The organism is Mycolicibacterium aichiense (genome assembly GCF_010726245.1).
GTDB lineage: Bacteria > Actinomycetota > Actinomycetes > Mycobacteriales > Mycobacteriaceae > Mycobacterium > Mycobacterium aichiense.
The window spans coordinates 2,903,885-3,013,341 of the sequence record NZ_AP022561.1 but is presented as its reverse complement, the minus strand read 5'-3'; the positions used below and the strand labels follow the sequence as shown (position 1 = coordinate 3,013,341).

Annotated in this window: 120 protein-coding genes (2 of these 120 running past the window's edge); 58 read left to right on the top strand and 62 right to left on the bottom strand. The window is 68.1% G+C overall.

Annotated features, from left to right (window positions below; genetic code table 11):
- From G6N32_RS14670 to G6N32_RS14645, 6 genes are all read right to left on the bottom strand, one after another.
- A protein-coding gene (locus G6N32_RS14670; protein WP_115320210.1) for a hemolysin family protein crosses the window boundary here: on the bottom strand, positions 1 to 1,043 show its 5' portion. The gene continues 10 nt to the left of window position 1, outside the view; 1,043 of the gene's 1,053 nt are visible here — the first part of the coding sequence; its start codon is at positions 1,041 to 1,043; its stop codon lies beyond the left edge, outside the window.
- A complete protein-coding gene (locus G6N32_RS14665; protein WP_115321211.1) occupies positions 1,043 to 2,404 on the bottom strand; it encodes a hemolysin family protein in 1,362 nt (453 codons plus the stop codon). Before G6N32_RS14665 ends, G6N32_RS14670 begins: the two co-directional genes overlap by 1 nt.
- A gap of 190 nt (positions 2,405 to 2,594) precedes the next feature.
- Positions 2,595 to 4,031 (bottom strand): GuaB1 family IMP dehydrogenase-related protein, encoded by a 1,437-nt coding sequence (locus G6N32_RS14660; RefSeq protein ID WP_115320209.1) that lies wholly within the window; start codon positions 4,029 to 4,031, stop codon positions 2,595 to 2,597.
- A gap of 18 nt (positions 4,032 to 4,049) precedes the next feature.
- Positions 4,050 to 5,504: an NADP-dependent phosphogluconate dehydrogenase gene (gndA, locus tag G6N32_RS14655; RefSeq protein WP_115320208.1), complete on the bottom strand. Its 1,455-nt coding sequence runs from the start codon at positions 5,502 to 5,504 to the stop codon at positions 4,050 to 4,052.
- Positions 5,505 to 5,548: 44 nt separating this feature from the next.
- Positions 5,549 to 6,475, bottom strand: a complete 927-nt coding sequence (locus G6N32_RS14650; protein WP_115320207.1) for a M56 family metallopeptidase — start codon at positions 6,473 to 6,475, stop codon at positions 5,549 to 5,551.
- A gap of 14 nt (positions 6,476 to 6,489) precedes the next feature.
- Positions 6,490 to 6,906 (bottom strand): BlaI/MecI/CopY family transcriptional regulator, encoded by a 417-nt coding sequence (locus tag G6N32_RS14645; RefSeq protein WP_115320206.1) that lies wholly within the window; start codon positions 6,904 to 6,906, stop codon positions 6,490 to 6,492.
- A gap of 240 nt (positions 6,907 to 7,146) precedes the next feature.
- Between G6N32_RS14645 and G6N32_RS14640 the strand changes: the two genes are divergently transcribed.
- The 8 genes from G6N32_RS14640 to G6N32_RS14605 all read left to right on the top strand — a co-directional run bounded on the left by G6N32_RS14640 (position 7,147) and on the right by G6N32_RS14605 (position 12,848).
- Complete coding sequence (locus tag G6N32_RS14640; RefSeq protein ID WP_115320205.1) at positions 7,147 to 7,863, top strand: iron reductase; 717 nt, start codon at positions 7,147 to 7,149, stop codon at positions 7,861 to 7,863.
- A gap of 167 nt (positions 7,864 to 8,030) precedes the next feature.
- On the top strand, positions 8,031 to 8,450 hold the full coding sequence (locus G6N32_RS14635; RefSeq protein ID WP_102806329.1) for a PaaI family thioesterase: 420 nt from the start codon (positions 8,031 to 8,033) through the stop codon (positions 8,448 to 8,450).
- Between the two features lie 51 nt (positions 8,451 to 8,501).
- Positions 8,502 to 8,804, top strand: a complete 303-nt coding sequence (locus G6N32_RS14630) for an urease subunit gamma (RefSeq protein WP_115320204.1) — start codon at positions 8,502 to 8,504, stop codon at positions 8,802 to 8,804.
- 16 nt (positions 8,805 to 8,820) lie between these two features.
- Complete coding sequence (locus G6N32_RS14625) at positions 8,821 to 9,132, top strand: urease subunit beta (RefSeq protein ID WP_115321210.1); 312 nt, start codon at positions 8,821 to 8,823, stop codon at positions 9,130 to 9,132.
- Positions 9,129 to 10,862 carry an urease subunit alpha gene (locus G6N32_RS14620; RefSeq protein ID WP_115320203.1) on the top strand — a complete coding sequence of 578 codons (1,734 nt, stop codon included), beginning with the start codon at positions 9,129 to 9,131 and terminating at the stop codon, positions 10,860 to 10,862. Before G6N32_RS14625 ends, G6N32_RS14620 begins: the two co-directional genes overlap by 4 nt.
- 8 nt (positions 10,863 to 10,870) lie before the next feature.
- On the top strand, positions 10,871 to 11,518 hold the full coding sequence (locus tag G6N32_RS14615) for an urease accessory protein UreF (protein WP_115320202.1): 648 nt from the start codon (positions 10,871 to 10,873) through the stop codon (positions 11,516 to 11,518).
- A 10-nt stretch (positions 11,519 to 11,528) separates the two neighbouring features.
- Positions 11,529 to 12,209, top strand: a complete 681-nt coding sequence (gene ureG / locus G6N32_RS14610; protein WP_115320201.1) for an urease accessory protein UreG — start codon at positions 11,529 to 11,531, stop codon at positions 12,207 to 12,209.
- 6 nt (positions 12,210 to 12,215) lie between these two features.
- Positions 12,216 to 12,848 (top strand): urease accessory protein UreD, encoded by a 633-nt coding sequence (locus G6N32_RS14605; protein ID WP_115320200.1) that lies wholly within the window; start codon positions 12,216 to 12,218, stop codon positions 12,846 to 12,848.
- On the opposite strand, the gene G6N32_RS14600 is transcribed toward G6N32_RS14605, so the two are convergent.
- The 5 genes from G6N32_RS14600 to G6N32_RS14580 form a co-directional block, all read right to left on the bottom strand.
- Positions 12,839 to 14,152 (bottom strand): sensor histidine kinase, encoded by a 1,314-nt coding sequence (locus tag G6N32_RS14600; protein WP_115321208.1) that lies wholly within the window; start codon positions 14,150 to 14,152, stop codon positions 12,839 to 12,841. The genes G6N32_RS14605 and G6N32_RS14600 overlap by 10 nt on opposite strands.
- 112 nt (positions 14,153 to 14,264) lie before the next feature.
- Complete coding sequence (locus G6N32_RS14595; RefSeq protein WP_115320199.1) at positions 14,265 to 14,654, bottom strand: heme-binding protein; 390 nt, start codon at positions 14,652 to 14,654, stop codon at positions 14,265 to 14,267.
- Between the two features lie 110 nt (positions 14,655 to 14,764).
- Positions 14,765 to 16,135, bottom strand: a complete 1,371-nt coding sequence (locus G6N32_RS14590) for a type II NADH:quinone oxidoreductase Ndh (protein ID WP_115320198.1) — start codon at positions 16,133 to 16,135, stop codon at positions 14,765 to 14,767.
- A 109-nt stretch (positions 16,136 to 16,244) separates the two neighbouring features.
- Positions 16,245 to 17,174, bottom strand: coding sequence for an LLM class F420-dependent oxidoreductase (locus G6N32_RS14585; protein ID WP_115320197.1), 930 nt, complete (start codon positions 17,172 to 17,174; stop codon positions 16,245 to 16,247).
- Between the two features lie 47 nt (positions 17,175 to 17,221).
- Complete coding sequence (locus G6N32_RS14580; protein ID WP_036345000.1) at positions 17,222 to 17,893, bottom strand: SDR family oxidoreductase; 672 nt, start codon at positions 17,891 to 17,893, stop codon at positions 17,222 to 17,224.
- 116 nt (positions 17,894 to 18,009) lie between these two features.
- Between G6N32_RS14580 and G6N32_RS14575 the strand changes: the two genes are divergently transcribed.
- From G6N32_RS14575 to G6N32_RS14555, 5 genes are all read left to right on the top strand, one after another.
- Positions 18,010 to 18,825 carry an ABC transporter permease gene (locus G6N32_RS14575; protein ID WP_172507294.1) on the top strand — a complete coding sequence of 272 codons (816 nt, stop codon included), beginning with the start codon at positions 18,010 to 18,012 and terminating at the stop codon, positions 18,823 to 18,825.
- Entirely contained in the window at positions 18,818 to 19,897 is a 1,080-nt protein-coding gene (locus G6N32_RS14570) for a sulfate/molybdate ABC transporter ATP-binding protein (RefSeq protein WP_115320196.1), read from the top strand. Before G6N32_RS14575 ends, G6N32_RS14570 begins: the two co-directional genes overlap by 8 nt.
- Positions 19,898 to 20,016: 119 nt before the next feature.
- A complete protein-coding gene (locus G6N32_RS14565) occupies positions 20,017 to 21,060 on the top strand; it encodes an APA family fibronectin-binding glycoprotein (protein WP_115320195.1) in 1,044 nt (347 codons plus the stop codon).
- A gap of 101 nt (positions 21,061 to 21,161) precedes the next feature.
- On the top strand, positions 21,162 to 21,461 hold the full coding sequence (locus G6N32_RS14560) for a GlsB/YeaQ/YmgE family stress response membrane protein (RefSeq protein WP_115320194.1): 300 nt from the start codon (positions 21,162 to 21,164) through the stop codon (positions 21,459 to 21,461).
- Positions 21,461 to 22,465 carry a zinc-binding alcohol dehydrogenase family protein gene (locus G6N32_RS14555; RefSeq protein WP_115320193.1) on the top strand — a complete coding sequence of 335 codons (1,005 nt, stop codon included), beginning with the start codon at positions 21,461 to 21,463 and terminating at the stop codon, positions 22,463 to 22,465. The genes G6N32_RS14560 and G6N32_RS14555 overlap by 1 nt, the downstream gene beginning before the upstream one ends.
- Before the next feature lies 1 nt (position 22,466).
- Here the strand turns inward: G6N32_RS14555 and G6N32_RS14550 are convergent, their stop codons facing one another.
- Positions 22,467 to 22,970 (bottom strand): hypothetical protein, encoded by a 504-nt coding sequence (locus tag G6N32_RS14550; RefSeq protein ID WP_232077116.1) that lies wholly within the window; start codon positions 22,968 to 22,970, stop codon positions 22,467 to 22,469.
- 122 nt (positions 22,971 to 23,092) lie between these two features.
- Here G6N32_RS14550 and G6N32_RS14545 point away from each other — a divergent pair, with 122 nt between their 5' ends.
- On the top strand, positions 23,093 to 23,671 hold the full coding sequence (locus G6N32_RS14545; protein WP_115320192.1) for a CGNR zinc finger domain-containing protein: 579 nt from the start codon (positions 23,093 to 23,095) through the stop codon (positions 23,669 to 23,671).
- On the opposite strand, the gene G6N32_RS14540 is transcribed toward G6N32_RS14545, so the two are convergent.
- Both G6N32_RS14540 and G6N32_RS14535 read right to left on the bottom strand, forming a co-directional pair.
- Positions 23,663 to 24,427 (bottom strand): CPBP family intramembrane glutamic endopeptidase, encoded by a 765-nt coding sequence (locus G6N32_RS14540; protein WP_115320191.1) that lies wholly within the window; start codon positions 24,425 to 24,427, stop codon positions 23,663 to 23,665. The two genes, G6N32_RS14545 and G6N32_RS14540, sit on opposite strands and share 9 nt — an antisense overlap.
- Positions 24,428 to 24,472: 45 nt before the next feature.
- Complete coding sequence (locus G6N32_RS14535) at positions 24,473 to 26,899, bottom strand: phosphoketolase family protein (RefSeq protein ID WP_115320190.1); 2,427 nt, start codon at positions 26,897 to 26,899, stop codon at positions 24,473 to 24,475.
- A gap of 94 nt (positions 26,900 to 26,993) precedes the next feature.
- Between G6N32_RS14535 and G6N32_RS14530 the strand changes: the two genes are divergently transcribed.
- Positions 26,994 to 29,330 carry a CaiB/BaiF CoA transferase family protein gene (locus tag G6N32_RS14530; protein WP_232077115.1) on the top strand — a complete coding sequence of 779 codons (2,337 nt, stop codon included), beginning with the start codon at positions 26,994 to 26,996 and terminating at the stop codon, positions 29,328 to 29,330.
- 1 nt (position 29,331) lies between these two features.
- A complete protein-coding gene (locus G6N32_RS14525) occupies positions 29,332 to 30,768 on the top strand; it encodes an aldehyde dehydrogenase (protein WP_115320188.1) in 1,437 nt (478 codons plus the stop codon).
- A 97-nt stretch (positions 30,769 to 30,865) separates the two neighbouring features.
- Here the strand turns inward: G6N32_RS14525 and G6N32_RS14520 are convergent, their stop codons facing one another.
- Complete coding sequence (locus tag G6N32_RS14520; protein ID WP_115320187.1) at positions 30,866 to 31,294, bottom strand: hypothetical protein; 429 nt, start codon at positions 31,292 to 31,294, stop codon at positions 30,866 to 30,868.
- Between the two features lie 115 nt (positions 31,295 to 31,409).
- Positions 31,410 to 32,156 carry an alpha/beta fold hydrolase gene (locus G6N32_RS14515; protein WP_115320186.1) on the bottom strand — a complete coding sequence of 249 codons (747 nt, stop codon included), beginning with the start codon at positions 32,154 to 32,156 and terminating at the stop codon, positions 31,410 to 31,412.
- A 116-nt stretch (positions 32,157 to 32,272) separates the two neighbouring features.
- Here G6N32_RS14515 and G6N32_RS14510 point away from each other — a divergent pair, with 116 nt between their 5' ends.
- The 3 genes from G6N32_RS14510 to G6N32_RS14500 all read left to right on the top strand — a co-directional run bounded on the left by G6N32_RS14510 (position 32,273) and on the right by G6N32_RS14500 (position 36,932).
- Entirely contained in the window at positions 32,273 to 33,739 is a 1,467-nt protein-coding gene (locus G6N32_RS14510; RefSeq protein WP_115320185.1) for an acetyl-CoA acetyltransferase, read from the top strand.
- Between the two features lie 90 nt (positions 33,740 to 33,829).
- The gene (locus G6N32_RS14505; protein ID WP_115320184.1) at positions 33,830 to 36,166 is read left to right on the top strand and encodes a Rossmann-fold NAD(P)-binding domain-containing protein; all 2,337 of its coding nucleotides are present in this window, start codon (positions 33,830 to 33,832) and stop codon (positions 36,164 to 36,166) included.
- 22 nt (positions 36,167 to 36,188) lie between these two features.
- Entirely contained in the window at positions 36,189 to 36,932 is a 744-nt protein-coding gene (locus G6N32_RS14500; RefSeq protein ID WP_115320183.1) for an SHOCT domain-containing protein, read from the top strand.
- Here the strand turns inward: G6N32_RS14500 and G6N32_RS14495 are convergent.
- From G6N32_RS14495 to G6N32_RS14470, 6 genes are all read right to left on the bottom strand, one after another.
- Positions 36,918 to 37,646: a DUF72 domain-containing protein gene (locus G6N32_RS14495; protein ID WP_115320182.1), complete on the bottom strand. Its 729-nt coding sequence runs from the start codon at positions 37,644 to 37,646 to the stop codon at positions 36,918 to 36,920. The two genes, G6N32_RS14500 and G6N32_RS14495, sit on opposite strands and share 15 nt — an antisense overlap.
- 3 nt (positions 37,647 to 37,649) lie before the next feature.
- Positions 37,650 to 38,291 carry an endonuclease gene (locus G6N32_RS14490; RefSeq protein ID WP_115320181.1) on the bottom strand — a complete coding sequence of 214 codons (642 nt, stop codon included), beginning with the start codon at positions 38,289 to 38,291 and terminating at the stop codon, positions 37,650 to 37,652.
- Between the two features lie 63 nt (positions 38,292 to 38,354).
- A complete protein-coding gene (locus tag G6N32_RS14485) occupies positions 38,355 to 39,170 on the bottom strand; it encodes an LLM class F420-dependent oxidoreductase (RefSeq protein ID WP_115320180.1) in 816 nt (271 codons plus the stop codon).
- 39 nt (positions 39,171 to 39,209) lie between these two features.
- The gene (locus tag G6N32_RS14480) at positions 39,210 to 39,542 is read right to left on the bottom strand and encodes a TfoX/Sxy family protein (RefSeq protein ID WP_115320179.1); all 333 of its coding nucleotides are present in this window, start codon (positions 39,540 to 39,542) and stop codon (positions 39,210 to 39,212) included.
- An 80-nt stretch (positions 39,543 to 39,622) separates the two neighbouring features.
- Positions 39,623 to 41,944, bottom strand: a complete 2,322-nt coding sequence (gene lon, locus G6N32_RS14475) for an endopeptidase La (protein WP_115320178.1) — start codon at positions 41,942 to 41,944, stop codon at positions 39,623 to 39,625.
- A gap of 133 nt (positions 41,945 to 42,077) precedes the next feature.
- Positions 42,078 to 43,076, bottom strand: coding sequence for an esterase family protein (locus G6N32_RS14470; RefSeq protein ID WP_115321202.1), 999 nt, complete (start codon positions 43,074 to 43,076; stop codon positions 42,078 to 42,080).
- Positions 43,077 to 43,300: 224 nt separating this feature from the next.
- Here G6N32_RS14470 and G6N32_RS14465 point away from each other — a divergent pair, with 224 nt between their 5' ends.
- Complete coding sequence (locus G6N32_RS14465; protein WP_115320177.1) at positions 43,301 to 43,717, top strand: DUF1810 domain-containing protein; 417 nt, start codon at positions 43,301 to 43,303, stop codon at positions 43,715 to 43,717.
- Here the strand turns inward: G6N32_RS14465 and G6N32_RS14460 are convergent.
- The 4 genes from G6N32_RS14460 to G6N32_RS14445 are packed head-to-tail and all read right to left on the bottom strand — an operon-like array spanning position 43,712 to position 47,927.
- Positions 43,712 to 45,019, bottom strand: a complete 1,308-nt coding sequence (locus G6N32_RS14460) for an alpha-amylase family glycosyl hydrolase (protein ID WP_115320176.1) — start codon at positions 45,017 to 45,019, stop codon at positions 43,712 to 43,714. The genes G6N32_RS14465 and G6N32_RS14460 overlap by 6 nt on opposite strands.
- Complete coding sequence (locus G6N32_RS14455) at positions 45,016 to 45,495, bottom strand: nucleoside deaminase (RefSeq protein WP_115320175.1); 480 nt, start codon at positions 45,493 to 45,495, stop codon at positions 45,016 to 45,018. Before G6N32_RS14455 ends, G6N32_RS14460 begins: the two co-directional genes overlap by 4 nt.
- Before the next feature lie 9 nt (positions 45,496 to 45,504).
- Positions 45,505 to 46,221 (bottom strand): rhomboid-like protein, encoded by a 717-nt coding sequence (locus G6N32_RS14450; RefSeq protein WP_232077114.1) that lies wholly within the window; start codon positions 46,219 to 46,221, stop codon positions 45,505 to 45,507.
- A gap of 17 nt (positions 46,222 to 46,238) precedes the next feature.
- Positions 46,239 to 47,927: a tetratricopeptide repeat protein gene (locus G6N32_RS14445; protein ID WP_115320174.1), complete on the bottom strand. Its 1,689-nt coding sequence runs from the start codon at positions 47,925 to 47,927 to the stop codon at positions 46,239 to 46,241.
- Between the two features lie 70 nt (positions 47,928 to 47,997).
- Between G6N32_RS14445 and G6N32_RS14440 the strand changes: the two genes are divergently transcribed.
- Complete coding sequence (locus G6N32_RS14440) at positions 47,998 to 48,381, top strand: cupin domain-containing protein (protein WP_115320173.1); 384 nt, start codon at positions 47,998 to 48,000, stop codon at positions 48,379 to 48,381.
- An 8-nt stretch (positions 48,382 to 48,389) separates the two neighbouring features.
- Here G6N32_RS14440 and G6N32_RS14435 read toward each other — a convergent pair whose 3' ends face one another.
- Both G6N32_RS14435 and G6N32_RS14430 read right to left on the bottom strand, forming a co-directional pair.
- Positions 48,390 to 49,952, bottom strand: a complete 1,563-nt coding sequence (locus G6N32_RS14435; protein WP_163789270.1) for a hypothetical protein — start codon at positions 49,950 to 49,952, stop codon at positions 48,390 to 48,392.
- Positions 49,953 to 50,562: 610 nt separating this feature from the next.
- Positions 50,563 to 52,146, bottom strand: a complete 1,584-nt coding sequence (locus G6N32_RS14430; protein WP_115321199.1) for a SulP family inorganic anion transporter — start codon at positions 52,144 to 52,146, stop codon at positions 50,563 to 50,565.
- A 152-nt stretch (positions 52,147 to 52,298) separates the two neighbouring features.
- On the opposite strand from G6N32_RS14430, the gene G6N32_RS14425 reads away from it, so the two are divergent.
- The 5 genes from G6N32_RS14425 (at position 52,299) to G6N32_RS14405 (ending at position 56,304) form a co-directional block, all read left to right on the top strand.
- The gene (locus G6N32_RS14425) at positions 52,299 to 52,922 is read left to right on the top strand and encodes a PaaI family thioesterase (protein ID WP_115320170.1); all 624 of its coding nucleotides are present in this window, start codon (positions 52,299 to 52,301) and stop codon (positions 52,920 to 52,922) included.
- Between the two features lie 18 nt (positions 52,923 to 52,940).
- Positions 52,941 to 53,642: an EthD domain-containing protein gene (locus G6N32_RS14420; protein ID WP_115320169.1), complete on the top strand. Its 702-nt coding sequence runs from the start codon at positions 52,941 to 52,943 to the stop codon at positions 53,640 to 53,642.
- A complete protein-coding gene (locus G6N32_RS14415; protein WP_115320168.1) occupies positions 53,639 to 54,082 on the top strand; it encodes a TIGR03618 family F420-dependent PPOX class oxidoreductase in 444 nt (147 codons plus the stop codon). The genes G6N32_RS14420 and G6N32_RS14415 overlap by 4 nt, the downstream gene beginning before the upstream one ends.
- A gap of 86 nt (positions 54,083 to 54,168) precedes the next feature.
- Positions 54,169 to 55,488 carry an HNH endonuclease signature motif containing protein gene (locus tag G6N32_RS14410; RefSeq protein ID WP_232077677.1) on the top strand — a complete coding sequence of 440 codons (1,320 nt, stop codon included), beginning with the start codon at positions 54,169 to 54,171 and terminating at the stop codon, positions 55,486 to 55,488.
- 60 nt (positions 55,489 to 55,548) lie between these two features.
- Positions 55,549 to 56,304, top strand: a complete 756-nt coding sequence (locus G6N32_RS14405; protein ID WP_115320166.1) for an enoyl-CoA hydratase/isomerase family protein — start codon at positions 55,549 to 55,551, stop codon at positions 56,302 to 56,304.
- Between the two features lies 1 nt (position 56,305).
- Here the strand turns inward: G6N32_RS14405 and G6N32_RS14400 are convergent, their stop codons facing one another.
- The gene (locus G6N32_RS14400) at positions 56,306 to 56,491 is read right to left on the bottom strand and encodes a (2Fe-2S)-binding protein (protein ID WP_083119152.1); all 186 of its coding nucleotides are present in this window, start codon (positions 56,489 to 56,491) and stop codon (positions 56,306 to 56,308) included.
- A 161-nt stretch (positions 56,492 to 56,652) separates the two neighbouring features.
- Between G6N32_RS14400 and bfr the strand changes: the two genes are divergently transcribed.
- Entirely contained in the window at positions 56,653 to 57,132 is a 480-nt protein-coding gene (bfr, locus tag G6N32_RS14395; protein ID WP_083119154.1) for a bacterioferritin, read from the top strand.
- A 1-nt stretch (position 57,133) separates the two neighbouring features.
- On the opposite strand, the gene G6N32_RS14390 is transcribed toward bfr, so the two are convergent.
- A complete protein-coding gene (locus G6N32_RS14390; protein WP_163789268.1) occupies positions 57,134 to 58,039 on the bottom strand; it encodes an FkbM family methyltransferase in 906 nt (301 codons plus the stop codon).
- An 81-nt stretch (positions 58,040 to 58,120) separates the two neighbouring features.
- Here G6N32_RS14390 and G6N32_RS14385 point away from each other — a divergent pair, with 81 nt between their 5' ends.
- The 3 genes from G6N32_RS14385 to G6N32_RS14375 are packed head-to-tail and all read left to right on the top strand — an operon-like array spanning position 58,121 to position 61,130.
- Complete coding sequence (locus G6N32_RS14385) at positions 58,121 to 58,618, top strand: carboxymuconolactone decarboxylase family protein (protein ID WP_083119157.1); 498 nt, start codon at positions 58,121 to 58,123, stop codon at positions 58,616 to 58,618.
- 37 nt (positions 58,619 to 58,655) lie between these two features.
- Complete coding sequence (locus tag G6N32_RS14380; protein WP_410432775.1) at positions 58,656 to 60,014, top strand: type I glutamate--ammonia ligase; 1,359 nt, start codon at positions 58,656 to 58,658, stop codon at positions 60,012 to 60,014.
- The gene (locus tag G6N32_RS14375) at positions 60,015 to 61,130 is read left to right on the top strand and encodes an amidohydrolase family protein (protein WP_232077675.1); all 1,116 of its coding nucleotides are present in this window, start codon (positions 60,015 to 60,017) and stop codon (positions 61,128 to 61,130) included. It abuts the gene before it with no gap.
- Positions 61,131 to 61,133: 3 nt separating this feature from the next.
- On the opposite strand, the gene G6N32_RS14370 is transcribed toward G6N32_RS14375, so the two are convergent.
- Entirely contained in the window at positions 61,134 to 61,532 is a 399-nt protein-coding gene (locus G6N32_RS14370) for a hypothetical protein (RefSeq protein ID WP_115320164.1), read from the bottom strand.
- 177 nt (positions 61,533 to 61,709) lie between these two features.
- Between G6N32_RS14370 and G6N32_RS14365 the strand changes: the two genes are divergently transcribed.
- Positions 61,710 to 62,240, top strand: a complete 531-nt coding sequence (locus G6N32_RS14365) for a hypothetical protein (protein WP_147292032.1) — start codon at positions 61,710 to 61,712, stop codon at positions 62,238 to 62,240.
- 5 nt (positions 62,241 to 62,245) lie between these two features.
- On the opposite strand, the gene G6N32_RS14360 is transcribed toward G6N32_RS14365, so the two are convergent.
- The 4 genes from G6N32_RS14360 to G6N32_RS14345 all read right to left on the bottom strand — a co-directional run bounded on the left by G6N32_RS14360 (position 62,246) and on the right by G6N32_RS14345 (position 66,022).
- Positions 62,246 to 62,716, bottom strand: a complete 471-nt coding sequence (locus G6N32_RS14360) for a nuclear transport factor 2 family protein (protein ID WP_115320162.1) — start codon at positions 62,714 to 62,716, stop codon at positions 62,246 to 62,248.
- The gene (locus G6N32_RS14355; protein WP_172507292.1) at positions 62,706 to 64,508 is read right to left on the bottom strand and encodes an N-acyl-D-amino-acid deacylase family protein; all 1,803 of its coding nucleotides are present in this window, start codon (positions 64,506 to 64,508) and stop codon (positions 62,706 to 62,708) included. Before G6N32_RS14355 ends, G6N32_RS14360 begins: the two co-directional genes overlap by 11 nt.
- 66 nt (positions 64,509 to 64,574) lie before the next feature.
- Positions 64,575 to 65,495 carry an SDR family oxidoreductase gene (locus G6N32_RS14350; protein WP_115320160.1) on the bottom strand — a complete coding sequence of 307 codons (921 nt, stop codon included), beginning with the start codon at positions 65,493 to 65,495 and terminating at the stop codon, positions 64,575 to 64,577.
- A 14-nt stretch (positions 65,496 to 65,509) separates the two neighbouring features.
- Positions 65,510 to 66,022: a flavin reductase family protein gene (locus tag G6N32_RS14345; protein ID WP_115321193.1), complete on the bottom strand. Its 513-nt coding sequence runs from the start codon at positions 66,020 to 66,022 to the stop codon at positions 65,510 to 65,512.
- Positions 66,023 to 66,089: 67 nt separating this feature from the next.
- Between G6N32_RS14345 and G6N32_RS14340 the strand changes: the two genes are divergently transcribed.
- The gene (locus G6N32_RS14340; protein WP_115320159.1) at positions 66,090 to 67,004 is read left to right on the top strand and encodes a dienelactone hydrolase family protein; all 915 of its coding nucleotides are present in this window, start codon (positions 66,090 to 66,092) and stop codon (positions 67,002 to 67,004) included.
- Here G6N32_RS14340 and G6N32_RS14335 read toward each other — a convergent pair.
- Positions 67,001 to 67,351 carry a hypothetical protein gene (locus G6N32_RS14335; protein ID WP_197935839.1) on the bottom strand — a complete coding sequence of 117 codons (351 nt, stop codon included), beginning with the start codon at positions 67,349 to 67,351 and terminating at the stop codon, positions 67,001 to 67,003. The two genes, G6N32_RS14340 and G6N32_RS14335, sit on opposite strands and share 4 nt — an antisense overlap.
- Positions 67,352 to 67,453: 102 nt before the next feature.
- On the opposite strand from G6N32_RS14335, the gene G6N32_RS14330 reads away from it, so the two are divergent.
- Positions 67,454 to 68,590: a glycosyltransferase gene (locus G6N32_RS14330; protein ID WP_115321189.1), complete on the top strand. Its 1,137-nt coding sequence runs from the start codon at positions 67,454 to 67,456 to the stop codon at positions 68,588 to 68,590.
- Between the two features lie 40 nt (positions 68,591 to 68,630).
- Positions 68,631 to 69,047 (top strand): hypothetical protein, encoded by a 417-nt coding sequence (locus tag G6N32_RS14325; protein WP_115320158.1) that lies wholly within the window; start codon positions 68,631 to 68,633, stop codon positions 69,045 to 69,047.
- Here G6N32_RS14325 and G6N32_RS14320 read toward each other — a convergent pair.
- The gene (locus G6N32_RS14320; protein ID WP_115321187.1) at positions 69,000 to 70,310 is read right to left on the bottom strand and encodes a cytochrome P450; all 1,311 of its coding nucleotides are present in this window, start codon (positions 70,308 to 70,310) and stop codon (positions 69,000 to 69,002) included. The two genes, G6N32_RS14325 and G6N32_RS14320, sit on opposite strands and share 48 nt — an antisense overlap.
- Before the next feature lie 41 nt (positions 70,311 to 70,351).
- On the bottom strand, positions 70,352 to 71,644 hold the full coding sequence (locus G6N32_RS14315; RefSeq protein WP_115320157.1) for a cytochrome P450: 1,293 nt from the start codon (positions 71,642 to 71,644) through the stop codon (positions 70,352 to 70,354).
- A 58-nt stretch (positions 71,645 to 71,702) separates the two neighbouring features.
- Between G6N32_RS14315 and G6N32_RS14310 the strand changes: the two genes are divergently transcribed.
- Genes G6N32_RS14310 through G6N32_RS14300 form a run of 3 tightly spaced genes read left to right on the top strand, consistent with a single transcriptional unit; the run spans position 71,703 to position 73,667 of the window.
- Complete coding sequence (locus G6N32_RS14310; RefSeq protein WP_115320156.1) at positions 71,703 to 72,371, top strand: YoaK family protein; 669 nt, start codon at positions 71,703 to 71,705, stop codon at positions 72,369 to 72,371.
- The gene (locus G6N32_RS14305) at positions 72,368 to 73,450 is read left to right on the top strand and encodes a pyridoxal-phosphate dependent enzyme (RefSeq protein WP_232077672.1); all 1,083 of its coding nucleotides are present in this window, start codon (positions 72,368 to 72,370) and stop codon (positions 73,448 to 73,450) included. Before G6N32_RS14310 ends, G6N32_RS14305 begins: the two co-directional genes overlap by 4 nt.
- 28 nt (positions 73,451 to 73,478) lie before the next feature.
- On the top strand, positions 73,479 to 73,667 hold the full coding sequence (locus G6N32_RS14300) for a hypothetical protein (RefSeq protein ID WP_083119178.1): 189 nt from the start codon (positions 73,479 to 73,481) through the stop codon (positions 73,665 to 73,667).
- 18 nt (positions 73,668 to 73,685) lie between these two features.
- Here the strand turns inward: G6N32_RS14300 and G6N32_RS14295 are convergent, their stop codons facing one another.
- A complete protein-coding gene (locus G6N32_RS14295; RefSeq protein ID WP_115320155.1) occupies positions 73,686 to 74,189 on the bottom strand; it encodes a nuclear transport factor 2 family protein in 504 nt (167 codons plus the stop codon).
- Between the two features lie 41 nt (positions 74,190 to 74,230).
- Positions 74,231 to 74,686, bottom strand: a complete 456-nt coding sequence (locus G6N32_RS14290) for an SRPBCC family protein (RefSeq protein ID WP_115320154.1) — start codon at positions 74,684 to 74,686, stop codon at positions 74,231 to 74,233.
- A gap of 64 nt (positions 74,687 to 74,750) precedes the next feature.
- Between G6N32_RS14290 and G6N32_RS14285 the strand changes: the two genes are divergently transcribed.
- Entirely contained in the window at positions 74,751 to 75,161 is a 411-nt protein-coding gene (locus G6N32_RS14285) for an SRPBCC family protein (protein WP_232077670.1), read from the top strand.
- Here the strand turns inward: G6N32_RS14285 and G6N32_RS14280 are convergent.
- The gene (locus G6N32_RS14280; RefSeq protein ID WP_115320153.1) at positions 75,148 to 75,972 is read right to left on the bottom strand and encodes a polysaccharide deacetylase family protein; all 825 of its coding nucleotides are present in this window, start codon (positions 75,970 to 75,972) and stop codon (positions 75,148 to 75,150) included. The genes G6N32_RS14285 and G6N32_RS14280 overlap by 14 nt on opposite strands.
- 135 nt (positions 75,973 to 76,107) lie before the next feature.
- Here G6N32_RS14280 and G6N32_RS14275 point away from each other — a divergent pair, with 135 nt between their 5' ends.
- Positions 76,108 to 76,983, top strand: coding sequence for a TIGR03854 family LLM class F420-dependent oxidoreductase (locus G6N32_RS14275; protein ID WP_115321184.1), 876 nt, complete (start codon positions 76,108 to 76,110; stop codon positions 76,981 to 76,983).
- Positions 76,984 to 77,001: 18 nt separating this feature from the next.
- Positions 77,002 to 78,012, top strand: coding sequence for a DUF4331 family protein (locus tag G6N32_RS14270; RefSeq protein ID WP_115320152.1), 1,011 nt, complete (start codon positions 77,002 to 77,004; stop codon positions 78,010 to 78,012).
- Here the strand turns inward: G6N32_RS14270 and G6N32_RS14265 are convergent.
- On the bottom strand, positions 78,009 to 78,587 hold the full coding sequence (locus tag G6N32_RS14265) for a chorismate mutase (protein ID WP_115320151.1): 579 nt from the start codon (positions 78,585 to 78,587) through the stop codon (positions 78,009 to 78,011). The two genes, G6N32_RS14270 and G6N32_RS14265, sit on opposite strands and share 4 nt — an antisense overlap.
- 6 nt (positions 78,588 to 78,593) lie before the next feature.
- On the bottom strand, positions 78,594 to 79,664 hold the full coding sequence (locus G6N32_RS14260; RefSeq protein ID WP_115320150.1) for a S1C family serine protease: 1,071 nt from the start codon (positions 79,662 to 79,664) through the stop codon (positions 78,594 to 78,596).
- A gap of 160 nt (positions 79,665 to 79,824) precedes the next feature.
- Between G6N32_RS14260 and G6N32_RS14255 the strand changes: the two genes are divergently transcribed.
- The 6 genes from G6N32_RS14255 (at position 79,825) to G6N32_RS14230 (ending at position 84,651) form a co-directional block, all read left to right on the top strand.
- Entirely contained in the window at positions 79,825 to 80,064 is a 240-nt protein-coding gene (locus G6N32_RS14255; RefSeq protein ID WP_115320149.1) for a hypothetical protein, read from the top strand.
- A 174-nt stretch (positions 80,065 to 80,238) separates the two neighbouring features.
- Positions 80,239 to 81,093: a cyclopropane mycolic acid synthase family methyltransferase gene (locus G6N32_RS14250; protein ID WP_115320148.1), complete on the top strand. Its 855-nt coding sequence runs from the start codon at positions 80,239 to 80,241 to the stop codon at positions 81,091 to 81,093.
- 173 nt (positions 81,094 to 81,266) lie between these two features.
- Positions 81,267 to 81,836, top strand: a complete 570-nt coding sequence (locus G6N32_RS14245) for a lipoprotein LppJ family protein (RefSeq protein WP_115320147.1) — start codon at positions 81,267 to 81,269, stop codon at positions 81,834 to 81,836.
- A 117-nt stretch (positions 81,837 to 81,953) separates the two neighbouring features.
- A complete protein-coding gene (gene fdxA / locus G6N32_RS14240) occupies positions 81,954 to 82,298 on the top strand; it encodes a ferredoxin (protein ID WP_102806264.1) in 345 nt (114 codons plus the stop codon).
- 186 nt (positions 82,299 to 82,484) lie between these two features.
- Positions 82,485 to 83,747, top strand: a complete 1,263-nt coding sequence (locus G6N32_RS14235) for a DUF7159 family protein (protein ID WP_419538687.1) — start codon at positions 82,485 to 82,487, stop codon at positions 83,745 to 83,747.
- Positions 83,748 to 83,895: 148 nt separating this feature from the next.
- A complete protein-coding gene (locus tag G6N32_RS14230) occupies positions 83,896 to 84,651 on the top strand; it encodes a L,D-transpeptidase (protein ID WP_115321183.1) in 756 nt (251 codons plus the stop codon).
- On the opposite strand, the gene G6N32_RS14225 is transcribed toward G6N32_RS14230, so the two are convergent.
- The 5 genes from G6N32_RS14225 to G6N32_RS14205 all read right to left on the bottom strand — a co-directional run bounded on the left by G6N32_RS14225 (position 84,641) and on the right by G6N32_RS14205 (position 88,865).
- Positions 84,641 to 85,327, bottom strand: coding sequence for a sterol desaturase family protein (locus G6N32_RS14225; RefSeq protein WP_115320145.1), 687 nt, complete (start codon positions 85,325 to 85,327; stop codon positions 84,641 to 84,643). The genes G6N32_RS14230 and G6N32_RS14225 overlap by 11 nt on opposite strands.
- Entirely contained in the window at positions 85,324 to 86,046 is a 723-nt protein-coding gene (locus G6N32_RS14220) for a FadR/GntR family transcriptional regulator (RefSeq protein ID WP_115320144.1), read from the bottom strand. Before G6N32_RS14220 ends, G6N32_RS14225 begins: the two co-directional genes overlap by 4 nt.
- A 127-nt stretch (positions 86,047 to 86,173) precedes the next feature.
- Complete coding sequence (locus G6N32_RS14215; protein ID WP_115320143.1) at positions 86,174 to 86,719, bottom strand: YceI family protein; 546 nt, start codon at positions 86,717 to 86,719, stop codon at positions 86,174 to 86,176.
- A 29-nt stretch (positions 86,720 to 86,748) separates the two neighbouring features.
- Positions 86,749 to 87,996, bottom strand: coding sequence for a cytochrome P450 (locus G6N32_RS14210; RefSeq protein ID WP_115320142.1), 1,248 nt, complete (start codon positions 87,994 to 87,996; stop codon positions 86,749 to 86,751).
- Positions 87,997 to 88,103: 107 nt separating this feature from the next.
- Positions 88,104 to 88,865 (bottom strand): helix-turn-helix domain-containing protein, encoded by a 762-nt coding sequence (locus G6N32_RS14205; protein ID WP_163789266.1) that lies wholly within the window; start codon positions 88,863 to 88,865, stop codon positions 88,104 to 88,106.
- Between the two features lie 86 nt (positions 88,866 to 88,951).
- On the opposite strand from G6N32_RS14205, the gene G6N32_RS14200 reads away from it, so the two are divergent.
- Positions 88,952 to 89,239 carry a hypothetical protein gene (locus G6N32_RS14200; RefSeq protein WP_115320140.1) on the top strand — a complete coding sequence of 96 codons (288 nt, stop codon included), beginning with the start codon at positions 88,952 to 88,954 and terminating at the stop codon, positions 89,237 to 89,239.
- Here G6N32_RS14200 and G6N32_RS14195 read toward each other — a convergent pair.
- Positions 89,233 to 89,424, bottom strand: a complete 192-nt coding sequence (locus G6N32_RS14195; RefSeq protein ID WP_115320139.1) for a ferredoxin — start codon at positions 89,422 to 89,424, stop codon at positions 89,233 to 89,235. The genes G6N32_RS14200 and G6N32_RS14195 overlap by 7 nt on opposite strands.
- A complete protein-coding gene (locus tag G6N32_RS14190) occupies positions 89,421 to 90,701 on the bottom strand; it encodes a cytochrome P450 (protein WP_115320138.1) in 1,281 nt (426 codons plus the stop codon). Before G6N32_RS14190 ends, G6N32_RS14195 begins: the two co-directional genes overlap by 4 nt.
- A gap of 113 nt (positions 90,702 to 90,814) precedes the next feature.
- Here G6N32_RS14190 and G6N32_RS14185 point away from each other — a divergent pair, with 113 nt between their 5' ends.
- Entirely contained in the window at positions 90,815 to 91,405 is a 591-nt protein-coding gene (locus tag G6N32_RS14185; RefSeq protein WP_115320137.1) for a TetR/AcrR family transcriptional regulator, read from the top strand.
- A gap of 54 nt (positions 91,406 to 91,459) precedes the next feature.
- The gene (locus tag G6N32_RS14180; protein ID WP_115320136.1) at positions 91,460 to 92,170 is read left to right on the top strand and encodes an SDR family NAD(P)-dependent oxidoreductase; all 711 of its coding nucleotides are present in this window, start codon (positions 91,460 to 91,462) and stop codon (positions 92,168 to 92,170) included.
- On the opposite strand, the gene G6N32_RS14175 is transcribed toward G6N32_RS14180, so the two are convergent.
- The 3 genes from G6N32_RS14175 to G6N32_RS14165 form a co-directional block, all read right to left on the bottom strand.
- Positions 92,167 to 92,829, bottom strand: a complete 663-nt coding sequence (locus tag G6N32_RS14175; RefSeq protein ID WP_147292030.1) for a hypothetical protein — start codon at positions 92,827 to 92,829, stop codon at positions 92,167 to 92,169. The two genes, G6N32_RS14180 and G6N32_RS14175, sit on opposite strands and share 4 nt — an antisense overlap.
- A gap of 88 nt (positions 92,830 to 92,917) precedes the next feature.
- Entirely contained in the window at positions 92,918 to 93,739 is an 822-nt protein-coding gene (locus tag G6N32_RS14170) for an ANTAR domain-containing protein (RefSeq protein WP_115320133.1), read from the bottom strand.
- Positions 93,740 to 93,749: 10 nt separating this feature from the next.
- Positions 93,750 to 94,061: an STAS domain-containing protein gene (locus G6N32_RS14165; RefSeq protein WP_115320132.1), complete on the bottom strand. Its 312-nt coding sequence runs from the start codon at positions 94,059 to 94,061 to the stop codon at positions 93,750 to 93,752.
- Positions 94,062 to 94,516: 455 nt separating this feature from the next.
- Between G6N32_RS14165 and G6N32_RS14160 the strand changes: the two genes are divergently transcribed.
- Positions 94,517 to 94,960: a hypothetical protein gene (locus G6N32_RS14160; RefSeq protein WP_115320131.1), complete on the top strand. Its 444-nt coding sequence runs from the start codon at positions 94,517 to 94,519 to the stop codon at positions 94,958 to 94,960.
- A gap of 51 nt (positions 94,961 to 95,011) precedes the next feature.
- On the opposite strand, the gene G6N32_RS14155 is transcribed toward G6N32_RS14160, so the two are convergent.
- Positions 95,012 to 96,136, bottom strand: coding sequence for a nitronate monooxygenase (locus G6N32_RS14155; protein ID WP_115320130.1), 1,125 nt, complete (start codon positions 96,134 to 96,136; stop codon positions 95,012 to 95,014).
- Positions 96,137 to 96,347: 211 nt separating this feature from the next.
- On the opposite strand from G6N32_RS14155, the gene G6N32_RS14150 reads away from it, so the two are divergent.
- Positions 96,348 to 96,644 carry a hypothetical protein gene (locus G6N32_RS14150; protein ID WP_170310596.1) on the top strand — a complete coding sequence of 99 codons (297 nt, stop codon included), beginning with the start codon at positions 96,348 to 96,350 and terminating at the stop codon, positions 96,642 to 96,644.
- 52 nt (positions 96,645 to 96,696) lie between these two features.
- On the opposite strand, the gene G6N32_RS14145 is transcribed toward G6N32_RS14150, so the two are convergent.
- Together G6N32_RS14145 and G6N32_RS14140 are read right to left on the bottom strand one after the other, a co-directional pair.
- Positions 96,697 to 97,044 carry an aminopeptidase gene (locus tag G6N32_RS14145; RefSeq protein WP_115321181.1) on the bottom strand — a complete coding sequence of 116 codons (348 nt, stop codon included), beginning with the start codon at positions 97,042 to 97,044 and terminating at the stop codon, positions 96,697 to 96,699.
- 78 nt (positions 97,045 to 97,122) lie between these two features.
- Positions 97,123 to 98,196 (bottom strand): NAD(P)H-dependent amine dehydrogenase family protein, encoded by a 1,074-nt coding sequence (locus G6N32_RS14140; RefSeq protein ID WP_115320129.1) that lies wholly within the window; start codon positions 98,194 to 98,196, stop codon positions 97,123 to 97,125.
- A 107-nt stretch (positions 98,197 to 98,303) separates the two neighbouring features.
- Between G6N32_RS14140 and G6N32_RS14135 the strand changes: the two genes are divergently transcribed.
- Positions 98,304 to 99,047, top strand: a complete 744-nt coding sequence (locus G6N32_RS14135) for a glucose 1-dehydrogenase (RefSeq protein WP_115320128.1) — start codon at positions 98,304 to 98,306, stop codon at positions 99,045 to 99,047.
- A gap of 75 nt (positions 99,048 to 99,122) precedes the next feature.
- On the opposite strand, the gene G6N32_RS14130 is transcribed toward G6N32_RS14135, so the two are convergent.
- Entirely contained in the window at positions 99,123 to 99,947 is an 825-nt protein-coding gene (locus G6N32_RS14130; RefSeq protein ID WP_115320127.1) for an HAD family hydrolase, read from the bottom strand.
- Positions 99,948 to 100,000: 53 nt separating this feature from the next.
- Between G6N32_RS14130 and G6N32_RS14125 the strand changes: the two genes are divergently transcribed.
- On the top strand, positions 100,001 to 100,426 hold the full coding sequence (locus G6N32_RS14125; protein WP_115320126.1) for a PPOX class F420-dependent oxidoreductase: 426 nt from the start codon (positions 100,001 to 100,003) through the stop codon (positions 100,424 to 100,426).
- Here the strand turns inward: G6N32_RS14125 and G6N32_RS14120 are convergent.
- A complete protein-coding gene (locus G6N32_RS14120) occupies positions 100,423 to 101,319 on the bottom strand; it encodes a DMT family transporter (protein ID WP_115321180.1) in 897 nt (298 codons plus the stop codon). The genes G6N32_RS14125 and G6N32_RS14120 overlap by 4 nt on opposite strands.
- 86 nt (positions 101,320 to 101,405) lie before the next feature.
- On the bottom strand, positions 101,406 to 104,162 hold the full coding sequence (locus G6N32_RS14115) for a glycoside hydrolase family 2 protein (RefSeq protein ID WP_232077667.1): 2,757 nt from the start codon (positions 104,160 to 104,162) through the stop codon (positions 101,406 to 101,408).
- 206 nt (positions 104,163 to 104,368) lie between these two features.
- Here G6N32_RS14115 and G6N32_RS14110 point away from each other — a divergent pair, with 206 nt between their 5' ends.
- From G6N32_RS14110 to G6N32_RS14100, 3 genes are read left to right on the top strand one after another with little or no spacing between them, the layout of a single operon-like run.
- Positions 104,369 to 105,034, top strand: a complete 666-nt coding sequence (locus tag G6N32_RS14110; protein ID WP_115320125.1) for a GNAT family N-acetyltransferase — start codon at positions 104,369 to 104,371, stop codon at positions 105,032 to 105,034.
- Between the two features lie 15 nt (positions 105,035 to 105,049).
- Positions 105,050 to 105,514: a hypothetical protein gene (locus G6N32_RS14105; protein ID WP_115320124.1), complete on the top strand. Its 465-nt coding sequence runs from the start codon at positions 105,050 to 105,052 to the stop codon at positions 105,512 to 105,514.
- 26 nt (positions 105,515 to 105,540) lie between these two features.
- Entirely contained in the window at positions 105,541 to 106,806 is a 1,266-nt protein-coding gene (locus G6N32_RS14100) for a competence/damage-inducible protein A (RefSeq protein ID WP_115320123.1), read from the top strand.
- Here G6N32_RS14100 and G6N32_RS14095 read toward each other — a convergent pair.
- Complete coding sequence (locus G6N32_RS14095) at positions 106,803 to 107,060, bottom strand: hypothetical protein (RefSeq protein ID WP_147292029.1); 258 nt, start codon at positions 107,058 to 107,060, stop codon at positions 106,803 to 106,805. The genes G6N32_RS14100 and G6N32_RS14095 overlap by 4 nt on opposite strands.
- Before the next feature lie 245 nt (positions 107,061 to 107,305).
- Here G6N32_RS14095 and G6N32_RS14090 point away from each other — a divergent pair, with 245 nt between their 5' ends.
- Together G6N32_RS14090 and G6N32_RS14085 are read left to right on the top strand one after the other, a co-directional pair.
- A complete protein-coding gene (locus G6N32_RS14090; protein ID WP_232077665.1) occupies positions 107,306 to 107,548 on the top strand; it encodes a hypothetical protein in 243 nt (80 codons plus the stop codon).
- Between the two features lie 107 nt (positions 107,549 to 107,655).
- Positions 107,656 to 108,132 carry a hypothetical protein gene (locus tag G6N32_RS14085; protein ID WP_232077663.1) on the top strand — a complete coding sequence of 159 codons (477 nt, stop codon included), beginning with the start codon at positions 107,656 to 107,658 and terminating at the stop codon, positions 108,130 to 108,132.
- 63 nt (positions 108,133 to 108,195) lie between these two features.
- Here G6N32_RS14085 and G6N32_RS14080 read toward each other — a convergent pair whose 3' ends face one another.
- Together G6N32_RS14080 and G6N32_RS14075 are read right to left on the bottom strand one after the other, a co-directional pair.
- Positions 108,196 to 109,110 carry an alpha/beta fold hydrolase gene (locus G6N32_RS14080; RefSeq protein WP_115321178.1) on the bottom strand — a complete coding sequence of 305 codons (915 nt, stop codon included), beginning with the start codon at positions 109,108 to 109,110 and terminating at the stop codon, positions 108,196 to 108,198.
- Between the two features lie 74 nt (positions 109,111 to 109,184).
- Positions 109,185 to 109,457, bottom strand: the 3' end of a protein-coding gene (locus G6N32_RS14075) for an amidase (protein ID WP_115320120.1). It continues 1,197 nt past the right edge of the window; only the last 273 of its 1,470 coding nucleotides appear in the window; the start codon falls outside the window, past its right edge; the stop codon is at positions 109,185 to 109,187.

Sequence of the window (109,457 nt, the reverse complement as noted above, 5' to 3'; positions counted from 1 at the left end):
TGCATCCCGTCGCGCACCGTGCCGATCAGGTCCTCGACCAGGTCCTCGAGCGCGACCATGGCGCACACGGACTGATCGCCGTCGGTGACCAGCGCCAGGTGGCTGTTGTCGCGGCGCAGCTGCGACAGCGCGTCCGGTAGCGGCATGTCGGCGGGCACCCGCGGCAGCGGACGCACCACGGCGCCGTCGACCACCGCGTCGCGCTCGTCGATCTGGTCGAGGATGTCCTTGATGTGGACGAAGCCGATGAATTCGCCGCTCGCATCGGTGACGGGGAACCGGGAGTAGCCGGTCTCGTTGAGCGCCTGCTCGATCGCGCTGACCGTGGGGCCGCCGCCGGGCCGTGCGACCGGGACAGCGCGGATGTCGCGCACCGGCACGGCCACATCGTTGACCACCCGGTTGCGGATCTGCAGCGCCCGGGTCAGCCGCATGTGCTCCTCGGGGTCCAGCAGCCCTTCGGATCGCGATTCGGCGATCATCTCCGCGAGCTCCACGGTGGACACGGTGACGTCGAGTTCGTCCTTGGCTTCGACGCCGAACGCGCGCAGCGTGGTGTTGGCGGCCCAGTTGTAGAACCCGATGAACGGCCGGGCGAACCGCACGTAGACCAGGTACACCGGCACCACGAGCATCGCCGTCTTCTCCGGACCCGCGATCGCGATGTTCTTGGGCACCATCTCGCCGAGCAGCACGTGCAACGTCACCACGAAACCCAGTGCCACCACGAACGACACGGTGTGCAGAACGGCGTCGGGGACCCCCACCAGATCGAACGGCTTCTCCAGCAGGTGGGCCACCGCCGGCTCGCCGACCCGGCCGAGCAGGATCGAACACACGGTGATGCCCAGCTGGGCGCCGGCCAGCATCAGGGACAGTTGCTCACCGGCGCGCAGCACGGTCACCGCGCTCCGTTTGCCTTGTTCGGCAAGGGCTTCCAGTCGGTCGCGGCGGGCCGAGATCAGCGCGAATTCGGAGCCGACGAAGAAGGCGTTGGCGCCCAGCAGCGCGATGGTCAGCAGAACGCCCAGGACGTCGCCCATCAACCCTCCCGCCCGGGGTCGCCGCGGCGACCCAGTTCGGTCAGCACGAGCTGGTCGATGCGGCGGCCGTCCATCTCGACGACGGTGGCCCGCCAGTGGACCGGGTCGTCGAACAGGCCGTCCGGGTCGAAGGCGGACAGCTCCACGGAGTCGCCGGGCTCGGGAATGTGGCCCAGCTTCTCCAGCACCAGCCCGCCGATCGTTTCGTATTCACCTTCGGGTGCGCGGAATCCGGTGGCTTCGGCGACCTCGTCGATGCGGAGCAGCCCGGATACCCGCCAGCCCTGACCCGCCTTCTGGAAGTCGGGCGTGGAGTCGTCGTGCTCGTCGCGGACGTCGCCGACGATCTCCTCGATCAGATCCTCGACGGTGACCATGCCCGCGGTGCCGCCGTATTCGTCGACCACCATCGCGGTCTGCAGACCGTGGGCGCGCAGCTGGGCCATCAGCGCGTCGCCGTCCAGCGACGACGGCACCGTGGGCACCGGGATCGCCAGCGACACCAGCCGGGTGGTCGCGCGCTCCGCGGCGGGCACCCCGAACACCTGCTTGACGTGCACCAGGCCGATGGTCTCGTCGAGGTCGCCGCGCACGATGGGGAAGCGGGAGAAGCCGGTGCTCGCCGAGGCGGTGACCAGGTCGGCGACCGTGCTGTCGGCGTCGAGTGCCTCGATCTCGGTGCGCGGGGTCATGAACTCCTCGGCGATCCGCGACCCGAACTGCAGCGACCGGTTCACCAGCGCCGCCGTGGCCTCGTCGAGCGAGCCATGCTCGGCCGAGCTGCGGACCAGCGACCCGAGTTCTTCGGGGGAGCGCGCCGAGCGCAGTTCCTCGGCCGGCTCGATGCCCATCCGGCGCAGGATCCAGTTGGCGGTGCCGTTGGTGAGCTTGATGATCGGGGTCATCACTGTCGAGAACATCAGCTGGAATCCGGCGGTGGCGCGCGCGGTCGGCACCGGCCGCGCGACCGCGAGGTTCTTGGGCACCAGTTCGCCGAACACCATCGACAAGGAGGTGGCGATCAGGATCGCCAGGGTCAGCGAGATCACGGCGGCCGCCCGCTGCGGCACATGCAGCAGCTCGAGGACCGGATCGAGCAGCCGCGCCAGGACGGGCTCGGCCAGATAACCGGTGGCCAGCGTGGTGATCGAGATGCCCAATTGCGCGCCGGACAGCTGGAAGGACAGCGTGCGATGCGCTTTCGCGACGTTCTGGTCGCTGCGGTCACCGGTGCGGGCGTTCGCGTCGACGGTGCTGCGTTCCAGGGCGGTCAGCGAGAACTCGGCGGCGACGAACAACGCCGTTCCCAGGGTCAGCACGACGATCGCCAACAGGCTCAACGCGGTGTACATGGCGGTCATGAGCGGGTGGGGCAGCCGGGCCACATGCCCGGCCGGCTAGAAGAAGGTTCGGCCTCGGCCTCGTCTGCGGGGCGCTCGCCCCAGGCAGCCCGATCCGCGGGGACCTCGATGGGTGCCTGCGGCACAGGTTCCCTTTCCTCGGGGAGCAGAACAAATCCCTATGTTAGCGGCTTCGCCGACGATGACCGGCTCACCAGCCGGTCGGCAGGGGATGCCCCTCGGCGAACCCGGCCGCCGACTGGATGCCCAGCACCACCCGTTCGTGCAGCTCGGCGATGGTGGTGGCACCGACGTAGGTGCAGGTGCTGCGGACTCCCGAGGTGATGTGGTCGAGCAGATCCTCGACGCCGCCGCGTTCGGGGTCCACCGCCATCCGCGAGGTCGAGATGCCCTCCTCGAACAGTGCCTTGCGGGCCCGGTCGAAGGCGCTGTCGGCGCTGGTGCGAGCGGCCACGGCCCGCTTGGAGGCCATGCCGTAGCTCTCCTTGTAGGGCCGGCCGTCACGGTCGCGCATCAGGTCACCGGGGGATTCGTAGGTGCCGGCGAACCAGGACCCGATCATCACGTTCGACGCGCCCGCCGCCAGCGCCAGCGCCACGTCGCGCGGATGCCGAACGCCGCCGTCGGCCCACACGTGAGCACCGAGTTCTCTTGCGGCAGAGGAGCATTCGACCACGGCAGAGAATTGCGGGCGCCCGACGCCGGTCATCATCCGGGTGGTGCACATGGCGCCGGGGCCGACTCCCACCTTGACGATGGAGGCGCCGGCCCCGATCAGGTCGCGCGTCCCTTCGGCGGAGACGACGTTGCCTGCTGCCAGCGGGACGCCGAGGTCCAGCGACGACACGGCCTTGATCGCGTCGAGCATCTTGAGCTGGTGGCCGTGCGCGGTGTCGACCACCAGCACGTCGACGCCGGCCTCGGCCAGCGCCCGCGCCTTGGCGGCCACGTCGCCGTTGATGCCCACCGCGGCGGCGATCCGCAGCCGGCCCGCCGCGTCGACGGCCGGGGTGTAGATGCCCGCGCGGATGGCGCCGATGCGGGTCAGTACCCCGGCCAGGGCGCCGTCGACATCGGTGAGGACGGCCACGTCCACCGGGGCGTGCTCGAGCAGCTCGAACACCTGCCGTGGATCGGTGTGGGCCGGCGCGGTGACGAAGTCGCTGACCGCGATGTCGCGCACGCGCGCAAACCGGTCGACGCCGACGGTGGCGGCTTCGGTGACCAGGCCGATGGGCCTGCCCTCGAACACCACCACGGCCACGCCGTGGGCACGCTTGTGGATCAGCGCGACGGCGTCGGACACCGAGTCGTCGGGCGCCAGCACCACCGGGGTGTCGGCCACCAGGTCGCGGCTCTTGACGAAGTCGACGGTCTGCTTGACCGCGTCGATCGGCAGGTCCTGGGGCAGCACCACGATGCCGCCCCGGCGGGCCACCGTCTCGGCCATCCGACGCCCCGCCACCGCGGTCATGTTTGCCACCACGACCGGGATCGTCGTCCCGGTGCCGTCGGAGGTAAACAGGTCCACGTCGAACCGGGACGCGACGTCGGATCGGCTGGGCACGACGAACACGTCGTTGTAGGTCAGGTCGTACGGAGGTTGCTGGCCGTCGAGAAAGCGCACCCGATCAGCCTAACGGCGCTACGCCTCGACTTCGCTGCGGTCACCACTCCAGAGGGTGTGGAATCGGGCGGCCGGGTCGGCATCGGTCCGGCCGTAGGTGTGCGCGCCGAAGAAGTCGCGCAGGCCCTGGGTCAGCGCCGCGGGCAGTCGCTCGGTGCGCAGCGCGTCGTAGTACGACAGCGCCGAGGCGAAGCCGGGGACCGGGATGCCGAGCTCGGTGGCCTTCACCACCACGCGGCGCCAGCTGTCGATACCCGCCTCGACCGCGTCCCGGAAGTACGGTGCGGCGATCAGCGTCGCCAGCTCGGCGTTCTCGTCGTAGGCCTCCTTGATCCGGTTGAGGAACTTGGCCCGGATGATGCAGCCGCCGCGCCAGATCGTGGCCATGTCGCCGAGGGTGATGCCCCAGTCGTATTCGGCGCTGCCCGCCTGGATCTGGTTGAAGCCCTGGGCGTAGGCGATGATCTTCGAGGCGTACAGCGCCTTGCTCACGTCATCGATGAATTGCGCTGCGTCCGTGGGCTGTTCGCCCAGGTCTCCGGAGGCCAGGCCGGTGGTGGCCTTGCGCTGGGGGACCGAGCCGGACAGAGCGCGGGCGAAGACCGCCTCGGCGATACCGGTCACCGGCACCCCGAGGTCCAACGCCGACTTGACCGTCCAGCGGCCGGTGCCCTTCTGCTCGGCCTCGTCGACGATCACGTCGACCAGCGGCTTGCCGGTCTTGGCGTCGGTCTGGCGCAGCACCTCGGCGGTGATCTCGATCAAATAGCTGTCCAGATCGCCTTTGTTCCACTCCGCGAAGATCTCGGCGATCTCGGGTGCGGTCTTGCCGAGCCCGTCGCGCAGCAGCTGGTAGGCCTCGCCGATGAGCTGCATGTCGGAATACTCGATGCCGTTGTGCACCATCTTGACGAAGTGGCCGGCGCCGTCGGGGCCGATGTGGGTACAGCACGGGACGCCGTCGACGTGCGCGGAGATCTCCTCGAGCAGCGGGCCCAGCGACTTGTAGGACTCGGCAGGTCCGCCCGGCATGATCGACGGACCCTTCAGCGCGCCCTCCTCACCGCCGGAAATGCCTGCGCCGACGAAGTGCAGGCCGCGCTCGCGCACCGCCTTCTCGCGGCGGATGGTGTCGGTGTAGAGCGCGTTACCGCCGTCGATGATGATGTCGCCCGGCTCGAAGACCTCGCACAGTTCGTTGATCACCGCGTCGGTCGGGTCGCCGGCCTTGACCATGATCAGCGCGCGGCGCGGCTTCTCTAGCGCGGCGGCGAATTCGGCCATCGTCTCGGTGCGCACGAAGTTGCCCTCGGAACCGTGCTCGGCGAGCACGGCGTCGGTTTTGGCGACCGAGCGGTTGTGCAGGGCGACGGTGTAGCCGTGGTGGGCGAAGTTGCGCGCGATGTTCGACCCCATCACCGCCATTCCGGTAACACCGATCTGTGCAGTACCGTCTGTCTGCGGTGAGGTCATCTCGCGCCTTTCAATTGTGTGAATTTTGTTGTGGCAGAACAGTTTCAGGAAAGAAACAGCCGGTGCAGCTCGGTCAGCCACGGCATTGCGACCGCAACCGTCGGCACCACGAGCACCGCGGCCGCGGTGGCGTAGGCGGCCATCGACAGCACCAGGCTGTTCGGCTCGCCGGCCAGCCGGCGCACCCGGATCAGCGTGGTCGGGCCGCCGCCGGCCAGGGCGCCCTTCGGGGTGCGGGCCGCGGCGCAGGCCACCAGCGCGCGGGCCAGGGGGCCGGGTCCCGCCGTGCGCACCGCGGCATCGTCGGCGAGCATCTCCACGAGCAGCCGCACCGCGGCCAGGGCGCTGCCGCTGCGGACGAAGCGGGGGAAGGCGGTGTGCACGGCGATGAACGCCTCGAGCACCAGATCGTGGCGGGCCCGCAGATGCGCCCGCTCATGGCTGAGGATCGCGGTGAGTTCGGTGTCGCTCAATGCCGACAGGGTGCCCTGGCTGAGCACGACCCGGCTGCGCACCCCGGGCAGGCAGTAGGCCAGCGGTTCGGCCACGTCGAGCACCCGCAGCCCGTGCATGCCGTGCCGGCAGTCGCCCAGCAGGTCGACGACCATCCGGTGGTGGGCCCGGCGGCGCCGGGTGGCGACCGCGACCTGCACCGCGGCGATCACCAGCCGGGCGCCGATGAGCAGCGTGATTGCGAAGACCACGACGTATGCCGACCACAGCGGCCAGCCCAGCACCTCGATCTCGCTGGTGATCGTCGCGGTGGGACGGCCGTCGGGGCCGGGGGCGAACAGCCGGCTGGCGATGGCCAGTCCCGCGCTGAATGCGGACAGCACCGCGGCCACCGCAATGGACTGCCAGAGCACGATCGCGGCCCGCGGCGCCCGCATCGGCCACGAGGCGCGGGCCAGCAGCGCGGGCACAGGACCAACCAGCATCAAGGCGAGGAGGGTGAAGGCCAGCGCGGACACGCTGAAATTGTCCCTCAGGCGCTGGGCATGCCGCCAGCGGGCCAGGTGGAACGGTCCTTGGACTCCAATTCGGCCAGGGCGCGGCGCAATGCGTCGGCCTCGTCCGCACCGACCCGTTCGACAAAGTGCACCAGGGCGGCCTGCCGGCCGCCGGAGTCGGAGGCCTGATCCAGCGCGTCGACCATCAGGCCGGCGACCAGTTCGTCACGGCCGTGGACCGGTGCGTACTGGTGGGCGCGGTCATCCCGGATCTGGGAGACCAGGTTCTTGCGGGCGAGGCGCTGCAGGACGGTCATCACCGTGGTGTAGGCCAGGTCCCGTTCGGTACAGAGTGCCTCGTGGACCTGACGGACCGTCAGCGGCTCGCCAGCGGCCCACAGATGGTCCATCACCGCGCGTTCAAGTTCGCCGAGACGAGTCAACTTGGCCATTTCCGTTCATCTCCGTAGGCAGTCAAATCAGAGTACTCCCGATTACTACCGCGCGTCGTATCCAACAAGTCGATCAACTCCGCTCCGGGCGGTGGTGTTCCCGCGGCACCGTCCGTAGCCGGGTCGGCGCAGGCCACCCGGCAAAAAGTGGTCGCAGTTGTGACAGCACTCACAGTAGCCACGCGGACGTGCCATCCCTTCTTATGGTTAGGCTTACCTAACCATAGACGAGGAGGTGTCGTGACCGCAGCCGTGCTTGACCCGCTGATCGACGGGATGACCATTCGCCGGGTCCTGCCGTTGCACGAATCCAGCCGCCGATTGCGCGCCCTGAGCCCGGATTCGCCCCGGGTGCACGGCGTGGCGGTGATGGCCGATGTGTCCCGCCGCCGCTGGTGGGCGCTGGATTCGGTGACGTCCGGGCGGCTGGCCGCGATGTTCGAGTCGGCGGCCGACGAACTGGGTGACCGGCGGGCCGCCGCCCAGCAGCTCGCTGCCACGTTCACCCATGCGGTGCTGGGCCGGGCGGTCACGTTGTTCGTCCTGGAGGGGCGGGCCTGGGATGCCGGGCCGGGAAATCTCTGGATGCACATCGATTCGGAGGGGTCGATCGACTGGGCCGCCGTCGTCGACCCGACGCTGCGGGTGCTGCCCGACGATCCCGCCACCACCGGCGTGGTCAGGCTGCCCAATGAACTCGCGCTGGCCACCTGGACCGCACACCGCTGCCATCGCTCGCTGGAGCCCATTTTCGACGGCCTCCACCACCTCAGCCGGGGTTCGCTCACGCCGGCCGCGATGTGGCAGATGGTCGGATCGGCCGTGGTCATCACCGCCACGCAAGTGCCCATGCTCACCGGTTCCGGCGAAGTCACCTGCATGCGGCGCGGACAGGCGGTGCTCGACGCGCTGAGCGGGTTCGGCCTACCGGTCCGGGCGCTGCGACGCGCGGGGTAGCTCTTGTAACTTAGGCAAGCCTTGCCTAGTCTGTAGACACCAGACCAACGGACCGAGCCGGAGTTTCTGAGGGCTGCAGAAACCCCCGGTCCATGCCGAGGACGGGCCCCGCGTTCACCCGCGGGGCCCGTCCCTCGTCTCGGCGCGGCTGGTGTAGACACAGATGCGTGCAATCAGAGCAGTCGCCGAGCGAGCAGATCGCTTTCTCCGCCCCGTTCGACAACGAACTCGGGCTGGTGTTCACCGAACTGACCGTCGACGGCGCCAAGGCGCAGCTGGACGTGCAGCCCAAGCTCCTGCAACCGATGGGCATCGTCCATGGTGGGGTGTACTGCTCGATGATCGAGTCGATGGCCAGCACGTCGGCGTTCGTGTGGCTGTCCGCCAACGGCGGCGGCAACGTCGTCGGCGTCAACAACAACACCGACTTCCTGCGGGCGATCTCCGGCGGCACCGTGTACGGGGTGACCGAGCCCGTGCATCGCGGCCGTCGCCAGCAGCTGTGGCTCGTGACCATCCGCGACGACAAGGATCGCCTCGTCGCCCGCGGACAGGTGCGCCTGCAGAACCTCGAGCCCGAGGCCTGAGCGACCTCGCCGCCCTGCTGATCCCGTGCGGGCGTGGCAGGATCGCGCACTATGCAACTGACACCGCACGAGACCGACCGGTTGCTGCTGTCCTATGCCGCCGACCTCGCCCGGCGCAGGCAGGGGCGCGGGCTGAAGCTCAACTACCCCGAAGCGGTTGCGCTGATCACCGATCACGTGCTGGAAGGCGCCCGTGACGGTCGCACCGTGGCCGAGCTGATGGTCACCGGGCGTGAGGTGCTGGGCCGCGACGACGTGATGGAAGGTGTGCCCGAGATGCTGCACGACGTGCAGGTCGAAGCCACCTTCCCGGACGGCACCAAGCTGGTCACCGTCCACCACCCGATCCCGTGAGTCAGTGGAGGGCAGCATGATTCCCGGTGAGGTCTTTGTCGGCGACGGTGACATCGAGATCAACGCCGGCGCCGCGCGGATCGAGTTGGAGATCGTCAACACCGGCGACCGGCCGGTGCAGGTCGGCAGCCACGTACACCTGCCGCAGGCCAACGCCGCGCTGTCCTTCGACCGGGCCGCCGCGCATGGACACCGCTTCGACATCCCGGCGGGGACCGCGGTTCGCTTCGAACCCGGTGTGGCGCAGCGGGTTCAGCTGGTGCCGTTGGCCGGCTCGCGCGAGGTTCACGGACTCAGCCTCACCCCACCCGGAAAGTTGGACGCATGACAGAGCTGTCCCGGGCCCGCTACGCCGCGCTGTTCGGGCCCACCACCGGTGACCGGATCCGCCTGGCCGACACCGACCTTCTCGTCGAGATCACCGAGGATCGCAGCGGCGGTCCCGGTCTGGCCGGCGACGAGGCGGTGTTCGGCGGGGGCAAGGTGCTGCGCGAGTCGATGGGTCAAGGCCGCGCCACCCGCGCCGACGGCGCACCGGACACCGTGATCACCGGTGCGGTGATCATCGACTACTGGGGAATCATCAAGGCCGACATCGGGATTCGTGACGGCCGCATCGTCGGCATCGGCAAGGCGGGCAACCCCGACATCATGTCGGGTGTGCACCCGGATCTGGTGGTCGGTCCGTCGACGGAGATCATCGCAGGCAACGGGCGCATCGTGACCGCGGGGGCGATCGACTGTCACGTCCACCTGATCTGCCCGCAGATCATGGACGAGGCCATCGGCAGCGGCATCACCACGATCGTGGCAGGCGGCACCGGGCCCGCGGAGGGCTCGAAAGCCACCACCGTGACCCCGGGCGCCTGGCATCTGGCCCGGATGCTGGAGTCGCTGGACCACTGGCCGCTGAACATCGCGCTGCTGGGTAAGGGCAACACCGTCAGCCACGAGGCGATGTGGGAGCAGTTACGTTCGGGTGCAGCCGGTTTCAAGCTGCACGAGGACTGGGGCACCACGCCCGCCGCGATCGACGCCTGCCTGACAGTGGCCGAGGCCGCCGGGGTTCAGGTCAACATCCACACCGACACCCTCAACGAGGCCGGCTTCGTCGAGGACACCCTGGCCGCGATCAAGGGCCGCAACATCCACGCGTATCACACCGAAGGCGCCGGTGGTGGCCACGCGCCGGACATCATCACCGTCGCGGCCTATCCGAACGTGCTGCCGAGTTCGACCAACCCGACCCGGCCGCACACGGTCAACACCCTCGACGAACATCTCGACATGCTGATGGTGTGCCATCACCTGAACCCCAGTGTCCCTGAGGATCTCGCGTTCGCCGAGAGTCGCATCAGGCCCTCGACGATCGCCGCCGAGGACCTGCTGCACGACCTCGGGGCGATCTCGATGATCGGCAGCGACTCCCAGGCGATGGGCCGCGTCGGCGAGGTGGTGCTGCGCACCTGGCAGACCGCCCACGTGATGAAACGCCGCCGCGGCGCTTTGGCAGGCGATACGGTGGGAAACAATGGCGCCGACAACAATCGGGTGCGCCGCTACGTGGCGAAGTACACGATCTGCCCGGCGCTGGCCACCGGCATCGACCATGAGGTCGGCTCGGTGGAGGTCGGGAAGCTGGCCGATCTGGTGCTGTGGGAGCCGGCGTTCTTCGGGGTGCGCCCGCACGCGGTGCTCAAGGGCGGCATGATCGCCTGGGCGGCGATGGGCGACGCCAACGCCTCCATCCCGACTCCGCAGCCGGTGCTGCCGCGCCCGATGTTCGGCGCCGCCCCGGCCGCCGCGGCCGCCACCTCGGTGCACTTCGTCGCCCCGCAAGCCATCGAGGACGGGCTGGCCGACCGGATCGCGGTCAACCGAAAGCTGGTGCCGGTCGGCAATGTGCGCGCCATCGGCAAGGCGCAGATGCCGCTCAACGACGCGCAGCCCCGCATCGAGGTCGACCCCGACACGTTCACCGTCCGCATCGACGGTGAGGTGTGGGCCGAACAACCCGCCACCGAACTGCCGATGGCGCAACGCTACTTCCTGTTCTGACGGTTTCCATGTCGTCTCTCACCACGTTGCTGGCCCTGGCCGACTCGCGGCTGCCGACCGGCGGCCACGTGCATTCCGGCGGGGTGGAAGAAGCGGTCACCAGCCGGTTGGTCGTGGACCTGGAGACGTTGGAGGCCTATCTGCGCCGCCGGATCCGCACCAGCGGACTGGTGACGGCGTCGGTCGCGGCCGCAGTGCATCGCGACGATCTCACCGTGGCAGAGGCCGACGCCGAAACCGATGCGCGCACACCGTCACCCGCGGCCAGGGGGGCCTCCCGCGCTCAGGGCCGCGGACTGCTGCGGCTGGCGCGGCGGGTCTGGCCCGCACCGGGGCAGGGATGGGCCTGGGACGAGCTGGGCGCCCGCCCGCACCTGGCGGTGACCGCCGGCCGGGTCGGGGCGGTCAGCGGGCTCGACCCTTTCCAGAGCGCGCTGTCGCTGGTGTACACCACGATGACCGGCACGGCCACCGCCGCGCAGCGGCTGCTGGCGCTCGATCCCGCCGACGTCGCGGCGCTGACGTTCAGCCTCGCGCCGCTGTGCGAAGACACCGCTGAGCTGGCCGCCGCGGGATTGGCCGACCTGTCCGATCCGCTGCTCGACGAACTCGCGCAGCGGCATATCCAACGCGAACGACCGCTGTTCGTCTCCTGAAAGAAGCTGTATGCCTCCACATTTCATTGATGGCCAGCCGCACGTCCACCCGGACCGGCCCAAGCGGACCCGGCAACCGGGGGAGCCGTTGCGAATCGGGATCGGCGGCCCGGTCGGTTCGGGCAAGACCGCGCTGGTGGCCGCGCTGTGTCGCCAGCTGCGCGACGAACTGTCGCTCGCGGTGTTGACCAACGACATCTACACCACCGAGGACGCCGACTTCCTGCGCCGCCACGCGGTATTGCCCGACGACCGGATCGCCGCCGTGCAGACCGGCGGCTGCCCGCACACCGCGATCCGTGACGACATCACCGCCAACCTCGACGCCATCGACGATCTGATCGCCGGACACGACGACCTGGACCTGATCCTGGTGGAATCCGGCGGCGACAACCTCACCGCGACGTTCTCTTCCGGTCTGGTGGACGTCCAGATCTTCGTCGTCGACGTGGCCGGGGGAGACAAGGTGCCGCGCAAGGGCGGTCCGGGGGTGACGTTCTCGGATCTGTTGGTGGTCAACAAGACCGATCTGGCTCCGCTGGTCGGCGCCGACCTGGAGGTGATGCGCCGCGACGCCGCCAAGGTCCGCGAGGGTAGGCCTACGGAGTTGATCTCGCTGACCGCCGATCCGGCGGCATCCCCGGTGCTGGCGTGGGTGCGCGAGCAGCTGCGCGTCAACCAACTCACCTGAGCCCCAATGCGTTCTGATGTCATGGTGGTGGCGCAGCCGGGACGGCTGCCCCGCATCGAATGCCGTGGGGCCCTGGCCGCGCGGCACACCGAACCCGACACCGTGCACCTGGTGTCGGCGGCCGCGACGCCGTTGGGCGGGGATGTCATCGCGATCCGCATCGTCGTCGAACCCGGTGCCCGGCTGCGGCTGCGCAGTGCCGCCGCGACGGTGGCACTGCCCGGTGCCGCCACCACCGACTCACACGCGTGCTGGCACATCGAGGCCTGCGGTGAGCTCGACCTCGACCCCGAGCCGACGATCGTGGCTGCCAACGCCCGGCATGTCAGTGAGCTCAGGGTCGGGCTGGGCGACGCGAGCCGTCTGCGGATCCGGGAACGCGTGCAGATCGGCAGAACCGGTGAGCGTGAAGGCTTTTGGAGCGGTGCCATGCGCGCAGACGTGGCGGGCGTGCCGCTGCTGAGACATCGGGTGGAACTCGGGCCGTCGTCGGTGGCCGACGACGCTCTCGGCAGTCCGCTGGCCTGTGTGAGCGAGCTGCGTTACCCCGAGCCCGCGGCCGACGCCGCCGGAATCACCTTGGCCTTGGCGGCCGGTGGCAGCCTGTCGACGTGGCAGGGGCAGCGGCTCTACTCGTGACGGCCGGCCAGGGTCAGCACCAGGCGGGCGCCGCCCAGCGGGCTGGTGGTCAATGACGCTGTGCCGCCGTGTAATTCCGCCTGCTGGGCGACCAGGGCCAATCCTAGTCCCGACCCGGACCGCGACGCGGTCGAGCCGCGGGAGAACCGCTCGAACACCGCGGCCCGTTCGTCCTCGGGGACCCCGCTGCCGTCGTCGTCGACGGTGATCTGGACGCCGTCGGCCGAACTGGACACCGACAGCTGAACCTCGGTGGCCCCGCCGTGCTTGACCGCGTTCGCGATCGCGTTGTCGATCACCAGTCGCAGCCCGACCGGCAGTCCGACCATCAGCACCGCGGGGGAGGGCACCAGTGACACTTTCAGTTCGCGGTAGATGCGCTCGGCGTCGTGTGCGGCGCGGTCGAGCAGTTCGGTGACGTCGAACGGGACGAAGTCCGCGGCAGTGGTCAGCTCGCCCTGCGCCAGCCGCTCCAGCGCGGTCAGCGTGGCTTCGATGCGGCTCTGGGTGCGGATGACATCGCCGATCACCTCGTTGCGCTGCTCGGGCGCGAGGTCGAGGGTGGAGAGCACCTCGAGGTTGGTGCGCATGGCGGTCAGCGGGGTGCGGAGCTCGTGGGAGGCGACGGCCGCGAAGTCACGGGCGGACTCCAGTGCAGCCCTGGTGCGATCCTGCTCGTCGCCGATGCGGGCCAGCATGCCTTCGACCGCCTCGGCGATCTCCACGGCTTCCTTGACGCCGCGCACCTGGACCTCGTCGGGGTTGGACTGGGCGTTGATGGCGCGGGCCTGCTGGGCGAGCACCCGGAACGGGTTGATCATGATCAGCGAGATCAGCCAGCCCACCAGGACGGTGCCCGCGATGACCCCCGCGCAGATCAACAGCACCCGCAGATGCAGTTCGGCGATCCGCCGCTGCGTTTCGGCCAGGGGAGCGCCCAGGGCGATCGTGGCGCCGCCGACGGCGAAGGTCCGCACCCGGTACTCGACGCCGTCGATCGTGGTGTTGGCGTAGCCGTTGCCCAACTCCGGCAGCACCACGTCGGCCGGTACCGACATCGCCATCGCGCCCACCCGGATGGTGCGCACCAGGTTTCCGTCGGGAGTGGGGGTGCCGCCGGCGTCCGGCTTCGACGTCGTCAGCAGCGAACTCACGTCGCCGAGGCTGCTGACCGAGTCCAGCCGGCGGTCCAGCTGGCTGTACTGGTCGTTGGTGACGCCCAGCCACACCCAGGTGCCCAGGGTCAGGACCAGGACCACGACGGACAGCGCCGCGACGATCACGATCGTGCGCAGCGACAGCATCCGGGTGGGGAGCCGCTGCAGCACGCGGTAGACGATCTCGTCGGGCTTCACGACCACGCCGACCACCTTAGGGTGCGGCGTGCGACGAACGTGGGACCGCGCCGGGGCGCGGCTAGATCACGCCGGGCGCCAGCGGGCGCTGAATCAGGCCGCAGCGGTTGCGGAAATCGGTCGACGGCTGGCGGATGCCATCCAGCTCGGCCCGGACCTGCGGGTTGGCATCGAGGTACTGCTGCGTCTGAGCCTTGACCTGATCCTTCGGCAGCCCCTGCAGGCCGGTGAAGAATCCGTTGACGTCCGGGTGCGTGAACAGATAGTTCGACATCGCCGCCGACACTCCTGCCATGATCCCGGTCATGTCCGCGGTGGTGCAGTTGGGCGGCGGGTCGGCCGCGGCCGGGCCTGCCAAGATCACCGAAGCGGGGCCGGCAACGCTGAGCAACACCGCGCCGGCGCCGATCGCTGCCGCAGCCGCGCGACGCACGGAACGATTGGATGTCATCGAGCCCCCTTGTAGTCAGACTGTCGTCGCCGATCATGCTAAGGCAGCCGGTGGCTGAACACGCTCATTTCGCCTGCGCTCACGGGCAACTCCCAGTAGCGCAGGCTTGCTCAGCTGGCGGCTTTCTCGTCCTCGACCGCAGCGGCGATCTCCTGGAGTTGCTCGATTGTCGTGCGGGCGTAGGCCTGCTGCTCGGTGATCGTCAGCTGACCGCGGTGGCTGCCGATGAAGGTGCTGATCCACGACAACGAGGTGGTGAGCCGTGCCTTGAACCCGACCAGGTAGATCAGGTGCAGGAACAGCCAGGCCAGCCAGGCGATGAAGCCGCCGAACTCGATCTTGCCGACCTTGGCGACCGCCGAATACCGCGACACCGTGGCCATCGAGCCCTTGTCGAAGTACTGGAACGGCTCACGGGCGGCCGGGTCGGCGCCCTTGAGTTCGGCCTTGATGAGCTTGGCGGCGTACTTGGCGCCCTGGATGGCGCCCTGTGCCATGCCGGGAACGCCCTCGACGAAGGCCATGTCACCGACCACGAACACATTCGGGTTGCCCGGAACGGTGAGGTCGGGCAGCACCTTGACCCGGCCGGCCCGGTCGATCTCGGCACCGGACTGGTCGGCGATGATCTTGCCCAGCGGGCTGGCCGACACGCCGGCCGACCACACCTTGGTGGCGCATTCGATCCGATCGAGGCTGCCGTCGCCGCGCTTGACGGTGATGCCGTTGCGGTCGACGTCGGTGACCATGGCGCCGAGCTGGATCTCCACGCCCAGCTTCTCCAGCCGGTCGGCGGCCTTCTTGCCGAGCTTCTCGCCCATCGGCGGCAGCACCGCGGGGGCGGCGTCAAGCAGGATCACCCGGGCGCGGGTGGAGTCGATGTGGCGGAACGCACCCTTGAGGGTGTGGTCGGCGAGTTCGGCGATCTGCCCGGCCATCTCCACGCCGGTGGGGCCGGCGCCGACGACGACGAAGGTCAGCAGCTTTTCCCGGCGGACGGGGTCGCTCGACCGCTCGGCCTGCTCGAAGGCGCCCAGGATCCGGCCGCGCAGTTCCAGCGCGTCGTCGATGGTCTTCATACCCGGGGCCCACTCGGCGAAGTGGTCATTGCCGAAGTAGGACTGGCCCGCCCCGGCGGCGACGATCAACGTGTCGTACGGGGTTCGGTAGGTATGGCCCAGCAGGATCGAGTCGACGGTCTTGTTGGCCAGGTCGACGTTGGTGACCTCACCGAGCAGAACCTGGCAGTTGCGCTGGTCGCGCAGCACCACGCGGGTCGGCGGGGCGATCTCGCCTTCGGAGATGATGCCCGTCGCCACCTGGTACAGCAGCGGCTGGAACAGGTGGTGAGTGGTCTTGGCGATGAGCTTGATGTCGACGTCGGCTCGTTTGAGCTGCTTGGCGGCGTTCAGGCCGCCGAATCCCGAACCGATGATGACGACCTTGTGCTTATCCGATGGGGTGGCACCGGGGTGGGTCATTTCTGCTCCTCAACGACTTGCACAGGACACCTACTACGGTAGTCGCCCGGGCAATGGGTTTCTCACCCATACCCGGGCCAATCGGGTGATGTGGACCACCTATTCGGGCCTACCCGCCGAGCAGGGGCCGCACGACCTGCGCGACGGCGGTGATGCGACCGGGGTGATAGCCGTCCAGGTGGGTGACCGGACTGAGGATGACGCCGTCGACGCCGGCGTCGAGCACCTTGGTCTTGAGCTGGTCGGCGATCTGCTCCGGGCCGCCCCAGACCGCGCGCTGCTTGACGTCGGCGGGGATGAAGTCTTCGGTGATGTTCTCGTCGATGAGCGCGAAGACGAGCATGCTGGTCTCGAGTGCGCTCGGGTCACGGCCGACCTTCTCGCACTGCTCGTTCTTCACCTGGACCTTGCGGGCGAGCTCGTCGAAGCCGCAGACCAGGTTGAGGTGGTCGAAGTGCTTGGCGGCCAGCGGGATTGTCTTCTTCTCGCCGGTGCCGCCGATCATCAGCGGGATGTGGTCGCGCAAGCGCGGGTTGGCGAACGCCTCGTTGGTTCGGTAGTAGGTGCCGTCGACTGTGACCCGCTCGCCCTCGAGCATCGGCAGGATGATGTCCAACGCCTCGTGGAGCTTGTTGAACCGGTCGGTGAAGGTGCCGAACTCGTAGCCCAGTGAGTCGTGCTCGAGCTCGAACCAGCCGGTGCCGATGCCGAGAACGGCCCGGCCCTGGCTGATCACGTCGAGGGTGGTGATGGCCTTGGCCAGCAGCGTGGGGTTGCGGTAGGTGTTGCCGGTGACCAGCGTGCCCAGCTGGACCCGCTGCGTCGCATTCGCCAGCGCGCCCAGCGCGGTGTAGGCCTCCAGCATCGGTTCCTCGGGAGCGCCGAGGCTGGGCAGTTGATAGAAGTGGTCCATCACGAAGACGGCGTCGGCGCCGGCCGCTTCGGCTTCCTGCGCCTGAGCGATGACCGTCGGGAACAACTCCGGAACACCGGTGCCGTAGGAGAAGTTGGGGATCTGGATCCCGAGTCGAATCGTCACGGACTCGACGTTAGCGCCCGCCGGCGAACGTCAGGTGAACCGAACCGTCAGCCGAAGTTGGCGAGGGCGCCCCGGCCGACGTGCACGGTCTGTCCGGTGATGTGCCGGGCCGCGGGCGTGGTCAGGAACAGTGCGAGGCGGGCGATCTCGGCTGCCACCGACGGCGGGGTGCTCGACAGCCCGTCATAGGACGGCTCGGCGCTGCGGCCGCACGCCACGGTGTTGACGGTGATGCCGCGGGTACCGAAGTAATCCGCTTGTCCCGCAGTCCAATTCGACAGCGCGGCCTTGACCGCGGCGTCGGCGCCGCCGTCGCGGGGATTGTCGGGCACCACGGTGACGATCGATCCGCCCGACCGCAGGTGATCACCGATGTTCTGCACCAGCAGCACCGCGGACAGGACGGTGGCATCCAGCGCGGTTCGCCAGGCCTTCGCGGTGTCGCTCAGGCTGAAGGTGCGGGGGTCGCCGCCGGCCCAGGCAGGTGCGGGCACGTGAACGATGGTGTCCAGGTGATGCGGGAACTCACTGCGCAGTCCACCCAACGTCTCCGCATCGGTGGCGTCGCACACGATCGCGTCGACGTCGAGTTCCTTGGCGGCCACCTCGAGATCATCGCGGCGTGCCCCGCTGATGACGACCTTGTGGCCGGCGTCGCGAAAACCTTCCGCAATCGCCCGACCCAGTTCGGTGTCACCTCCGGTGACCAGCACGTCCATCCCGTCAACCTCCTTGTTGGATTACAGCGAAATGTTACTGGACGGTAGCTAAAGAGGCCAATGCCGCGCCGACACGATCCGGACACGACATGGCGTTTCGCCCTAGGGTGTGTCGGGTGAAGCGCAGCCGGGCGCACCGGACGCAGCCGCCGCTGCCGCGGTGGGTCTATGTGCCCGCAGCGCTGGGCGCGGCCTTCGTGGTGCTGCCGCTGGCGGCGATGGCGGTCAAGGTCGACTGGACGAACTTCTGGTCCCTGATCAGCAGTCCTGCGTCCCGGGCCGCGCTGCTGCTGAGCCTGCGCACCGCGGCGGCCAGTACGGCGATGTGCGTGATCATGGGTGTTCCGATGGCGCTGGTGCTGGCTCGCAACGACGGCCGGATCGTGCGGGCGTTGCGACCGCTGATCCTGTTGCCGCTGGTGCTGCCGCCGGTGGTCGGCGGTATCGCGTTGCTGTATGCGTTCGGCAGGCTCGGTCTGTTGGGCAGCTATCTGGAGGCGGCGGGCATCCGGATCGCGTTCACCACCAGCGCGGTGGTGCTGGCGCAGACGTTCGTCTCGCTGCCCTTCCTGGTGATCGCGCTGGAGGGCGCGGCCCGCACCGCGGGCGCCGACTACGAGATCGTGGCGGCGACGCTGGGGGCACGGCCGGCGACCGTGTGGTGGCGGGTGACGCTGCCGCTGCTGATGCCCGGCCTGGTCTCCGGCGCCGTGCTGGCCTTTGCCCGCTCGCTCGGCGAGTTCGGGGCCACGCTGACCTTCGCGGGGTCGCGACAGGGCGTGACCAGGACCCTGCCGCTGGAGATCTATCTGCAACGGGAGAGCGACGCCGACGCGGCGGTCGCCCTGTCGCTGCTGCTGGTCGTCGTTGCCGCGGTGGTGGTGCTGGGCCTCGGGGCGCGCCGGCTGTCCGGCTGGACCGGCAGTGGCTGAGCTGCAGTTCGCGGCCGCGGTGGCCGAGCGCTCGTACGAGGTGGCATTCGAGGTCGCCGCCGGGGAGGTGCTGGCCATCCTCGGGCCGAACGGTGCGGGTAAGTCCACCACGCTGCACGTGATCGCCGGTCTGCTGCAGCCGGACTCGGGCCGGGTCTGCGTCGGCGGCCGCACGCTGACCGACACCGCGGCGGGGATCTCGGTGCCGACCCACGACCGTCGCGTCGGCCTGCTGCTGCAGGATCCGCTGTTGTTTCCGCACCTGGACGTGCAGGCCAACGTCGCGTTCGCGCCGCGCAGTCGCGGTGCGGGCCGCGCGGCGGCCCGGCACGCCGCCGCGCAGTGGCTGGCCGAGGTGGGGTTGGCCGACCTCGCCGACCGCAGGCCGGATCAGCTCTCCGGCGGGCAGGCGCAGCGGGTGGCGATCGCCCGTGCGCTGGCCGCCGAGCCCGATGTGTTGCTGCTCGACGAGCCGCTGGCCGGACTCGATGTCGCGGTCGCGGCGTCGGCGCGGGCGCTGCTGCGGCGGGTGTCATCGGACGGGCGCGCGACGGTGTTGATCACCCACGACCTGCTCGACGTGCTGACGCTGGCGGACCGCGTGATGGTGCTCGACGCCGGCGGCGTCGCCGAGATCGGCGCGGTCGGCGAGGTGCTGGCGGCGCCGCGCAGCAGCTTCGGCGCCCGTATCGCCGGCGTGAACGTCGTGCGGGGGATGGCCGCCGGTCCGGACGCCCTGCGTGCTGTCGATGGGACGTTGTGGCACGGCAGACACGCCGATGCGTCGTCCGGCGACGGTGCGCTGGTCGCGGTGTTCACCCCGGCGGCGGTCGCGGTCTACCGCGACCTGCCGCACGGTAGCCCGCGCAACAGCGTCGAGATCCGGGTCGCGGAACTCGACGCCGACGGCGCGCGGGTGCGGGTGCGCGGCCAGGAACAGGCCGACGGCGCGCCCGGCCTGGCGGCCGACATCACCGCAGAGTCGGCGGCGGCCTTGCGGCTGGCCGCAGGCGACTCGGTGTGGTTCACAGTCAAGGCACAGGAGGTCGCCTTGCACCCCGCAGCGCGCTGACGACGCGTCGGCGACCTGCGTGATCGGCCGATTTTGTAAGCTCGCAACAGCGTTACAGGGCGTCACATCGTGAGCAGGCCACACTTGCGTCACGGCCGTAACACGGTAGGTTCATCGCCATGACGCAGCCGGACTCGATTTCGCGACGGCCAGGCCTGTGGACGGCGTTCGCGGTCACCGCGGTGACCGCCGCCACCGCCGTCACGATCGCCCTGCCGTCGTCGACCGCCGTCGCGGATCCCTCGACGCCGACACCCACCACGGCGGCACCCGCCGTCCCGCCGGCGACGCCGCCGGCCACCGATCCCAATGCCCCGGTCGCACCGCCGCCTGCGGATCCCAACGCCCCGCCGCCGCCGCCCGCGGACCCCAATGCACCGCCGCCGCCTCCGGCCGATCCGAACGCCCCGCCGCCGCCGCCCGCGGACCCCAATGCACCGCCGCCGCCTCCGGCCGATCCGAACGCCCCGCCGCCGCCCGCGCCGCTCGAGCCGGGTCGGGTCCCGAACGCATCGGGTGGTTTCAGCTACCTGCTTCCCGCCGGCTGGGTGGTGTCGGACGCGTCGCGGCTCAACTACGGCCAGGCGCTGCTGAGCAAGACCACCGCACCGGCGGAGAACGGGCAGCCCGCACCGACCGCCAATGACACCAGCGTCATCCTCGGCAGGCTGGACCTGAAGCTGTTCGCCGGCGCCGAGCAGGACAACAGCAAGGCCGCGATCCGGCTCGCATCGGACATGGGCGAATTCTTCATGCCGTTCCCCGGCGTCCGGCTCAACCAGCAGAGCGGCGCGCTGCAGGCCGGTGATATGCCGGGCTACTTCTCGTCCTACGAGGTGAAGTTCACCGACACCACCAAGCCCAACGGCCAGATCTGGGCCGGTGTGGTCGGCACCTCCGTCCCGAACGCGCCGCGCGACCAGCGCAATCAGCGTTGGTTCGTGGTGTGGCTGGGCACCGCCAAGGATCCGATCGATCCGGCCGCCGCCAAGGCGCTCGCCGAGTCGATCCGCCCGTACACGGCGCCGCCTCCGCCGGCGGCAGATCCCAACGCGCCGGTGGCCGATCCGAACGCGCCGCCACCCGCCGCGGGTGGGCGCATCCCGCTCGGTGTTCCCGTCCCGGTGGAGACGCCGGTGCCCGGGATGACCCCCGGCCAGTAGGTGATCGTGGCCGTTTGATGCGGCCAATCGTTACCTGCCAGGCGTATACCAAGGGATAGCGGCCGGCATTCACGCTGGCCAGCGATCCGGAGGAGACCGTCATGGACATGGTTGCAGCGACTGAATTCCTCGCCCGTTCGACGACGCTGACCAGCGTCGGCTGGATCGGCTACATCATCATCGGCGCGCTGGCGGGCTGGATCGCCGGCAAGATCGTCAAAGGCGGCGGCTCGGGAATCCTGATGAACATCGTCATCGGGATCGTGGGCGCGCTCGTCGGCGGGTTCCTGCTGAGCTTCTTCCTGGACACCGCCGCGGGCGGATGGTGGTTCACCCTGTTCACCGCGGTCCTTGGCTCGGTCATCCTGCTGTGGATCGTCGGTATGGTCCGCAAGACCTGATGCGCGCCTGGCGGGTACGCCGGCCCGGGCCGATGCGCACTCATCCACTGGAACTGGACAGTGCCGCACCCGTCCCGCGGCCGGCGCCGGGCGACCTGTTGGTGGCCGTGCTGGCCTGCGGCGTCTGTCGCACCGACCTGCATGTCACCGAGGGTGACCTGGCTGTGCACCGCCCGCACGTGACACCCGGGCACGAGGTGGTCGGCGAGGTGGTCGCCGTCGGATCCGACGTGGGTGCGGAATTCGTCATCGGCGACCGGGTCGGCATCGCGTGGCTGCGCCACACCTGCGGGGTGTGCCAGTACTGCCGACGCGGCGCGGAGAACCTGTGCCCGAACTCGCGCTACACCGGGTGGGACGCCGACGGTGGCTATGCCGACTTCGCCACTGTGCCTGCTGATTTCGCCCACCGACTGCCGGCGGGCTACACCGACAGCGAGCTGGCCCCGCTGCTGTGCGCCGGGATCATCGGCTACCGGTCGCTGCTGCGGGCCGAACTCCCGCCCGGGGGACGGCTGGGGCTCTACGGATTCGGCGGCAGCGCCCACATCACCGCGCAGGTGGCGCTGGCGCAGGGCGCCGAGGTGCACGTCATGACGCGTGGCACCGAGGCGCAGGAGCTGGCGCTGAGCCTCGGGGCGGCGTCCGCCCAGGGTGCGGCCGACCCGCCGCCGGTCCCGCTGGACGCGGCGATCATGTTCGCCCCGGTCGGCGAGCTGGTGCTGCCTGCTCTCGAGGCGCTCGATCGCGGCGGGACGCTGGCGATCGCGGGCATTCACCTCAGCGACATCCCGGCGCTGAACTATCAGCGCCACCTGTTCCAGGAACGTCAGGTCCGGTCGGTCTCGTCGAACACCCGCGCAGACGCCCGCGAGTTCCTTGCCTTCGCGGGCCGCCATCGCATCGAGGTCACCACACCGGAATATCCGCTCGGACAAGCCGACCGGGCCCTGACCGATCTGGTCGAGGGTCGGATCGCGGGGGCCGCGGTCCTGCTGCCGTGACCTAGAGGGCGGCCAGCACTCCGCGCAGTCCGGCGGCCAGGCTGCCCCGCCCGCTGCGGTACAGCGGACCGGTTCCGTCGGACAGCAGGATCCGCAGCCTGGCCATGCCGCGCGCCCGCACGGGTTGCGGGGCGTGCAGCCGCAGGGTGATGTCGTCGACCACGTCGCGGCAGATCGCCAGCCGCTGCGGGTGCACCGGGATGTGCGAGGAGAATGCCGGCCGGTCGCGGTGCAGGTCGGCGAGGGCCTGGCGCAGACTGCGGGCGAGCGCTTCGCGTTCGGCGATCGAGGTCAGTCGCGCCATGTGGACCGCCAGCGGGCTGCCGGGCAATGCCGCGATGCCGTCATCGACGTCACGGTCGAGCCGGCCGGCGAACAATCGGGCCCGTAGCCGCGCGGTGACCGTCGCGTCCCGGTCCGACGCGGCCGGCGCGGGGGCGTCGAGGCCCCCGGTCAGCCGGGTGTTAATCTCGCCGAAGTTGTCGTGAAATTGGTTGAGCCCCATGGGCGTTTCCTGTTCCGAGCAGGCCTCGTTGCCTCACTCTAAATGACCACCCAAAACGTTACACCGGTCATTCGTGACCAGTCAAGTTGTTTTGATGGTCACCGGTATCTACACTCGACGGCATGGCCGACTGGCTGGCAGACCCCGAGAGCAAGCCGGCGCCGGAGCCGCTCGCCCGGGTCCAGGCGCTGGTCAACACCGCCGACCTGGAATCCGGCGCCGACCGGCTGGCCGCCGCCGGCGACGCGCAGCCCTGGTTGCGATCCCATGGCCTGCTCCCGGTAGATGGCACTGTCACGCCGCAGGAGCTGGACGAGATCCGTGAGGTGCGAGAGGCGCTGCGCGCACTGCTGGTGCACAACGCGGGCGGTCCCGCGCCGACCGCCGACGAACTGCGCCCGCTGAGCCGGATCACCGACAGCGCCACCGCGCGGGTGCATCTGGGTCCCGACGGCGCGCTCGATGTGGCCGCGGACGCCGATTCCCTTCCGGGGCGGCTGCTCTCGCTGCTGCTGATCGTCTCGGAGGCCCAGCGCGACGGGACCTGGGCGCAGCTGAAGGCGTGCGGCAACGCGAACTGCCGGTGGGCGTTCTATGACCGCTCCCGAAACCACGGCGGTACGTGGTGCGATATGGCCACCTGCGGCAACAAACTCAAGAACCGGGAGTTTCGCGCGCGGCGCAGCCGAACCTCAGGTTGACAGGTGCCACACCAGCGCGGCGGCCAGTGCGCCGAGGCCGTTGAGCGACCAGTGCAATGCGATCGGCGCGATCAGGCTGCCGCTGCGCCGCCGTAGCCAGGTGAAGACGAATCCGGCCGCGCCGGTGGCCAGGACCGCCATGACCACCCCGGCGAGCATGCCCAGGAACCCGCCCCCGAACAAACGCGTGAAACCGACGTTGCTGCTGGTCAAGCCCAGTGAACTCGCGACGTGCCACAACCCGAACAGCAACGACCCCGCTGCGGCCACGCCCCGGAAGCCCCAGGCCCGGTCCAGCGCGCCGTGCAGCACGCCACGGAAGGCGAGCTCCTCGGGGATGACGGTCTGCAGCGGAATGATGATCATCGAGGCGACCAGGGCGCCGGACAGCGTCGCGTAGTGATTGTTCAGGAACATCGGGCGGGTCCAGGGGAGCAGCGCGCCGACGGCGATCACGGTCAGCACCAGCAGCACCGCACCCAGCGCGTAGAGCGCGCCGGACCTCCAGTGTTCGCGACCCAATCCCAGTTCGGCCCAGCCCAATCCGCGGGAGCGCACCAGCACCAGCAAGCCGGCGGCAGCGGCGGGCACCACAGCGATGTTGGCCCACGGCGTGGTGAAGTGGGCGAGCAGGTTACTCATGGCGAGCACGACGACGACGACGCCGATATCGACGTAGACGCGGAAGTGATGCAGGGCGGCCAGCTGCAGCGCGTGCGGATGGGGAGGCGCGGCCACCGCGCTGTGCTCGGACATAACCCGCCCGAGTGTACCCGCGCTCAGCAGTGCTCCAGCAAAGTTCTACTCGTTGTCCCCGCCGGTCGCGGCGGTGGCGTCGACCGCCGCGGTGATCTGGCCGCCGCGCGCATCCGGCCATACCCAGTCGCGTACCTCGGGGATGTCGTCGCCGTGGGTGCGGGTGTATTCGCGGGCGGCGAGCCGCTTGTCGACCATCTGCTGGCGCAGAGTTGCGCAGCTCGACTGCAGGTGCGGCACTCGGTCGATGACGTCGATGACGAGGTGGTAGCGGTCCAGGTCGTTGAGCATCACCATGTCGAACGGCGTCGTGGTGGTGCCTTCTTCCTTGTACCCGCGAACGTGGATGCGGCTGTCGTTGCTACGGCGGTAGGTCAGCCGATGGATCAGCCAGGGGTAGCCGTGATAGGCGAAGATCACCGGCTTGTCCGCGGTGAAGACGCCGTCGAACGCCCGGCTCGACAGTCCGTGCGGATGCTCGGTGTCGTCCTGTAGCCGCATCAGGTCGACGACGTTGACGAACCGGACCCGCAGCTCCGGCAGGTGCTGGCGCAGCAGGTCGACGGCGGCCAGCGCCTCCAGCGTCGGGACGTCACCGGCGGCCGCGATCACCACGTCGGGATCTTCCCCGATCGTCTCGTTGCCGGCCCACTCCCAGATGCCCAGGCCGCGAGTGCAGTGCGCGATCGCCTCCTCCATGGTGAGGAAGTTGGGGTGCGGCTGCTTTCCTGCGACGACGACGTTGACGTACTGGCGCGAGCGCAGGCAGTGGTCGTAGGTGGACAGCAGGGTGTTGGCATCCGGCGGCAGGTACACCCGCACCACTTCGGCCCGCTTGTTGACGACGTGGTCGATGAAGCCCGGGTCCTGATGGCTGAAGCCGTTGTGGTCTTGGCGCCAAACATGGCTGGACAGAAGGTAATTGAGGCTGGCGATCGGCCGGCGCCACGGGATGTGGTTGGTCACCTTCAGCCATTTGGCGTGCTGATTGAACATCGAGTCGATGATGTGGATGAACGCCTCGTAGCAGTTGAACAGCCCGTGCCTGCCGGTCAGCAGGTAACCCTCCAGCCAGCCCTGGCATTGATGCTCCGACAGCATCTCCATCACGCGCCCCGCCCGGGCCAGATGTTCGTCGACCTCGGGTCCGAGCAGCTCGGCACTCCACTGCTTGTCGGTCACGTCGAAGACCGCCTGCAGCCGATTGGACGCGGTTTCGTCGGGCCCGAAGATCCGGAAGTTGTCCGGGTTGAGCCGGATCACCTCGGTCAGCCACTGGCCGAGCACCCGGGTGGCCTCGGCGACCGTGGCACCCGGTGCGGGCACATCCACCCCGAACGTCCGAAAGTCGGGCAGCCGAAGGTCTTTGAGCAACAATCCGCCGTTGGTGTGCGGGTTGTCGCTCATCCGCAGCTGACCTTCCGGCGCCAGCGCGGCGATGTTCGGGTCCAGCGTGCCGTCGGCGTCGAAGAGTTCCTCGGCACGGTAGGACGCCAGCCAATCGGCCAGCACCTGCAGGTGCTCAGGGGTGTCCCGGGCGCTGGCCAGCGGGACCTGGTGCGCACGCCACGATCCGGTGGTCTTCTTGCCGTCGATGTAGGCCGGGCCGGTCCATCCCTTGGGGGTGCGGAACACGATCATCGGCCACGCCGGCCGGTCGTCGGAGGGCGAGGCCTTGATCTCGGCGATCCGGTCCAGCACCTGGTCGAGCAGGGTGGCGAACCGGCGATGCGCGTCGGCGTGATCGGCCGCCGCGTCCTCGGTCACCTCGAAGAAGTAGGGCTCGTGGCCGAATCCGACCATGAGGCTGCGCAATTCGTCGTCCGGGATGCGTGCCAACACCGTGGGGTTGGCGATCTTGTATCCGTTGAGGTGCAGGATCGGCAGTACCACCCCGTCGCGGGCGGTGTTGACGAACTTGTTGGAATGCCAGCTGGTGGCCAGCGCACCGGTCTCGGCCTCGCCGTCGCCGACCACCGCGACCACCAGCAGGTCCGGATTGTCGAAGGCTGCCCCGTAGGCGTGCGACAGCGCGTAGCCGAGCTCGCCGCCCTCGTGGATCGACCCGGGGGTCTCCGGGGCGACGTGGGAGGGGATGCCACCGGGGAAGGAGAACTGGCGGAACAACCGCCGCAGGCCCTCGGCGTCCCGGGTGATGTCGGGGTAGGTCTCGGTGTAGGTGCCGTCCAGGTAGGCGTTGGCCACCAGGCCGGGGCCGCCGTGACCGGGTCCGCTGACGTACACCGTCGACTGCTCGCGCGCCTTGATGGTGCGGTTGAGGTGGGCGTAGAGGAAGTTCAACCCCGGCGTGGTGCCCCAGTGGCCGAGCAACCGGGGTTTGACGTCCTCGCGGCTGAGCGGAGTGCGCAGCAGCGGATTGTCCAACAGGTAGATCTGTCCGACCGAGAGATAATTGGCTGCCCGCCACCAGCCGTCGAGTTGGTCAATGGTCTCTTCGCTTATCGAGTCCATGAGTCCATCAAACCCTGATCGCGGCGACCGCGCTGCCGGGGCACCGATTGTTCACTACTACGCTGTCCGACGTGCTCGGCTTGGCGATGGACTCGTGACCGCTCCTGCGCTGCTCGCCGGCGTGCGAGTGCTGGACCTGTGCGACCAGACCGGCGACCCGGTCACCCGGTTGCTGGCCGACCTCGGCGCCGATGTCATCAAGGTCGAGGCGCCGGGCGGTAGCCCCGCCCGCCGGGCGCTGCCCACCCTCGACGGCGTCAGTATCCCGTTCGCATTGCACAACGCGAACAAACGCAGCCTGGTGCTCGATCCCGCCGCCGACGCCGACCGGCACCGGTTCGTCGAGCTGGCCGGCAAGGCCGACATCCTGGTCGACAGCGGCACTCCCGGATCGGTGGCGGCTTTCGGCACCTCCTGCGCCGAGCTTGCCGACCAGTTCCCGCAGCTGGTCGCGATGACGGTCACCGACTTCGGCACCGAGGGGCCACGGGCGTCGTGGCGGGCCAGTGACGCGGTGCTCTACGCGATGTCCACCGCGCTGTCCCGGTCGGGACCGATGACGGGTACGCCGGTGCTGCCCCCGGACGGTATCGCCTCGACCACCGCGGCCGTGCAGGCGGCGTGGGCGGTCCTGGTGGCGTACTTCAACCGGTTGCGCTGTGGGACAGGCGATTACATCGACTTCTCGCGGTTCGACGCGGTGGTGCTGACATTGGACCCGCCGTTCGGGACGCAGGGTCAGGCCGCGACGGCCCGCAATGCGGCCGAACGGTGGCGTGGCAGGCCGCGAAATCAGGATTCGTACCCGATCTTCGCGTGCCGCGACGGTTATGTGCGGATCTGTGTGCTGGCGCCCCGGCAGTGGCGCGGCATGCGGGCGTGGCTGGGGGAGCCGGAACAGTTCCAGGACCCGATCTTCGACTCGATTGCCGCCCGCACCAAAGCCTTCGGTGAGCTCGGTCAGTTGATGGCCGCGCTGTTCGCCGATAAAACGATGGCTCAGCTGGTTGCCGAGGGTCAGGCGCACGGCGTGCCGATCGCCGCGGTGCTGACTCCGTCGCAGGCGCTGGAGTCCGAGCATCTCACCGAGGTCGGCGCGCTGCTCGACGTCGAACTGGCGCCGGGCGTGACGGCTCGGGTGCCTGCCGGCTACTGGGTGGTCGACGGGAGCCACGCTGGGTACCGCGCACCGGCACCCGGCCTCGACGGCAGCGACACCCATTGGGCGTCAGCGCAATTCGCACCGGACGCCACCCAGCCGGTGGGGTGCCGGCCGCTGGCCGGGGTGCGCGTGCTGGATCTCGGTGTGATCGTCGCCGGCGGCGAACTCAGTCGGCTGTTCGGCGACCTCGGCGCCGAGGTGATCAAAATCGAGAGTGCCGGCTACCCCGATGGCTTGCGCCAGAAGCGTCCCGATCAGCAGATCAGCGAGTCGTTCGCCCGCGCCCATCGCAACCAGCTCGGTCTGGGTCTGGAACTACGCAGCCCCGCCGGTTCCGAGGTGTTCGGCAGGCTGGTGGCCGCCTCCGACGCGGTGTTCGCCAACTTCAAGCCGGGAACGCTGGCCGCCCTTGGCTTTTCCTCCGAGCGACTGCGGGAGCTCAATCCCGGCCTGATACTGGCGGAAAGCAGCGCGTTCGGTGACACCGGGCCGTGGAGCAAGCGTCTGGGGTACGGCCCGCTGGTGCGCGCGACGATCGGCGTGACGCGGCTCTGGACGTCGCAGGAGCCGCCGGCGCCTACTGCGCGGCATGCGTTCTACGACGCTACGACGATCTTCCCCGACCATGTGGTGGGGCGGATCAGCGCGATCGGGGCGCTGGCCGGCCTGATCCGCCGCGAGCGCGACGGCGTCGGTGCGCGGACACACGTGTCGCAGGCCGAAGCCGCGATCAACCAACTCGACACCCTTTACGTCACGCTGGCCGCCGCCGCGGCCGGAGCCGGGGACATCGAGCCGGACCCCACCGAACATCTGGTACTTGCGTGCGCCGGGGATGACGAATGGTGCGTGCTGTCCATTCGGTCCGATGCCGATCGCGAGGCGGTGGCCGCCGTCGTCGGTGACACGGAACTGGCCGAGTGGACCAGGGAACGCTCGCCGCTGCAGGTTGCCGAGGCGATGCAGGCCGCCGGGGTGCCCGCCGGCCCGATGAACCGGGTCGGCGACCTGGCCGACGACCCGCAGCTGAGCTTGCGAAAAGTGTTCAGCGACATGGTCCATCCGCTGCTCGAGCATCCGCTGCCGACCGAGGCCGGTCCGGCGCCCTACCGTCACATCCCGCCCGCGCCCCAGCGCCCCGCGCCGCTGCCCGGGGCAGACACCCGCCAGATCTGTCGCGACGTGCTGAACATGACGGCCGACGAGATCGACCAGCTGATCGCCGACGGCGTGTTGTTCGCCGCGGCCGCCGAAACCCAGGAGCGATGAGATGAGCACCGCCGCAGAGATTTTCGTCGACGGAAAGTTCCTCAAAGCCGGTCAGGTGCAGCCGGTGATCGAAGCGGCGACCGGTGAGCCGCTGGGCGACGGCGCCAGCGCCACCGAGGCTGAAATCGACGCCGCGGTGGCCGCCGCGCGGGCCGCGCTCGCGCAGTGGCAGTCCACCTCGCCCGATCACCGGGCCGACGTGCTCACTGCTTTCGCTGCGGCCCTGGAGAGCCGCGCCCGATCCACCGACGAACTGGTGAGCCGCGAGAACGGCATGCCGATGTCGCTGTCGCGCGGTGCCAACGGCCGGTTTCCGGCCGCTCTGGTGCGCTACTACGCGCAGCTGATCACCGAAACGCCGATCGAGGAGATCCGCCCGAGCATGATCGGGCACACCGTCGTGCGCCGGGAAGCCGTCGGCGTGGTGGCCGCGATCGTGCCATGGAACTATCCGCAGGCCCTGGCCGCGTTCAAGCTGGCGCCCGCGCTGGCGGCCGGCTGCACGGTGGTGCTCAAGGCCGCCCCCGAAACCGCGTTGGACGCCTTGGTGTTCGCCCAAGCCGCCGAAGAAGCCGGGCTGCCTGCGGGCGTACTCAACGTCGTTCCCGGCGGTGCGGCCGCCGGCGCCTACCTGGTGTCGCATCCGGGCGTGGACAAGGTCACGTTCACCGGGTCGACGGTCGCCGGCCGTGCGATCGGCGAGGTGTGCGGCCGGCTGCTGCGCCCGGTCACCCTGGAGCTGGGCGGAAAGTCGGCGGCGATCATCCTCGACGACGCCGACCTCGACGCCACCATGACGGGTCTGCGGAACGCGTCGTTCGTCAACAACGGCCAGACCTGCCACCTCAGCTCGCGGATCCTGGCCCCCCGATCGCGCTACGGCGAGGTGCTCGACGCCCTCGTCGGCATGGTCGGTGCGCTCACCGTCGGTGACCCACTGGACAAGTCGACCGATATCGGTCCGCTGGTCAGTGCCCGCCAACGCGAACGGGTGCTGGGCTACATCGAGTCCGGGAAAGCAAGTTCGGCGAAACTGGTTGCGGGCGGCTCGGTTCCGGCCGATCAGCCGCGCGGCTGGTTCGTCTCGCCGACGGTGTTCGCCGACGTCGACAACTCCGATCGGATCGCCCAGGAAGAGATCTTCGGTCCGGTGCTCGCGGTGATCCCGTACGACGGTGACGACGAGGCCGTCGCGCTGGCCAACGACAGCGAGTTCGGTCTGGCCGGCACGGTGTGGTCGACCGACGACGAGCGGGCCACCGAGATCGCCCGCGCGGTGCGCACCGGCACCGTCGGGATCAACGACTACCAGCTGGACTTCCGTGCGCCGTTCGGGGGAGTGAAGGCCAGCGGCATCGGCCGCGAGCTGGGCCCGGAGGGACTGGACGCGTTCTTCGACCTCAAGTCGATCTACCGGGTCGGACCCGCAGACGACTGAGTGGCCACCCGTGCCGCGGTACGCGTCACGAATGGCCACTCAAGCTAGGTGTGTGGTTAACCCGGTGCCAGCCCGAGCTATGCCGTGCTAGCCCGTGCTATCCCGTTCCCAGGCAGCCCACGCCGTTGACGCAGCCGCCGGCTCCGCCCGGTCCGGCACCGCCCTGGACGCCCGGAGCCGATCCGCTCACGCCGCCGGGTCCGGCGCCGCCCTCGACACCTGGAGCCGATCCGCTGACACCGCCCGGTCCGGCGCCGCCCTCCACGCCGGGCGCCGTGCCCGTCACGCCACCGGGGCCCGCGCCGCCGTTCACGCCGGGTGCCGTGCCCGTCACGCCACCGGGCGCTGTGCCCGTCGCGCCACCGGGTGCGGTGGTGTCACCGCCGGCCGGACTGGTCGTCACGACCACCGAGGAGGTGGGCGACGTCGTCGTGGTCGTCGTCGACGTGCTCGTCTTCGAGCTGTCATCGCCTCCGCCACAGCCGACGGCAAGCGTCAGCACCGCGGCACCGCCGACGAATGTCATAGCGGCCCTTGAAATCACTCCCGATCGCACAGCCATGCGGCCCTCACTTCCTTGTTAGGGGACGCTTAGGCTTACCCGCCGAGGCGGTAACCAAACCCTGACGCGGGCCGCGAATTCAGTCCAGTGAGTCCCAGAACCGGGTCAGCGCGGTGGCGCCGCGCACCGGATCCTGCAGCATCCACCAGTGGCCGAGACCGTCGAGCACCTCGGTGCGGGCCCCGGCCTGCTCGGCGGCCGCGCGGCGCTGCTCCTCGGTGCCGACGTAGGTGTCCTCGGTGGCCAACAGCGACAGTCCCGGCCGGGCGGTGGCGTTGACCAGATGCCGGCCCGCCTCGGATACCGCCGGCTGCGCGGCCGAGCGGTACAGCGCCAGGATGGCCCGGCCCATCTCGGGTCCCTGCGCCAGTGACAGCTCGGTGGCGACGGCGGCCGGGATGCCCATACCCGTCAGCAGAGCGACCCGATCGTCGTGCGAGCTGGCGGCCAGCGCCTCGATGGCTTCTTCTCCGGCACCGGGGGTCTGCCACACCTGCGCCATGTCATGCCAGACGTAATCCGGATGCAGGATCCCCAGCACGTCAGTGGCCCAGCTGTGGACCAGTTCGGGACGATTCATGACGACATTGAGCACATGCCCGCCGCCCCAGTCATGGCCGACGAGGTCGACGGGCTCATCGAAGCCGTCCAACTCGCCGATGAGCCAGTCCCGGTAGGCCACCATCGTGGCCGGGAAGTCGTCGGGCAGCGGGGCGCCGAACCCGGGCGGCGACAACCGCACCACGTCGGCGCGACCGAGTGCCTCGACCAGCGGGCCCCAGATCACGTCGGTTTCCGGATTGCCATGTACCAGAACGACCGTCATGGCGACATCCTGACATGGCCGTCGGCCGGGGAGAACCGCCCATCGGGCCGGCGGCGTACCGATGCTAGGTTTTGACAGGCGTCAAACGCCGTCACGACTACAGATAGGGGCCGTCGATGGATCCTCGGACGCCGGTGTTGGTCGCGGCGGGACAGATCAACCAGCGCGACGACGCGCAGATCGAACCCGTCGACCTGATGGCCGCGGCCGCGCGCGAGGCCGCCGATCCGACGGTCCTGCAGGCCGTCGACGCCATCCGGGTGGTCAACCTGCTGTCGTGGCGCTACCGCGATCCGGGTCTGCTGCTCGGCGAGCGGATCGGTGCCCGCAATCCCTCGACCTACTACACCGGGGTCGGTGGTAACACACCGCAGTCCCTGGTCAATCAGGCCTGCCTGGACATCCAGCAAGGCCGCGCCGAGGTCGTCCTGCTCGCCGGCGGCGAGACATGGCGCAACCGGAAGCGCATGCAGGCCAACGGAATCAAGCCTGCCTGGACCCGTCAGGGCGAGGACGTCGCGGTGCCGCCGGGCGCCGAGGACGAGGTGCCGATGTCCAGCCCCGCCGAAGAGCGCATCGGATTGCTGCTGCCGTCGCACGTCTACCCGCTCTTCGAGCAGGCGCTGCGGATCGCGCGCGGTGAGAGCGTGGCCGATCATCAGCGCCGGGTCGCGGAGTTGTGGTCGCGGTTCAGCGCGGTGGCCGCGGACAACCCGCAGGCATGGAGCCGCGACGCGCGCAGCGCCGAGGAGATCGGGCAGGCCGGACCGGACAATCGAATGATCAGCTGGCCGTATCCGAAGCTGATGAACTCCAACAACATGGTCAACCAGGCGGCCGTCGTCATCCTGTGCTCGGCCGAGAAGGCCACCGCGTTGCAGATCCCGCGCGATCAGTGGATCTTCCCGTACGCGGGCACCGACTCGCATGACACGTACTCGGTGGCCGAACGGCACGAGCTGCACCGGTCTCCCGCGATCCGGATCGCGGGGCGCCGCGCGCTCGAACTCGCCGGAGTCGGCGTCGACGACCTGGCGCACGTCGACGTCTACTCGTGCTTCCCGTCGGCGGTACAGGTGGCCGCCGGCGAACTGGGTCTGGCCACCGACGACCCGCAGCGGCCGTTGACCGTCACCGGCGGGCTGACCTTCGCCGGTGGCCCGTGGAACAACTACGTCATGCACTCCATCGCCACCATGGCCGGATTGCTGCGCGACGACCCCGCCGCGTACGGCCTGATCACCGCCAACGGCGGGTTCCTCACCAAGCACAGCTTCGGGGTGTACAGCGCGACCCCGCCGCCGGCGGCCTTCCGCTGGGAGGACGTCCAGTCCGAGGTCGACCGCGAACCCACCCGCACCGCGGTGGTCGAATGGGAGGGCGAGGGCACCGTCGAGTCCTGGACCACCCCGTTCGATCGCGACGGCCGCCCGGAAAAGGCGTTCCTCGCGGTGCGGACCCCGGACGACGCCCGCGCGATGGCCGTCATCGACGACGCCGACGCCGCGGCGGTCACCGTGGCCGAAGACATCGCCGGTGCCAAGGTCCGGGTGCACGCCGACGGCCGGGCGAGCCTGTCCTGATCGGCTTCTCCCGAGGCGAGAAAACGGCCATTTTTTGGCCGCGACCTGCTTAGAGTCGAAGTCTGACGGGGGAACTAGGGGCGTGGCAGCATGCGGATCTTGCTCACGGAAGTCACCGGAGAGCTGGGTCGCGCCCTCGCCCAGAGCCTGCTGGCGGCGGGCCACGATGTCTACGGCATGGCCGAGCGTCCGCACCGCGACCTCGATGCGGGCGTCGAGTTCGTCGCCGCAGCGCCCAGCCACCCGGTGCTCTACCGGATGGCCGAAGCGGCCGACGTGGTCGTCCCGTTGCCCGCCGACGGGCGCGATCTGACCCGCCCCGCCGATATCGCCCGCGTCTGTGACGCCGCCGCGCGCGGCGGTGCGCGGATCGTGTTCCCGTCGCTGTCCCTGTTGGGTTCGCGCGGCTCTGCGCAGCTGGAGGACCTGGTCAGCACCTGCTGGGCGCCGAACCTGGTGGTCCGCATCGCCGCGCCGATGGGCCGCCAGTGCGACGGCCTGGTCTGCCGGTCGGTCGCGGCGCTGCTGGACGCCGACGCCACCGGATCGCTTCACGTTCTGCACGTCGACGATCTGATCCGGTTCCTTGTCCTTGCCGCCGGTACCGAGCGCACCGGTGTCGTCGACCTGGCCGGGGTGGACACCACCAGCGTCGTCTCCGCGGCCCGGCTGCTCGGCGGGGTCGACCCGCGTCCCAGGGTTCGCGGTGTGCCCGGCTGGCCGCAGCTGGGCCCGCCGTTTGATCTGGCCGCCCTGCGAACCGAGTGGGAATTCGAATGCGGCTGGGGCGCAACCGATGCCGTCGTCGACACGGTGCGCGGACTGCAGGGCCGCAAGATCGGCAGGTCCGGCGCACTCGCCGTCCCCGGGCGGGTCCCGTTGCCGGTCACCACCGTTGCCCGGGCAGCAGGCGGCAGGGCCGCACCCGAGGGCGCCGACGGCGAGTTCGACGACCGGATCGATCCGCGCTTCCCGGTGTTCGTGGCAGGTCCGCTGAGTGAAGCGACGGCAGGCCCGCTCACACCGATGTCGCTGGATCTCCATCTGGGTGGGTTGCGGCTGGCCGGCCGGTCGCTGGCCGCGCTGCTGGATGTGCGCGGCGCGGTCGCCGGTGAATGGGAGAGCCGTCTGGTCGCGTCCTTCGGCCACCGGATCTATCTGGGCGCCTCGGCCCTCGCGGCCGCCGAGTCGCGACTCCCGGCCCGCGTTGCCGGTCTGTCGCGGCGGTTGCGTGCCGCCGCCGATGTCCCGACTGCGGGACCCGGTGCATTCGCCACGGTGACCGGTGCCATGTCGACGACCCGTCTGCAGGCCGGCGCTCGCATGTTCGGCCGCCACCTGCGGGCCTACCGCGACGCCGCCGACGCCGAACGGCGCGACACCGCCAAGCTCGGGCTGCTGCGCGATGCCCAGCTCGATGCTCGAATCCGGCTGCTGCGTACCAGAATTCATGAAGGTTGGACGTTGAGTGCGCTCGCGGTCGTGCTCGCCGAGGCGGCCCCGGCGCAGCTGAGCGGGGCGGATCAGCCGATGAGCATTCGTGCCGAGGTCGCGTCGCTGGCGCGGGTGCTGCGTGCGCATCCGTACGCGCGCGCCGCGTTGGAGGCCGGCGATATGGCGGCCACCCGCACCGGCGCGCCGATGTTGGCCAGTGCGTTCGCCTCGGCGCTGGCTCATCTCGGGCACCGCGGGCCGGGGGCCGCGGAGCTCGCGACGCCCGTCCTCGGTGATCGTCCTGACGCACTGCTGGCGGCGGCCGCTCGGCTGCACGGCTCAGGAGCCGACGACCACGCGACGGTGCCCGCCGCGCAGGCCTGCCGAGTGCTGGCCTATGACACCACCCTGCGGTACACCCACCAACTTCGGCTTGCGGTACGGGAATTGGGCCGCAGGCTGGTGGCGGCGGACAAGATCGCGGTGCTCGACGACGTCTTCGAGCTGACCGTCGACGAAGCACTGGCCTTACCCGCCGACACCCGGCTGCGTATCAAACGTCGCATCGCCGAGCGTGAGCGGTTGCAGGCTGTGCGACTGCCCACCGTCATCGACGGGTCCTGGACGCCGGTCCCCGCGACGAATCTCGCACAGGTCGGCGACGAGTTGCACGGAACCGGACTGTTCCCCGGCGCGGTGGAAGGCACGGTCCGGGTGGTCGATTCCGCCGCCGACTTCGGGTTGGGAGCCGCGGACATCGCCGTTGTCGCGGGCGCCGACATCGACGCGGTCGAGCTGCTGGGCACACCCGGCGCAGTGCTCACCGACGGCGGTGCCACGCTGGGTGATGTGAGCGTGTTCGCCGCTGAGTTCGGTGTGCCGTTCATCGCCGGGGTCGCGGCCGGGTTGGGTACCGGCATGCGGGTCCGGGTCGACGGATCCTCCGGGCTGGTCACCGTGCTGGCAGCTGCCTGCGACGTGGTGCGGGTGTGACGCGGTATACCGTGGCCCGGTGATGTGGCGGACCATAGCGACACTGTCGGCACTGTGGTGGGTGCTGATCGCCGCCCCGGCGCTGGTCGCCACCCGGATGCTCGACCACGCCGGCGCCACCTCGGCCAAAGGCTGGGTGCTCGGTGTCTGGCTCGGCGGTTACGTCGCGCAGTTCGTTGTGTTCCTGGCGATTTCACGCCGGTCGCCGCGTCCGGCGTTGCTCGGCTGGGTGATCGCCTCGACGGTGCCATGGGCTGCCGACTGGACGACCCCGCTCTCGGTGTGGTGGCTGGTGCTGTGGAGCGTGGTCGTCATCGGCTATGCGGCGTGGCTGGTTGTCGCGGTGTCTCGGGTCGATCAGCTGCGCAGCGCCGGGGTGGCCGCCGCCGGTGTCGTGCTGGAGGTCATCAGGCCGACGTTCAACGTGGTGGTCAACAAGGATGCCTGCCGCCGCGTGTTGCGGCTGCGCGTCGAACGCTTCGACGGCGCAACACCTTACGAGGCCCAAGTGGCGGCGACCTTCACCTTGGGTGAGTTGCCCGAGGCCGACGACCGGGTGGCGGTGCGGATCGATCCGGCCCGCCCGCAGCTCATCGAACTCATCGCGGACGAGCCAATCGTGCGGGCTGCGCCGCAACCGGACGACCTGCCGCCCGAACTGGCCGAGCGGCTGCAGACGTTGAAGACCATGCGCGACCGCGGCGACCTTACCGACACCGAATTCGCCACGGCGCGACAAAGACTGCTCGAATCACCCGCCGAGTAGTTCCCGCAGCCGCAGCGCGTTCCAGACGGCGTGACCCTGCCCGTCGTTGTTGAAATAGACCAGCACCCGCCGGTGCTGGTCCTGCCATTCCCGAATCCGGTCGGCCCACCAATTCAGGTCGGCCTCGGTGTAGTCCCCGGCATAGATGGGCGCGCTGTCGGGGCCGTGCATGCGCACGTAGACCAGATCGGTCGTGGCGCGCAGCACGCAAGGCATACCGGGTCCGCTGATCACCACGTAGGCGGCGTGGTGGCGCTCCAGGAGCTCGTAGACACGCGGGTCGTCCCACGACGGGTGACGCATCTCGAGGGCCACCCGAATCCAGTCGGGGATCAGCGACAGGAAGTGGGCCAGACGGGCGTCGTCGCGTTCGAGGTCGGGATGCAGTTGGACCAGCACCGCCTCCCGTGTGTCACCGAGCGCCCGCTGGCAGCGCTCCAGCCGGTCGATCCAGGGTTCGGGGTTGTTGAGTCGCCGGTAGTGACTCAGGCCGCGGTGCGTCTTGACCGTCATGGTGAATCCGTCGGGCAACCGGGTGTGCCAGCCTGCGAAGGTGGCGTCCTTGGGCCAGCGGTAGAAGCTGGCGTTGAGTTCGACGGTATCGAACACCTCGGCGTAGCGGGCGAGCCGCTTGGCCGCCGGAAGTCCCGGGCGGTACAGCACCGATTCCCAGTGGTCGTAGGACCACCCGGAGGTGCCGATCCGGACGGTCACGGGTCAGCCGGCGATGCGCTGCCGCACGTCGTCGTCGAGGGAGACCCGCACCAGCCCCGCGGCAAGCGGCGCGATCGCACGGCCGGTGAGGGCGGCCAGCTTGTCGGGGTCGCGGGGGAGACCGAGTTGCTCGGCGCTGTCCAGTGAGCGTTTGTCGAAGAAGGGCCGCACCCACGGCCAGACGTCCTGGACCTCCCGCAGGAAGATGTCCGATCCGGTGTCCCCGATTCCGGTGAACTGCTTGAGCGCCTGCTTGGCGTTCTTCACTTCGGGTTTGGTGATGCGGGCCAGCGTGCGCAGGTCGTTGCGGTAGTCGTCGTTGACCCTGGTCGCGAGTTCGGTCAACCGTGACGCGGAACTCTCGTCGTAGCGCACGTAGTTGGCCCGGGCGAACGCGTCGATCATGGTCTGCCGGTTGGCCGCCATCACCGCGCGCGGTGTGCGCAGTCCGGCCCGGAACAGCTCCCGCGCGGCCTGCATAGCGATCCCGGCATCAATCGGTTTACTGGCCAGCATGCACAGCACCAACAGCTGGAACAGCGGCATCGGCGTGTCCCGCAAGGTGATTCCCGCTTCCGCGGCATAGGTTCTGCCCGCGTGCTGACGCAGACGCTGAATGAGGCGCCTGGCCTCCGCATCATCCATCTGGCAGGCGATACCCGCGGAGTAAGCCGACGAAACGATGTGTCATTTCGGCGTCAGACATTCTCAGCGTATGCCGTCGCGCCAGTCGACCATCTTCTCGACCGTGCTCAGGTCGTATCTGCCGGCCGATGCGCGGACCTCGGTGTGGAACAACGTCGCACCGGCGGCCAGATAATCGTCCGCCGACCGCGGATCGGTCCAGAACGTCGAGCGCTCGATATCGCTGTCGGCGCGCCCGAAGCCGGCGGCCAGCTCGGCGACGCGGGCACTGGCCTCCCGGTACGAGTCCAGCGGCAGGAAGGTGTGCCAGATGTCGGCGTGGCGTGCGACGGCGGGCAGCGTGCGCTTGGGGCCGGATCCGCCGATCAGGATCGGGATCTTGCGCAGCGGCGCCGGCTGCAGCAGGCCGAACCGCCGCTCGATGCGCAGCAGACCCTCGTCGAAGGCGTCCGCCCGGGACTTGACGGTCCCGAAGTCGAAACCGTATGTGGTGTAGTCCTTCTCATACCAGCCGGCGCCGACGCCGAGGATGGCGCGCCCACCGCTGATGTGATCGACGGTGCGGGCCATGTCGGCGAGCAGGTCCGGATTGCGGTAGCCCATCCCGGACACCAGCAGCCCGAGCTCGGCCCGGGTGGTGATCTCACCCCAGGAGGCCAGTGCCGTCCAGCCCTCGAAGTTGTTGACATCCGGCTGCGTGGCCGCCAGCACCGGTTTCGCGTCGGCGATCGAGGAGATGAACGGTGCGTGGAAGTGGTCGTAGCCGAAGATGACGTCGACGCCGATGTCCTCGGCGTGCAGAACGGCACGCCGCCAGGTGGCGTAGTCAGGAGTGTCGGCGGGCTGAATCTGCACGGCGACGCGCACGGGATGGGTCATGCACGCGACAAGCCCGGCTCACCGGGATTTATTCCGGCGCTACTTCGGTGGCAGGGATTTCGCGTAGTCGACGCCGCGGGTGGCCCAGCTCTGCAGCTGACGTTTCGTTCGCACACCGTCGTCGCCGATCCTGATCCAGCCGCGAGTTTCGCGCCCCGCCATGATCATCGGTGCGGTGTGGTCTCGTTCCAGCAGGGCGGCGGTGTCCTCTGGCGGTACCCGCACCATCAAGCCGCCCTGACCGCTGGCGCACACGGCCATGTTGCCGTTGATCAGGAACGCCACCCCGCCGAACATCCGCTTCTCGTCGACGCCGTGTTCGGTCGCGAGCAGTTCGCGCAGCCGGTTGGCGAGATCCTCGTCGTAGGCCATAGCCAGAAGTTACTACGCCCAGCAGACACAAACTCGGGCCGATTCTGGCGAATCAGCCCGAGTTTGTGCCTGGTCGAGCGTCAGGCCGCAGCGGTGGCTGCCTCGGTGGCCGGCTCCAGCGCCTGCGCGACGATGTCGGCGACGTCCGTCATCGGCTTCACGGTCAGCGCCTCGAGCACCTCGGCCGGGACGTCGTCCAGGTCGGCCTCGTTGCGCTGCGGGATGAAAACCGTTGACAGACCGGCCCGTTGCGCGGCCAGCAGCTTCTGCTTGACGCCGCCGATGGGCAGCACCCGCCCGTTCAGGGTGACCTCGCCGGTCATCCCGACGTCGGAGCGGACCTGCCGTCCGGTGGCCATGGACACCAGCGCGGTGACCATCGTGACGCCGGCGGACGGACCGTCCTTGGGCACCGCGCCGGCCGGCACGTGCACGTGGATCTTGCGGTTCAGCGCCGCCGGATCCACACCCAGCTGCTCGGCGTGGCTACGGACGTAGGACAGCGCGATCTGCGCCGACTCCTTCATCACGTCACCCAGCTGACCGGTCAGCTGAACGCTCGGCTCACCGTCGGTCGAGCCGGCTTCGATGTAGAGCACATCGCCGCCCAGCCCCGTCACCGCCAGTCCGGTCGCCACGCCCGGCACGGCGGTGCGTTCCGCCGATTCCGGGGTGAAGCGCGGACGGCCAAGGTAGCCAACCAGATCCGGCTCATCGATCACGATTGGATCCGGGTTGGCATCTAGTTTGGTCGTCGCCTTACGCAACGCCTTGGCCAGCAGCCTCTCGAACTGGCGCACACCGGGCTCCCGGGTGTAGTCCGCGGCGATCTTGCGCAGCGCCGCGTCGGTGACCGTGACCTCCTCGGGGGTCAGCGCCGCGCGGTCGCGCTGCCGGGGCAGCAGGTATTCGCGCGCGATGGCCACCTTGTCGTCCTCGGTGTAGCCGTCGATCTGCACCAACTCCATGCGGTCCAGCAGGGCCGAAGGGATGTTCTCGATCACGTTGGCCGTCGCCAGGAACACCACGTCGGACAGGTCCAGGTCCAGGTCCAGGTAGTGGTCGCGGAACGTGTGGTTCTGTGCGGGGTCCAGGACCTCCAACAGCGCGGCCGATGGATCGCCCCGGTAGTCGGAGCCGACCTTGTCGATCTCGTCGAGCAGCACGACCGGGTTCATCGAACCGGCCTCGCCGATGGCCCGGACGATCCGGCCGGGCAGTGCGCCCACGTAGGTACGCCGGTGCCCGCGGATCTCGGCCTCGTCACGCACGCCGCCCAGGGCGACGCGAACGAACTTGCGGCCCAACGCCCGTGCCACCGATTCACCCAGTGACGTCTTGCCGACGCCGGGAGGGCCGGCCAGCACCATCACGGCACCGGAGCCGCGGCCGCCGACGACCTGCAGCCCGCGCTGGGCGCGACGGGAGCGCACGGCCAGGTACTCGACGATGCGGTCCTTGACGTCATCCAGCCCGTGGTGGTCGGCATCGAGGATGTCGCGGGCCGCCTTCAGGTCGGTCGAGTCCTCGGTACGGGTGTTCCACGGCAGGTCCAGGACGGTGTCGAGCCAGGTGCGGATCCAGCCGCCTTCCGGGCTCTGCTCGCTGGAGCGTTCCAGCTTGCCGACCTCGCGCAACGCGGCCTCCCGGACCTTGTCCGGCAGGTCGGCCGCCTCGACACGGGCCCGGTAATCGTCGGATCCGTCGGGCTCGCCCTCGCCGAGTTCCTTGCGGATGGCGTTGAGCTGTTGGCGCAGCAGGAACTCCTTCTGCGTCTTCTCCATGCCTTCCCGGACGTCCTGCGAGATCTTGTCGCTGACCTCGACCTCGGCCAGATGCTCGGAGGTCCAGTCGATCAGCACCTGCAGGCGGGCGGCCACGTCTTCGGTCTCCAGCAGCTGACGCTTCTGGACGTCGGACAGATAGGACGCGTAGCCGGCGGTGTCGGCGAGCGCCGACGGGTCGGTGATCTTGTTGACCACGTCGACGATCTGCCAGGCCTCGCGGCGTTGCAGCATCGCCAGCAGCAGTTTCTTGTACTCCGCGGCCAGCGCCGTGGTGTCCTCGGTGGGCTCGGCGGCGGTTATCTCGTCGACCTCGACCCATAGCGCCGCACCCGGCCCGGTGGTTCCGGAGCCGATGTGGGCGCGGCTCTCACCGCGCACGACGGCCGCGGCGCCGCCACCGGGAATGCGGCCCACCTGCACGATCGACGCGATGACGCCATAGGTGGGGTAGCGATCGTCCAGGCGCGGGGCGATCAAGAGCTTGCCGGTCGGGGTGGCCTGCGCCGCGTCCACCGCGGCACGCGCGGCGTCGTCGAGTTCGATCGGCACCACCATTCCCGGCAGCACGATCGGCTCGCTGACAAACAGGACCGGCACAGATTTGGCTTCAGCCATCAATCCTCCAAAGTTCAGTCTGACCGACTCAACCTTGACTGGTTCCAGTTTGTTCCCCGCGCGGACCGCCCAGACAAAGCAGCGAGCCTGCCGCCGGGGGGGTGGCGACAGGCTCGCTGTTGTCAGGGGTGGATCAGCCGGCGGAAGGAGTTGCTCCCAGAACCCGCTGCATGTCCGGGATCATCTGCTGCAGCTGCTGTCCCCAGTAGCCCCAGCTGTGCGTGCCGTTCGCGGGGAAGTTGAACACGCCGTTGCGTCCACCAGCCGCGAGGTAGTTGTCCATGAAGGTCTTGTTGGTGCGCAACGTGAAGCCTTCGAGGAACTGAGCGGCCATCAGGTTGCCGCCGCCACCGGAGGTGTCGAGATCCGACGGCGTACCGGTGCCGCAGTAGATCCAGATCCGGGTGTTGTTGGCGACCAGCTGGTTGATGTTGACCATCGGGTCGTTGCGGCGCCACGCCGGGTCAGACGACGGACCCCACATGCTCTGCGCGTTGAACCCGCCCGCGTCGTTCATCGCCAGACCGATCAGCATCGGCCACCAGCCCTCGGAGGGGTTCAGGAAGCCGGACAGCGATGCGGCGTAGGTGTACTTCTGCGGGTAGTAGATCGAGTAGGTCAGCGATGCGCTACCGGCCATCGACAGACCGACGACAGCATTGCCGTTCGGGTCGACCCCGTAGTTGGCGGCCAGGTACGCCGGCAGCTCCTGGGTCATGAACGTTTCCCACTTGTAGGTGTAGTTCTGCCCGTTGCCCTGCGACGGCTGGTACCAGTCGGTGTAGAAGCTGGACTGTCCGCCGACCGGCATGACGGTCGACAGGCCCGAGCCGTACAGCCACTCGAACGCCGGGGTGTTGATGTCCCAGCCGTTGTAGTCGTCCTGGGCGCGCAGGCCGTCGAGCAGGTACACCGCGTGCGGGCCACCGCCCTGGAATTGGATTCGGATATTGCGTCCCATCGCGGCGGACGGGACATCGAGGTAGAGAACCGGGAGTCCGGGCTTGGAGAAGGCGGCCGAGGTCGCCGACCCGCCGACGACACCGATCAGGCCGGGCAGAGCGAGTGCGGCCACGAAGGCTGCGGCCACGCGGCGCAACCAAGTGCCTCGCATCTTATCGACGATCTTCATGACGGAAACCATCACCTTTCGTACGTGTATCACAGTGGAGAAGTGCTGTGCTCTGGCAGCTAATCACGGTGCGTAGCGCCGACTCGGCACGCGCGGCGGTGTGGCATATCGCGGTTCGCTAACGATCAGGCGACGCGGGGGACTCGGGATATCCAGTCGGCCAACATCTTTGACCGCGCGTCAGTAACAGGAAGGTCACGCCGCGGCAACGATACAGTGGAGGCATGGACCCGTTCGAGCTGCGTCGCTTCGTCGACGCCCAGGACCGCGTGTACGACCAGGTGCTCGCCGAGCTGCGGGCCGGGGCTAAGCGCAGCCACTGGATCTGGTTCATCTTCCCTCAGCTCGGCGCACTCGGAAATAGTTCCACCGCAAAGCGTTTCGGCATCTCATCGCTCGCCGAGGCGCAGGCCTACCTGGCGCATCCAGTGCTCGGGTCACGGCTGCACGAGTGTGCGCGCCTGGTCCTGGCGATCGAGGGCAGCGCGATAGACGAGATCTTCGGCTGGCCCGACAATCTCAAGGTGTGCTCGTCGATGACGCTGTTCGAGCAGGCCACCGATGACAACGCCGACTTCGTGGCGGTGCTTGACAAGTTCTACGGCGGCGAGCGGGATACCCGCACGCTCGAGCTGCTATAGCGGGCGCAGCACCAGCCAGCCCTGCGGCGGGACCACCACCTCGTCGACGATCTCTTCGGGCGGTGCCGCCGTGCCGCCCACCAGCTGAGCCTGCCCGCCGATGAGCGAGGCGACCGGCAGCGTCATCGGCGCGTCGTCGATGTTGAGCGCGACGATCAGGGCATCGTCACCGTTGCGGGTCTCGTAGGCATAGCCGCGGTTGTCCACTTGCAGCGCTGTGGTTTTCGCGTCGTACAGCCAGGGATTGCGCCGGCGCAGGCCGATGAGGTACTGGTGCAGATTCCATGTCTCGCGACCCGCGGCGTCCAGCGGGACGGGTGGCGCCCCGAACTCGGGACGTACCGCGTCGTCGCCGCCGGCCCGTTCTTCCTTGACGCCGCGGTAGCCGAGTTCGTCACCGGCGTAGACGCTGGGGACACCGCCGGTGGTGAACAACAGCACCAGCGCGTGGGCCACCTGCTCGGGGCGGTCCAGCTTGCTGGCGATCCGGGTGACGTCGTGGTTGCCGACGAACGTCAGCGGCGCGAATCTGGCCAGGAAGTCGTTGTGGCGCTGCAGCGCCCAGTCCAACTCGTGGAAGTTGCCGTCGTTGAGGCTGCTCCAGATCGCCTTCCATAGTTCGTACTGGGTCACCGAGTCGACGCCGGAGCCGTCGACGAACGCGGCGTAGTCGCCGTGGATCACCTCGGCGACGAACCAGGCGTCGGGATGGGCTTCGCGGACCCGGGGGAGCACCTGGGCCCAGAACGACTCCGGTACCGCATACGCGGCATCGAGTCGCCAGCCGTCGGCGCCCCGGGCCAGCCAGTGGGTCATGACGTCGACGGTGTAATCGACGACGGCCGGGCTCTTGTGGTTGAGGGTGATGAGCTCGCCGTGTCCCTCGAAGGTGTGGAAGTGGCCGGGGCGGCCGCGAAACCACGACCGCGCTTCGGGGTCACTGCCATCGACGGCACGTAGGTAACGCTCGAATTCCGTTCCCACATGGTTGAACACACCGTCGAGCAGGACCCGCAGTCCGCGCTGATGTGCTTCGGAGACAAGGTGATCGAAGTCGTCGTCGTCACCGAGTCGCGGGTCGATGCGGAAGTGATCGGTGGTGTCGTACCCGTGGGTGCGGGAGGCGAAGACGGGACCCAGCGCGATTCCCGATGCGCCGAGTTCGACGGCATGATCGAGCCAGTCGACGAGGCGGCGGAGCCGGTGCTCGTGCGCGCCGGGCGGCTCGGCGGCGGGGAAGGCGCCGACGAAACCGAGCGGATAGACGTGCCACCAGATCGCGTGGCGCACCCAGTCGCTCATGGCGCGAACTTCGCGGCGTAGAGGGCCACCATCTCGTCGCGGTACTCAGGGGCTGGGCCGTCGACCGGCAGCCGCGGGGCGACCGCGGTGATCGGCAGGGTGGCCACCGGCGGCAGTGGCACCTGCCAGTCGGTGAGCCATTCGGCCAGCTGGGCACCTGCGACGGCAAACACGATGCGGCCCAAGCCAACCCAGGCGTGCGCGGCCGCGCACATCGGGCAGTGTTCGCCGGAGGTGTAGACGGTGGCGCGGGCCCGCTGGTCAGGGGAGAGGTTGGCGGCGGCCCACTGTGCGATCGCGAGTTCGGGGTGGGCGGTGGCGTCGCCGCCCGCGACGTGATTGTGGTCCTCGAACAGGACCGTGCCGTCGGCGTCGACCAGGATGGAGCCGAACGGCTCGTCTCCGGCGTTCAGCGCTGTGCGGGCAAGTTCGACGCAGCGGCCGAGCCGCCGGAGGTCCTGGTCGTCGAGCGCCACGTCCTCACCTTACGCAACCGGTGTCGGTGGATGGCGGAAGCGCCAAAGCTCCAGGAGCCGCATCGGATCCACCGGTGAGCCGGGACGGCCGCGGGCCAGCGGGTAGCAGGCGAATCCGACGAACAGCGCAACCAGGTGTCCGACCGGGGTGAATGTCGGCGTGATCGCCACCGCGCCCACGCAATAGGCGAGCACGATGAAGAGGTACAGCCAGCGCCACGGGCGTGCGATGTGATAGGTCAGCAGTCCGACGATGCCGACGGCGAAGTAGCTGACGCCGATGTCGCGGGCGTTGAGGTAGCGCGGTGAGATCAGCGCCTCCTGGATCTGCCAGTACAGATAGCCCTCACTGGCGTAGGTGGCGACGATGTGGGCGATCAGCCCGGCGATCACGAAGCGCAGGCGCCCCAGCCAGCGTTCGGCCGGGGCCAGGAAGAGACAGAACCCCACCAGGTACGGCCACCACGCCGCGCCGTCTAGCCACAGCAGGCTGGTGATGAGCACCCGGATCGGGTCGGACGCCAGGTGGTGGAGGTTCGTCGAGTCTTTGCGCAGCAGCTCCAGCAGGTGCCAGCGGGGGAGGAGATGCTGGGCGATCGTCGTCAGGAACAGCACGGCCAGCCAGCCGAATGTCACCGGTGCGGTGCCGATGAAGTGCACGACTCGGCCGGGCCAGCCGCGCCGGGTCGGCAGGACCGGCGAGGGGGGTTCGAGGCCGTCGTGCACCCACCGAGATTACTGCCTCAGTGGCAACAGTCCTTGCTGAGAACCTCCAGCCGGCACAGGCACGATGCCAGGATCGGGACGTCGGCGCGGGCTTTGGCCAGTTCGAGCTGCCGGCCGATGATCACCGCTTCGGCGTCACGGCCGAGCCGCTGGAGGCATTCGTGATAGCCGTGCAGGCTCCACACATTGCCCGGATGCTGACACGGCCGGCTCAGCGTCGGGTCAAGGCCGAGGTCGGCGGCGTACACCGCGGCGGCCTCCTCGACACGCCCCTGCTCGAGCAGCAATGCACCATAGGCGTGCCGGGTCGGCTGCATCCAGCCCCACGGTTCGTCGTAGGGAAGTTCGTCGTCGAGTGCGATCGCCCGTCGCAGATGCTCGAAGGCCGCGTCGAAATCGCCTTCCCGGTAGGCGATCTCACCGTCGAGCATCGCCGCCGCGACGGCCAGGATGTGGCGGCTGGTGTTGTTGAACAGATACCGCGACTCCGGGACGCCCGCGTAGGCTGCGGCGAACGCCTCCCGCTCGGCAACCGCCTGGGCCAGCTGACCCTTGGCCGCATGCGCGACCCCGCGCCCATAGTGAATGGTTGCCGTTGTCGTGCAATACAACTCGGTGTCGGCGGGCAGCGGCTCGGCGATCAGCTCGTCCCAGCGGCCGAACCGGATCAGCACGTGCACCCGCAGCGGCACGAACGCTTCCAGCCAGTCGGCCATCGGTGGCGACTCGATGGTCAGCAGTTCGGGGGTCAGCTGCCCGGACAGCTCGTCGGCGGCAGCCAGCGCGATCTGCGACTGGCCGGCGAACATCGCCGAATAGACGATGAAGTGCAGATCGTGGGCCCGGTAGAGCGAATAGAAGTTCAGCGGCCCGGCGTGCGCGACGAAGCGCCGATCCGCTGCCACCGCGGATTGGTTGGCCAGCACCGAATCTCGGTAGTTGCCGCACAGCACGTCGATGTGCGACGGCATGTGCTGCAGATGACCGGCGTCGGGCACCAGGCCGCGCAGCAGGTCGGCGGCCGGCAGCGCGTCCTCGGGATGGGCCGACATCTCCATCGCGTGGATATACAGGTGCAACACACCGGGATGGGCGCGCCCGGCGTCGGTGCGCAGCGCGGCGTCCAACAGCGCCGTGGCCTCCAGCACCCGCGATCCGGGGGCCGGATCCCCGGTTGCGGTGTCCCACAACGCCCATGCCGTGATGTTCACCAGCGCATCGGCGGCCAGGGCCAGGACGTCGACGTCATCGGGGTACGCCCGCGCCAGCTCGGCCATGGCCTCGGCGTAGGCGACGTGGCCGGCCGCCAGAGCGTCGGCGTCGTCGGGATCGTCGGTGGGAAACCGGGTTGCCAGCGCCGCGATCAGGGCGTGCTCGACGACGCTGCCGCGGCTCGTGGCGGCCAGCTTCAGTTCCATCCGGGCCCGGGCCAGGGAGGCGGTCAGATCGACGGGATCGAAGGCGTCCCAACCCTTGTTGTAGTTCGGGCCGATGGCGTACGCGATGCCCCACCGGGCGATCGCGAGATCGGCGTCGAGCGCCAGGGCTCGTTCGAAGCAGGTGATCGCCTCCTCGTGGTTGAAGGCGTAGGCCCACACCAGTCCGCGGTCGAACCACACCTGCGCCTGCGGCGAGGGAGTGTCGACGGGCCGGTGGTAGTCACCGAGGTCGTAGTACGGCTCGGTGTCGCCGAGTGGAACCGCCATGCTGCACACCCTAGGTCAGCGCGGCGACTGCCGATACCGTTGCAACCGACCAGAACGAAAGGGTGCCCAAGTGATTCGCTGCGTGCGTTTGTTCACCGGAGCCGACGAGCAGTCCCACGTCGAGATCGGCAGGCTCGGTGTGTCGCCGGGACGCAACGATGACCTGGTGTCGGCGGCGATGTCGTCGACGCGAGTGACGGCGGAGGAGACGGCCAGCGGCGGCACGCTGGCCTGGCACACCGCGCCGGTGCGCCAGCTCGTCGTCACGCTCGCGGGCACGCTGGCGTTCACCACCCGCGACGGCGAGGAGTTCACCCTTGCCCCCGGCGACGTGCTGCTGGCCGAGGACACCGTCGGCTCCGGCCACCAGTGGCGCCTGGTCGACGCCGACCCGTGGCGCCGGCTCTACATCGTGCTCGCCGAGGGCGCCGAGGTCCCGTTCGTCGCGGACTGACGCTGTCCTCAGAGACCGAGCGCCGCGAACACCGCCGAAAGCCACCGCGGCACCGGCGACCTCGTCGGGGCGTTCGGTGTGTCGGTCACTTCGTAGGAGCCGAAGTCGTCCTGTTTGATCGGGGTGTTGAACTGAACACCCGTCAGCGTGAACGTGCTGTCGTCGACGATCACCGTGAAGGTGCCCGTCACCTGCCAGACGGGCTGTCTGGTGGTGACGGTCGTGGTGTAGCCCGGGGGCGTGGTCACCTCGATGTCTTCTTCGAAGGTCTTGGTGAAAGTCCACGTGTGCCCGTAGGCAGTCTGGATCTCGGCGTTGATGGTCTTCGTCAAGTTGCTGAACGACGCCTTGGCGGTGATGTTGAGGCTATCGGTCTGGCTGCGCACATCGATGAGCTTGAGCGTCCTCTTGATGGGGTTCTGCCCCCTGTTGATGATTGGACTGGCCACGTTCTTGGGTGCGCTGAGCCCCTCGGACTCCGTCTCCGGCTTGAACTCGCACTTCCCTATGCCGCCGTCCTTGCACAACGCCTCGATGATTCTGGCCTGCGTTGCGGCCTGGTCCGGTCCGATGACGGTGTTTGCGCCGGGCGCCTGCACCAATACCACCGTCTTCCCGTCGGCCGAGCAGCGCTCGCTTCCGCCGACCGCACCGCATGTCGACGACGCGCCGTTGAAGGGCCCGACAGTCAGGTCGGCGGTGAATATCGTTCCGTCCGGCCCTACTCGCAACACCGGCTCGACCGTCGTCGTTCGGAGGAAGTTGTAGATCACCTCGGTACGGGCGGTACCCCCCACCGGGATCACGGTGCCGGGCTTGGGCAACCCGTTCTCGGGGAGTTCAGTTGTGCCGTAACCGATCACGGTGACCGGTTTGCCGGTGAGATTGTAGATGGTGTAGCCCTGCGTCGTGGTACCCAGCAGTCCCGCGACGACGCCGCGCAATTGATCACCGGGACGCGTCGGCGTGGCATCCACGGCGTTGAGCAAGGCCGCGAGATTCGGTGCCGAAGGATTGGTGAACCTGAGGTTTTTTCCGTCTGCTACGCATCGCTGGCCGCCACCGGCGCTCGCACAGGTGGATGAGGCCTCGTTGAACGGGCCCACGGTGAGGTTGGCGGTGAAGACCGTGTTGCCCTCGGCTGTCGTGAACAGTGCTTGGACTCGCGTCGTCTTCAGAAAGTTGTAGACAACTTCGAATCGGATCGTTTGGTTGGGCGCGACGACGGTGTCGGGCGCTGGTCCGCCGTTCTCTGGACGTTCGGTGGTTCCGTAGCCCACGAACGTCACCGAATCACTGCTCTCGTTCCTAAAGACGAATCCCTGGGTTGTGGTGCCCAGCGCCGAGATCTCCGTGCGACGAAACAGCGCCCAGCCCAACACTTCCAGTGGTCGCGGAATGGCGGGCGGATCTGGCAGCGAGGGACCGGTGGCCAGTGCCGAAAGACGTGATACCACGCCCATCACGGGTACCGCTGCCAAGGACGCTGCCGACGGCGTTTGGTTGTCGGATTCTGCCGCGGGTCCGCCGGTTTCGGCAGGAAGTTGGACACTCGTAGGCTCTGCGGTCACATCAAAGCCCGTCGGGAGACCAACCGCCGTCGCTGCGGGCTTTTCGATCCCAACGCGTCCCGACGAGGTGACGTGGCGGTTCGATTGTGGGGTGCTCGCGGGGCGCTTCGCGGACGTCGCCGAGGTGGATACGGACCCGTCGTCTTCACTGCGTGCGGCGGGCTTTGCGGGGCCCGCTTTGCGTGCGGAGTGTGCGGATGACGCTGAGCCCGACGTGTTGGTGTCGCCCGGGACGGCCGCTGCGTTCCAAGGGCAGGCCACGATCGCGAGGCCCAGTCCCGTCGCGAAGACGGCCGATGTCAGACGTGCTCTGGTCGATGGTGATTCCACGGCGCACCTTCTCGAGGAACTTTCCGGCTTATTGCCGATAGCGTAAGTAGATCTGGCAATTTCCTGTGCGCCAAGAACGAGGTCGTCGACGACCGTTCACCGAGCCGAAACCGCTTGGTAAGTATGCGGGCAGTCAGAGTGGGAGAGCGCCTTTCGGGCGCGCCGTTCATCTTCGCAGCGATCAACCGAATGTCGACATCGTCGACATTCGGTGTCTACAGCAATTCAAGGCGGTGTTGCTGTCTGTCCCCGCACCGGAAGCTGGTGACGAGCGGCCTACTCAGTGCCCGGCGACGATGTCGGACTCGTCGACGGTCACCGGCTCCTTGGCTGCGGGTAGCAGCGAATACAGCAGGCACACCACCGCGAAGAACAGATAGCCCAGCGCCACTTGAGGATTGGCGGCCCACGCGATCTCGGGCGCATGGATCAGGCCGACGAACGACAGTGCCGCGGCCACCACCGACGCCAGAGCGGCGTAGCGGAACTTCTTCTCCAGGATGAACGTCACCATGGTGCCCAGCAGCAGGCCGACCAGGATGGCGCCCTCGCCGAGCGTCTGCAGTCCGTCGTAGACCACGCCGGCGCCGCCGAGGGCGTCCATGCCGACCTTGGCCGCCGACGTTCCGGCGGCGTTCAGCGCGTTGTCGATCAGTCCGCTGGCCCATTGGGCGAGGTTGGGCAGCAACGCCGCGACGACTGCCACCGCGTGCAGGCGCGGCACGGCCTGGAAGGCCTGGGCGCCGATCAGCAGACCGATGTAGAGCAGGATCGGCACGATCGCAGGCACCGGCAGCAGTGCGGCCAGCACCCCGAACAATCCGAGGAAGCAGAGCACGCCGATGACCACGCCGCTGGCCAGCGAGTAGCCCGCCCGGCCGCCGGCGTCCTTCCAGCCGGGGTGGCCGATGTAGACCGCCGGCGGGAACGGCGAGCCGAACGCCGAACCGATCACCGCGCCGGCGCCGTCGGCCAGCAGCACGCTGCGAAGGTTGTAGTTGTCACCGGCGGCCGCGGCGCTCTCCACGTTGCTCATCGCCTCGGTGAAGTTGTAGACGCCCAACGGGATTGCGGTGCCCAGCAGCGGAGCCAGATGCGCCAGGCCCGAGCCCAACAGATCGAGCCGCAGGTCGGGGATGCCGATCGCGATGTCGGAGACGGCCTGGCTGACATCGGGTGCCGACATGAACCCGCCGATCCAGCCGATCGCAGTGCCGACGAGCAATGCCACCAGACCGACGGGGATGTTGCCGGGCAGCTTCACGTCGGTGAAGAAGCCGATCAGGATGATCGCCAGCACCGGCAGGCCGATCCAGGCGGCCTCCCACATCTGCGCGGCCGGGCGCATCGAGATGAACGTGATCGAGATGCCGGCCAGGGTGCCCAGCATGGCCGCGCGCGGGGTGAGCTTGCGGATGTAGGGGCCGACGAACCCGCCGATGATGACGATGACGCCGATCATGAACGCCCAGGCCAGCCCTGACTTCCAGGCCTCGATCGGATCCTTGGTGGCCAGGTACACCGGCAGCATCACGACGAAGACCACGATGAACATGTGCGGGACGCTGGGCCCGTACGGCAGGGCGGTGACGTCGGTGCGGTTCTCCCGCCGGGCCAGCCGCCGGGCCAGGAACGTGTAGTAGAGGTTGCCCAGCACGAGGGCAACGCCGAGCGCGGGCAGCACAGTGCCCAGCACGTCGTCGGCTGGGAGCTTGACGACCCCGATCATCAGCGTGGTCAGGGTGAGGACGTTGACCAGGATGTTGAATCCGAGCCCGAAGAAGGCGTTGAGATCGCCGCGGGTCCACCACGGGATCTTCAGCTCGCTCGACGGTGTCGCGGGCTCGGTGACGTCGGTGCTCATCGGCATGCCTTTCTGGCGCGTCGGGACATCGAGCGCTACCTGGTGATTCTCGACGCCAGCGTTCCAACCAGGGGTCAGTTGTGTGTCGTTTGTGTTAGTGCGCGGCGAGACCTTGGTTCGACAGCACACCGGCGCCATGTTCTAGTGCTGAGGTGCTGGAGTTCACCGTCGAGGACCTGTCTGCCGAGGACATCGAACGGCTGCGGGCGATCTACGAGCCGCTGGCCGTCTCGGTGCGTGCGCTGGTCGACGCGACGATCCGCACCGAGGTGGACGCCGAGACCGTCGCCGCGGTGAAGGCCGACATCGACGCGGCGACCGCCCGATTGCGGAGCAAGCAGATCGACGGCGCATTCGGGGTAAAAAGGACCCCGTCGGGGCGGAGCATCAGTTGGGGCAATGCCGTCATCGGTCTACGCAACCCGACCGCCCCGCCGCTGGTCATTCACCGCGATGAGGATGACCGGCGCTGGGCCGACTTCCACCTCGGTGCCGCCTACGAAGGCCCGCCCGGACATGTGCACGGGGGAGTGTCGGCGCTGATTCTGGATCATGTGCTCGGCGAGGCGGCCAGCCCCGACGCCAAACCCCGCTTCACCGGCAGCATCACCGTGCGGTACCTGCGCGCCTGCCCACTCGGGCCGCTGCACGCGGAAGCGCAGATCACCCGCGTCGACGGCGTGAAAACCTTTGTCTCCGGCCATATTTCCGACGCCGAGGGCATCACAGTGGAGGCCGAGGGCGTCTTCATCACTCCGCGCTGGCTGCGCGACTGACTGAGGTAGGTTCGCGCCATGGAGAAGGTGATAGTCACGCTGCGCACCAGTGCGGCCGACGACGAGTGGGCCGAACAACTGCGGGGTCCGGTCGCGGAGGAACTGCTCGCGCTCGGTCTGCCCGGCCTGACGATCAACGTCCGCGACCGCGACGTTCGCGATTCGATGATGACCCTGACGGTGTTGGACCCGCCGGTGCAGGCGCTGGTCAGTGTGTGGACTCAGCAGTACTACGGCGACCAGATGTTGATGGCGCTGGAGCTGCTCGGTCACTACGCCGAGGAGATCGCCGCCTACTTGGTGACGGAGTCCGCGCCGCTGCCGCCGCCGTCGACCCCGCCCGGAGAGCGGTCGCCGGGGCTGGCCAACATGGCGCTGCTGCGGCGTCCCGCCGACATGGACGAGCGCACGTGGTTGTCCCGCTGGCACGGCAACCACACGCCGGTGGCGATCGCGACCCAGTCGACGTTCACCTACGTGCAGAACTATGTGGTGCGCGCGATCACCGAGGACGCCCCGGTGATCAATGCGATCGTCGAGGAGCATTTCCCGATCGAGGCGGTCAGGAGCCTGCACGCGTTCTTCGGCGCCGCCGACGATGCCGACCTGCAGAGCCGCATGGAGCAGATGGTCGCCAGCACAGCGGCATTCGGCGCCAACGTGAACATCGACGCGGTGCCCACCAGCCGCTACAACTTTCGCAGCCCGTTCTCGGCATGACCACGCTGGACGAGGCGGTCACGCTGGCCCAGGCCGACCGGGGCCTCGCGGTGGTCGCGACACTGCGCGCCGACAACACCATTCAGGCGTCATTGGTGAACGCGGGGATCGTCGCGCACCCGGCCACCGGTGAACCAGTACTGGGCTTCGTGACCTATGGCCGGGTCAAGCTGGCGAACCTGCGGGCCCGGCCCGCGGTGACGTTGACGTTCCGCGACGGCTGGCAGTGGGCGTCGGTGGAGGGCCGGGCCGAACTCGCCGGTCCCGACGACCAGCCTGCATGGCTGGCGTCCGCGGACCAGCTGCGGCTGCTGCTGCGCGAGGTGTTCACCGCCTGCGGTGGCACGCACGACAATTGGGCCGAGTACGACCGGACGATGGTCGAGCAGGGCCGCGTCGTGGTGCTGGTGGCGCCGACCCGGGTGTACTCCAACGGCTGACCTGGGTTTATCCCCAGATCCGCGGTCATCCCCAGGTTCGCTGCCGGCAACCATTTTTGTCGGTGATTCGCACTAGTGTTCGAAGTGTGAGTGTGGTCGACGTTATGCGCGAGGCCCGGGATCGATATCTCGAGTCCTTGGCTGCGGTCGATTTCGATGAACTTTCCCCTGCTGATCGGTTTGTCGTGCTCGAGGAGTGCGAGAGCCTGCTCCGCCAGCAGGTCGCGGTCTCTCACGCATTGATCTCTCGGCTGGAACACGTCGAGGGCTGCCCGCCGGTACCGATCACCCTGGCCGATGTGCTGCGGATCAGCCCGCGGGAGGCCAAACGCCGGATCCGAGATGCCGAGCAACTCCGGCCGCGGCGGGCGTTGACCGGTGAGCCTCTGCCGCCGCTGCTGCCCGAGACCTCTAAGGCCTGGCATGACGGGAAATTGGATGGCGAGCATCTGCGGGTGATCCAGAAATTCTTCCGTGACTTGCCCGATCATGTCCCGACGGTGGAGGTCGAGAGGGCCGAACGCACACTGGCCGAGCACGCCCAGACGATGCGGCCCGATCAGTTGGACAAGATCGCCCACCGGCTCGCACTGCACCTCAACCCCGACGGGACGTTCTCCGATGACGACCGCGCCCGCAAACGCGGCTTCGTCTGGTGCGGTGGGCAACAAGTCGACGGGATGAGTGTGGGCCGGCTGATCGCCACGCCGGAGTTGCGGGCGCTGCTCGATGGGTGGTTCACCAAGTTCGCCGCACCCGGGGTGTGCAACCCCGCCGACCAGACCCCCACCCTCACACCATCCGAGGACGTGGCCGACCGCGACCTGCGCAGCCACGCCCAACGCCAGCATGATGCGTTGACCGCACTGGTGCGCGGGCAGCTCGGGGACCCGAAACTCGGTCAGCACAACGGGTTACCCGTCACGGTGATCGTCTCGGCCACCCTGCAGGACCTGCAGGCCAAGACCGGGCATGCGGTCACCGCCACCGGAACCCTGCTACCCATCCCCGACGTCATCCGGATGGCCAGCCACGCCTACCACTACCTCGCCCTGTTCGACGGGGTGCGCGGGCAGGCGTTATGGCTGGGCCGCACCAAACGCATCGCCACACCTGATCAGCGGATCATGTTGCACAGCAAGGAACGCGGTTGCACCCGCCCGGGATGTGACGCACCGGGCTATCTCACCGAGGTCCACCACGTCGACGAATGGGCCCAGGGCGGGCTGACCAACATCGACACCCTCACCCTGGCCTGCCGAGCCGATCACCGACTCCTCGACCACGGCTGGAAAACCCGAAAACTCGCCAACGGCAACACCGAATGGATCCCCCCACCACAGCTACCCATGCTGCGCGGCGGCGTCAACGACTGCCACCACCCAGAACGACTGCTGGGTAGCTAGGTCTCACCTGCCGGGCTGTGGCTACCCGCCTCGGTGTGCCCCACCGTTAGGGTGTGCCGCGTGACGCTGCTCATCGACGACGAGAACCGGGTCCGCACGATCACCCTCAATCGCCCGGACGCTCTCAATGCCTTCAACGAGGCCCTCTACGACGCCACCGCCGAGGCGCTACTCGCCGCCGCCGACGATCCCGAGGTTGCCGTCGTCATGATCACCGGAGCGGGCCGCGCCTTCAGCGCCGGCCAGGACCTTGGCGACATGCAGGAGCGCATCACCAATCCCGACTTCGTCCAGGGCACACACGGATTCCCCGGCCTGATCACCGCGCTGAGCCAATTCCCCAAGCCGCTGATCTGCGCGGTCAACGGAGTCGGCCTGGGTATCGGCACCACGATTCTGGGTTATGCCGACCTGGCGTTCATGTCGTCGACAGCGCGGCTGAAATGCCCCTTCACCAGTCTGGGGGTAGCTCCGGAGGCGGCGTCGTCATACCTGTTGCCGCAGTTGATCGGTCGGCAGAACGCGGCGTGGCTGCTGATGTCCTCGGAGTGGGTGGACGCCGCTGAAGCGCTGCGGATGGGTCTGGTCTGGCGGGTCAGTGAGCCCGACGATCTGATCGCCGACGCTCGAAAGCACGCCGAAGTGCTTGCCTCCCGGCCTATTTCGAGCCTGATGGCCGTGAAGCAGACCATGGTCGCGCCGTTCCGGCAGGGCATCGCCGACGCCACCGCGCGGGAGAACGCCCTGTTCGAGAAGTTGATGGGTGCTGCGGCCAACGCCGAGGCGCTGGCGGATTTCCACCGCGGAAAGTCCTGAGTCAGCTCGCTCGCGCCGTACTGGCGGCGAAGTGCTGTTCGATGATGGCCCGCACGGTGCGACGGCACCGGCCGCAGTCACCTCCCGCGCCGCACGCCGCGGCGACCTGCTTGGACGTGCACGCTCCGCGGGCAACAGCCTCGGTGACCGTGGCGCTGGTCGCTCCTGCGCAGAGGCACACGTACATCAGCGATTCACTCTCGTCACAGGGCGGCGTCGCACACCGGTCATATTAGCCGAGACTAACCTTAGTTAGGTACCCCTACAACATGCCGTCCCATTCAGCTGACCGAAACCGGCGATGTCGTTGCACTAGGGTGATCTCCGCAGCCAAATTGGGGAGACGTCATGCAAGGTGATCCGGAAGTTCTTCGCTTGCTCAATGAGCAGCTGACCAGCGAACTGACCGCCATCAACCAGTACTTCCTGCACTCCAAGATGCAGGACAACTGGGGCTTCACCGAGCTGGCCAAGCACACCCGCGACGAATCCTTCGACGAGATGCGCCACGCCGAGGCCATCACCGACCGCATTCTGCTGCTCGACGGCCTGCCCAACTATCAGCGGCTCGGCTCGCTGCGCGTCGGGCAGACCCTGCGCGAGCAGTTCGAGAGCGACCTGGCCATCGAGTACGAGGTGGTCGCGAGGCTCAAGCCGGCCATCATCGTGTGCCGCGAGAAGCTGGACTCCACCACGGCCAACCTCTTCGAGGAGATCGTGGCCGATGAGGAGCACCACATCGATTACCTCGAGACGCAGCTGGAGCTGATGGACAAGCTGGGCGTGGAGCTGTACTCGGCGCAGTGCGTGTCACGACCCCCGAAGTGACCTACGAGCGGTCTTCGGCCCGCCACCCGTAGACCATGCACACTTCGCTCTGTACGGCGCCGTAGCGCTCGCGCTCACTGGCAAACCAGTACGTCGTGAACCCGTGCGCTTCGAGCATCTCGACGATGACGTCTTTGGTGGCGAAGTACTCCACCTCCAACACCACCTGACGGACCATGTCCCAGTGGGTCGGCGTGATTCCTTGCAGCACTGCGATTTCGGCACCCTCGACATCGAGTTTCAGGATGTCGATGCGTGTCAGGCCGTACTCCTCGATGACCGACGACAGCGGGACCAGCGTGGCGGCCACCGTGGTGGTGCGGCCCATCCAGGCGACCACCGGCCGCACCGCGGCTCGGCGCACGGCCAGCGGAGCGACCGGGATGAAGCCGGCCACATCGGCCACGAACCGGTCCAGTCGCTGGCGTGCGAATTCCGCATCCCGCGTGCTCCACAGGGAGAAGTTCGGGTGGTGCGCGAATACCACCGTCTCGTCCGTCGCGGACAGGCCGCGGTTGATCGGGTGGATCATCAGGGACGCACCGGGCCGGGCACCCATCGCCGCGGCGTACTCACCGCGGTTGGCGGCCTCGGTGTTGACCGCCAGCACCGAGTAGGTGGTGGGAATCGGTTCGAACGCGAACACCTCGGCCTCGCCTCGGCAGCGCAGCGCCGCGAACAAGGTGAACATCCCGATGTTCGCGCCGGCGTCGACAATGACTGAGCCGGGCTGGAAGTCGATGTATCCGCCCCTGGCATACACCGAGTCCGCGCCGAAGATCTCCGGGTACAGAAAGTTGGTTTCGATCCGCTGCCACTGATGGATGCGCATCCCGTTGGGCAGGGTCACCGGTGTGCCGCCGCTCGGCGGGCCCATCACCAGTCGACGGAGCGGGAGACCGGGCACCGCCGTATTGTCCCTCAGCCGATCTCGCCAACAAACTAGAACACGTTCCAGATCGGCGTTTCCCGGCGTACCATCACGCCCATGAGCCGAATCGGAAACTTCCCTGACGACGACGTCGCGGGCTGGATCGTCAAGTCTCCCGACCTGGGTACGGCGATGGCGGCCTTCTCCCATGCGGTGTACAGCGACAAGAACCGGCTGCCGATGCGGGTGCGTGAACTCGCCCGCGCGGTGATCGCGCAGGACAACGAATGCGTCTTGTGCCAGAACACCCGGGACGCCGACGGGCCGGCGGCCGGTGTGGACGAGGAGCTCTACGACCACGTGCTGGAGTGGAAGACGTGGGAGGGCTACAGCGAGCAGGAGCGCATCGCCGCCGAGTTCGCCCACCGCTTCGGAACCGATTGGGCCAAGCTCAAATACGACGACGATTTCTGGGATCGGGCCCGCGAGCATTTCTCCGACGAGTTGATGGCCGACCTGACGTTGTCGTGCGCCATGTGGGTCGGCATGGGCCGGATGCTCAGCACGCTGGACATCGGACAGAGCTGCAAGCTGACTCTGCCGAGCCGCGCGTAGCGGCTATCCGTCGCATCCGGCCGGTGCGGTCGGCACAATGGCTGCCATGACCACACCGCCGGCCGGCGCAGCTATCGGGCAATTGGACGCCGACGGCGTCGGTACCGTCGTCGGGACCTTCGTCAATCCCGCCGGCCTGACCCACGCGAAGACCGTGCCGGTCCGCCGGATCAACGCGTTCGCCGATCCCGGGCTGGGTTTCAGCCCGGTCACCCATGGGTTCGCCATCGATCGCGCGGGGATCGCCTTCGCCCCGGGCATCAGCGTGGTCGGCGACCAGCGCGTGCGCATCGATCTGGACGCGTTGCGGGTCATCGGCGGTGGACTGGCGTGGGCGCCGGCCTCGTTCTACGACCAGGACGGCAACCCGGTTCCGGCCTGCGCGCGCGGGACTCTCGGACGCATCGAGGCCCGGTTGGCCGCCGCCGGCTATCAGGCATTGGTCGGTCACGAGATCGAGTTCCTGCTGGTCGATGCGGAGGGTAACCGGCTGCCCGGCAACCTGTGGGCCCAGTACGGGCTGGCCGGAGTGCTGGAATACGAAGGTTTCGTTCGGGACGTGACCGCGGCGGCCGCGGCCGCCGGTGTCGGCATCGAGCAGTTCCACCCCGAGTACGGCATCAACCAGTTCGAGATATCGCTGGCCCCGAAGTCGCCGGTGGCCGCCGCCGATCAGTTGATCCTGACCCGCATCATCATCAGCCGGGTGGCCCGCACATACGGACTTCGGGTGAGCCTGTCCCCAGTGCCGTTCGCCGGGAGCGTGGGTTCTGGTGCGCACCAACATTTCTCCCTGTCGCGAGCCAACAGCCCGGTGTTTGCCGGCGGGTCCGGCGCGCAGGGGATGACCCCCGAAGGGGAGAACGCCATCGGCGGCATCGTCGCCGGGCTGCCGCAGGCGCAGCTGATCTTCTGCGGGTCGATCGTGTCCGGTCTGCGGATGAAACCCGGCAACTGGGCCGGTGCCTACGCGTGCTGGGGAACCGAGAACCGGGAAGCGGCAGTGCGTTTCGTCCGCGGGGGACACGGCAACCCGGATGGGGCCAACGTGGAGGTGAAGGTCGTCGACCCGTCGGCCAATCCGTATTTCGCCACCGCCGCGATCCTCGGCCTCGCGGCCGACGGAATCGAGAACGGCACCGCACTGCCGCCGGAGACGACGGTCGACCCGGGCACCTTGTCCGACGACGACCGCGCGGCCGCCGGAACCGTCGCGCTGAGCACTGACCAGGCCCAGGAGATTGCGGCACTGGACGGCTCGGCCCGGCTGCGGGCGATCCTCGGCGACGCGGCCGTCGACGTCCTGGTTGCCGTCCGCCGCTACGAGCATGAAATGTATTCGCACCTGGACCCCGAGGCGCTGACCGAGAAGTTCCGGATGGCATGGAGCTTATGAGTGTCTCTGTCCGTTTCGGCGCTCGACGACCACATCGCCGGTATCCGTCTGGTGGACAACCACGTTCACGGCTACTGGCTCACCTCCGGTGACCGCAGGCGCTTCGAGAACGGGCTCAACGAAGCCAACATCGAACCGCTTGCCGACTTCGATTCCGGCTTCGACACCCAGCTCGGTTTCGCGATGCGCGCCCACTGCGCGCCGCTGCTCGGGCTCGCCGAACATAGCGACCCGCAGACCTATTGGGAACGTCGCAGTGAACTGACCGAAGAGCAGCTGGCGCGAGTGTTCCTGCCTGCCGCCGGCGTCAGCGACTGGTTGGTCGACACCGGCCTGCCCGGCGCCATCGCAGGGTTGCCCGAGATTGCCGCCGCGTCCGGGGGCGAGGTCGGTGAGATCGTGCGTCTCGAGGAGGTCGCCGAGCAGGCGGCCGCGTCCTCGGGCGACTACGCCGATGCGTTCCGCCGAATCCTGGACCAGCGCACCGAGTCTGCGGTCGCCACCAAGTCGGTGCTGGCCTATCGGGGTGGCTTCGAGGGTGATCTGTCGGAACCCGGCCCACGCGATGTCGCCGTCGCTGCAGCCCGGTGGCGCGACGCCGGCGGGGTGCGGCTGACCGACCGCACGCTGCTGAGGTTCGGTGTGCACGAAGCTCTTCGGCTGGGTAAGCCGCTGCAGTTCCACGTCGGTCTCGGCGACCGGGACTGCGATCTGCACCGGACCAACCCGATGTTCCTGCTGGACTTGCTGCGCCAGTCCGGCAGCACGCCGATCGTGCTATTGCACTGCTATCCCTACGAACGCGAAGCCGGCTATCTGGCACAGGCTTTCAACAACGTCTACCTCGATGTCGGCCTGAGCATCAACCATCTCGGAGCCCGCGCGGAAGCCTTCATCGCGCGCACGCTGGAGCTGGCCCCGTTTCGCAAGATCTTGTACTCCTCGGACGCTTTCGGCCCCGCCGAGCTGCACTATCTCGGTTCACGGCTCTGGCGGGCGGGGATGGCTGCGGTGCTCGCCGGGTTCGTGGCGAGCGGCCAGTGGAGCGAGGCCGATGCGATCCGGGTTGTCGATCTGATCGGGCGGGACAACGCCGTCCGCGTCTACCGTCTCTAGCAGTCAGGACGGCGGGAAGTGCTTCCAGTGCGCCCAGTCGGCCGGTCCGGTGCAGATCAGCGGAACCCCGTAGACCTTGGGTTCCCATTCGTCGCCGGCCACCCGCTGCTGCGCGGTGGTTCCAGGAGTGGTGCACGGCAGCGCGTTGGCCGCCTCACCGACCAAGGGTCCGGTCGCCACCCACACGCCGCTGGCCGCGCAGATCAGGGTGTTCTTCTGGCTGTCGAACCCGAAGACGAAGCCCGGACTCGGGGTGCAGGGTGTTCCACCGACGACGTTCTGCGCGACATTCGGCACGCAGCTCGGGGAGTGGCATGAGGTCGCCGACGCCGGTCCGGCGAGCGGTATCGCCACGCTCAGCAGTCCCGACGCGACAATCGACCCAATGAGGACCCTGCGCATCTATGCCTCCTGACGACGGTGCCGGTTCGGCCTGATCAGACTAGCGTCGCAGGCCCCGGCTGGTGCTCAGATCAGCCCGTTCGCCGCCAAGATCCTCGGGGTGCCGGCCGTCGGGTCGGGACTATCGGGGCCCTTGGACCCTCCCGATCCCGCTGCCACGGGGTGACGCTGGTTCCCATGCGCTCGCCTCGGATGCTCGTCGCCGGGATCACCACGATGGCGCTGGCCGCGTGTGGTCCGCCGGGCGGTCTGCCGACGAAGACCAGCGTGGTCACTGCTGCGCCGTCGACGCTCACCCAGACTCGGACCGTCGCACCGCCCACACCGCCGCTGCGGCAGTCGATGCGGGCGTGGTGGGACAACGTCCAGGACCACGTCAGGGCAATCCAGTCGGCAACGGATGCGGTGTCGGCGGCAGCGCAGGCCAACGACGTCGTGTCGCTGAGCGCGGCGTGCGCGAGATACCACCACGGAGTTGCTGGACTGCAGGGCCACATGCCACCGCCTGATCCCGCTTTCGGCGCCGAATTCCAGGCCGGCCTCTCGGATTACGACGTGGCGATGCACTTCTGCATGGCCGCAACCGATGACATCGACTCCAACGAATTGCGGCACTCGCTCGAGTTCCTGCGATCAGGCAACGCCGCGATGGGGCGAGCAGGAACGATTCTGGATCAGGATCTCGGCGAATCGGTCCGGCTGGGCTAGCCGGATCAGATCAGGCCGGTTGCGTCGAACATCCACGACATGTCGGCGCTCGCCAGGTCTTCGAGCCAGGTCGGCGGGGCGAAGCTGGTCAGCCCGTTCATGTCCCAGTAGTCCTTCCACAGCGTGATCTTGCCGTCGGCAACCTTGTGCACCGTGACAAAGCGCAGCACGCCCTGCTCGCCGGTCGGGAATGTCCACGTCTCGGAGTGCTCGTACATGGTGTCCACGCCGTTGCTCACCAGCACGCCGTCATGGTTCTCGTAGCCGGCCAGCGGCTCGAGCCCGATCTTGAGCCGCTTGACGATATCCTCGGGACCGCGCGCGGCCGCGATCGGACCGACCGGCATGTCGACGTAGATGCAGTCGTCGGACAGGAACGTCTTCAGCGTCTCCCAGTCGCGGTTCGACAGTGCCTTCCACATGCCCAACACGGTCGCAGCCACATCCGTGGGTACCGCCGAAGTGTCAATTGACATGCGCGAGCTCCGTTTCCGTGGTGGTCGTCGCCGTTGCGGGTGCCGCGGTCGCCCGGCCGACCCGCAGGAAGCTACCGGTCCGCTCGGACCCCAGTACGGGCGTCGGTTCGCCGTCCCGGACCACCGCGCGCCCGCCGATCAGGACCAGATCGACGGCGTCGTTGTTGCGGTTGACCATTCGGGGCAGGCCGGCGTACTGCTCGACAGGTTGCTCGGCGTAGTCGTCGAGGTGGCTGTCGAGACGCTTGGGATTGATCACCACCAGATCGGCCCGATCACCGACCCGAAGGTGGCCGGCGTCGATCTGGTACCAGTCGGCCAGCTCACCGGTCATCCGGTGCACGGCCTGCTCCACCGACATGAACGGTCGGCCCTTGCGGTCGGCGTCGCGCACATGACGCAACAGCCGCAGACCGTAGTTGTAGAACGCCATGTTGCGCAGGTGTGCACCGGCATCGGAGAAGCCCATCTGGACCCCGGGGTCGCGGGCGAGTTTCTTGAGCACCTCGGGCCGGTGGTTGGAGATCGTGGTGCGCCAGCGCAGCTTGGTGCCGTGCTCGAGGACCAGGTCGAGGAACGCGTCCACCGGATGCAGTCCGCCCCGGTCCACGCCGACCTGACCGAAGGACTTGCCGACCACCGTCTCGTCGGGGCAGCCGACGATCTCGGCGTCGAAGAAGTCGCGGTGCCACACCCGCACCCCGTACTTGGAGTCATAGTCCTTGCGGAACCGGCGCCGGTACTCCTCGTCGGCCAGCAGGGCGTTGCGCTCGACCTCGTCGCGCAGGTGCAGCGCGGCCGCACCCGAGCCGAACTCCTCGAACACCACCAGGTCGATCCCGTCGGCGTACACCTCGAACGGCACCGGCAGGTGCTGCCAGCGGAAGTCGCCGCCGAAGGTGTTCGCCGCTTTGGCCAGCGGGCCCATGATCCAGATCGCGAACGGATTGGCCTTGACATCGGCAGCCGAAAGCAGGCTCGTCTTCAGCTGGTTGCGCAACACCGGAATCGACTGTGCCACTTGGGAAATGAGGTTCAGCGGATTCTGGATGTCCGGTCCGGACTGCAGCACGCGGCCGCGCTTGCGCAACAGCGACTTGAGCCGGCGGAGCTCGCGGGGCTTGGCGTAGGTCGACGGGAGTGTGCGCGACCGGCAGGTCTCGCCGTCGATCTTGTCGAACAGCAACTGCTGGGACGACAACCCGACGAATCCGGCGTCCAGCGCTTCGGCGAGCATGCGTTCCATCTCGGCTTGCTGAGAGGCGCTGGGCCGCACATCGTCTCGGGTCGCACGGTCCAATCCCATGACCGCGGTCCGCATGTCGGAGTGACCGATGAACGCCGCGATGTTGGGCCCCAGGGGACGTGACTCGAGCGCCTGGACGTAGCCCTCGGCAGTGGTCCAGGTCTTGGCCTCGTCGATTGCTGCGACGACGTGCTCGCGCGGAATCGCCTCGACGCGGCCGAACAGGTCGCCGGCGTCGCTGCCGCCGACGTGAATCGTGGACAGCGAGCACGAACCGAGCAGCACGGTGGTGACACCGTGCCGCACCGACTCCGGCAGGCCCGGTCCGCCGAGCACCTCGACGTCGTAATGGGTGTGCACGTCGACCATCCCCGGCAACACCCACCTGCCGCCGGCTTCGACGACGTCGTCGCAGCCGGTGACGTCGAGGGGGCGCAGGCTGACCGCGGCGATGCGGCCGTCGCGAATGCCGATGTCCCGGATCCCGGACGGGGCACCCGTTCCGTCGAACCATCGGCCGTTGCGGATGATTGTGTCGTAGCTCACGAGCGTCAATAGAACCGTTTGCTTGCACGAGTGTCAACGATTTAGTGGACACTTTCTTCGATCTGTTTACTCCATGTGTGCCCACGCGTCCGGTTGCCGCCCGTCGACATCGACGAAGCCGTACGCGCGTGCCAGATCGCCCGCGGACACCGACCGCTGATGCCAGCGCGACCTGTCCTCGTCCGCGGCGATCGCCGCGATCGCGCGGCCGACATACCGGGGCGTTTCCGATTCCGCGAACCCGGGCGGTGCGGTCGGGCCGCCGTCGGCGCGGTCATCCTCCAGCGCCAGCCGCCAGTTCTCCTCGGCGACCCCGAAGTGCTCGAGCATGATTTCCGAGCGCATCCAGCCTGGTGTGACGGCGACGGCCGTCGCGCCGTACGGGGTCAACTCATGGCCCAGCGCGAACGCCATCCGGTTGACCGCAGACTTGACCGCATCGTAGAACACCGAAATGCGGTAGTTCGCCGCGTTGTATTCCGCTGTGCCATCGGTCATTTCGATCAGGAGGCCACCTGGTCGCCCGACCATCAGCGGCAGCAGGGCGTGCGAGGTGATCAGGTGGGTGTCGATGCCCAGACGGAGGATGCGCAGCCCGTCGGCGATGTCGAGTTCCCAGATCGGGCGGTTCCACTGCGGCGGCTCACCCTTGAGGATCTCGGCACCCCAGATGTCGTTGACCAGCACATCGATGTGGCCGAACTCCGACCGGATTCGGTCGGCCAAGCCACCGACCTGCTCGGGGTCCAGGTGATCGACCTGGATCGCCACACCGGTGCCGCCGAGGTCGTCGACCAGCGCGGCCGTGCCTTCGATGGTCTCCGGCCGGTCATAGTCGGACCCGCCGCGCCCGGTGACACTGCTGCGGCCGGTGCAGATGACAGTCGCGCCTGCCTCGCCGAGCGCGGCGGCTATTCCGCGCCCGGCGCCCCGGGTGGCGCCGGCCACCACCGCGATCCGGCCGGTCAATACGGCGTCTGATGTCATGGACCCCAGGCTAATCAGGCCTCGTGGCCGGGCTCCAGATCCTTGACGTCAGTGAACGTGACGAGGTTCCCGAGTTCCTCGGGCGCCGCCCCGGCCACCGGTTCGACCAGGTGCCCGACGTGATCGCCCAGATCGAAGCGCTCGAGAATCCGGCCGGCGAACCATGCCGAGGCGTCGGCGAGGACGGGCAGGCCTTCGGGCCCGTCGTGCCACCGGCAGCGGCTGAACTTGTCCACCCGGTCGCCGGTCTCACTGCCGAACAGCCGCGCCAGTTCGCGGTGTTCCTTGGCCAGCAGGTGCACGGCAAGGTGCGTCGCACCGTCGGCGGCGACCCGATAGGTGTGGTTCTTCTTGGACAGCCCGACCAAGAACCGGGACGGATGAATCGACACCTGGCTGCTGAAGCCGACCAGGCAACCCGCGCGGTGATCGCCGGCTCGGGTCGTCACGACGAACATCGGATAGTCCAACAACCCGACCACCTTCTCGAACGCCTCGGACCCAGCCAGTACATCAAGGTCTGTCATGCCTGCACCTCCGGTGAGGATCGTTTGCTTCAGGTCACGCTTACCCAGAAGGCGCATACTCGCCTAGGTGACTCCATTGCAGCGCTACATCGCCGAAGAGATTGCCACGGATCACGTCGACGGCCTGCTGAGCCGCCGCGAAGCGCTGCGGCGGCTGGCGCTGCTGGGGGTAAGCACCGCAGCTGCAAGCGCGCTGATCGCCGCGTGCTCCGGCGACAAACCCAAGGCCGCGACGTCGTCGCCGACACCGTCGGCCTCCGCGTCGACGTCCGCGTCACCCCCGCCCGGTATGGCCACGGCGCTGCCCACCGAACCCATCACCTGGACCGGCCCGCACGGGCAGCTACAGGGCGCCTGGGCGCAGGCGGCCAGCCCACGCGGAGGCGTGCTGGTCATCCACGAGAACAAGGGCCTCAACGACTGGGTGCGCACCGTCGCCGGCCGGCTGGCCGGGATCGGGTACTCCGCGCTGGCCATCGACCTGCTCTCCGAGGAGGGCGGCACCGCCACGTTCACCGACCCCGCTGCCGCGACCGCCGCACTGGGCACCGTTGCACCCGAGCGCTTCGTCGCCGACCTGCGGTCCGGACTCGATGAAGTGGCGCACCGGACACCCGGGGAGAAGCTCGCCGTCGTCGGCTTCTGCTTCGGTGGCGGCCTGGTGTGGCGGCTGCTGGCCGCCGGTGAGTCCCGGCTGGCCGCCGCCGTGCCGTTTTACGGTCCGCTGCCCGACAATCCGACTTTCACCGGCTCGAAGAATGCGGCAGTACTGGGCTTGTACGGTGCCCTCGACCAACGGGTCACGTCCTCGGAGCCCGCCGCCAAGGCGGCGCTCGATCAGGCCGGCCTCGTCAACGACCTGATCGTCGAGCCCGACGCCGACCACGCGTTCTTCAACGACAGCGGTCCGCGCTACAACCCGGTCGCGGCCGCCGACGCATGGACACGGGTGCAGGACTGGTTCACCCGCTATCTGGCTTAGTCGTCGAGCCGGACGGTGACGGTCACCCGGCCGCGCGCATCCCGGGTGGCCACGGCGTGACCGGCACGGTGCGCGCCGCCGAGCAGGATGGTCAGCGGGCCGCCCTCGCCGGTGAAGTTGCGCCACCACTTCTTGCCATCCGGCATCGCGACGCCGATGAGGATGTCCGAGCCGCGACGGCGGTAGCCGACCGGCAGCACCACGGTGCGGCCGGTGCGCCGGCCGGTGTAGCGGATCTCGGTCAGCCCCAGCCCGACGATGCGGCCCCACCTCGGCGACGTGATCAGTGCGGTGGCACCGCGATTGACCGCAGCGGACGCCGCGCGGAACACATCCGAAATCTGCACGTCACCAACGCTAGACCACACGGGGCTGTTCACCGCGTGTTCAAGACGCGGAGGGGCGGGGGTCGCCATCCGCACATCGCCACACGATCGGATACGGCCATGATGAGGGTCGCGCAGGTCGCGAACTTCTACGGCCCCCGGTCGGGCGGATTGCGTACGGCGGTCGACCGGCTGGGCGCGGAGTACTGCGCCGCCGGCCATGAGGTGTTCCTGATCGTGCCCGGACCGACGGCCACCCACACCACGCTGCCCAGTGGCGTCACCCGAATCTCGGTGCCCGCCAGAGCTATTCCGTTCACCGGCGGCTACCGCGCGGTGATGCCTGCGCCGGTGACCACACTGCTGGAGCAGTTGGCGCCAAATGCCATCGAGGTGTCGGACCGGTTCACCCTGCGCTCGCTGGGCCGGTGGGGTGCGCGACAGGGCGTCACCACCGTGATGATCTCGCATGAACGCCTGGATCGGCTGACCGGTCAGATCATGCCCAAGCGGCTGGCTCGCCGGATCGCCGACCTGGCGAACCGCCGCACCGCGGCGAACTACGACACGGTGCTGTGCACCACCAGTTTCGCCCGCGAAGAGTTCGACCGTATCGGCGCCACCAATGTGATGACGGTGCCGCTGGGTGTCGACCTGGACATGTTCCATCCCCGGCGGTTCTGCACGCGTACCCGCAATCGCTGGGCCGCCCCGGGGCAGGTGCTGCTGGTGCACTGCGGCCGGCTGTCGGTGGAGAAGCGCGCCGACCGGAGCATCGATGCGCTTGCCGCGCTACGTGATTCGGGTGTGGATGCCCGGCTGGTGATTGCCGGCGACGGGCCGATGCGGGCACGGCTGCAACGCCAGGCGGCGCGGCTGCCGGTGGATTTCACCGGCTTCATCGATTCGCGCAACGCCGTCGCCACCCTGTTGGCCTCCGCCGATGTGGCGCTCGCGCCCGGTCCGCACGAAACGTTCGGACTGGCCGCGCTGGAAGCACTTGCCTGCGGGACGCCGGCGGTCGTGTCGCGCACCTCCGCATTGTCCGAGATCCTCACTTCGGACAGCGGTGCCTGCGCCGACAATGATCCGCACGCGATCGCCGCGGCCGTCGCCGGGGTCATCGACCGCCCCGAGCAGCAGCGCCGGTATTGCGCCCGGCGGCGGGCCGAGACGTTCACCTGGCCGCGGTCGGCGGCGGGCATGCTGACGGCGCTGAGCGGTTTGGCCCATGGCCGCGACGGGAACGCCGTCAATTGACGGTGCCGAATCAGCGGCCCGCTCCACTGAAGGAGCCAGCATGGCCTCGAACAATGTCGTGTGGATAGTCATCGCGGTAGTCGTTGTGCTCGTCGTGATCGGTTTGCTTGTCTGGGTCGGTCGCAAGCGCCAGGTCACCCGCCGGGTCGCGCAGGCCGACGACATCCGCGAAGAAGTCCGTCAGGAGCAGCTCAAGCTGCAGCACCGTGAAGCGGTCGCCGACGAGACTGCTGCCAAAGCCCGTGCCGCACAGGCCGAGGCGGAAGCGAAGGCCGCCGAGGCGGCCCGTCTGGAGGCGAACGCCGCCAAGCATCGCGACGATGCGGCCGCGCACCGCGAGGAACTCGACGAGCGCGCCTCGCACGCCGATTCCCTGGACCCGAGGGTCAAGGAGCAGGAGCGTGCCGAGTCAGTCGCGCGAGGGGATCAGGCCGGGCGCGCCGAGGCTGACCGGTAGCTCGGCCCACCCGCGCAACACCCGGGTGTCGCGGCGGCTGCCGAGCCCGGCCAGCTGGGCCTCGGGGAAGTGCGTGAAGAAGCGTCGCAGCCCCACCTCGCCCTCGGCCCGCGCCAGCGCCGCACCGAGGCAGAAGTGCCGACCACCCGAAAAGGCAAGGTGTTTACCGGCATTCGGCCGGCTGACGTCGAAGCGGTGGGGATCCTCGAACACCGCCGGGTCGCGGTTGGCGGCGGCGAGGTAGATCGCCACCATCTCGCCCGCCCGAACCGTGGTGCCGGCCACCTCGGTGTCTCGCAGGGCAATCCGCGCCGACAGTTGCACCGGTGACTCCAGGCGCAGGATCTCTTCGACCGCGCCCGGCCACAGCGACGGATCCTCCTGCAGCCGCGCGAGTTGGTCTGGGGAGTTGAGGAGCAACCGAATCCCGTTGCCCAGCAGGTTGACTGTGGTTTCGAACCCGGCGGCGAGCACCAGTCCGGCGACGCCGGCCAGCTCGCTCTCATCGAGGTGCCGACCCTCGTCCGAGGCGGCGATCAGCTGGCTCATCAGGTCGTCGCCGGGATGCTCCCGCAGCGCCCGTAAGTGCGCGGACAGCCACAGGTTGAATCCGGCGAGGCCCTTCTGCACCCGCAGGTATTGCGACCAGGGCAACCCGACATCCAGGCTCGGCGCGGCGAGCTCGCCGAACTCGAGGATCCGCGGCCGGTCGGCTTCCGGGACCCCGAGGATGTCGCCGATCACCGAAACGGGCAACTGCGCGCAGTATCGCTCGACGATGTCGACGACACCGGGACCGTCGGTGAGCTGGTCGAGCAGATCGGCCGCGGTGTCCTCGACCCGGTCGCGCAGGGCGGTCACCGCGCGCGAGGTGAACACCGACGAGACCGTCTTGCGGTAGCGGGTGTGCTCGGGCGGCTCCACCGCCAGCAGGGACGGCGGCCGCAGCGGATGCAGTAGGTCGTCGCGGGTGTGCCGCTCCACCCAGCGCAGCGGCTTGGGCAGGTTGCCGCCGAGGATGATCACCCGGAAGTCGTCGGAGCGCAGCAGTTCGTGGGCCACCGCGTGGTCAAGGGTCAGATAACCCAGCCGAGTGGGAAGCATCGGACCCTGCGGACGCATCTCTTCGAAGAACGAGACCGGGTCGGTGCGCACCGCCGGGTCGAACGCCATCCGGGCCTGCGGGTCGCCGCGACGCGCCGCCACACCGGCCGCCGCTCGGATCACGCCGTGCATCACCAACCAGTGCACCCGCTGCTTCATGTCCATCACGCTACGAGGGCCGCACCGTCCGCGCCACAACCTCAGGCGGGCGCCCAGCTCACCGGCAGTCGCTTGATGCCATGGATGAACGCCGACAGCAGCATCGAGGGCTCCTCGGTGACCGCGATATCCGGCATGCGCCGGTGCAGCTCGTCGAACACGACCGCGATCTCACGGCGGGCCAGGTTGGCGCCCAGGCAGAAGTGCGCACCGCCGCCACCGAACCCGACATGATGGTTGGGGGTGCGGGTCACGTCGAAGAGGTACGGGTTGGCGAACTTGTCCTCGTCGCGGTTGGCCGAGGCGTACCACATGGTGACCTTGTCGCCCTCGGCCATCTTGACCCCGCTGAGCTCGATGTCGCGGGTGACGGTGCGGCGCATGTAGATCACCGGCGACGCCCAGCGGACCACCTCCTCGACCGCGGTGTCGGTGACGCCGGCGAAGTCGTCCCACCAGATCTTGCGCTGTTCGGGATAGCGGGTCAGCGCGAGCACGCCGTGGCTGATCGCATTGCGGGTGGTCTCGTTGCCCGCCACGGCAAGCAGGATGAAGAACGACGCGATCTCGGCCGACGTCAGCCGCTCCCCGTCGACCTCGGCCGCCACCAGCGATGTGGTCAGGTCCTCCCGCGGATTGACCCGCCGGTCCTCTGCCAGCGCGGTGGCGTAGGCGCCGATATCGAAGGCCACCTTGAGAAACTCGTCGAAGTCGGTGGTCAGGTCCGGGTCGCCGAAGCCGAGAATTATGTTGGTCCAGTGGAAGATCCGGTCGTGGTCGTCCTCGGGAATGCCCATCATGTCGCAGATGACCTGCAGCGGCAGCGGGCCGGAGAGCTCGGTGACCAGTTCGGCATTGCCGTCCGGATGATTGGCGATCATCGACGACACCAGTTGCTGCGCGCGGTCGCGCACCGAGGCCTCGGTGCGGGCCACCACCTTGGGGGTGAAGGCGCTGCGGACGATGTTGCGCAGGCGAGCGTGCCGCGGGTCGTCCAGCGCGATCATCGAGCCGAAATACTCGGCGACCTCCGGGATCTGATCACCGATCGTGATGTTCGGATAGGAGCTGAAGATGTCCGGGTGACGGCTGGCGTAGAAGACGTCGTCGAGCTTGGTCAGCGCCCAGTGGCCGGGACCTGCCTCGATACCCTCGAATTCGACCTCGTGGAAAAACTTGATCGGGGCCTCGCGGCGCAGGGTGGCGAACGCGCCGTCGCGCAGCGCGTCGTCCATGCCCCAGAACTCGAAGGTGCCCAGATTGATGTCCTCGAGCGCCATTTCGGGCGGCTGCTGGCCATTGACTCGTGTGGCGATGCCCATGGGAGACGACATTAGAGTCCGCGGCCCACGCTCGTGTTCATTTCCCGATTCAGGCAAGCTGGCTCCCACGATGACGCGCACCTCGACGACATTGCGTTTCGGCCTGCTGCTCACGCTGGCAAACGGCTTCCTGGACGCCTACACCTACCTCGCCCGCGGCGGGGTGTTCGCGAACGTGCAGACAGCCAACGTCATCCTGTTCGCGCTGGACACCAGTCAGGGCAAGGTCAGCGCGGCACTTGCGCATGTGTGGCCACTTCTGGCGTTCTTCGCCGGTGTGGCGCTGGCCTCGCATCTGAAGTCGGGCCGGGTCGAGAGATACCTGAAGCATCCGCTGCGCTGGACGATGCTGCTGCAGGCCATAGTGCTGTTCATCATCGGGTTCGTCCCGACCACGGTGGCGCACAGCTATGTGACGGTGCCGATCTCATTCGTTGCGGCCATGCAGATCGGGTTGTTCCGCAATGTCGGCGATTTCGTGTATCTGCCGGTGGCGACGACCGGCAACCTGATGCGTCTGGTGGAAAGCGGTTACACCGGTTTCGTGGACCGCGACGCGACGGCGCGGCAGGCGTTCACCACATATGCGGCGCTGACGGTGTTCTTCACCGGCGGCGCGGTGGCCGGCGCCTTCGCCACCCGCGCCTGGAACGCGCACGCGATCTGGATCCCGGCCGCCGTTTTGTCCGTCACGCTGATCTTGTTCGTCGTCGACGAACGCAAGGGAGTGGAGCCATGAATCTGCCGCCGTTGCAATGCCGCTCGTGCGGCCGGGAGTTCGACGTCGCCGAGCTGGTATGGCGATGCCCGTGTGGCGGGGTGTTCGACGTCATCGGGACGTGGCGGCCCGACGGTGACTCGGTGCTGCCGGTACCCGTCGGCGCTTCGATCACCCTGGGTGAGGGCAACACCCCGATGATCCGGTCGAAGACGTTGCCTTCCGTCCGCTTCAAGCTCGAATTCCTCAGTCCCACTCTGTCTTTCAAGGACCGTGGTGCGGTGGTCCTGGCGGCGCTCGCCGAACGGCTCGGAGTCGGGGAGGTCGTCGTCGACAGCAGCGGCAATGCCGGAACCGCGGCCGCGGCGTATTTCGCCAGGGCCGGCATCGACTGCCAGGTGCTGGTTCCGGCGTCGACCTCGCCGGAGAAGCTCGCCCAGATCCGGGCGCACGGCGCCGCGCTGACGCTGGTGCCGGGGGACCGCGCCGCCACCGCCGCGGCGGCCGCACGGGTTGCCCAGCGCCCCGGCATCTTCTACGCCAGTCACGTCTACCACCCGTATTTCATGCACGGCGTGAAGATCTATGGATACGAGATCTGGCAGCAGAACGGACGCCGCCTGCCGTCGGCGGTGCTGGTTCCGGTCGGCAATGGGACGCTGCTGCTCGGTTGTCACCTGGCCTTCACCGAGTTGGTCGCTGCCGGGCTGGCCGACCGGATACCGGCGCTGATCGCGGTCCAGGCGGCCGGGTGCGCACCGCTGACGGCGGTGTGGGACGGCGGGGACCCGGCGCTGGGGTCCACGGTGGCCGAGGGCATCGCGATCACCGCGCCGCCCCGGGCCGAGCAGATCCTGGCCGCGGTGAGCGACTCCGACGGCGTGATTGTCAGCGTCGACGACGACGCGATCGTGGCGGGGCGTCGTGCGCTGGGCGGCGAAGGCTTGTTCGTCGAGCCGACGGCGGCGGTCTGCTACGCCGCGGCCGCCGGCGCAGCCGGCCGATCAGGGCCGGACTGGCAGCGGATCAACGATCTGTTGGCAGCAGGCGACGTGGTGATTCCGTTGTGCGGCGCAGGTCTCAAGCATCCGGGCGATTGAACTGTGCCCCAGCGGGGAAGCATGAAGCATGGCAACCTACCGCGTGATCAACCCGCATGGCGACGTCGTCGACACCAAAGACATCGAGAGCGCCGAGGACGCGCACGCGTGGTTCGTCGACTCACGCGCCGACAACTCTGAACTGGGCTGGCGGATGGAGGTCGAGCACGACGGCGAGTGGAGCTTCTTCGACGACACCGAGGGCAGCTCGGACTGAGCGCCGGCCGACGGGACCTCAGGCCAGGTCCCACCCCATGTTGCGGGCGAAGGTGACCGCATCCTCGGAGATGGTTCCCAACTTCTTGGACGTCTCGATGTAGCCCTTGACCATCGGCATGAAGTTCATCGGGTTGTAGGCGTCTTCCTCGTAGCTCCACAGCCCGTCCCCGGCGTACTTGAGCACCGAGATGTTGGGTTCCTCGTGGATGCTGCCGTCGCCGGGATCGCGCATCCGGTTCTGGAATTCGCAGATCACCCAGCCCTTGTCCACATCGATGGAGTGCCAGGTCGACGGGAACCACGGCATCTCGGTACCGGGAAAAGTGTTCATGGTCTTGACGATCCAGCTGCGGATCGCTTCCCGACCACGGAATGTGCCGTACGAGTGCTCCACATAGGTGGCGTCCTCGGTGAACTGGTCGGCGAACCGCGACCAGTCCCAGCTGTCGGCGATACCGACGACGACCTGCTTGTGTTCCTCGAACGCGGACTCGATCTCTTCGTGTGACCACCGACCCATGCACCGGTTGTATCAAACCGACCGGCATCCGCGGCGAGGATTCAGTCGTTCTCGACGACCTTCTTGATCCGTTCCAGCGTGGTGCGCATGTCGCGTTCGTTTCGTCGGACCCGCAGAAATCCGCCGAACACCTCGAACACCCGGATGAGCGCCGATTTCGGCATCCAGAAGGATTCGGTCACGTCGGTGCCGTCACCGCGTGTGTCCAGCCGGTAATGCCAGTTGTTGAGTGCCTTGTCGCCGGCAAGGACAGCGAAGCCGAATTCACGTCCCGGCTCGCAGGCGGTGACGCGGCATGTTGTCCAGTAGACCGGGCCGATCTCGTTGCGCCGCACGTGCCCGCGGAATTTCGCGCCCAGCGCAGGTCCGGTGGCACCGTCGAGCCATTCGGACTCGAACACTTCGGGTGAGAACTCACCGGTCCTGGTGATGTCGGCGATCACATTCCAGATCTTGTCGGCCGGTGCGGCCATGTGCACTGTCACGGAGCCTTCCATGGGACCTGATCCTATGCAGCCGGCGACCACGGCCGACCCGCTATGCGGCGTAGCGTTGGCAGACATGGGGTTTGGAGTGCGAATTCGGCTGCCGATGGTGATCGTGGACCGCCACGTGGCCTCCCCGCCGGACGCGGTCTGGACCGTGCTGACCGATCTGGAGGCGTGGCCGCAGTGGGGCCCGTCGATCAGTGGCGCCGCCCTCGATTCCGGGGGCAGGTATCTGTCGGCGGGCTCGACCGGAACGGTGCGGGCCATCGGTGGTGTCACTGTGCCGTTCGCGGTCACGGAATTCGATGCGGGACGACGCTGGGCGTGGTCGGTCGTGGGCGTGCCGGCCACCGCTCACGGCGTCGATCCTGCGCCGGGTGGGTGCCGGGTCTGGTTCGAGGTGCCGTGGTGGGCCGCGCCGTACACCGCGGTGTGTGCGATTGCCTTGCGCCGCATCGATTCTCTGGCGGCTACGCGGATGTGACGTGCGGGATCTCCGGCTGCAGGAACACGTCGTTGAGGGTGACTGTGCGCAGATTGCGCGAGCGGATCACATCGATCAGTGCGGGGAAGACGTGCGTGACCGGCGGATGGTTGAGGTGGCCGATCACGATGTTCTGCTGAATGAAGTACTGATCGGCCATCTTCACGATGAAGTCCTCGGCGACCAGCGTGGAGTCGGCCAGCGAGCCCGCCCACAAGGTCGGAACCCGGTACCCCAGATCGGCGGCCACCGCGTCGACGTCGTCATTGTGATTTCCGTATGGCGGGCGGAAATACGGTGTGGCATCGGTTCCGAACGTATTGCGCAGGAACTGGTCGTTGCGCTGTAGCTGATCGGCGACCTGCTCCTTGGTCAGGGTGGTGAGGTCGGGGTGGGACCAGGTGTGGTTGCCCAGCTGGATCTGGCCGGAGTCCACCAGCGGCCGCAACAGGGCCGCGTTGTCGCGCCAGGAGTCGTAGACCCCGTTGACGAAGAACGTGAGGCGGATGCCGGTGTCGTTGGCCAACTGGGTGTAGAGCCGGACCACTTCGGAGTTCACCCCGTCGTCGACGGTGAGCGCCAGCAGGTCGCCTTTGCCGGGGATCCGGGTCAGTTCGCCGCCGCCGGGCAGCGCGATCCGCGCCGTGGTCGGCGGCGGCGGCAGGAGCGGTGCCGCGCCGATCGGTGGCGGGGGAGCCTTGGCCGCCAACGGCGGATTGGTCTGCGACATCGCGATCGCGCTGGACGCGCCGACCAGTCCGGCCGAGGCGAACAAGCCGATCACGAATTGGCGGCGGGTTACCTCGGGCACGTCACGATCCCACAACCCCGAGTCACATCCGTAACACCCGTCACACCGATAGGCTAAGCTGCGCGACCGCCGAAACCCGGTACATCCGCCGCTGTGTCGCCGTCCGGACCGGGTTACCGTGGCGAGGTGAGCGACGTGAAAATCCGCTTCGGGATCAGCTTCGGTAGCGGAGTCGAGGATCTACCCCGCGTCGTCGACCGGCTCGAGGCGGCCGGTATCGACTCACTGTGGTTTTCGGAGCTGGTGTACACCCCGGCCGTCGACCCGTTCGCCGGGATGGCGTACACGCTGGGCCGCACCACCCGCCTCAAAGTCGGCACCTCGGTGGCGGTGCTGCCCGGGCGCAACCCCGTCCTGGTCGCCAAACAACTGGTGTCACTGGCCGCCCTCGGCCCCAAGCGGGTGCTGCCGGCGTTCGGTCTGCGTCCGGCCTCGAAGGCGGAGTGGGACCTGTTTCCGGTGCCCGACGGTCAGCGCGCGGCGGTGTTCGACGAGGCACTGGAAGTGGTGCGCGCGTTGCTCAGCGGCGACGACGTCACCTTCGAGGGCAAGTACTTTCAGCTCGCCGGCGTTTCGCTGGGCATCCGTCCGCCGGTCCCGGTGGAGGTCTGGCTCGGCGGTTCGGCACCGGCCGCGTTCCGCCGGATCGGGCGGCTGGCCGACGGCTGGCTGGGCAGCTTCCTCACTGCCGACGAAGCGCGGGCGGCCCGGCAGAGCATTGAACGCGCCGCGGCCGAGGCGGGCCGTACGGTCGAACCGGACCACTACGGGCTGAGCCTGGCCGTCGCCGACGGACACCTGCCCGACGAGGTCGCCGCCGCCATCAGATCCCGACGCTCTGACGTGGATCCGGCCGAATTGATCGCCGGGGATTGGCCGCAACTGCACCGGCAGCTCGACGGGCTGATCGCCGCGGGTCTGAGCAAGTTCGTCATCCGACCGGTCGGCAACACCCCTGCCGACGAGTTCATCGAACGTTTCATCCACGAGCTGTTGCCCCGGCAGAACTGATCCGGCAAAGTCTCGTTGATGTCGAACCACTTCACCGGCTTGAGCCTTGGCCCGCCACTGGGCGATCAGCGACTGGATCTGTGCGATCTCTACGCATTTCAGTCGCCGGCCGACGCGAACCGTACGGTGCTCATCTTGAACGCCAACCCGAACGCCGACGCGCTGCATCCCGATGCCATCTACCGGCTGGCCGTCGACAACAACGGTGATCTGCGCAACGACATCGCGTTCAGCTTCGTGTTCTCCGAGCCCGAGGACGGGCGGCAGACCGTCGACGTCTTCAAGGCGGTCGGTGACGATGCGGAATCACCATATGCGGTGGGGGAGAAGATCTTCGAGAACGTCCAGGTGTCGTTCGGTGAAACCGCGAACGTCGTCGAGTACGACGGCTACACGTTCGCCGCGGGTGCGCGCAGCGACGCGTTCTTCTTCGACTTCGACGGCATCAAGAATCTGTTCGACATCACCGGCGGGCGCAACTTCACCGCGCCGCACCTCGGCGGTGAGTCACCGTGGACCGGGGTGGACTCCAACAAAACCGCCAACGTGTTCTCGATCGCCATCGAACTGCCGACCGCCGAATTGGGGCCCGACCCCGATCTGCGGATCTGGGGGCGTTGCAGCCTGAACCGTGACGGCGAACTGCTGCACGTCGACCGCGCCGGGCACCCGTCGGTGAGCAGTTTCTTCAACACCGATGACACCAAAGAGGAGTACAACGCCAGCGAGCCGATCCGCGACCGGGAGCGCTGGATCGGGCAGTTCATCCACTTGATGGGCCATACCGGCGGCTACACAGACGACGAGGCCATCGAGGCGATCGACACCGAGGGCACGCTGCCGGACATGTTGACCTTCGACCCCGCCAAGCCCGCGAAATACCCCAACGGTCGGACGTTCACCGACGACGTGATCGACTACCGGCTGGCGTTCCTGACCAAAGGTGATTGCCCGCCAAGCGGTCTCGCCCCCCACACCGATACCCTCGAGGTCTTTCCGTACCTGGGCAACCCGCACCCGACGAGCTAGGACCCGCAGTACGACCGGGTCGCCGAGTCCAGCGCGGTGCGGTAGAGATCATCGAACCGGCGCTGCCCGGCCACGTCGTTCTTGGCCGCGTCCAGTTCGGCCCGGCAGGCCGGCGAGCTCAAGACCGGCCACTGCGCGGCGATCTGCTCGACGATCTGGCGGTTCAGGCCGTCGATGACCGAACGGGAGGACGCCAGATCGGGGGCCGACGACGGCGCCCCGGCGGGGTCGAACTTCCACCCTGCGAACCGGGCGTATTCGACGGCCTCGGTTGCGTTGATCTGATTGGTGAACACCGTGGTTACGTAATCGGTTGGCACACCACGGGATTCGGCGTCCTTGGACACCGCATCCAGCACCACCTTGACCCGCGCGGGGTCGGTGATCGGTCCGCCGGTCAGCCACTTGTTGGCGGCCACCGCATCCGCGGTCTGCAGGCGCTGTGCCGCGGCATCGACCAGGTCGTACAACGGCTCGGGCGAATCGGCCCACGCCGGCGCGGCGGTCGCGACCGCCACCATCGTCATCATCGCCGCGGAGCCGCGCGCCAGGGCAGTGGTCAGATAAGTCGTCATATCAGGTCAGCCGACCGGGCCTGAACCGAGAACGATGGGCGCACTGCGCGGAGCGCCCTCGCGGTCAATCCAGCTCAGGATGATGGTGTCACCCGGGCGATGGCTGTCCATGAAGTTCGAGAGGTCCGTGGCCGTGTTGATCGCGATCCCGTCCGCGGCGGTGATGACGTCACCCGGCGCAAGCCCGGCTCCGCGGGCCGCGGTGTCCGGGAGTACCTGGCGCACAACGGCTCCGGGCGGTGCGCCGGGGCCGGGATCGGCTATCCCGACGCCGATGAACGCGGTGTCCCCGATATGAATGCCGGGGCCGCCCCCGGAGCGGATCGCCCCTGCGACGCCGAGCGCGCGGTCGATCGGGATGGCGAAGCCCTCACCGCCGCGCACGTTGCCCATCCGATAGGTGAGGGTGGCCGCGACGGTCACGCCGACCACCTGGCCGGCGGCGTTGACCAGCGGGCCACCCGAGTCGCCCGGCCGGACGTCGGCGGCGACCCGGATCAGATCGGTGAGTTCACGTGAGCCACCACCGGATTCGTCGGACGCGCGAACGGAGGCACCCAGCTGGGTGATGTTGCCCGGCGAGAAGCTCGGCGCACCGCCGGCGCCACCGGCATTGCCGATCGCGGCGATGGGGTCACCGACCGCCAGCCCCGACGAGGTGCCCAGCGAGGCGACCGGCAGATCACTGGCACCGCGCAGCCGCACCAGCGCGATGTCGTTGGCACGGTCATAGCCGATGACGTCGACGGGATAGGTGCGGCCGTTGGCCAGGCTGGTCGCGGTGATACCGGTGGCACCCTCGATGACGTGGTTGTTGGTCAGGACCTCGCCGCTGGGATCGAGGACGATGCCGGTTCCCGCGCCGACCGCGCTCTGGTAGTTCAGGGTCGTGTTGATGTCGACCAGACCCGGGGTGACCTGGCCCAGCACGGTGGACTGATCGAGTGGAGCCAGGGGAGCCGGCCCGACGTACACCGGGGCGGCGTGGGCCGGCGCGGTGAGCAGGCCGGGAACCAGTAGGAGGGCGGCCAGCACGGTCGACAGCCGGCGCCCACGACGAAATGGCTTTGCGTCCATGACTCAACTTTGCCCGAAAAGCCGCGTACATAACATTCGGGTGGCCTTTTGGCCGCTCGCGGCGTTGCTGAGCGCCCCGCTGCTGTTTGGTGCATCACATTTGTGGGCAGTCCGGTTCCAGCATCACGTCCCCCGGCATCGAACGCGAAGGAATCCGATCGTGAGCACTCCAGAACGCTCCGAAAGAACCGGCGAACAGCAGCCGGAAGGTGAAAAGCCGGTGCCGGACGACAACGCGAAGGCAAAAGCTAAAGAAATGATGACGGCTTACGAGGACCGGCCCACCGCAGTGTTGCCAGGATCGGAGAACACCGTGACCGGCACCGCCGTCAACGACTGGCTTGACGAGGAAGGACAGCCCATATACGGCAAAAACGAGGACGCGGACAAATCCTCGTAACAGCTGACACCCAGCTCCCTGCCAGTTTGCTCAAGTGGGGAGTTCCTGCGGGGTCGCGTAGGCTACCCGGGATACGTCACCAGGGGAGTGCGACTGGTCTCGCGGGGGTGGACCGGAGTGCAGACGCAAGAACAGGACATCGAGCTTTTGAATACACCCGCGAAAACGCCGCATATGGAGCCGCACTTCGACGATGTGCAGCACCACTACGACCTGTCCGACGACTTTTATCAGCTGTTCCTGGACCGGACGCAGACCTATAGCTGTGCCTACTTCGAACGCGATGACATGTCGCTCGAGGAGGCGCAGATCGCGAAGATCGATCTCTCGCTCGGCAAGCTCGGGCTGCAACCCGGCATGACCTTGCTCGACATCGGCTGCGGCTGGGGCGCGACGATGATGCGGGCACTGGAGAAGTACGACGTCAACGTCGTCGGCCTGACCCTGAGCAAGAACCAGGCTCTGCACGTCCAGCAGCTCTTCGACGAGTCCACCAGCACTCGGTCCAAGCGGGTTCTGCTGGAGGGCTGGGAGCAGTTCGACGAGCCAGTCGACCGCATCGTGTCCATCGGTGCCTTCGAACACTTCGGCTACGACCGCTACGACGCCTTCTTCACGATGGCGTACGACGCGCTGCCCGCCGACGGCGTGATGCTGTTGCACTCCATCGTCTTGCCGAGCGATGAAGATTTCGCGGCGCGCGGCATGCCGATCACCATGCGACACCTCAAGTTCTTCAAATTCATCATGGATGAGATCTTCCCCGGCGGCCGCCTGCCCAAGGTGACGGATGTCCAGGACCGCGCGACCCGCGCCGGATTTGTCGTCAACCGCATCCATCCACTGCGATTGCACTACGCGCGGACTCTGGAGATCTGGGCCGCGGCACTGGAAAAGAACGAGGAAGAAGCGGTAGCCCTGCAGTCCCGCGAGGTGTACGACCGGTACATGAAGTACCTGACCGGGTGCGCTGAACTGTTCCGCGAGGGGTACACCGACATCTGCCAGTTCACCCTGGCCAAGGGCTGACCCTGCGGTCAGCCCCGGCCTGTGGGTTCGACCATCGAGACGTATCCCCCGGCGTACGCCGCATCACGATGTCAACCGTGACGCTACGGGTGCCGACGGCCCATCGTCGCGGGCCGAAGGCCCACACCTCCTAGGGCCATTGGTCCTTTGCTCGGTGTCACTATCGTGATCACATGCCCGCCGTGACTGTCCTTCGCTCTCGGCCCGCGACGCTGCTCATCGCCGCAGCGCTGTTGGTCAGTCTGACACTGGGCCTGAGTTTCGTTGCGTTGCACCATTTTCGGGACCTGCGTGGCGCGGCGGTCGATCCGGTGGCGCAGCCGCTGAGCGACGACCAGGCCAGGGCGCAGGTTCTCGGGCCTGCGCGCCAGATCGCCGGCGCAGGCAAGCTAGCGAACGTCAGTGCCAGCTATCTGCTGATGTCGTGTACGAATGCCGACGCGCCGCCGTACCAAGGTGCGATCTACCTCAACTTCGATGTGCCAGGCGTTCTTCAGACGCCGAAGTACTTCGACTCGATCGCGACGGCCATGCGGAACGAAGGCTGGGCCGAGGCGATGCCGCCGAATCGCCACCCCGGCGGACGGACCTTCACCCGGGACGGGGTCACCGTCATCTACTTCCGCAACGACGACACCAGCAATCGGGCCACGATGCAGATCTACGGCGAATGCCGCAACACCACCGATCACCGCCGAGACGCCACCGGGTGGGTTGACGTCACCGCGGCGCTACGCCGCTGAGCTGGACGGACCCGTTCCCGTTCCGGTGGCCGGTTTCGCCGGAGTAGGGACTTTGGTCCCTGAATCCGGGGCCTTCAACCCGTACCTGGTACGCCGGGTCACACATAGAATCTGGTCATGACCTACGTGATCAGCAGTGCGTGTGTCGACGTCAAGCACAAGGCCTGCATGCAGGAATGCCCGGTCGACTGCATCTACGAGGGTGACCGGACCATGTACATCAACCCCGTCGAATGCGTGGAATGCGGCGCATGCCGGATTTTGTGCGAGGTCGACGCGATCTACTTCGAATCCGACCTGCCGGACGAGGAGAAGAAGTTCCTCGCCGACAACGCGGCCTTCTTCACCGAGGTCCTGCCGGGTCGCGACGCCCCGATCGGCAATCCGGGCGGAGCCTGCGAACTCGGCCCGGTCGGGGTGGACACCCCACTGGTCGCCGCGCTGCCGGTACATCAGTCCTGACCAACTCGGCACTCCTCGTCGACATCGTCGAGCCCACCGTTATCGCATCGTCGCCGTAGCGGGACCGAACAGCGCTCATTCGCCGGTATAGGCCGGGCGCGGGTAGGCTCCACGGAGATCGAAGACGACCACGCTGTCCCGGTTCGCTTCCTGCGCTTCCAGCGAAGTGCGCTCATCAGGCCATCGGTGCCTCTGCGCGTGCTGTGTGAGGCCGGCGAAGTCTGCACCGGAGAGGAGTGCTTCAAGTTGGAGACCGTCCTGGGACTGTCGATGACCCCAACCACTGTCGGCCTCGTCCTGGTTGAAGGCGACGGAGCCGAAAGCGCAACGAAGGGCCATGACGCCTTCGAGGTGCGTCGCGGCGGGTTCAGCCCCGTGACCACCTCGGAGTTTGTCGCCGAGGCGCTGTCGCGGACACAGGCCATCGCCGGCGGGCAGCGGCTGCAGTCCATCGGCGTGACATGGAGCGACGACGCCTCCGTGGAGGCCTCGCTGTTGCTCGACTCGCTGGCCGACTGCGGCTTCGCCAACGTGATCCCGATCCGCCTGCCCGAAGCCACCGAGGCGTTCGCGCGCGGAATCGGACAGGTCATCGGATCCGACGTCACCGCCGTATGTGTTGTCGAGCCCGAAGCCATCGTGGCGTTGATCGTCGATGCGCACGAGGGCACGGTGCAGACCGCCGTCAGCTACGCCCTGGAAACCGACGAGGACCTGATCGACTGGCTGTCTGAGATGCTGGGCGCCAGCGAATGGGAGCCCGACGGCCTGGTCCTGCTCGGCTCGGGCGACGGATTGGAGCCGATCGCCCGCAGCCTCGAGCAGATGCTGGGCATTCCGGTCTTCGCACCCGCCGAAGCCGAACTGGCGCTGGCTCGCGGTGCAGCCCTGGCCTCGGTCAACGGCATCGGCGTGTTCGACGATCACCTGCTCGACCTCCCGGTGCCGCCGCCGGCCCGCCGCCGCGAATCGGTGGCGCTGCGCGGCGCGACGGCCCTGCTGGCCGGCGGTGTGGTGGCGTTCGTGGTGTCGGCCTCGGTGGCTGTCGGCCTCGAACTGCTGCCCGACCACGCGGCGCGTCCCACCCATCGCGACGTGGTCAACACCGCCGAGACGCCCCCGCTCCGCCCGGTCACCGCGCCCGAGGCGCCCGAGGCGCCCAAGGCCGCGCCTGAGGCGCTCGCAGGCGCCGACGACGGGTCGCGCCCGGCTCAGGCGCCGCAACCCACCAGCGAGCCTGTCTTCGACAGCGCCCCGGTGGTCGCGATGACGATGAATGTGCCTGCACCGCCGCCCGAGGCGCCACCCGCCGGGGTCGACGCCGACCCCGAGGCACTCCCGCCGGTCGAACCGGCGGCCGCACCGCCGGTCGTGGCCACCGTGCCACCGGTGAACCAGCCGAAGCAGACGTTGCGGCAGCGCATCTGGGAGCGCGTGCACGGCGGATAGCCGCCCGGCTTTCGCTGTCGTGCGACCATTGCGCGCATTCCGTCGCCCATGGGCGCGGTTACGGCATGTCACCGCATGTTTGGCGGGCGCCGCCGAGCGGAACATCTACACTTTCACTTTGCTGTTCGCCCACGTGAGGACCCGAGCCATGGCCAAAGCAGTTCGACGCGCAATCGCCGTCGCAGGGATCGCGGTGCTGTCATTGGCGGCTTCGGTGCAGACCAGCACGGCGGCCGTCGCTCCGTCCATCGACGGCGCGACAGTCGCTTCCGTTGCGCCCACCAACGGGCAGGTCGTCGGAGTGGCCATGCCGATCACCGTGACGTTCACCAAGCCGATCACCGACCGGTGGGCGGCGCAGCAGACGATCAGCGTGACGACACCGGCCTCAGTGGCGGGCCGGTTCGACTGGCTCGACGACAAGACCGTGCAGTTCGTGCCCGACCAGTACTGGCCCGCACACTCTGAGATCACGATGATGGCCGGCGGAATTCCGCGGACGTTCGGCACCGGGGCGATCGTGCTCGGCGTCGCCGACATCTCGGCGCACACGTTCACGGTCAGCATCGACGGACAGGTGGCCCGTCAGATGCCGGCATCGATGGGCAAGCCCAAGCATCCGACCCCGGTGGGCAGCTTCAACGTTCTGGAGAAGCAATCCACGGTCGTGATGGATTCGCGCACGATCGGTATTCCGCTGAACGACCCGGAGGGCTACAAGCTCACCGTGAGCGACGCCGTCCGCGTCACCTGGGGCGGGGTGTACGTGCACTCCGCGCCGTGGTCGGTCGGTTCGCAGGGCTACGCCAACGTCAGCCACGGCTGCATCAACCTGAGCCCCGACAACGCGTCGTGGTACTTCAACCAGGTCCACATCGGCGACCCGGTCGTCATCAACGCTTAACTGCCGCAGGGCTTTCCGCATCGATCGCGTGTAGGTTCCTGGCCGTCGGCGAGGTCGGTACCGAAGCCGCATCGGGATAGGTGCGCAGCACCCGGTCCGCGGTGCCCGGTGTGGTCACCCCGAACCAGTAGTGCTCGTTCTTGAAGTGATGTAGCCGGTGATCGCGCCAGATCACCCGGTAGGCAGCGGTTTTCGGCTTGTAATCGGTGTGCACCAGGTAGTGGCACCATTCGTAGAGCAGCCCACAGGTCAGCATCACCACCAAGAACGTCAGCCCCATCCCGGTGCGGGGGAACAGCCACAGCCCGATCACCACCGCGGAGACCACCGCGCCGATGGCCGACTGCAGCGGGATGAACACCAGGTCCACGTCGCGGGGGGCCATGTGGTGCTCACGGTGCTTGCGGGCGAGCATCGGGTCGACGGTGAACCGGCCGACGCGGCGTGGCCGCCAGTGCAGGACGAAGACGTGAATCATCCACTCCAGGAACGGGAATGCCGCCGCGATCGCGAACGGCACCACCGCATCGCCGAGCCGCCAGTCGCCGACCGCGACGCGGGCGATCACCGCCCCGGTCAGCGCCACGAGGAACAGCCACGGGGTGGGATGCCGCCAGAATTCGCGGCCCGCGTCGGCCAGCGTGAGACTGCGGCGGGCGTTGGTCGATGCACTCACTGTTGGTCCTCCAGTGCGGTCAGGGCGGTCACCAATGCGGTGGTGGCCGGCTGCAGGAGCTCACGGGCAGCTGTCGCTGCCTCGTCCGGTGTGCCCGCCGCGATGGCGCGGGCGACGGTGCGGTAGGCCTGCGTCTGGCCGACCTCGGCGGCCATCAGGGTGGCCAACGCGGGCAGCGCCGGTTCGTAGGCGGCCCGTAATGTGTTGAACATCAACCGAAATGCGATGGAGTCGGCACCGTCGACAACGTGATCCCAGAACTCCAGCGCATGCCGCTGCTGATCGAGCGGGTCCTCGGCCGATTCGAGCGCGGCGATCGATCGTTCGAGCAGATCCGCCAGCCCGTCCGGATGGCGCAACGCGGCCAGTTCGGCCACCTTCGGCCCGTTGTGCAGGCGGGCTTCGAGGATGCTGCGGGCCACCGACACGTCGAGTTGCCCACCGCGCAGCAGCAATTGGGGGAGTAGATCGAGGCCGGCATGCCTGCGGAAGTCCCGGACGGTGGTGGCGTCACCTTGGCGTACTTCGACGAGGCCCGCGGCGGCGACCCGCTTGAGCGCTTCCCGGACAGCGGGCCGGGAGACCCCGAGCACCTCGGCCAGCCTGCGCTCGCTGGGAAGCGGTTCGCCCGGTTGCATCTCGCCGCTGAGGACGTCGGCGAGGATCTGCTCGAAGACGTCCTCGGGAACGGAACGCCGGCTCACGGGCTGCAATGCCATGCCGCCAGCATGCCCCCGTCCCGGCCACAGGTCAAGTGGTCAGACCAGTTCTCTCATCAGCCAAACCGACGAGTGGCAGAAGAAATGCGAGAAGAACCCCGCGCAACGTCGATCTCGGCGGTGGCGATCACCTCGGGTGGCGCGCGGTGAACCTCAGCGTCACCTCGTCGGCCACCTTCAGCGTCCCCACGAACAGCGAGTACGGCTTGACCCCGAATTCTGTCTGGACCACGGCCACCTCGGTGGACATCACCCACATCCCGTCATGCTCCTCGACGGCCAGATCAACCGACTGCGGGCGCGTCGTGCCGTGGATCGTGACAGAGCCCGCGAGGCGGTAGCCGCCCGTAGTCGGGCTGATGCTCTCGGTGTCGAAGCTGATCTGCGGAAATTTCTTGGCATCGAGAGACTTCAGTGCGTTCGAGCGGACCACACCCTTCTCGGGGCCGGTCAGCGGCGTCACGCCACCCTCACCCCTGACCACCTGCAACGAGTCGACGTCGACCACCAGTCGGGCCGCGACCGGCTCGTCCCCTCGCCACTGGACCTGCGCCTGCCAGGACGCAAAGGTGATGGTCAGGCGATGCCCCATCTTGGCGGCCGGCCCCCCGACTCCGGTGAAAATCTGCAGTTCACCCTCGGCGGCGGTCAGTGTCCAGGAGGTATCGGTCACGCCTGCACTGTATCGGCCTGTGCCACAAGCTACTTGCTTGCGCCGGCCCCGGTGTAGTCGACCTGCCAGTGTTTGATGCCGTTGAGCCAGCCGGACCGCAGCCGCTCGGGCTTGGACAGCGGGGTCAGATCCGGCATGTGGTCGGCGATCGCGTTGAACATCAGATCGATCGTCATCCTGGCCAGATTCGCGCCAAGGCAATAGTGCGCGCCGGTGCCGCCGAAGCCGACATGGGGATTCGGGTCCCGAAGAATGTTGAACGTGAACGGATCGTCGAACACCTCTTCGTCGAAATTGGCTGAGCGGTAGGACATCACCACCCGCTGACCCTTCTTGATCTGCACACCGGAGAGCTCGACGTCTTCCAGGGCGGTGCGCTGGAACGAGGTCACCGGCGTGGCCCACCGCACGATCTCGTCGACCGCGGTCACCGGGCGCTGGGCTTTGTAGAGCTCCCACTGGTCCGGGAAATCGGCGAACGCCGTCATGCCGTGGGTGATCGAGTTGCGCGTCGTCTCGTTGCCCGCCACTGCCAGCAGGATCACGAAGAAGCCGAACTCGTCGTCGGAGAGCTTGTGCCCGTCGACGTCGGCCTGCACCAGCTTGGTCACCAGATCGTCGCCGGGGTTGGCCGTGCGGTCGGCGGCCATCTGCATCCCGTACATGATCAGCTCACCGGCGGCACCCTGCGGGTCGTTGCGGTGGAACTCGGGATCCGCTTCGCCCACCATCTGGTTGGACCAGTCGAACAGCTTTTTGCGTTCGTCCTGCGGTACGCCCATCAGGTCGGCGATGGCCTGCAGGGGCAGCTCGCAGGAGACCTGTTCGACGAAGTCGCCGGACCCCTGCGCGGCCGCGGCCTTGGCGATGGCCTGAGCCCGCTCTCGCAGATTCTCGCGCAACGTCTCGACGGCCCGCGGCGTGAACGCGCGGGAGACGATCTGGCGCAGGTGGGTGTGCCGCGGTGCATCCATGTTCAGCAGGATGAACTGGCCGGTGTCCTTATGTGACACCGCCGCGTTGTCCGGATACCGGGGCAGGGCGGTGTTCTCCAGGCTGGAGAACACATCGCTGCGCCGGGAGATCTCCTTGACGTCCTTGTGTTTGCTGACGACCCAGTAGCCCTCGTCGTCGAATCCGCCGACGCCTCGCGGCTGCTCGTTCCACCAAATCGGCGCGACGCGGCGCAACTCGGCGAGTTCTTCGACGGGCAACCGCACGTTGTTCAGGTCGGGGTCGGTGAAGTCGAAGCCGGGGGGCAGGTTCGGACTGGGCATAAAAAGCGCACCTCCATACGACGTGATCTAGTGCCCGGTGAACCATGCCTACACCACGCACGGAGCCCTCGGGTGCGGGTTGAGGAAACTCGCAACTAGAACGTGTTCTATGGCCGGGTCGACGCCGATCGCAGTGCCTCGGCGGTGGCCGCGTCGGCGGGCAGGAAAGCCTCCAGGCTGAGCTCCGCGGCGGTCAGGTCGAGCGCGGTACCGAACGTCGTCACCATCGACAGGAACGTCAGGGGCACCCCGTCGAGCCGGTCGACCTCCAACGGGACCGCGACCCCGCCGAGATCGGTCGACGCGTCTTCGCCGCCGGGGTAGGACTCCAGCTCCGCCAGCAGGCCGGGGGCGGCGCCTTCCCGGCGCAACCGGCTGAGCAGGTGATGCCGCCACTGCGCCAGATTGCGGATGCGCGGCGCCAGGCCGTCGGGCGCCAGTGCGATTCGCAGGGCGTTCGGGGCTTTCAGGAGATGCGGCGCAACCCCGTCCAGCAGCACGGCGGTACCCGAATTGATCTGCAGCACATCCCAATTGCGGTTGACTGCCAGGCAGGGGTACGGATCGTAGGCGGCAAGCACCTGATCGACGCCGGCGCGCACGGCTGCCATCGCGGGGTCGTCGAAGCCTCGCTCGGCGTACGCCGGCGCCAGCCCCGCAGCCAGCAGCAGGTGGTTCTGCTCGCGCGCCGGAACGGCCAGGGCGTCGGCCAACCGGAGCACCATGGCGCGGCTCGGCGTGGAGCGTCCACTCTCGACGAAGCTGACGTGCCGAGCCGAGACGTCGGCTTCCAGTGCCAGGTCGAGTTGACTGAGTCGGCGCCGGTGCCGCCAGTCGCGCAACAGATCCCCGAACGATGAGCCGGCCATTCCGCCAGCATCTCGCAGGCGGCGGCGCTGCGCCATTACCCCGGAGGTAATTGCGGCGGCTACCTGGGCGGGGGAGCGTGGAGAGCATGACACGGCACAGTGATCCGCATCCGGTTCCGCGCTGGCTTGGTTTCGTGCTCAGGTCCGACCGCGCCGGCTCGGCATGGTTCGTGGGCGCCGGCTTCTTCTTCGCGCCGCTGCTGACCCTGGTGTCACCCTGGCCCGCGTTGACCGTCGCGGTCTGGGCGGTGGTCGGCCTGTTCGGGCTCTGGCTCGGCCTGCTCGGCGTGGCGATGGCCACCGGACTCGCGATGGTCATGCGCTCGAATGCCGAGATACCCGAGGACTATTGGCGCTCGATCGTGAACTACTGATCGAGGATGACGGCGTTCTCCGGGCAGGCGTCGGCCGCCTCCCGGGCGCGGTCTTCGAGCCCGGCGGGCACCTCGTCGACGATCGCCTCGGCGTATCCGTCGTCGGTCATCGCGAACACGTCCGGACAGACGGTGGTGCATACGCCGTGACCGCGGCAGCGTCCGTCATCGATGTGGGCTTTCATGCGAGATCAAACTCCAGGTGCAGTTCGGTGAGCCCACGCAGGATGTAGGTGGGCACATAGGTGTATCGCCGCGCACCGGCGGGTCCGTGGTGTTCTTCGCTGATGCGGATGTCGGTGGTGCGATCCAGCAGCCGCATCAGCGCCACCCGCGCCTCGGCGCGGGCCAGCGGGGCACCCGGGCAGGTGTGGATGCCGCGTCCGAATGCGATGTGCTGCCGGGCATTCGACCGCGACGGGTCGAAGGTGTTCGGGTCGGTGAAGCGGCGCGGGTCGCGGTTGGCAGCGGCTTGGACCACCATCAGTGTCGAACCCGACGGCACGTCCACACCGCCGATGGTGACCGGCTCCTTCGACAATCGGAAGTCGCCCTTGACCGGGCTCTCGAAGCGCAGCGCTTCTTCGATGAAGTTGCTGACCTTGGAACGGTCCGCCCGCAGCTGCGCCTGGAACTCCGGGTTGTCGCCCAGAATCTGCAGGGCGGCGCTGAGCAGCCGGACCGTGGTCTCCTGGCCTGCCGAGTACAGGTTGGCCGCCACCCGGGCCACGTCGCCGGGACCCGGCACCGAGCCGTCGGGGAACGTCGCCGCGGCCATCTCGGACAGCACGTCGCCGCGCGGGTCGGCGCGCCGGTCTTCGATATAGGCACTGAACTTGTCGTAGAGGTATTCCAGCGGGGACTTGGCCAGACTCTCGCCTTTCACGCTGCCGATGCCGCCGCCGTGGTGCGCGCCGCTGGCCATCTCCTTGACGAACTCGTCGCGATCGGCGTCGGGGACCCCCAGCAGGTCGGCGATGATCATCAGCGTGAACGGCTGGGCGAAGCCGGCAATCAGCTCGCCGCCGCTGCCCACGAGGTAGTCGTCGAGCGCACGGTCGACCATCGCCTCCATCGCCTCCTCGTTCTCCTTGAGGCGCTTGGGTGTGATCAGCCGCATCAGCAGCGCGCGGTGATCGGTGTGCACGGGCGGATCGAGCGCAGGCAACTGGTCGTAGAAGGGCAGCTCGTTGCGGTGTCGGTCGATCAGTTCGGGCACGTCGTCCCGACCCTCGACGGGAACCGGGAAGCCGGGGAAGGGGCCGGTCACCGCGATGCAGGACGAGAAGCGGTCGGCGTCGCCGGCGACCTCGGTGGCTTCTTCCCATCCGGTGACCATCCACACGCCGTGGTGCGGCTCCTTCGAGACCGGGCACCGGGCTTGCAACGCCTCCAGATACGGATAGGGATCAGCCACCAGACCGCGATCCGTGAAGAAGTTGACGGCGTCTACGTCGGTCACTGGGAATCCCTTCACGTCACGGAATCGCCTATACGATCGGCAAGGAGGATGCTAGCCGATCGTATGGTAGTTTACTAGCCGATCGTAAAGTTGGACTGCGAAGGGAGTCGACGATGAACGCCGTCGCTGCAGCCACTCCGGACTCCGCCGCCGCCCCCGATACCCGGCAGCGACTGATCGACGCAGCCATCGCGCTGTTCATCCGGCACAGCTTCGCCGGGACCTCGCTGCAGATGATCGCCGACGAGCTCGGCTTCACCAAAGCCGCCATCTATCACCACTTTCGGACCCGCGAGCAGTTGTTGACCGCGATCCTCGAGCCGATCATCGACAAGCTGTCCGCCGTGGTCGACGACGCGGAAAGGCAACGTGGCGTGCAGGCCCGGGCCGAACGCATGCTCAACGGCTACGCCCGGCTGGCCGTGCAGAACCCGATGCTGGTCTCGGTCCTGGCATCCGATCCGAGCGTGCACACCGTGCTCAAGTCCAACCGCGACTGGACGCAGATGATCTCGCGCCAGATGGCGCTGCTCGCCGATGTCCACCCGGGCCCGGGCGGGTATCTGCGGGCGCAGTTCGTCTTCGCCGGAATCGCAGGATCGGCCGACCCGAAACGTGAGGCCGACGACGAATGGCTGCACGGCCAGCTCGTCGATGTGGGCCGGCGTGCGCTCGGTTTGCGTGCACCACGCCGAACATCCTGATCTTCACCATCTTTCGTTTCATCAGGCGGTCAGCCCGCCGGAAAGGGGAAACCTGTGTCCACCTCGAAGACGGCGTTGGTGACCGGTGGCGGTTCGGGAATCGGTGCGGCAGTGGCGGACCGGTTGCGGGCCGATGGCCACACCGTGGCGATCATCGACCTCAACCCCTCCGAGGCCGAACACTCCTACGTCGCCGACGTCACCGACCGCGCTCAGATCGACGCCGCGCTCGCCGAGATCCACACCACCCTCGGGCCGGTCACGATCCTGGTGAACGCCGCGGGCAAGGACAGCTTCCGGCGCTTCCTCGACCTGTCCTTCGAGCAGTGGCAGAACATCATCGACATCAACCTGCACGGCGTCTTCCACACCATCCAGGCCGTCCTGCCGGACATGGTCGAGGCAGGCTGGGGCCGCATCGTCAACATCTCCTCATCGAGCACCCACTCCGGTGTGCCCTACATGTCGGCCTACGTGGCGGCGAAGTCCGGCGTCAACGGTCTGACGAAAAGCCTTGCGCTGGAATATGGTCCGGCCGGCATCACGGTCAACGCGGTGCCACCGGGCTTCATCGACACCCCGATGCTGCGCAAGGCCGAAGCGCGCGGCAACATGGGCGACATCCAGGCCACGATCGACGCCACCCCGGTGCGCCGGATGGGCAAACCGGAGGACATCGCCGCGGCATGCGCGTTCCTCATCTCCGAAGAGGCCGGTTACATTACCGGCCAGATCCTCGGCGTGAACGGCGGCCGCAACACCTAGCCGGCGGGCTTGGTCGTCGTCGGGGTCACCGATGTGGTCACCGTGACGGTGGTGGTGCTCACCGTCGTCGTCGCGCTTGCCGAACTGCTCGCGGTGCCCGACGTGCTGGCCGGCGAGAAGCTGGCCTCCTTGAACTCGATCCACGAATCCTTGTAGATGACATCGTCACCCGAGGACACCAGGATCTGGGTGGGCGAAACGGCGTACGTCACACCGTCGTTGACCGCGACCAGTGTCCCGTCGGAGCTACGCGTGATCGGCAGGTGCAGGGGAGCGTTGTCCGACAGGCGCACGCCGCGGTACTCCAGGCCGCCGTCGGCGTTCACGCAGATCACCACCAGCGATTTCGACGTGCGCCCGTAAGCCATCAGGGTCTGGTTCTCGTCGCACCGTGCGCCGGTGTCGACGTAGCCCCGGGAATCGGCCGTGAATGACGCAGGCGCGCTCGATGTCGACGTCGAGGCCGGGGACGTCGTCGTCGTGCTGGCCGTTGTGGACAGCGTCGTGGGTGCTGCCTGGGCGACGGGCAGCGTGTCAGACGAGCCGGACGCCACGGTCACCCCGACCGCCAGCCCGACCGCTGTCAGTGCTCCGCCGACTCCCAGCCATGGCAACCAGCGCGACGGCGGGTGGGTGGTGTGAGGTTCGTGAGCTGACATGGCCTAAGCGAACCACCTGGGGCGGGGTTTTCCGTGCTGCGCAGCGGCGTTTCTCCGGACTAATCGCAGGAGATGCCCGTCACGCCACTCAGCTGGCCGGTCCGCTCGGCTCGGCCGGGGTCGACTCGTGGGTCAGCACCGCCCACAACAAGCCGGCGGCCTGGCGGGCCTGGTCGGTGGGCACGATCGGCGACCCGGCCGCGGGCTGCTCGGCCGGTGCACCGCTGATGTGTTCCACCAGGGCCACCGCCAGTGAGCGGAGCTTGACGTTCGATTCATGGCTTGCGCGCCGAAGAGTGGCCCACGCGGTGTCGGCGTCACACATCAGCCGCCCCATGATCGCCCCCTTGGCCTGCTCGATGGCTCCGCGCGACTGCAGGACCGCGAGCATGTCGGCGGTGGCGGTCTCATCCTCGGCGCCGGCCGACACCATGGCCGCGGAGACCAGCTGCTCGTAACCGATCAGCGTGGTCACCGTGGTCGCCGTCGACGGCCGGTCCAGCGCGCACGACAACACGACCGTGCTGTCGGACTTCCACACCCCGGGCACCGACACCGCACCACGCACCTCACGCCAGGCCGCGCTGTGCTCGGGAACCCGGCTGTCCATGGCCTGCAGGCTCAGCTCCGGCCAGCGCTCGTCGGCCCACAGATCCAGGCTCAGCACCGGCATCTGGTGGACGAAGGCGTCGATCACCGGACCGCCGAGCCCGGCCAGCTGCGCCTCGACGATCTCGCCGCCGTAGCCGCGGGAGGCCAGCATCGTCACCTCGTCCTCGTCGAGCCGCCGGTCGTGCACGGTGATCGTCAGCCCGACCGCATGGGGCAGGTCGAGGTGGACGCGTTCGAGAATCCGGTCGAACAACTCCCGCTGGGACAGGTCGCGCCGGTGGAACTCGGGGACGGGCATGGTGTGCGACTCACTCCTTGGTGATGACGGTGGCTACCCGGTCGAGACCGGAGATGCCGAGCAGGGTCTTGATCGGCCCCTCGGCCGCGATGATCATCGTGAGCTCGGCCGTGGCGGCCACCGCAAACAGCGCACGCACCGCCGCGCTGTCGCAGTAGGTGACGTCTGACAGATCGACGGTCAACGCGGCAGAGCCGGTCGCGGCCTTGGCGACGACATCCTGGAACTGCCCGACATTGGCCAGGTCGATCTCACCGGAGGCAACCACTTGTGGCGACTCCAGATCGGAACCCGCCGCGACCCGGAACTGGGCCTCTGCCATCAGCGCAACTCCTTGAGCGTTTCGACGCCTGCTCCGACGCACAAACCGTAACTGCCGGTACCCGGCGATTGTTGCCGATGGTTCGAACAGCTGGTGCCGGAAACCGCAAGCCGCCGCCGGCCACCACCGTCGCGGGATCGGACCGTCAGCACGATTTTAGGCCCGAACTGGACATCTCGACCGGCGGCAGCAACCGACCCGGCGCCGCGCGCTTCACCCACTGGTACTCCCGTCGTCCTCGTCACCCCCGACGACGTAATCGCCGGGCAGCTTAGCAAGCTTCGGTGCGTGCCGAGCAGTCAGCGAGAGCAAAGTCTGCTGCCGGTGGCCTCCGACGGGGACTCGCACGCCTTTCCGAGTTCACCGCAGACACACCCGCAACAGCAGTTAGGCTCACGCGAGAGGGTTGCCGGGGGGCAAGGGGCCCTGCGGGAAGAGACCTAGAGGGTGGATAGATGCTCCGCGAATTCGTCATCTCAGCAGCCGTCGCCGGTACGGCGCTGGCTATGGCACCGGGCGCCGCAGCCGACGAACCCCACGGCCCGTTCCCGGGTGACCCGCCGGGCATGAGCTACGAGGCCTACCTGAGCGCACCGTGCTACCAGTGGGACCGATTCGCGTTCGGCCGCGGCCCCGGTGGCGAGCCGCTGCTCTGCCGCTGGATTCCCGGTCAGTCGCCGATCGGCATGGACCGCCCGCCCGAGGGCGTCGGCTTCTGGGTGCTCTCACCCAAGATCTACGGTGTGCAGGCCGTCGGTTCGCCGTGCCCGGGATCGCAGGCCGCGGCGCAGTCGCCCGACGGCCTGCCCATGCTCTGCCTGGGCGCTGCGGGCTGGCAGCCCGGATCGATGCATTCCGGCGACTGGGGCAACGGGAACGACTTCTACCCCGCAGGCTGAAAACGACGATGCCGCCAGGGGATCACCCTGGCGGCATTGTCGTGTGGTGTCTCAGACCGAGGCGTTGAGCTCCTCGAGGCGACTGGTGGACTCCAGATACTCCTGCACCCAGCGCTCGATCACCGCGGCGGTCTTCTCCACCTTGCTGAACTGACCGACAACCTGACCGACCGGGTTGAAGGCGACGTCGACGGTCTCGTTCGGGTACTTGCTCGTGGCTGCGACCGCCATACCGGAAACCATGTACTGCAACGGCATTCCGAGCGGCTCGGGGTTGCCCTCGGCCTGCCAGGCCTCCGTCCAGTCGTTCTTCAGCATCCGGCACGGCTTACCGGTGAACGAGCGGCTGCGCACGGTGTCACGGCTGCTGGCCTTGACGTAGGCGGCTTGCTGCACCGGCGTGTTCTCGGCCTCTTCGACCATCAGCCACTGAGAACCCGACCAGGCCCCCTGGCACCCGAGCGCGAGCGCGGCCGCGATCTGGTAGCCGCTGCCGATACCGCCGGCGGCCAGCACGGGGCGCGGTGCCACCGCCTTGACCACCTGGGGCCACAGCACGATCGAGCCGACCTCACCGCAGTGGCCGCCACCCTCGCCGCCCTGGGCGATGATGATGTCGACGTCGGCCTCGGCGTGCTTGAGGGCTTGCGCGGGGGAGCCGCACAGCGCGGCGACTTTGCGGCCTGAATCGTGGATGTGCTTGATCATGTCGGCAGGCGGGGTGCCCAGGGCATTGGCGATCAGCTTCACCTTGGGGTGCGTCAAAGCGATCTCGACCTGCGGGGTGGCAGTGGCTTCGGTCCAGCCCAGCAGCTGCAACGCGTTGTTGTCCGCGTCGTCGACCGGCACGCCGTGGTCGGCGAGCAGCTTCTTGGCGAAATCGAGGTGCTGCTGGGGAACCATCGACTGCAGCATCTTGGTGAGCTCGTCGGTGGACATGTTGGCGTCCATGCCCTCGTACTTGTTGGGGATCACGATGTCGACACCGTAGGGGTGGTCGCCGATGTTCTCGTCGATCCACTTCAGCTCGATCTCGAGCTGCTCCGGCGTGAAGCCGACCGCACCCAGCACGCCGAAGCCGCCGGCCTTGCTGACGGCAACGACGACGTCACGGCAATGGGTGAAAGCGAAGATGGGGAACTCGATACCGAGCTCGTCGCAAAGGGCTGTGTGCATGAACCGGCTCCTTCAAGCGTTCAAGCGAGGGCGTAGACATATTGGAACGTGTTCTAGTTTAGTACGCGCGGCACGCGCCAGTTGCAGGTATCCGCCATCGGTGCGCAAACGAATGCCTATCGGCGCAATCACCCCAGCAAGAGGCCCTGACGTCGGTTCTGGTCGGAGTACTGTTGGCCGTGTCGGTCATCGCCGGCGAGAGGGTGCAGCCATGGTTGTCTCGACACTTCGGATGCGGCGCGTCGCGTTGCTCGGCTTCGCGGCCGCCCTGATCGCGGCCCTGGTTCCGGCCATCCCCGCGGCCGCCGAGACCGGTCCCGATTGCACGAACGGCGTCGTGCCGCTCAATCCCTATGTGGTGAACTGCGGACTGCCGCCGCGGGGCAATCACGCCATCGGCGGGGCGCCCGACGCCGGTGCGATCATCGCCTGCCGGCACAGCCCGATCTGCCTGTCGTACTACGTGAATTACCCGGGCACGCTGATTGTTCCGGGTTACCGGCCCTAGGTTTTGCTGCCGCTGCCGCTGCGGCTAGCTCGCCGAGCCGACTCCTCGTCGGCTAGCTGGTCGAGCCGACTCCTCGTCGGCTGCTGACCAGCAGCGAGCCGCCCGCCACCAGCAGTCCGATCACGGCCACCGGAATCGACCAGGACCGCCGCTGCGACACCGACGACTGGCACTGCGCCACGAAGTCGGTGTGCGGGACGAGCTGGTTCAGGATCGGCACATTGGCGACGACGTTCTTGTCATTGGCCGCACGCGCTGAGGACAGGTCGGCCGAGACGGCGTTGCCGCAACCGATGCTGCCGCCGTTGCCGTCCGGGGTGGACACCGGCACCAGCATCGCAATGACGCCGACCACCAGCAGCACCGCACCGACCAGCAGAACCACCCGACGCACCGACATGAGGGTCTCCTTACGCATCCGTCGAATCGGTGCCGGGTTTACCCCGGCGGCCATTCGGTCAAACGCGGCGCGTACCTGTCAGGGCTTGGCGAACAACTCGACCTCGGAGACCAGCGGCAGGTTCAAAGTGGTGCGGATGCCGGGCGGGGCGGCGATCACCGCAGGGATGGCGTTGACGATGCGGCCGGCGGCGCCGGCGATCGCGGCCTGGTTGTGGTCGCCGTAACTGCTGCTCGGGACGATGTCCACCGCGTACGAAGGCTCACCGGTGATTTCGATGCGGTACGAGCCGCCGCCAGCTGCGGGCTGTGGCAAATCCGGACGCAGATCGGGGCGCAACCGGGTGATGTGCTCGATGACGATCGCGGGGTGGCCGTTGACCATTCCGCGGATCTCGAACTGCAGGACGGCCAGGGTGCCCTTGGCGACATGACCGACCGCGATGTCGAAATCCTCTGGCGCGGGTTCGCGTTGGTACGACTCGGTGATCTCGTCGACCTCGATGCCCAGGCCGGCGGCCAGCTGCCGGATCGCCGTGCCCCAGGCGATGCTGAGCACTCCGGGCTGCAGCAGCATCGGGATCTCGTCCATGGAGCGGGCAAAACCCATGTAGTGCATGACTTCTGCGCCGTCGTAGGACGCGTAATCGTGGATCTCCATGCATCGCACCTGCTCGATGCGCTGACAGGTGCTGGCCAGCGCGAGCGGGATCAGATCGTTGACGAAGCCCGGGTCGACACCGCTGATGAACAGACTCGAATTGCCTTGTCGGGCCGCGTCTTCCACTCTCTGGATGTACTTGTCGGGCATCACGCCCCAGGGGTACTGCAGCAACCCGGGCGATGATCCGACGACGTTGATACCGGCGGCCAGGATCTTGCGGACGTCCTCCATGGCCTCGGGCATCCGGGTGTCGCCCATCGCGCAATACACCGCACACTCGGGTTCGGTCGCCAGCACCGCGTCGAGGTCTTTGGTGGCCAGGATTCCGGTCTCCACATCGAGGCCGGCCAGCTCGCCCGCGTCCTTGCCCACCTTCTCGTCGGCCGACACGCACAGCCCGGTCAGCTCGAACCCCGGGTTCTCGATCAACTCGGATAGCGCTATCCGGCCGACGTTTCCGGTGCCGATGTGGGCAACGCGGATGGCCATAGATTCTCCTCAAGTTCGGGTCTGCGGTGCGTTCAGTATGCGCACTCGGCGCCGAAACTGGAACAGGTTCTACCTCGCGGCGAGAGCTACCGGTAGCCTGTCGGCTCATGGGACGCGTAGACGACAAGGTAGCCATCATCACTGGTGGCGCACAGGGGATGGGCGCCGCTGACGCGCGGATGCTGGTCGCCGAAGGCGCCAAGGTCGTGATCGGAGACATCCTCGACGACAAGGGCAAAGAGCTCGCCGACGAGCTCGGGGACGCCGCGCGCTACGTGCACCTCGACGTCACCGAGGCCGATCAGTGGAAAGCTGCCGTCGAGCTCGCGATTGCCGACTTCGGCAAGGTCAACGTGCTGGTGAACAACGCGGGCATCGTCCAGGTCGCGCCACTGAAGTCGCTCGATGTGGAGCGGTGGAAGAAGGTCCTCGACGTCAACCTGACCGGCGCGCTGCTGGGTATCCAAGCCGTCCTGCCGTCGATGAAGGAGTCCGGTGGCGGCTCGATCATCAACGTCTCATCCATAGAAGGGATGCGCGGCGCGTCCTGGGTGCACAGCTACGTCGCCTCCAAGTGGGGTCTGCGCGGGCTGACCAAGTCGGCGGCCCTGGAGCTGGCGTCGGACAACATCCGGGTCAACTCGGTGCACCCGGGCTTCATCCGCACCCCGATGACCAAGCACTTTCCCGACGACATGGTGAGCGCCCCGCTCGGCCGCCCCGGCAAGCCCGAAGAGGTCGCCACGTTCATCGTGTTCCTGGCCAGCGACGAGTCATCATTCTCGACCGGCTCGGAATACGTCGTCGACGGCGGTCTGATCACCGACGTGCCGCACCGCGCGCTGCCGTAGTCGAGTCGACCGATGCCGCCGAGGTACGAGGCGGAGAAGGAGCGAGACGATCGGGCCGTAGCAATCAGCCGCTGATCAGTCGCGCCGGCGGGTCCGCAGCGCCAGGGAGCCGAACGCCGCGCCGAGTGCTGCCCGTCCCAGCGCGGGGAAGTGGCCGATCGCATTCGCAGCGCCGCTGCGGCGACCGGGGATCGACAACCGGAGCACCGGCCAGTCACTCGCCGCGGCCTTCGCGGCCAGGCCCGGTCGCGGATTCACCGGGCGGGGATGCCCGACCAGCCGCATCAGGGCGGCGTCCTCGTCGCCGTCGGCATAGAAAAAGCTGCCGGCCAGGTCGATGTCGTTTGCTTCGCAAAACCGTTGCACCGCAGCGGCTTTCTGGCGTCCCCAGATGATCGGCCTGTCGATGTTGCCGGTCAGGCGACCGGCGTCGTCCAGCTCGAAGGTGTTGCAGATGACGTCGTCGATCCCCAGCGCACGCGCCACCGGCTCGGCGTGGATGGTCAACGCCGACGAACTGAGCACGACGGAATGCCCGCGATCCCGGTGCGCGGCGACGATCTCGCGCATCAGCGGGTACACCCGCGCCGCCACCTGCTCGGTGTAGAGCCGCTCACCGATCTGGTCGAGCTCGGCCAGCGACTCACCGCGCAGATATCCCGCGGCGCGGACCAACAGCCGCTCGAACTGCATGCGGCCCAGCTTGTAGCGCAGCGAGGCCTCGATCACCCCGAGCACCTCGCCGATCCGGGCCTGCCCGCGGCGGACCCGGTCGCTGGCGTGCGCGGTCGCGGTGAAACCGGCGACCAGGGTGCCGTCGAGGTCGAAGAACGCGCCGACCGCCGGACCCGGCGGGCTCCCGGCGATCTGCGCGAGCGGATCCGAGGACGGTGTCACCACACCATCATGCCGATGCGCGGGAATGCCCCGGTCCCCACGGTGTTGCACGCCACATGAAGCTCAACGACGCCGCACGCGCTCTGATCGGCTCCGGTGCCGACGCCACGCTGGTCACCCTCAATCCCGACGGCAGCCCTCAGGTGTCGCTGGTGTGGGTGACGGTGCAGTCCGGTGAGGACGGCGACGAGCTGGTGACCGCTCACCTGTCCGAGCACAAGAAGGTCCGCAACGTGCGCCGCGACGGACGGGTGGCACTCACCATCGTCTCGACCGAGCCGGGCGCCGTCATGCGGCCCTATCTGTCGGTCACCGGCACCGCCCGCATCGTGGAGGGCGGTGCGCCCGAAGTCCTGCGGGATCTCGCCGCTGTGATGGTCACCGACGAGAACGTGGTGTTCCCACCTCCGGACGCTCCGCCGGGATATCTGACCCGGATCCGGATCGACGCCGTCGGCGGCATCGGCCCCTGGGCGAGCTAACCGTCGCGGCGGGTCTTGGCCGCCGCTTCGAGCTCTTCTTCCCAGGCGCCCTCATCGCGGCCCAGCGCAATCGTGGCCGCAGCCATGGCGCCGACGGCCACAGCCAACACGACCGCGACCGGCTTGGTGACCGCGAGGTGCTCGCCGAGCACCACCTCACCGATCAGCACGGCGATCACCGGTTCGAGCACCAGCATCGCCGGGACCGAAGCCCGCAGCGATCCGGCGTGGAATGCCGACTGCTGCAGCAGAGTGGCCACCACGCCGACGACGATCACCACGTAGAGCACCGGCGAGGTGAACAACCGCCCCATGTCGCCTTCGCGTACGGCGTGCATGACGAGCTTCGTCAGGACCGCCACCACACCGAACAGCACACCGACACCGACCGCCAGCAGGATCGCCCGTCGCCAGTCCGAGAGCCGCACCGCCACCAGCAGGCAGCCGGCCACGAACAGCAGGCTCACCCCGGCCACCACCACCGCAGGCACCGTCGCGCCGTCATAGTCGCCGGGCTTGGTGCGGGCCAGCGACACGAACACCGCCAACGCGAGCGTGAGCAGCATCGCCCAGCCCCACTCGCCGCGAGACACCCGGCGGTGTGCCAGCCGCGCGCTCAGCGGCAGCGCGAACAGCAACGCGGACACCATGAGTGGGGCGACCAGCAGCAGCGAGCCGTAGGCCAGCGCGACCGCCTGGAACGCATATCCCGTCACCGCGGATGCGGTGCCTGCCCACCAGAGCCGGCGGCGCAGCAGCGTCGAGACCATCACTGTGCTGACACCTTGATCGCGGGGGACGTCCATGGTGGCCCGCTGACGGACCACGATCCCGATGGCCGCGAACACCGCACCGGCGAGGGCGGCCGCCACGACGAGCGCGTGCTGCAGCAATATCCGTCCCTTCACTGGTTGTCCCGCGGCGCATCACCGAATGTAGGGCACGCGCGGATCGGCCGACGTCAGCGACGTCGCGTGGGTCAGCGAACCTGCACGACCACCGGTGTGCTGTTGTACCCGGTGACCCTGACCCACGCCGGGGCGGGTCCCGACCCGGGGACCCGGCCCTTGATCTGGACGGTCTCGCCGGGGAACACCGTCACGTAGTTGTCGTCGTACTGGATGGGCAGGATCTCGTCGGCGAGCGGACCGGTGAGCAGTTCGGCGCGTTCGAAGAACGCGATCTGCGGTGTCGGGTTGTGCAGGCTGATCGTGACGTCGCGGCCGGCGTCGTCGCCGCCGGTGGCACTGACCTGCAGCGGCACCTTCGGCATCGAGTTCAGCGCGGTCATGTCGGCCCAGCTCACCTGGTTGGAGTTGAACGCCGCGTCCATGGCCGGCGGACCGACGTCATCGACCCGCCGGGACTGCCAGTACACGTTGTTGGCGACGACGGTGCCGTCCGCGTCGAGCAGTTCGCAGCGGACGAAGAACACCGGGGAGTCGGCCGGTCCGGGCGGCAGCGTCATTGCCTGCACCGCCCCGCCCGGGTCGACGGCGATGTCGTCGGCGGCCCGCTCGTCGCGCAGCGCGCCGTTGAGGCCGTAGATGCGGACCCGGACTCGCAGGTTTTCGTGGGTTTCCGGGGTCTGGTTGACGACGGTCACCTTGGCCTGACGATGGTTACCGGTGGCGTAGGAGTCGAACACGACCGACAGCGGCTGCAACCCCTTCTTGGCGCCGTAGTAGGCCCCACCGGGGCGCAGGTAGTAGTCGAAGATGTTGCCGAAGAACGACGGCCAGTGGCTGTTGAGCATCCAATAGATCGTCATCTTGTGCCCGTCCCAGCCGTTGGCCGCGAACGATTCGAACTGCGCGCGGGTGGCCTCGTAGTGGGCCAGCTGCGCCTTGTCGGCGAACATCCGGGCGTTGGTGGACGGGCCGTAGCGGCGGTCGATCACCCGCTGGACGTTGACCAGGCGCGAGTTCTGCGGATCCGAGCCGGCGTGGAAGAACCAGGTGTCATTGATCGGCCAGAGCTTGTCGGGCGGGATGAACTTCTGCAGGCTCGCAAACGGCGGGATGTGTTCGTTGTCGCCCTGTTCGGCCGACGAGCCGCGGGCCGCGCCGTATTGGCCGGCGAACCAGTACGACGGCGGCCGCCAGGTGTAAGGCCCGGCCATCTGGATGCCGTCCCACAGTTGCTTGCCGTCGGCGTCCCGGTTCAGCGACGACACCGTGTCGACGGTGGCGTTCTGCCAATGCAGGTCGGACAGGATCTGGTGGTATTCGGTCAGCACATCGGCCGGCGGTCGGCCGTCGCTGCCGTTGGCCCACACGAACACCGAGGCGTGCGAGCGCAGCATCTCGATCTGCGAGCGCATGCTGTCCTGCGAGACGCGACGATCCTCGTCGTCCCACTGCTGCCACTTCTCCCACTGGTTGCAGCACATCCAGCCGTACATCAGCGGAATGCCGAGCTCGTCGGCCTGCTCGACGAAGCGCTGCGACGAGATCTTCGACTCCAGTCGCAGCATGTTCAGCCCGAGGTCCTTGACGTAGCCCAGGATCGCGGCGTCGCGCTCCGGGTCGTACTTGTAGAGCAGGTCGGGTGTGTAGGTGGCGCCTCGGACCAGGAAGTTCTTGCCGTTGACCTGGAGGTAGAAGTTGCCGCCGGTGCCCAGCTCGGCGAACGAGTCGTCGGAGTCGCGGCCCTGGGTGATGGTGCGGATGCCGAACTTCTGCGTCGCCACCTCGGTCGCCTGGCCGTTCTGGACGAACTCCAGCTTGAGGTTGTACAGGTCTGGTCTGCCCATCGTGTACGGCCACCACAGGTCGGGGTGCTCGATGGTCAGCGCCGTGAACTTCTCGGGGCTCAGCGTGATCTCACGCTGCTCGCCGGGCATCAGCGTGACCGGCTCGTCGACGTGGACGGGCGCCTTGCCATCGCGGGTGATCGTGGCGCGCAGCAGGCCGCGCACCTTCTCGGTCGAGTAATTCTTCAGCGGCGCGTACACCGTCAGCCGCGCGCTGTCGGTGTCCGGTAGTGGTAGTTGCGTGTTGACCGTGGCGTCGCCGATCGACACCCGCCCGGATGTCTTGAGGTACACCGGTTTCCAGATGCCGGCGTTGCGGTCGGGCACGAAGGAGTTGCCATTGGCGGCGTTCTTGTCGGGGCCCTGATAGCCCAGGTAGCGCCAGTTGATCCAGTCGTACCAGCTGTCGGCGAGTTCGACGCCGTTGACGTCCTGGATGGCCCGTTCGGGGGTGACCTTGACGGCGAGGGTGTTCGGCTGGCCCTGCCTGATCCACCGCGTCACGTCGAGTTCGTGGTCGTTGTACATGCCGACGACTTGCCTGTTGTCAGCGACGCGGCGGCCGTTGAGCCACACCTCGGCGCGGTAGTTGATGCCGGGGAAGTCCAGCACGTAGGTGGGGTAATCGGCCGGCGCGTTGAACGTCGTGCGGTACCACCAGTCCTGCTCGTAGAGGTCTTGCGGGACGTTCTGGAGCAGGTTCTTGCCGTAGTAGAGGTTCGGGTAGACGCCGTCGTCCTGCAGGGTCTCCAGGACGGTGGCCGGCATCCGGCGCACCGGGTGCCAGGCGGCGGCGTCGTAGGTGGTGGACGAGATGGCCGCGCCATCGGCGCCAACGCCCTGCGCCGAGGTCAGGCTCCAGCCGTCGGACAGCTCGATGTCCTGGGCGGGCCGCGGTTGCGGGCCGCTGAACACGCGCAGGTCACCGGCGCACAGCAGCAGGAGCAGCAAGACGGAGAGTGTGCCGAGGGTTTTCGCCACCGTCCCCAAACTCCTCAACTCGAGATCCGCGACAGGACACCCCCGCGCAACCGTTCATCAGCCGCGCGTTCATCTTGGCAGAGCAGAGGCGCAAACGCCGTATCTGGTTCGTGTGCAACAGCGCACTCCTGACCCCCGGTCCAGGTTAGTGGCCGGAGTTCGGCGCAGCGCCGCCGAAGTGGGGCGGGCGGATCTACGCTGGGGCCATGACCGACCAAGACCGCGCTGCGGCCCGCCGCGAGATCGCCGATGCTCTGCTCACCGCGCTCGAGCGCCGCCACGAAGTGATCGACGCCATCGTCGCCTCCGACAACCGGGACTCGGCGATCACCGCCATCACCGAACTGCTCGGCACGTCGCGCCGCGGGACCGAGGCCGTGCTCGGGCTGTCCTTCGAACAGGTGACCAGAGATTCGCGGGACCGCATCACCGCCGAACTGCGAGATCTCAACAGCCAGCTCTCCTTCACCCTGGGTGAGCGGCCGGCCAGCACCGACGAGAGCCTGCAGCTGCGCCCGTTCGCCGACGAGTCCGATCGCGACATCTTCGCAACGCGCACCCAGGAGATCGGCGCTGCCGGTGACGGTTCCGGGGCGCCCGCCGGGCTGGTTGATGACGAAATTCGTTCGGCGCGAGACCGTTTGACGGCCGAGGAGGCGGCGTGGTTTGTCGCTCTCGACGGTGACGAGAAGGTCGGCCTGGTGTTCGGCGAGCTGGTCGGCGGCGAGGTCAACGTGCGGATCTGGATTCATCCCGATCACCGAAAGAAGGGGTACGGCACCGCCGCCCTGCGCAGATGCCGCTCGGAGATGGCGGCGGCGTTCCCCGCCGTTCCGTTGGTGGTCCGGGCCCCCGGCGCGGCCCCGCGCTGAGCCTGGGCGCCGCAGGTGAACGTCGCCGTGCAGGTCGTCCTGCTGGTGGTCGGCATCCTCGCGGTGCTCGGACTCATCGCAGGGGTGATCGTGCTGATCTACCGCGGCAGGTATCGCGCCGCCGCCGAGCAGCTCGGCACCGAGCTGGCGGTGGAGACCATCGTGCGCCCGCTGGAGAAGGGCAACTATCGGGGCTCGACCGCGCCCGGCTTCCCCACGGTGAAGAACAACGGGCGCATCGCGCTGACCCGGCGGCGGCTGGTGTTCCTCACGCTGACCGGCACCACGATCAGCATTCCGGTGGACTCCATCACCGGGTTGCGGCTGACGAAAGTGTTCAAGGGCAGTGTCGCCGGCGGGTGGACCCATCTGGTGGTGCGCACCGCGGCCGGCGAGATCGCGTTCTACGTCAACGACACCCAGGCCTGGCTGCACGCGTTGGGCGAGGCCACCGGGCACACGCCCGATCCCGTGGCCTGATCGGCCTCTGCGTAATCTCGCTCGGTATGAGCGTGCGCGCGGGAATCGTGGTCACCGGCACCGAAGTCCTCACCGGACGCGTCGCGGATCGCAACGGTCCGTGGGTGGCCGACCGGCTTCTGGAGTTGGGCGTCGAACTGGCCCACATCACGATCTGTGGTGACCGTCCCGCCGACATCGAGGCGCAGCTGCGGTTCCTCGCCGCCGAAGGTGTCGACCTGATCGTCACCTCCGGCGGGCTGGGCCCGACGGCCGACGACATGACAGTGGAGATGGTGGCGCGGTTCTGCGGTCGTGAGCTGACGCTCGACACCGAGCTGGAAGCCAAGATCGCGGCGATCCTGAAGCATCTGATGGCCCGCTTCACCGGCGTCGACTTCGACGCGGTGCTCGCGGCCAACCGCAAACAGGCGATGGTGCCGGTGGGCGCCCACGTCCTCGACCCCGTCGGGACGGCGCCCGGTGTGGTGGTCCCCGGCTCGCCGACGGTCCTGGTGCTGCCCGGCCCGCCGCGCGAACTTCAGGCGATGTGGCCGGCCGCTGTCGCGGACGACGCCTTCCAGCAGGCCATTGCCGGCCGGACCGTTTACCGCCAGGACACGGTCCGGATGTTCGGGCTGGCCGAGTCCGGACTTGCCGAGACGCTGCGAGACGCCGAGAGCCTGCCGGGTTTCGGTGACCTGGAGATCACCACGTGCCTGCGGCGCGGTGAGGTGGAGATGGTCACCCGCTACGAGCCGCAGAGCGAGCCGGCCTACGCGCGGCTGATGGAACTGGTGCGCAGCCGGCACGGGGACACGCTGTTCTCCGAAGACGGTTCGCTCGTCGACGATCAGGTCGCTCGGATCTTGGCGGGGCGGCGCATCGCGACGGCGGAGTCCTGCACCGGCGGATTGCTGGCGGCCCGCCTGACCGAACGGGCCGGCTCGTCGGCCTATGTCGCCGGCGCGGTGGTGGCCTATGCGAATGAGGCGAAGGCCGATGTGCTCGGCGTCGCACCCGGGCTCATCGAGCAGTGTGGCGCGGTGTCCCAGGAAGTGGCCGAAGCGATGGCGGCGGGCGCGGTGCGCCGCTTCGGGGCCGACACCGCGGTCGCGATCACCGGGATCGCCGGACCGGATGGTGGAACCGAGGACAAACCAGTGGGCACCGTCTGGTTCTGCGTGATGCTGGGCGACGGCACGACGGTCAGCCGGTCGGTTCGGCTGCCCGGGGAACGCGCCGACATCCGGGAGCGCTCCACCACCGTGGCGATGCACATGCTGCGGCGGGCGCTGCTCGGATTGTCCTAGGCCAGAGAGCCTTCGGCGTCGGCGGCGACGAGTTCGTCGGGGTTGCACAGCGCATGCATACGTGCGCCGAGGTCGGCCAGTTCGACGATGATCTCGGCCCGGCCCAACCCTGCATCGAGGGCTTCGCTGAGCAGCAGTTCGATATCCACGCGGCGATTCTCGACGGCATCGGCGTTGGCACCGTCGGCGTGCGATATCCGCGCGGCGCGAATCATGCGCCAGGCGTAATTGCGTTCTGCGAGGGCGTCATTCATCACTTCACCTTTCGACGGCGGCGCACTGACTTATCCGTCAATTCACCGGTGAGCCCCATTGCTTATGTGACAGCTTGGCCTGTCGTTGCGTTTACCGACAGAGACTTCTGGCCCATGCCGGCAGGGGCATTGGGCATAAGCCCGGGCCAGTTCGGCCACGAACACCATTGACGAACCCGCCGAAATGGCCGCGATTGACGTAATTGCTCACGTACCGTGAAACGGTCCAATTCAGCGTGACCCTAATGGGGGAGAGCTTCATGCGAAAATTCATCTTGGGTGTTGCGACGGCAGGAATGATCGCCGGTTCACTGGCCGGCGCGGTTACCGCCAATGCGGCATCGACGAACAATGCGACGCCGTCCGGCCCGGGGCATTCACCGATCATCACGGCGCTGGATTGCCAGGGCGGGACCGGAAATATGGGTTGTGGCGCAGGCTTTTTCTGGCGCGACGGCTGGCGCGGCTGGGGCTGCTACCCCTGCTGATCGACTGCATGTAATAGCCCGGTATTCATTCCCTTTCTGAACGGAAGTATTCGAATATGAACTCTCGTTGTATTGGCGGCCTGACCGCCGCGGTGTTATCGGCGGGTATGACGCTCGGCGCGGGTATGGCATCGGCCGACCCCGGCGATTACACCGTCCTGCTGATCGACCCCAATGTGGTGACCGATTCGCTGGCCTACACGGCGGCGCCGCCCACCCTGAATCCCGGCGGCCAGCCCGGCGCCATGACGGTGTACACCCACCGCGACGGACGCACGATCACCGACACCGTGTGGGTGCTGGCCGACCCGGCTGCGGCAGCCGGTGCGATCAGCTCTGCTCAGGCTGCCACCCCCGTCGCCAACCAGAAGTCGGTGGCCGCGCCCGTCGGGCAGGGCGGACAGCTGATCACCGGGACCTCACCGGACGGCACCCGATCGCTGAGTGTCCTGTACTTCACCGAGGGCAACGCCGCGTCGTCGATGGAGTTCTCCGGCCCCGTCGCCGACCCGGCACCCAACGATCTGGTGATCGACTTCGGTCAGAAGCAGGACGCGTTGATCAAGAGCCAACTCGGCGCGTGACGACGACGGCCCGCGTGGCGCCGATCAGCGCGGCGCGGGCTTTCGTTCACCGGGTGTGAGTGATCACGCCTTCTCGTCGCGGTCCCACAAGTCGAGCATGGTGCGCAGGATGTCCTCGGCTCGCCCCAGGCCGGCCAGGTGGCTCTCGCCGGAGAGCGTGTAGAGCTCGGCGTCGGGCAGCTTGGACACCACGTGCTGGCCGTGGGCGAACGGCACGATGTGGTCGCGGTCGCCGTGCCACCACCGCACGGGCACCTTGACCTCGTCGAGCCGGAAGCCCCAGTCGCGGGCGAACACCACGATGTCGGCGAGCGGCGCCGCCAGCTGCTTGCGGCTGCCATTGAGCAGGTCGTCGAGGAACATCGCCTTGAACTCCGGGCGGACGAGCATCTTGCGGTCACCCTCGGGGGAGATGCCGGCGTAGATGTACAGGGCCGGCTCGGCCACCGGGCGGATCAACCGGATCAAGCTGACCGCGGCCAGGCGCAGTGGAGCCCCGGCGACCTCGATGATCGGTGCCGCAAACGTGCCGACTTTCATCAATCCGCCGGCAATCGCCTCGGGCCCGACGGTGGGAGCCACCCCGCCGAGCACACCGGCGGCCACGATGCGGTCCGGCATTGCCGTCGCGCAGCCCAACGTATAGGGGCCGCCACCGGACAGGCCGACGACGGCCATCTTGTCGACACCGAGGGTGTCGGCGATGATCGCCAGGTCCTTCGAGAAGGCCAGCACGTTCTCGTACTGGTACGGCGTGGAGGAGCCGATCCCCGGCCGGTCGATACCGATCAGTCGAATGTCGTTCTGCTCGGCGAACACTCGCGCTTCCACCGGAATCTGACGGCGAGCCCCCGGGGTGCCGTGCAGCCAGAACACGGCACGGCCCTGGGCGCAGCCGAACTCGGCAAATCCGATCTGGCGGTCCTCGGAGACGGCGACGTTGCCTTCCAGTTTGGGACGCGCGATAGCGACAACCATGGGCACAGTGTCTCACGCGAGACCGCGGCCGCTGCACCGATCGACGCAATGGTGGACGGGCACAGCAAAGGCGCTCAGACCGCGGGCCCGCCCAGCCAGCCTGCCGGGCGCCGCTGCGCCCACGGGACCGCCTGCTCGAACTGGGCCGCCAGCTGCAGCAGCACGGTCTCTTCGCGAGCCATCAGCTGAACACCCACGGGTAGTCCGTCCTCGGTGGTCGCCAGCGGTAACGAGATCGCGGCCCACCCGGTCACATTGGCCATGGTGGTCCACCCGGTGTGCGCGAACTCGACGTCGAAGAAAGCCCGGGTGGTGCCGCGCGGCTGATCCAGGATGCCGTAGTGCGG

Excerpts from the sequence above, each read along its gene's own strand:
- G6N32_RS14665 (WP_115321211.1), bottom strand. The coding sequence starts at position 2,404 with ATGACCGCCATGTACACCGCGTTGAGCCTGTTGGCGATCGTCGTGCTG.
- gndA (WP_115320208.1), bottom strand. The coding sequence starts at position 5,504 with ATGACCTCACCGCAGACAGACGGTACTGCACAGATCGGTGTTACCGGA.
- G6N32_RS14645 (WP_115320206.1), bottom strand. The coding sequence starts at position 6,906 with ATGGCCAAGTTGACTCGTCTCGGCGAACTTGAACGCGCGGTGATGGAC.
- G6N32_RS14630 (WP_115320204.1), top strand. The coding sequence starts at position 8,502 with ATGCAACTGACACCGCACGAGACCGACCGGTTGCTGCTGTCCTATGCC.
- G6N32_RS14625 (WP_115321210.1), top strand. The coding sequence starts at position 8,821 with ATGATTCCCGGTGAGGTCTTTGTCGGCGACGGTGACATCGAGATCAAC.
- G6N32_RS14620 (WP_115320203.1), top strand. The coding sequence starts at position 9,129 with ATGACAGAGCTGTCCCGGGCCCGCTACGCCGCGCTGTTCGGGCCCACC.
- G6N32_RS14615 (WP_115320202.1), top strand. The coding sequence starts at position 10,871 with ATGTCGTCTCTCACCACGTTGCTGGCCCTGGCCGACTCGCGGCTGCCG.
- ureG (WP_115320201.1), top strand. The coding sequence starts at position 11,529 with ATGCCTCCACATTTCATTGATGGCCAGCCGCACGTCCACCCGGACCGG.
- G6N32_RS14605 (WP_115320200.1), top strand. The coding sequence starts at position 12,216 with ATGCGTTCTGATGTCATGGTGGTGGCGCAGCCGGGACGGCTGCCCCGC.
- G6N32_RS14600 (WP_115321208.1), bottom strand. The coding sequence starts at position 14,152 with ATGCTGTCGCTGCGCACGATCGTGATCGTCGCGGCGCTGTCCGTCGTG.
- G6N32_RS14595 (WP_115320199.1), bottom strand. The coding sequence starts at position 14,654 with ATGACATCCAATCGTTCCGTGCGTCGCGCGGCTGCGGCAGCGATCGGC.
- G6N32_RS14590 (WP_115320198.1), bottom strand. The coding sequence starts at position 16,135 with ATGACCCACCCCGGTGCCACCCCATCGGATAAGCACAAGGTCGTCATC.
- G6N32_RS14580 (WP_036345000.1), bottom strand. The coding sequence starts at position 17,893 with ATGGACGTGCTGGTCACCGGAGGTGACACCGAACTGGGTCGGGCGATT.
- G6N32_RS14565 (WP_115320195.1), top strand. The coding sequence starts at position 20,017 with ATGACGCAGCCGGACTCGATTTCGCGACGGCCAGGCCTGTGGACGGCG.
- G6N32_RS14560 (WP_115320194.1), top strand. The coding sequence starts at position 21,162 with ATGGACATGGTTGCAGCGACTGAATTCCTCGCCCGTTCGACGACGCTG.
- G6N32_RS14555 (WP_115320193.1), top strand. The coding sequence starts at position 21,461 with ATGCGCGCCTGGCGGGTACGCCGGCCCGGGCCGATGCGCACTCATCCA.
- G6N32_RS14550 (WP_232077116.1), bottom strand. The coding sequence starts at position 22,970 with ATGGGGCTCAACCAATTTCACGACAACTTCGGCGAGATTAACACCCGG.
- G6N32_RS14545 (WP_115320192.1), top strand. The coding sequence starts at position 23,093 with ATGGCCGACTGGCTGGCAGACCCCGAGAGCAAGCCGGCGCCGGAGCCG.
- G6N32_RS14540 (WP_115320191.1), bottom strand. The coding sequence starts at position 24,427 with ATGTCCGAGCACAGCGCGGTGGCCGCGCCTCCCCATCCGCACGCGCTG.
- G6N32_RS14535 (WP_115320190.1), bottom strand. The coding sequence starts at position 26,899 with ATGGACTCGATAAGCGAAGAGACCATTGACCAACTCGACGGCTGGTGG.
- G6N32_RS14525 (WP_115320188.1), top strand. The coding sequence starts at position 29,332 with ATGAGCACCGCCGCAGAGATTTTCGTCGACGGAAAGTTCCTCAAAGCC.
- G6N32_RS14520 (WP_115320187.1), bottom strand. The coding sequence starts at position 31,294 with ATGACATTCGTCGGCGGTGCCGCGGTGCTGACGCTTGCCGTCGGCTGT.
- G6N32_RS14515 (WP_115320186.1), bottom strand. The coding sequence starts at position 32,156 with ATGACGGTCGTTCTGGTACATGGCAATCCGGAAACCGACGTGATCTGG.
- G6N32_RS14510 (WP_115320185.1), top strand. The coding sequence starts at position 32,273 with ATGGATCCTCGGACGCCGGTGTTGGTCGCGGCGGGACAGATCAACCAG.
- G6N32_RS14505 (WP_115320184.1), top strand. The coding sequence starts at position 33,830 with ATGCGGATCTTGCTCACGGAAGTCACCGGAGAGCTGGGTCGCGCCCTC.
- G6N32_RS14500 (WP_115320183.1), top strand. The coding sequence starts at position 36,189 with ATGTGGCGGACCATAGCGACACTGTCGGCACTGTGGTGGGTGCTGATC.
- G6N32_RS14490 (WP_115320181.1), bottom strand. The coding sequence starts at position 38,291 with ATGGATGATGCGGAGGCCAGGCGCCTCATTCAGCGTCTGCGTCAGCAC.
- G6N32_RS14485 (WP_115320180.1), bottom strand. The coding sequence starts at position 39,170 with ATGACCCATCCCGTGCGCGTCGCCGTGCAGATTCAGCCCGCCGACACT.
- G6N32_RS14480 (WP_115320179.1), bottom strand. The coding sequence starts at position 39,542 with ATGGCCTACGACGAGGATCTCGCCAACCGGCTGCGCGAACTGCTCGCG.
- lon (WP_115320178.1), bottom strand. The coding sequence starts at position 41,944 with ATGGCTGAAGCCAAATCTGTGCCGGTCCTGTTTGTCAGCGAGCCGATC.
- G6N32_RS14470 (WP_115321202.1), bottom strand. The coding sequence starts at position 43,076 with ATGAAGATCGTCGATAAGATGCGAGGCACTTGGTTGCGCCGCGTGGCC.
- G6N32_RS14465 (WP_115320177.1), top strand. The coding sequence starts at position 43,301 with ATGGACCCGTTCGAGCTGCGTCGCTTCGTCGACGCCCAGGACCGCGTG.
- G6N32_RS14460 (WP_115320176.1), bottom strand. The coding sequence starts at position 45,019 with ATGAGCGACTGGGTGCGCCACGCGATCTGGTGGCACGTCTATCCGCTC.
- G6N32_RS14445 (WP_115320174.1), bottom strand. The coding sequence starts at position 47,927 with ATGGCGGTTCCACTCGGCGACACCGAGCCGTACTACGACCTCGGTGAC.
- G6N32_RS14430 (WP_115321199.1), bottom strand. The coding sequence starts at position 52,146 with ATGAGCACCGACGTCACCGAGCCCGCGACACCGTCGAGCGAGCTGAAG.
- G6N32_RS14420 (WP_115320169.1), top strand. The coding sequence starts at position 52,941 with ATGGAGAAGGTGATAGTCACGCTGCGCACCAGTGCGGCCGACGACGAG.
- G6N32_RS14415 (WP_115320168.1), top strand. The coding sequence starts at position 53,639 with ATGACCACGCTGGACGAGGCGGTCACGCTGGCCCAGGCCGACCGGGGC.
- G6N32_RS14400 (WP_083119152.1), bottom strand. The coding sequence starts at position 56,491 with ATGTACGTGTGCCTCTGCGCAGGAGCGACCAGCGCCACGGTCACCGAG.
- bfr (WP_083119154.1), top strand. The coding sequence starts at position 56,653 with ATGCAAGGTGATCCGGAAGTTCTTCGCTTGCTCAATGAGCAGCTGACC.
- G6N32_RS14385 (WP_083119157.1), top strand. The coding sequence starts at position 58,121 with ATGAGCCGAATCGGAAACTTCCCTGACGACGACGTCGCGGGCTGGATC.
- G6N32_RS14380 (WP_410432775.1), top strand. The coding sequence starts at position 58,656 with ATGGCTGCCATGACCACACCGCCGGCCGGCGCAGCTATCGGGCAATTG.
- G6N32_RS14370 (WP_115320164.1), bottom strand. The coding sequence starts at position 61,532 with ATGCGCAGGGTCCTCATTGGGTCGATTGTCGCGTCGGGACTGCTGAGC.
- G6N32_RS14365 (WP_147292032.1), top strand. The coding sequence starts at position 61,710 with ATGCGCTCGCCTCGGATGCTCGTCGCCGGGATCACCACGATGGCGCTG.
- G6N32_RS14360 (WP_115320162.1), bottom strand. The coding sequence starts at position 62,716 with ATGTCAATTGACACTTCGGCGGTACCCACGGATGTGGCTGCGACCGTG.
- G6N32_RS14350 (WP_115320160.1), bottom strand. The coding sequence starts at position 65,495 with ATGACATCAGACGCCGTATTGACCGGCCGGATCGCGGTGGTGGCCGGC.
- G6N32_RS14345 (WP_115321193.1), bottom strand. The coding sequence starts at position 66,022 with ATGACAGACCTTGATGTACTGGCTGGGTCCGAGGCGTTCGAGAAGGTG.
- G6N32_RS14330 (WP_115321189.1), top strand. The coding sequence starts at position 67,454 with ATGAGGGTCGCGCAGGTCGCGAACTTCTACGGCCCCCGGTCGGGCGGA.
- G6N32_RS14325 (WP_115320158.1), top strand. The coding sequence starts at position 68,631 with ATGGCCTCGAACAATGTCGTGTGGATAGTCATCGCGGTAGTCGTTGTG.
- G6N32_RS14320 (WP_115321187.1), bottom strand. The coding sequence starts at position 70,310 with ATGAAGCAGCGGGTGCACTGGTTGGTGATGCACGGCGTGATCCGAGCG.
- G6N32_RS14315 (WP_115320157.1), bottom strand. The coding sequence starts at position 71,644 with ATGTCGTCTCCCATGGGCATCGCCACACGAGTCAATGGCCAGCAGCCG.
- G6N32_RS14310 (WP_115320156.1), top strand. The coding sequence starts at position 71,703 with ATGACGCGCACCTCGACGACATTGCGTTTCGGCCTGCTGCTCACGCTG.
- G6N32_RS14305 (WP_232077672.1), top strand. The coding sequence starts at position 72,368 with ATGAATCTGCCGCCGTTGCAATGCCGCTCGTGCGGCCGGGAGTTCGAC.
- G6N32_RS14300 (WP_083119178.1), top strand. The coding sequence starts at position 73,479 with ATGGCAACCTACCGCGTGATCAACCCGCATGGCGACGTCGTCGACACC.
- G6N32_RS14295 (WP_115320155.1), bottom strand. The coding sequence starts at position 74,189 with ATGGGTCGGTGGTCACACGAAGAGATCGAGTCCGCGTTCGAGGAACAC.
- G6N32_RS14290 (WP_115320154.1), bottom strand. The coding sequence starts at position 74,686 with ATGGAAGGCTCCGTGACAGTGCACATGGCCGCACCGGCCGACAAGATC.
- G6N32_RS14285 (WP_232077670.1), top strand. The coding sequence starts at position 74,751 with ATGGGGTTTGGAGTGCGAATTCGGCTGCCGATGGTGATCGTGGACCGC.
- G6N32_RS14270 (WP_115320152.1), top strand. The coding sequence starts at position 77,002 with ATGTCGAACCACTTCACCGGCTTGAGCCTTGGCCCGCCACTGGGCGAT.
- G6N32_RS14265 (WP_115320151.1), bottom strand. The coding sequence starts at position 78,587 with ATGACGACTTATCTGACCACTGCCCTGGCGCGCGGCTCCGCGGCGATG.
- G6N32_RS14260 (WP_115320150.1), bottom strand. The coding sequence starts at position 79,664 with ATGGACGCAAAGCCATTTCGTCGTGGGCGCCGGCTGTCGACCGTGCTG.
- G6N32_RS14250 (WP_115320148.1), top strand. The coding sequence starts at position 80,239 with ATGGAGCCGCACTTCGACGATGTGCAGCACCACTACGACCTGTCCGAC.
- G6N32_RS14245 (WP_115320147.1), top strand. The coding sequence starts at position 81,267 with ATGCCCGCCGTGACTGTCCTTCGCTCTCGGCCCGCGACGCTGCTCATC.
- fdxA (WP_102806264.1), top strand. The coding sequence starts at position 81,954 with ATGACCTACGTGATCAGCAGTGCGTGTGTCGACGTCAAGCACAAGGCC.
- G6N32_RS14230 (WP_115321183.1), top strand. The coding sequence starts at position 83,896 with ATGGCCAAAGCAGTTCGACGCGCAATCGCCGTCGCAGGGATCGCGGTG.
- G6N32_RS14220 (WP_115320144.1), bottom strand. The coding sequence starts at position 86,046 with ATGGCATTGCAGCCCGTGAGCCGGCGTTCCGTTCCCGAGGACGTCTTC.
- G6N32_RS14210 (WP_115320142.1), bottom strand. The coding sequence starts at position 87,996 with ATGCCCAGTCCGAACCTGCCCCCCGGCTTCGACTTCACCGACCCCGAC.
- G6N32_RS14205 (WP_163789266.1), bottom strand. The coding sequence starts at position 88,865 with ATGGCCGGCTCATCGTTCGGGGATCTGTTGCGCGACTGGCGGCACCGG.
- G6N32_RS14200 (WP_115320140.1), top strand. The coding sequence starts at position 88,952 with ATGACACGGCACAGTGATCCGCATCCGGTTCCGCGCTGGCTTGGTTTC.
- G6N32_RS14195 (WP_115320139.1), bottom strand. The coding sequence starts at position 89,424 with ATGAAAGCCCACATCGATGACGGACGCTGCCGCGGTCACGGCGTATGC.
- G6N32_RS14185 (WP_115320137.1), top strand. The coding sequence starts at position 90,815 with ATGAACGCCGTCGCTGCAGCCACTCCGGACTCCGCCGCCGCCCCCGAT.
- G6N32_RS14175 (WP_147292030.1), bottom strand. The coding sequence starts at position 92,829 with ATGTCAGCTCACGAACCTCACACCACCCACCCGCCGTCGCGCTGGTTG.
- G6N32_RS14170 (WP_115320133.1), bottom strand. The coding sequence starts at position 93,739 with ATGCCCGTCCCCGAGTTCCACCGGCGCGACCTGTCCCAGCGGGAGTTG.
- G6N32_RS14165 (WP_115320132.1), bottom strand. The coding sequence starts at position 94,061 with ATGGCAGAGGCCCAGTTCCGGGTCGCGGCGGGTTCCGATCTGGAGTCG.
- G6N32_RS14160 (WP_115320131.1), top strand. The coding sequence starts at position 94,517 with ATGCTCCGCGAATTCGTCATCTCAGCAGCCGTCGCCGGTACGGCGCTG.
- G6N32_RS14155 (WP_115320130.1), bottom strand. The coding sequence starts at position 96,136 with ATGCACACAGCCCTTTGCGACGAGCTCGGTATCGAGTTCCCCATCTTC.
- G6N32_RS14150 (WP_170310596.1), top strand. The coding sequence starts at position 96,348 with ATGGTTGTCTCGACACTTCGGATGCGGCGCGTCGCGTTGCTCGGCTTC.
- G6N32_RS14145 (WP_115321181.1), bottom strand. The coding sequence starts at position 97,044 with ATGTCGGTGCGTCGGGTGGTTCTGCTGGTCGGTGCGGTGCTGCTGGTG.
- G6N32_RS14140 (WP_115320129.1), bottom strand. The coding sequence starts at position 98,196 with ATGGCCATCCGCGTTGCCCACATCGGCACCGGAAACGTCGGCCGGATA.
- G6N32_RS14135 (WP_115320128.1), top strand. The coding sequence starts at position 98,304 with ATGGGACGCGTAGACGACAAGGTAGCCATCATCACTGGTGGCGCACAG.
- G6N32_RS14125 (WP_115320126.1), top strand. The coding sequence starts at position 100,001 with ATGAAGCTCAACGACGCCGCACGCGCTCTGATCGGCTCCGGTGCCGAC.
- G6N32_RS14110 (WP_115320125.1), top strand. The coding sequence starts at position 104,369 with ATGACCGACCAAGACCGCGCTGCGGCCCGCCGCGAGATCGCCGATGCT.
- G6N32_RS14100 (WP_115320123.1), top strand. The coding sequence starts at position 105,541 with ATGAGCGTGCGCGCGGGAATCGTGGTCACCGGCACCGAAGTCCTCACC.
- G6N32_RS14095 (WP_147292029.1), bottom strand. The coding sequence starts at position 107,060 with ATGAATGACGCCCTCGCAGAACGCAATTACGCCTGGCGCATGATTCGC.
- G6N32_RS14090 (WP_232077665.1), top strand. The coding sequence starts at position 107,306 with ATGGGGGAGAGCTTCATGCGAAAATTCATCTTGGGTGTTGCGACGGCA.
- G6N32_RS14085 (WP_232077663.1), top strand. The coding sequence starts at position 107,656 with ATGACGCTCGGCGCGGGTATGGCATCGGCCGACCCCGGCGATTACACC.
- G6N32_RS14080 (WP_115321178.1), bottom strand. The coding sequence starts at position 109,110 with ATGGTTGTCGCTATCGCGCGTCCCAAACTGGAAGGCAACGTCGCCGTC.